We start from the raw sequence: 115343 nt of genomic DNA, 5'->3' as shown, positions 1-115343 counted from the left end.
AACCTCAATCAAACCTTTACGTTCGAAGTTGAAGCTCACGGAACCGCTTGTTGCCAAAGAACCGTTGCCCTTAGTAAGAGTTGAACGCACATCAGCAGCAGCACGATTACGGTTATCAGTAAGGCATTCAATAATCAATCCAACACCTGCAGGAGCGTAACCCTCGTAAACGATCTCTTCATAGTTTGCGCCGCCAGCTTCTTCACCAGAACCACGCTTTACAGCGCGCTTGATGTTGTCAGCAGGCATGGAAGCCTTCTTGGCTTTAACGATGGCATCGTACAGCGTAGGGTTACCATCAGGATCGCCACCACCCAAACGTGCAGCAATTTCAATGTTCTTAATAAGCTTGGCAAAAAGCTTGCCACGCTTTGCGTCGATAGCGGCCTTCTTGTGCTTTGTAGTCGCCCACTTGGAATGACCTGACATGATACTCCTAAAACGTACAGTTAATCAAACGAAACGATTTTATTGCGCTTTCGCGACAAATTTTATTTATCTTTTATATCAAGCCCATGCTTTACTTCAAAAATACGCTGGAAAACTGTAATAATACCGCCAACAGCAAGCAGAATCATAGCAAAACTCAACCAAAAAAGTTGATTTGTAAAACCAACAAGCCCCATAGCAACAAGAATCACGGCAACTCTATCTGCACGAGTTATTAAACCTTTTTTAGGATCTACATTTATTGACTGACCGCGAGCGCGAGTGTATGAAGTTACGAAAGCTGCCATAAGAGCAACCAAACAGCTTAATAATCCTACATACTTTATTGCATTGCCATTCAAAGTTGAAATCCAAGTGCACATATTTTTTTCGTGAGCTTCATACAAACAAATGCATACAGAGGAAAATAATGACCAGTCTGCAATGCGATCGAGAGTTGAGTCAAGAAATGCACCAAATTTTGTGCCGCCTGTTGTCAAAGCAGCAACAGAACCATCTAAACTGTCTGCAAGCACAAAAATAGTTAAAAATATAGTGCCAACAACAAACTGTTTAGTAAAAGCAGTAACAAAAGCAATAATAACTACAGCTATTGTGCCGACAATTGTTACACAGTTAGCACTTATGCCTAATCGGACTAGCAATTTTGCAATTGGAGAAATAGTGCGCTTAAACCCACTGCGTAATGATTCCAACATTGAATGCAACCTTCCTAGCGTAATCAAGCAAATAAAACTTGGGTTCAATAAACAATCCCATATTAGTCAATCGGCTGTAATACACACAAAAGCCCACACAACTTTAAGAAGTGTGGGCTTTTGCTTATTTCGTTTATTTATTGCAATTTAATTTTCAAGCGAAACTGTGCTGCTTAAGTAACGTTATTTAAGTTACATAACTTAAATAGCTTATGCTACTTAGTGTAGCGCTCAAAATCTTCTGCAGTATTGACCTGAACGCGCTGCTTAATGATGGACAAAATCCACTCTTTAGCTTGCGAAACAGGAACGCCATTCAATTGGCTGCCATCGCGGAAGCGGAAGCTCACAGCATTGTTGTTCACATCCTCTTCGCCAGCAATCAAAGTGAAAGGCACTTTAGACTTAGAAGCGTTACGAATCTTCTTGCCGAAGCGATCGTCAGAGTTGTCCATTTCGCAACGAACCATATTCTCTTCCAAATCGCTAATCAACTTTTGCAAGTGTGGAGCGAACTCATCTGCAACAGGAACGCCAGTCACCTGGACTGGAGCCAACCATGCTGGGAATGCGCCTGCATAGTGCTCAAGCAAAATAGCGAAGAAACGCTCAATAGAGCCAAAGAGTGCGCGGTGAATCATCACAGGACGCTGGTGGCTACCGTCAGCCGCAATGTATTCCAACTTAAAGCGCTCAGGCAAGTTGAAGTCGAGCTGAATAGTAGAAACCTGCCAAGTGCGGCCGATTGCATCGCGAGCTTGCACGGAAATCTTCGGGCCGTAGAATGCAGCTCCACCTGGATCGTCCACGAGTTCCAAACCAGACTCTTTAGCAACCTCTGCCAAAGTATTAGTTGCTTCTTCCCAAATCTCGTCGGAACCAACGAACTTGTGCTCATCCTTAGTGGAAAGCTCCAAGTAGAAGTCGTTCAAACCGAAGTCTTTAAGAAGACCAAGCACAAAGTTAAGCAAGCTCTTCAACTCATCGCGCATTTGCTCGCGAGTGCAGTAAATATGCGAATCATCCTGAGTCAAGCCACGAACACGAGTTAACCCATGCACAACGCCAGACTTTTCATAGCGATACACAGTACCAAACTCAAACAAGCGCAAAGGAAGCTCGCGATAAGAACGCTGGCGAGACTTGAAGATCAAGTTATGCATTGGGCAGTTCATTGGCTTCAAGTAGTAGTCAGCACCTTGGCGAGTTACGTTACCGTTTTCGTCGCGCTCTTCGTCAAGCTTCATTGGAGGATACATGCCATCCTTGTACCACTGCAAGTGACCGGAAGTCTCATACAAGCCGCCCTTAGTAATGTGCGGAGTTTGTACGAAGCTGTAGTGATGCTTGCGATGCTGTTCGCGGGAATAATCTTCCATTGCGTTAATAATTGCAGCACCTTTTGGATGGAACACTGCTAAGCCTGGACCAATCTCGTCTGGGAATGAGAACAAATCCATCTCTTGACCGAGCTTACGATGATCGCGCTTAGCAGCTTCTTCCATGCGAGTTGTATAAGCTTTAAGCTCTTCCTTACTAGGCCAAGCAGTTCCGTAAATGCGCTGAAGCATAGGATTATGCTCCGAGCCACGCCAGTAAGCTGCAGCAACACGCTCAAGCTTAAAAGCCTTAATATAGCGAGTGTTTGGCAAATGAGGCCCACGGCACAAATCGCTCCAAACTTTATTGCCTTCGCGATCCAAATTGTCGTACATGCTAAGCTCATGCTTGCTAATTTCGCCAGCAGCAGCCGGATCAAGAGCAGCTTCCTTATCCCCAATCAACTCCAACTTATAAGGTTGATTTGCTTCTTCAGCGCGCGCTTCATCTTCAGTTACAACGCGACGACGGAAGCTTTGAGACTCTTTAATAATGCGCTGCATATGCTTTTCGATTTGCTTCAAATCGTCTGGCGTAAATGGAGTATCAACATCGAAATCATAGTAGAAGCCGTCTTTAATTACAGGACCTACGCCCAACTTTGCGTCTGGTCGAATTTCTTGAACAGCTTGAGCCATCACGTGAGTAGCGGAATGACGCATGATTGCGATGCCATCTTCACTATCAAGTGCTACTGATTCCACGGTATCGCCGTCATGAAGAGGCGTGTACAAATCACGCAACTCGCCATTTAAACGCACGGCAATAATATTCTTATCTTCCGCGAAAAGTTGGGCGCCAGTGAAGCTTGCATCCACCTCCTTGCGTTCCTTGTTTACGGTGATGGAGATGGTATTTTCAGCCATAATTGTCCTTTTCTATCGGGGTCTTGCGTTACTAATGTGCAGACCTGGACTTGTGTGGCGTCGATAAACTTACGCGATTAAAACATAAATAAAACGCGCAAAAAACGACGTCAATCGCACGCATTTTTCACGCGCAATTCGTTGATATTCTAGGACAACAGAACGACTTTTAAGGCACTTTTGCTAAATAGCGTTTTCGGCTACTTTTTCTCGCCTTGCATGCAATCTTGATGAAAAATCATTAATTTTTATAAAAATACTTTCACCAATCTTGACTATTAAGAAGAAAGCTCCAGCTACGATAGCAATAGTGCCGCCGGCAGAAAGTTTCAGTATTACAGCCAAAGCTAGTCCAATTAAAGCAATCGAAACAGCAGTAATTACACATGCAAGCACGAATTTATTTATAGAAGCAATTCTTCCCTTTAATGCTGCAGCAGGAGCAGCAATAAGAGATACTGAAACAACTGTACCAACTGCTGGAATAATAACGGAAACAGTAATAATAATCAAAGCAAGAACCATGCCCTGTATAAAACCTGATCTTCCGCCTGCAGCACGGTAATTAATCGGATCAAACGAGCAATGCACAAGATTAGCAGAATTAAAAATCCATAATCCCAAAACAAGCAAGAAAGCAACAGAGGCTGAAATCACGTCTGTAGGAGTGCAATTAAGCAATGATCCAGTTAAAAATCCCTCAATACGCAATGGCAATGGAGCAAACCACTTATTTAAAAAGTATCCACTAGCAAAGCCGACAGTTAAAGTAATACCAGCTGCAGCTTGCGAAGAAATGCCTTTAAGATGCGAAAGTGCATACATTACTAAGGAAAGTACAACGCACGCAACAGCAGCACCAACAAAAAGCCCAAGCGACAAAATATTTTGATCTATTGTATAAGCAGAAGTTAAAACTACACCTAATACTGCTCCAGGAAAAGCAGCATGAGTAATAGATTCAGTAAAGAATATTCGCTGATTAAGAAGAGCAAGAGAGCCAACAAAACCGCATAGAGCACCTACAACAATTGCTTCAACTATAGGTAGAGCGATAATTTGCCAAATACTTACCATCTATTCCCTACCTTTATAAGATTTTGCTAAAACTTGCATATCGCTATCGCTTGTATGAGTTTTATGCGCAAAAACTATAGATGAAATAACTTGGAACAGCCAGCGCACAACAAGCACAACTACGAACATTGCACACATGCTTAATGCAATTGCTGCTTGAGGAGAAATAGGATGATCAAGCTCCAAATTCATAACGTACATACCAAGAACAACTCCAGCAATACCAACAAAAATACCAACTGCAACCATGCGCCCAACTGTTCTAGACACTAAACGAGCACTAGCTCCTGGAATAATAAGGTATCCGATCACAAGAAGAACGCCAACAGCTGAAGATGCAGAAACAACAACCGCAGCAATACCAACGTTAAGAACAATATCTACAAAAAGAGTATGCACTCCCATTAATGGAGCACTTGCTCGATCGAAAGCAACAATAATCTGCTGTTTCCAAGTTGCCAAAAGCACAATAATTGCAAACAAGCAAATCCACATTGCTTGAGTCATTCGCTCATCAGTGACATCAAGCAGCCTACCAAACATCAACGCTTCGAGCTGACCTGACATATCACCTTTTTTTAGTGAAATTACTACACCAAGAGCAAAGAAAGTAGTTAAAACAGTTGCGATAATCGATTCATTTATGCGAGCTGAACGAGAAGCCCACACTAACGCAGCAACTAAAAATACTGAACAAATTGCAGCACCAGGAATAATTTGATCTATGCCACCGTACAAAGCGCCTACAACAATTCCAGGAAATATGCCATGCACAATAGCTTCCGCATTAAATTCAGCACATCTCAAGTTCACGAATACACCAACGATTCCGCTAGCTATAGACAGAACTATAAGTAAGCAGAACGGGCGAAAAATATAAGGAGCAGAAGCAATAAAATCAAAACCTGGAATTGGTTCCAGAGCTTCTCTTAATGACTCAACTAATTGGGCAAGCATTGAAAATCAGCCTTCCGCAATTTCCGAAAAAGTAAGACCTGCAGAAGCAGCAGGCATGCTTCCACCATATGCGCGAGTAATATTTTCTTTAGTCATTACTTCTTTAAGCGCACCAAAAGCAATCTGCTTGCCAGCTAAAAGTAGCGCTTTTTCACAAATAGCATCTGCAATAACTAAATCATGCGTAGACACAACAAAAGCAATACCTTCTTGCTTTGCTGATTTCATAATATTAAGAAGTTCTCGGCGATTCGGTTCATCAAGACCATTAAAAGGTTCGTCGAGCAAAATAAGCGTTGGTTTTGCAACAATAGCGCGCGCAAGAAGAATGCGTTGGCGCTGACCGCCAGAAAGGTCACCAAATCGCACATCTGCACGATTTAATAAACCAACATGATTAAGAGCATCCTCAACAGCTTTTTTCTGATCTTTTTTAAGCAATCCAAGAAAACCTGTCTGTCTACTTAAGCCCATTGCAACAACTTGCCGTGCAGTAATAGGGAATGTTAAATCCAAATCAACCTGCTGTGGCACATATCCAATAGACAAAGCCTTAGGCATTTTCAGTTCACCGCGACTTACGCGCACGATACCAATAATAGCCTGCAAAAACGTTGTTTTTCCAGAACCATTTGGACCTATTAAAGCCAAAGCTTCCCCGGCTTGCACACTGCCATTAATACCAGTCACTACAGTTTTATAACCGTATGCCAGGTCGCAATTTTTCATTGCAAGGACGCTCTTATTCACTATATTTCCAGTCTTTTCAGTTTATTAATAAGTATTCGTAACAGTAACTTCCTGCTTTCGCTATTAAACTTTCGCTATTAAAGTTACTGTTACGATACTATTATTTTTACTGTTATTTATATGTTACTTCTTCAATGCAGTCTTAACTGAATCTGGAAGTTCAGGAACATTACCATTCCAAGCTTTCACCAATGTTTCAACATTGTGAACAATGGAACCGATGTAAGTTTCTCCGGCAGATCCGACTGGTCCAAGCGAATCTCCATAAAGTGCGTCGTCGCCAATAACAGCCTTTACTCCTGCTGCTGCAGCAACAGCCTTGATAGACTTGGAATTGTTAGAATTCTCAGCAAAAATCGCAACAGCTCCGGACTTCTTGACATCTTCTGCAGCTTTCTGAATATGATCTGCAGTAGCATCCTGCTGGCTGTTGAAATCAGAAAGTGCTGCACCAATGAACTTCACATTGTAGTCACGAGAGAAGTAACCGAATGCATCGTGAGAAGTGAAGAGAACACGATGCTTTTGTGGCACACTATTCAAAGCTTTAGTTGCCCAAGCATCCAAATCAGTCAAAGACTTAACGAACTTTTCAACATGCTCATCGAAAATAGACTTGCTCTTAGGAAGAGCTTTCCCAAGGAAATAACCGATATTCTTAACCTGAATCATCGTGTTCTTCGTGCTGGTCCAAATATGTGGATCGTACTGGAATTCAGGCTCCTTCTCGCCTTCTTCTGGAGGGAATGGCCACTTTTCAGCATGCACCTTAGCGATACCGCGATCAACCTTGTATGGAAGATCCTTTTCCTTAGCAGTCTCAGCCTTTGGATCCTTGATTTCATCAGCAGTGAGAATACCGGAAGTCACACCCATAGTGCCCTTAAAACCGGTAGCTTTCACAGCTTGATCCAAGAAGTGCTCGAGATCTACACCAGAAACGAGCATCAAATCAGCCTTAGAAAGAGCTTTAGATTGAGCTGGAGTCATTTCATGCTCATGAGCAGAAGCGTTTGGTGCAAGCAAGCAGGTCAAATTAATTGTTGACTTTGCTTTGTCTTGAGGAGCTCCGATTACAGACTTCTTGCCCTGAGAATCAGTCTTATTGAGGCTCAATCCAGATTTTGCGTCAGCAGTTGAAGCGATTTGAGTTACGTAATCGCAAATTTGAGTTGTAGTTGCCACTACATTTACTTGATTGCCCTTCGCCTTATTTTCGGCATTTTTTGCAGAGCCGCAAGCACCCATAGAAGTTGCTAATAATGCAACCGCAGCTGCAGTTGCGAAAATTCGTGAAGTTTTCACACTCGTTCCTTTCGGGAATCTTTAACTATTATTGCATGGGTTGATTGTGAGAGGTACTCATGAAAGCTATTCATGAAAAAAATAATCATTCGCAATAACGCTTATAGCATAAGAAAAATATGCGTGACGGTCAATAAAAAATGTGAAAAAATATAATTATTTTTGCAAAAATGCGTTTCGCGACTTTTCCATCTGTTATAATGCAAAATTTCAAAAAAGACCGTGCTACTTTCTGCTTTATCTTGCATTAAAAAACGTTAATATACCAACGAAAAAATAAATGTGATTATAACATTTGAACAAATTTATTAATCAGGCATTTTTGTTTATTTTTTACGCAAAACTAGTAGCGACACGCCGTAACACTCACGACACGCAGAATAACAAAAAAATTACAAATATTTTCAAAATGTTTACAAATTGTAACAATACATAAGTTTAGACAATAATACACATGTTTAGCCAACTCTGCATGTGCTTAACAGCAATTACACTTAATACTATGTTTGGCAATACAGATGGTATGAATTACATTGCAAAACCCGACAGTTCACGCACTGACGATAAAAACTCTGCAACTAATGAAATATCAGTAGATATTCATCTTGCTTCCACACCATTGCGCACGCCTCACGCAAGCGATAATAAATATTCAAGAGGTGTTCTAGGCGTAATTACCGGTTCAAACGACTATCCCGGAGCAGCAGTGTTAAGTACAAGCGCTGCAATACATGCAAATATTGGAATGGTTCGTTATTCAGGTCCTCTTCGCGCACAAAACTTAGTATTGCAAGCATCGCCTGAGGTAGTAGCATCTGAACAATTAAACGGAAAAATAGACGCAATAACAGTTGGATGCGGCATACCAGACGAAAGCCATTGTAACGACGAAACTGCTTTATCTCAAAGAAAATACATTGCTAGCATACTTGCAAAATACTCCAACGAAAACGACAACAAAAACGAAAACGACAACGCTGAAACGCAATTAAATAACAATCTTCCGCCAATATGCGTAGATGCTGGAGCATTAGACTTACTACCAAAACAAGTTTGCGAAAAAGTAGTTCTCACACCTCATGCAGGAGAATTAAGCTCGCTTTTTACTAGATACGATTTAGAAGTAAGCGCACAACAAATATCTAGCAACCCAACACACTACGCTCAAAAAGCAGCCGATCTTACTGGAGCAACTGTGTTAGTTAAAGGCGCAACAACAGCAGTTGCTTCACCATCATCGCTGCACTCTCCTATTTATATTGCACAATACACTCCATCTTGGCTAGCAACTGCAGGCTCAGGAGATGTGCTAGCAGGAATTCTAGGAGCATTGTTGGCTCAGCACGAAAAAGATAACGAAAACGACAACAACAACGACAACGCAAATAACGAAAATTACGCACTTATTGCAGCGAGCGCAGCTGTGATTCATGGAGTTTGCGCAGTATTTGCATCACGCAGTAGCGGAGGAAACAATTACACTCAACTAGTGCAAGACATAGTGAAATCAAAGCATGCTTTAACTTTGGAACATCCAATTGTGGCAAGCGACATTATAAATGCATTACCGCATGTTCTTGGGATTCTTATTAATATAAAGTAGCGCGCAGAATAATATCAATAGCGTGCAAAATTAACGCATGAAACAAAATACGCAAATGTAAAATAACGTATGAAACAAAATAGAAGGAGTAGAAACAAATGACTAACGCACAAAATATTGAAATCCATGACGTTATGTTTGACTATTGCAAAGTTCTACTCGAATGGAATTGCCGAAACTGTTTGCAAAAGCAATTCCCGAATTTAGTTGATACTATTTGCCCTAATGGAAGCTTTGGAAAGAACGATTTAGCCGGGTTCTATGAATTTGAGGACCGCATGGATGGCGGCGAGCTTTTGAAAGATCTTATGCCTGAATACGAACGTCGCTTTGGAAGCGAACTTGCTGAAGCTTTCCGTTGGTATTGTGCTCATTATGACCAAGTTTTGACGCGCATGATGCCTGGAATGGTTGATTTATTGCATGATCTGCGTAAAGCTGGATACGGCGTGTGGGGCTTAACGAATTGGTCTAAAGAAACTTTCCCACTTGCTTTACGTAAATTCCCAGAACTTTCTACTCTTTTACAAGGAACTATTATTTCCGGTGTTGAGCATTTGCATAAGCCAGAACCGGAAATTTTTGAACTTGCTATAAGTAGATTTGGATTGAATCCGCAAACAACTGTTTTCTTCGACGACAAACCAGCAAATATTGATGGAGCTCATAGAGTTGGCATGCATGGCTTTGTTTTTACAACCGCAGAGCAGGCGCGTAAGGATTTAGCTTCAGTGGGAGTAAATCTTTAATAATATTGCTTAAATATTTAGCTTATATTACTAAGATCATGTATGAGACTATGGTTATGTGAAACTATGGTTATGGCAACTAAAAATTAAGTTATGCCTATACCTTTTGCTAGATTCGTTAGCGGTTCATTTATGTGATTTTTGATGATTATCGTAACTTTTAGCTCACGAAAGAAGCTCGTATGACTTTGCTACAACTGAAATATATTGTAAAAATCGTTGACTGCGGTTCAATGAACGAAGCAGCACGAGCACTATATATTTCACAACCAGCATTGAGTTCTTCTGTAAAAGAGCTTGAAAAAGAACTTAACATTGAAATTTTCACTAGGTCCACTCAAGGAATTGCATTAACAGCTGATGGAGCGGAATTTTTGACGTACGCTCGACAAGTAATTGAGCAGGCAGATCTTCTTGAAGAACGATACAAAAGTACTAAGCCTCGCCCACAATTATGCAGCGTTGCAACACAACACTATATGTTTGCTGTTGAAGCATTCGTCGATATGATTCGCAGTATTCATTCTGATGAATACGAGTTTTCAATTCGCGAGACACGCACAAAAAATATTATTAAGCAAGTAAGCGATATGCGCGCAGACCTTGGAATTCTTTATCTTTCTGACTACAACAAGGATGTAATCGGCAAGCTGCTTCGTGAAAAACATTTGGAGTTCCACCCGCTTTTCCGTGCAAAATTGCATGTTTTTCTTTCTAGAAACAATCCGCTTGCAGTGCGAAAAAGCTTGAGCTTGGAAGATTTAAAACCGTACCCGTTTATTCAATACGAACAGGGAGAAGAAGGAAGTTTCTTCTTCGCAGAAGAGGCTGTTTGGCCTACTCGCCCACCGAAAAAAATCAACGTTTCTGACCGCGCTACCATTTTAAACTTTATTATTGGGTTGAATGGTTATACTGTTTGCACTGGAATAGATAACGGCGATTTAAACAATGAAAAAATTGTCACTATTCCGCTTGAATGCGATGACACTATGCTTGTTGGCTGGATTACCAACGAGCGCACGAAGCTTTCAAGAGCTTCACTCGCTTATCTTACGCAACTTAAATCTGTGCTTGTAAGACATGGCTACGCGCTTATAGATTCACAAAATTAACGCAAGCAAAAAACTACGCATAATAAAAGTTGTCCACATTTCTTTAATCGAATTGACGCTCACTTTTTCCATTCATAAAATCGCTATTAATTTGTTGCAGAGAAAAAGGAGGTGCGCGATGGGTATTATTAACGTAGCGGCAAAAATATTGGAAATTATGGGGCCAATGACAACTATGAAGCTGCAAAAGCTTGTGTATTATTCTCAAGCGCACAGCTTAGCTACAACTGGATTGTCGCTATTTCCGGAAGATTTTGAAGCTTGGACGAACGGTCCAGTTTCATTGGAATTATTTAACAGGCATCGAGGAAGATTCACAATTCGCAAAGAGGAACTACTGATTTCTCTTCCAGAAAGATGCGCAACTTTAGAATATGAGCAGGTGAAGATTATAGAGGAAGTGTGCGCAAAACTTGGAAATCTTACAGGAAATCAGCTCAGCGAAAGAACACATAAAGAAGATCCGTGGATTCGCGCGAGAATCGGCATATCTGCAAATCAAGGCAGCGAGGAAATAATTTCCAAGAAGTCAATGCGAGATTACTACATTAAGCATCCTATTGTGTAAATGCGCGAATGTCCGAAGAGCGCCAACTAGAGACCGTAACGCAGTATGCGCTCGCGCGCTTTGGCCGAGCTTGAAATCAACAGGATTTCAAGCTCTTTCAAAGCGTGATTTGGCTCAATTGTGAAGCACGGTGTGCTTCACATGCCAAATCAGCCGAACGGCTACCAATAGCCGTGAGGAATAAGCGCTCGCTTACGAAACTCGCGTTGGAAGTCCACTGGACTTCCAACTTAAGCGAGTTTCCGCTCCGAGTTGCTTTCGCGCGCTACGCTCTAAGCGCGAAAGCAGTTCGGAGCGCACACAAATAACTAAGGCGAGCACGTTGTTATTAGCAAGTGCCCGCCTTAATTATTAAAAACATTCTTATTTTATAAGTACATCTAAATCGCAGTGCCGTGCTCGTCAAGGCGCGGATTCTGCCTAGAATTACTAAAGCTAAAGAACAAGCCAAACACGCCTAATGCAAACAAAACAGAAACTACCACAACAAGCACAATAGGCTGATTAGGAAGCCACATAATCACCAAGAAAGCAAGCGCTGAAAGCAAAATCACAGCCCAGGAAAACACTCCAACAACTTTACGAACAACATTCCAAGTATCATCGCCAACCTGAGATCGCTTAACATTGCGAGCCAATCTCTCCTCCTCAGCTGTCACGTTAGACGTTGGCTTCCAAGGACCAGTTCCCCTCTCTTGAAGTCTTCTAGAGCGTTCTTGTAAATTGTATTCGTCAATCATGCCTCCGCGAGCGCGACCTTTTGTTTCATCATATTGAGAAGGAATCCCTTTGCGGCTCTGCCTTTCCTTCGCGCGACGCTCTTTGCGGTTTGCCATGATTGTTCCTTTCTACATTGAATTTTCTTATATCAAGCATTTATGACACAATACGCATTATTTTAGCACGGTCATACCTTCTTCACACGCGTCAACAATTCTTTCTATTAATAAATCGTTGAGCAGCCTACCTTTGCGTGTTGCGATAATGCGATTTTCGTGCAACACTGCCAAATCTTCCTTACACACTTCGCGTAACACTTTTTGCAAATGTGAATCATCGAACACCTTATTAGTTTCGCGCATTTTTTCGCACAATTGCGAAATATCAAGCCCTTCTTTAATGCGAAGCCCAAGCATTACCTCTTCAATAAGCGCGTCTTCAGCATTTATACACTCGTAGTTTTGCCACGGCACGTTTCCTGCGTTAATAGCATGAGCCCAATGTTTTGGGTGCAAAATATCCCATGAGCGAAGGTTATAAAACTCACTTGTATTAGCTAAAGAAGCACTATCATCCATGCTTTGTTTACTAATGTGATTTGCAGCATTGTAGTGCGAATGTGCTCCAGGACCAATTCCAGCCCAATCAATATTTCGCCAGTAGCCAAGATTATGACGAGACTCAAAACCAGGACGCGCCCAATTAGAAATCTCGTACCATTGTAATCCAGCAGAGTTAAAAAGTTCGTCTGCCAACTCGTATTTTGCGGCTTCATCATCATCATTTGGCGCTTGAATAGTGCCAGCAGCGATTTGACGGCCCATTTTTGTACGCGGCTCTACCGTTAGCGCGTATGCAGAAATATGGTTAACGCCTAGACTTAAAGCCATTTCTACCGACTTTCGCCAATCGTCTAAACTCTCCCCCGGAGCTCCATAAATCAAGTCAACGCTTGAACGCAAGCCACATGCGTTTGCTGCGTTTACACCGCGAGTTACATTTTCTGGAGTATGAGTACGGTCAAGAGTTTTAAGAACATGCGGAACAGCCGATTGCATTCCAAAAGATATTCGAGTAAATCCACCTTCTGCAAGCGTCTCAATATACTTTTCATCTGCAGTATCCGGATTTGCTTCAGTAGTTATTTCCGCTCCAGTTTTCAATCCCCACAAGCTACGTATTTCTTGCAAAATTCGCACTAAGTCGCGCGCTTTAAGAACTGTTGGAGTGCCGCCGCCGAAGAAAACAGATTGCGCTTTAGGCTCGAAAATCCCGTGATATTCCTGCCATTTTTTTACGAGTTGCATTTCACGAATCGCAACATCCGCGTACCCTTCGCGACTTGCTCCCTCTCCTAAATCGCGAGCAGTATACGTATTAAAATCGCAATAACCGCAACGACGCAAACAAAACGGCACATGCACGTACACTTCAAAAGGCATACTTTTAGTTTGCATAGCTGACTTATTTAATTCAGCATCCAACTCTAAACTCATCCCTCGGACTTTTGTGCTGCACGAATCTTATCTTTAGTGTCTCTGTCGTTTGCGCTCTCGTCTGTAGCTAATGCAGCAACAAACGCTTCTTGAGGAACTTCAACATGGCCGAGCATCTTCATACGCTTCTTACCAGCCTTCTGCTTTTCGAGAAGCTTACGTTTACGCGTAATATCGCCGCCGTAGCATTTAGCGAGCACGTCTTTTCGAAGTGCGCTAATAGTTTCGCGAGCAATAATTCTAGAGCCGATTGCAGCTTGAATTGGGATCTCAAATTGCTGGCGAGGAATAAGTCCACGAAGCTTCTTAGTCATCATGACGCCGTAAGAATAAGCCTTATCGCGGTGCACAATTGCGCTAAAAGCGTCAACCTTATCTCCCTGAATAAGAATATCAACCTTCACAAGATCCGCAGACTGCTCGCCGTCTTCATGGTAGTCGAGAGAAGCGTAGCCTTTTGTGCGACTTTTAAGCTGATCGAAGAAGTCAAAAACGATTTCTGCAAGAGGAATCCTGTAATGCATCTCCACGCGGTCGGCACTAATATATTCCATTGTGCCCATTTCTCCGCGATGTTCCTGACACAAATCCATTACAGCACCAATAAATTCTTTCGGCGTAATAATATCGGCAGCAACCATTGGTTCAATAATGCGCTTAATCTTGCCTTCTGGAAACTCGCTAGGATTCGTTACATGATGCTCTTTACCATCTTCGCTAGTAACGTCATAAGTTACGTTAGGAGCAGTGGAAATAAGATCCAAGCCAAACTCGCGGCTTAAACGCTCGGAAACAATCTCCATATGAAGAAGACCTAAGAATCCGCAACGGAAACCAAAGCCCAACGCAACAGACGTTTCTGGCTCGTAAATAAGAGCAGCATCGTTAAGTTTTAGCTTGTCGAGAGCATCTCGAAGATCTGGGAATTGCGCGTTATCAATTGGGAAAAGACCTGCGTAAACCATAGGTTTAGGATCGCGATAACCATCCAAAGGCTCAGATGCAGGATTTATAGCGCTGGTAATGGTGTCGCCGACTTTAGATTGACTCACGTCTTTTGCGCCTGTAATTACATAGCCTACTTCTCCGGCTCCAAGCGCCTTAGTTGGAGTCATATCTGGGCTAATAACACCGATTTCAATAGGATCGTGCGTCATGCCGATTCCCATCATATGCAACTTTTCGCGCGACTTAAGTTCGCCATCAACCATACGAATATAGGTGACGATTCCGCGATACGAATCGTATACTGAATCAAAAATAAGAGCGCGAGCAGGAGCATCAGGATTTCCGCTTGGGGCTGGAACTTCCAGCACAATTTGATCAAGTAAGTCTTTAACACCTTCGCCGGTTTTACCAGAAACGCGCAACACGTCCTCCGGCTTGCAACCAATTAAACCAGCTATTTCTTCAGCATGCTTATCTGGTTCAGCGCTAGGCAAATCGATTTTGTTAAGAACAGGAATAATCGTTAAATTATGGTCGATTGCCATATAAAGATTAGAAAGAGTTTGCGCTTCAATTCCTTGGGTTGCATCTACCAACAGCACCGCACCTTCGCATGCTGCCAGCGCGCGCGAAACTTCGTAAGTAAAATCGACGTGTCCAGGAGTATCAATCATTCCAAGCGAATACTCTTTGCCTTCAAAAGTCCAAGGAACGCGAACAGCCTGCGATTTAATAGTAATACCGCGCTCTTGCTCAATATCCATGCGATCCAAGAAACGGTCTCGCATTTCACGCTCTGGCACGATTCCTGAAAGTTGTAAAATGCGATCTGCTACAGTGGACTTGCCATGATCTATATGCGCAATAATGCAGAAATTGCGTATCAACGATTGATCCGTAAATCCTGGCTGGTTATGCGGTGTAATCAAAGCAAGCATCTCCTTATTAAATACGCGGATAGTATTAAATTGCGTAAGCTACGCAAGTAATTAATCTTACCAACTCTACTACCCTATTTTATAATATAAATCAATATTTTTAGCACTTATTGAGTTTTGACAATACAAAATAACGCTACGCAAAAAACTAATAGCTTATTTGACTTAATATTCGTCGTTATCAGTTAAGTAAGTATTCACGTGGTAGAGATTTGAGATTTTTCGCACTGAGCGCGGACGCTCGCGCGGGTAACGCGCTTGCTACGAAACTCGCGTTGGAAGTCCACTGGACTTCCAACCTGAGCGAGTTTCCGCTCCGAGTTGCCTTCGCGCGCTACGCTTTAAGCGCTCAGGCAGGTCGTCGCGCAGAACCGCAGGCTGCTGATTCGCCAAGCGAAGAAGAAAAATCGAAAAATCTCTGCGATTAACACGGTTATTAAAGATTAAACACGCAGAGTTTGGGGGATTTCTCTACGAGCACTAAAAGAGGACTGAGAAGCTACATTCTTTAAAGAAAGACGAACACACTAAGCTCTTTTAGCAGCCAGAGCGCACGAAGGACGGGACGTGCGAGGAGAGAAATCCCCCAAAACTCGCGCCACATTGAGGAGGAAATCCCAAAACGAACAATAGAAACGAATAACGTTATCTAATAAGCATGATACACTTACTATTTGTATGTCCTTATATAGCAAACGTCGTTTGGAGTAACAGTGGCAAACATTAAGTCGCAGAAAAAGCGTGTTCTCACTAACGAGAAAGCACATAAGCGTAACGTAGCAGTAAAGTCTGCTTTGAAGACCGCTATTCGTGCTACTCGTGAAGCCATCACCGCTGGTGATAAGGCTGCAGCGCAGGCCGCTTTCGCAGTAGCCGCTAAGAAGCTTGACAAGGCTGCAGGTCGTGGCGTGATTCATAAGAATCAGGCTGCAAACCGCAAGTCTGGTCTTGCTGTAGCGATTAACGCTCTGTGAAGTTTGTGCAGATAACTGCATAACACAGCATGTAAGGAAAATCCCCAGTACCAATCGGTGCTGGGGATTATTTTTATCATCGTATGCAATATTAGCGGTGACGACGATTATTAATACGACGAATACGAGGACGTCTAACCTTAATAGGTTCCGTGCGGTTCATTGCTCCAAATAAAGTTAAATCTAGTTTCACAGACAACAAGCGCATTGCAACAACAAGAACAACAATAAGAACATCAAGCAATATTTCAACAGTTAAACCAAAGTAACCTGCATGCTTTGCTTTTACAACAAAAACAGTTAATACACATCCAAGAGCAGCAGGTAAAGCATACCAATGCTTATCTCGCACAATAACAGGAACTTGGTTCAAAATCATGTCGCGAATCAAACCGCCACCCAAAGCAGTTGCCATTCCTAAAAATACTGAAGCCATACCAGACATGTGAAAATCCAAACCTTTTGCTGTGCCATTCACAGCAAACAGACCCAACGCCAAGGCATCAAGCGTAAGCATAAGCCAACGCCATTTATCAATCTCAGGGTGAGCAACAGCCACAATAACACCAGAAAGCAGACCTGTAATAACAAAACCACGATCAGCAATACCAACAGGCGGCAATGCTCCAAGCAACACATCACGAACAATACCGCCACCCAATGCAGTTATCCAAGACGTAGTAATAATCGCAAAAACATCATAATTCTTACGAATAGCCCACATGCCGCCAACCATGCCACAACATCCCATAGCAACATACTCAACTATAAGAAAAAAGACGTTATCCCCTAACGCACCTTCCAAAGCATTTCCCTTCAAATAAATTCGCCAAAACACTACGTGTATAACAAACAAACGCGTTGTACTCTATACGATATCTAAATATATAGAGTACAACGCGCCATAAGCAACATTAGATGAGATAATATTAACTAACTTATATAAATTAGTCGCAAACTTTCCACATCCAGTTATGCTTATCTTCGACATCACCGAGCTGAATGCCAAGTAACTCATCGCGCAAAGCCTGAGTTAACTCACCAACGCCACCATCGGCAACCTTAAGATCGAATTCATCGGACTTAAAACGACCAATTGGCGTAATGATTGCAGCAGTACCGCAAGCAAAGACTTCAGTAACCTCGCCAGAACGAATATCGTCAAGCAACCCTTGAAGAGGAATCATGGTTTCAACAACCTTATGTCCTGCTTCCTCAGCAAGCTGAATCAAAGAACGACGCGTAACGCCAGGAAGAATGCTGCCAGTAAGAGATGGAGTTTCCAAATGGCCATCCTTGTGGAGTGCGAACATATTCATGCCACCAAGCTCTTCCAAATATGTCTTAGTTGCAGCATCAACGAAGCACACTTGCTCACAACCATGCTCAATACCCTTGTATTCACCAAGTAAGGAAGCTGCATAATTTCCACCACACTTAGCAAAACCAGTACCACCAGGACCAGTGCGGAACCACTGATCTTCAACCCAAATGCTAACAGGCTTCAAACCACCCTTGAAGTATGGGCCGGATGGAGAAGCAATAACACAGTATTCAACTTCGTGAGCTTCGCGCACACCGAGGAACGGCTCGGAAGCAAACATGAATGGACGCATGTAAAGCGTATACTCTCGACGGCTCGGAACCCATTGCTTGTCTCGCTTTACCAAGGCTGCAACCGATCCAATAAAATCATCAATAGAGAGTTCCGGCAAATACAAACGCTTAGCAGAATTTTGGAAACGAGCAGCATTAATATCTGGGCGGAAAAGCCAAATAGAGCCGTCGGCGCGCTTATAAGCCTTCAAACCTTCAAAGCACTCCTGAGCATAGTGCAACACAGATGCACCTGGATCCATTTTCAATGGACCATAAGGCTCTACACGACGATCAGACCATCCTTCACCTTTAGTCCAAGACATATGAACCATATTGTCGGAGAAAATCTGACCGAAAGCAGGCTTATCAATAAGTTCGTTGCGTTTTGCATCCGAAACTGGATTATCATTCGGCAGAACTTCAAAGTTGCCAGCCAATTTGTTCAACAGAGCTGTATCGCTATGATCATAAGACTCATAAGCGTCAGAAAACTCTGGAGCTACTTCTAAATCAGCCATTATGTCTCTTTTCTATGTGGATTATTTCTACTTGCCTTTTACCGCAATTAACGTATAGATTAATACGATTCTTGTTTTTCGCAAAACTTACACGCCAAAATATCTTAAGAAATATTTTAAAAAATATGCTTTAAAATAAAAATTATTTAGCAAATTTGTTGATTTTATATGAAAAAAGCCGCATAAGAACTGACTTATGCGGCTTAAAATTTTAAACTATTTTATAAGTTATGAATTATAAGTTAATTAGTAATCAAATACATTAACTTATTTTATAACTTACTTTTCTTCTGCAGCTGGAGCGGCAGCAGGAGCAGCAGCAGCAGCTGGAGCAGCAGCTTCGGCTGTAGCAGCATCTTCAGGAACAGTGACGCTCACCACGGATTCTTCGCCATCCATATCGAGCTCAACACCCTGAGGAAGCTTGACATCCTTAGCAAACACCTTGGTACCGTCGGTCAAACCATCAACGTTAACAACCAAACGCTCTGGCAAGTTAGCAACGTCTGCGCGAACCTTGAGCTCCTGGACATCCACGAATGCAACTGCAGCACCCTTTGGAGTGCCTTCAACGAAGACTGGAACTTCAACGTCAATCTTTTCGCCAGCCTTAACTTCGTAGAAGTCAATGTGTTCTACAATGCGCTTAACAGGGTTACGCTGAACATCCTTAACAACTGCAATGCGAGATTCCTCGCCAAACTTAATAGTGAACAAAGCATTAGCGTGACGCAAAGCCAAAGTGGTCTCGCGCATTGGAAGAGTAACATGCACTGGTTCAGCACCGCCAGCATAAAGGCTTGCTGGAATCAGCTTAGCTACGCGCAAACGACGAGCAACACCCTTACCAAACTCAGTGCGCAATTCTCCTTCAAGAGTAATTTTTGTAGCCATATCGGTCTCCTTATGGTCTGGATAGTTTAGTTTGTTAATCCAGCTTCAGGCGCACCGACGCGCCGAAAACCATAAGAGGCTATCAGCCCAGTCGATAACGGAACTCTGCCAACAAACTAATCACAAGCTAGTGGCATATTCCCTCGCCAAAGCAACTTTGCTATTCTAACGACAGGCTACGACTTATAGCAAATACAAAATTATTACTAATCAAATCGAATATAACTGCTACTTGAGCATACAAACGATTATTATAGTTAATAGTATGTAAGTGCATAGCATGATACTATGATGTGCGCTTAATCCGCAAGCCGTTTGGCATAATGAAGGAGCAAATGTGTCCGTTTTTAATGCACTCCAACAGCAAGCGTTTAATCTTGCCCGTAAAGCATTGCGTATTGGCAGTAACTTCGCGCACCCAGTCAGTGATGACCGTGCAGGCGGACCAGACTACCTTAATACGGATCAAGAAAACACAAATACTTTACTTTCACAAAAACAACGCCTTCCACACGTAGAAGAGTGGGGTGCGCAAATGCCAACAACGACGTTTATCGATCCGGAAACAGGCTTGCTGACCACAAAAACCGAAAGCGCAGCACCTCTTGACGATGGCACAAGCATTTATGACTTATACGCAGATCGTGCAGCACGTATGGGCGACGATCCTCTTTACACTTATAAAGAAAACGATAAGTGGGTCACAAAAACGGCTAATCAGTTCCTTCAAGAAGTACGCGATGCCGCAAAAGGTTTGATGCACTACGGATTGCGCAAAGGCGACGCTGTTGCTTTTATGTGCAAAACATCATACGAGTGGGATGTAACAGACGCAGCAGTTATGGCTTGCGGCGGTGTTCTTGCAACTATTTATGACACGGATTCAGCTGAGCAAATTCGCAATATTGTGAATAATTCCGACTCGCGTTTCCTTATTGTTGAAACAACTGACATGCGAGATAAAGCTGATGGAGCTATTGAAGAATGCCCAAGTTTGGAACGCATTATTTGCATTGAAACAGGCGGTTTAGCAGAACTTCAAGCTTTCGGATACGCTGTTAGCGATGAGGAACTAGATGCTCGCATTGATTCTGTAAAGAAAACAGACTTGTGCTCTATTGTTTACACTTCTGGCTCCACAGCTGCACCTAAAGGTGTGGAAATGACTCACGAACACTATTGCACTACAGCGTTGAATTTGCCTGTTTACTTGCCAAATTTGCTTAGCGAAAAAGACGGCTCTGTGCTTCTGTTCCTTCCTCAAGCACACTCTTTTGCAAGAGCAATTAACTATATTGTTGTTGCAAGTACGTTGCGCATTTATATTGCTCAAGGTATTCCTACTTTGATTTCCGATTTGCAAGTTGCAAAACCTACGGTTATGATTGTTGTCCCTCGAGTTCTTGAGAAGGTTTATAACGCAGCTTCGCAGAAGGCTGGTCACGGTGCTAAAGGCTTGGCTTTCCAGGGTGCTGTTGTGACAGCACAGCAGTATATGAAGGAAGTTCAGGAATTTGGTGACGCTAAAGCTCTTACTAAAGCTCGCCGCACTGCTTACGATCCGCTTGTTTATCGTCCACTTCGCCAAGCTCTTGGCGGTCGCGCACGCTGGATTGTTGCAGGTGGAGCTCCTCTAGATCCTGAATTGCTTTCATTCTTCCGCGGAGCAGGAGTTCCTGTCTACGAAGGTTATGGTCTTACAGAAACTACTGCACCATGCGCGTTTACTCCTATTGGAGTTCCATTCCGAGAAGGTTCTGTTGGCATTGCATTCCCAGCTTTTACTTTGCGAATCGCATCCGACGGCGAAGTTCAAATTAAAGGCACTTGCGTATTCCATAAGTATCACAAAAACGATGAAGCAACAGAAACTTCATTTACTAAAGACGGATGGTACGCAACAGGCGATTTGGGACGAATTGACGACGATGGCATGCTTTATATTACCGGACGTAAGAAGGATTTGATTATTACTGCTGGCGGTAAGAATGTTGCTCCTGGACCTATTGAAGAGATGATTAAGAGATGCGAACTTGTGTCTCAGGCTCTCGTTCTGGGAGATAAGCGTCCGTTTATTTCTGCACTTGTTACTTTAGACGAAGAAACTTTACGAAATTGGCTTAAACTCAAGGGTCTTGACGCTACTATGAGCATGGAAGAGGCTGCTAATAATGCTGTCGTTCGTGCTGAAGTGCAAAAATTTATAGATCTTGCCAATGAAGGCGTGTCACGCGCAGAATCTGTGCGAAAGTTCATTATTTTGCCAGAAGAGTTTACGCAAGAAAACGGCTTAATGACTGCGTCTATGAAGATTATTCGTCCACGAGTTATTAAGCGCTACACTACTTTACTTAATACACAAATGTATACGACGCGCAAAAAGTAGTTTGTTTAAATTAACTCAGCTGAACGCACACAATTTACCCCGTATTTGGAAAGTTAATATATTTAACTCTACAAATGCGGGGTAAATTGCATAAAAAATACACATTTAAAATGTTTCACATACTTATTAAAATTATGCGTGCAAGGGAATTTTTCCTACAAGAAAGAGAACAATTATGAATAAAAACAAAACTATAAAATCTGAAAGAAAAGTTTATTCAAATACTTTTTCTAAGAAACTTACTGCCGCAAGCGTAGCGGTAATTTTAACTGGGGCTTCTATCTCAATGTTTGCAGTTACTGCCAATAGTGCATATGCAAACGAAACTGATTTAAAACAACCTACTGTTCTTATTCCTAACAATAAAGTCACTTACAATGTAGCATCAGCTCCACTAACAAAAGGCGCAACAACTTCACAAAGCAGTGTAGAAAAGACTGCCGCAGGTCTTTTTAGATTTGCAATGAACGATCCTTCTCTTACTGCGGCACAGCGCGAAGATGCTCGCAAAGCTTACGAAACTTTGACCGGACAATTAAATAAGCCAAGCTGGTACGACTCAAAGGTGACTTTAGGAAAAGGAGATATTTACCCAGATTCTCTTTCTCGCTTAAGCAAAGCAATATCTTATATGCAAGCAATTAATGCTTATCGCCAAAGCATAGGATTAAGTCCTATGGGCGTAAGCCTTCAATTAACCGCTGATGCAATTAACGATGCATTCTATTCTGCAAACTACATCGGTCATGCTCGTCACTATAATACTTATGAAAATTTGGCTTGGGCTGATTACGGCGATGGTTCATACACCGGTGGCACAACACCTGAAACAATGACTGGCGCAATGAAGCAGTGGATTACAGACGAAAAGAAAGTTTACGACGAATACAAGTCACGTGGACAAGAGGCTCCAGAAGGCGAAGTTGGTCACTATTTGAACTTCATTAACGGCTCACTTGGTTCAATGGGATTCACTACTGGAAACATTAGTAATGAGTACGGTAGCATTGCAGCATGGGATGCTTCAACAGAAAGCGCTCCTTTCACAATCGAACAATACAAACAACTTATTGACAGGTACATCAATGGTAATGGTGGATCTTCCAGCCAAACACCAACACCGTCAGTTCCTGATCACACCGTGCCATCGGTTCCTGACCACACCGTGCCGTCAGTTCCTGACCACAACGTTCCGTCAGATCCTGAAGTAGATCATACTGTTACACCAGATGTTATGCCAAATATCAATATTCCAGAAGAATATCCAAGCTTTAGCCATTCCGATTACAATATTGGTGTAGGAGATATCAATTCTTCTAACTTCGGCTTAGGAGACTTCAACTTCGGCTTAGGCAACACCACCGACTTCAGCGGAACCAACATCGGAGACTTCAACTTCGGCTTAGGCAACACCACCGACTTCAGCGGAACCAACATCGGAGACTTCAACTTCGGCTTAGGCAACACCACCGACTTCAGCGGAACCAACATCGGAGACTCTAGCTTGGGAGACTTCAACTTCGGAGACTTAAACGGCTCCAACGCTTCAACTACTTTACCTGCATCTAGCACTACGGATACCCCTGTAGTTGATCCTGACACACTTCTGTAAGAAGCTGAAATCTAATTAACAAACAAAAATGAAGTGACGCAGCGGCATTCACCGTTGCGTCACTTTTTATTACAACTTATTTGCAAAGAATTGTGTTTTCAACTTGAGTAAGGTTACTCTCATAATCACTTCCACAGAAACCATTATTACTTATTAAGTAGATTGTCACAAAATAAGTAAATATGCTCTACTAGAACCCCAAACGCTCAAGCTTCTTAGGATCGCTCTGCCATCCTTTTGCAACCTTCACATGCAATTCAAGCACAGCTTTTGTGCCAGTAATACGATTTACAGCCGTGCGCAAACGCTTCTTTACGCGCACTAAATGCTCCGCACGATGGCCAATAATAATCGGCTTTTGAGAATCACGCTCAACATAAACAGATACAAGCACATGCGCTTTATTGTCGTCGTATTGAGTATCCTCTCCACCGCCCGGATACACAATATCGTCAACTACAACAGCTAAAGAATGAGGCAACTCGTCGTCCAACTCTTCCAAAAATGCGCCGCGAATAAGCTCCGAAATCATGCTTTCTGGGCTTTCCTCACTAAGCTGATCCGCCGGATACATTTGCGGACCTTCAGGCAAGTTTTGAATCAAAACATTCTTAACTTCGTCAACATTGTCGCGTTCCAACGCACTAACCGGCACGATATCCGTAAAATCAGCAAACTGTTGTATTTGAAGCAAATGCTCAACTAACTCGCTGCGGCTAAGCGTATCAATTTTCGTAACAATGCCGATAAGCGGAACTTTCCAAGTCCAATTGCCCTTCTCATCTTTTTTAGCAAAATCAGAACGAAGTCGACTCAGAATTCGCCTATCTCCAGGTCCTATCTCCTGGTCTGCTGGAAGCAAGAATGCAATCGCGTCAACATCTGAAAGTGACTCGTCAACAATATCATTCAAACGCTGACCAAGAAGCGTACGAGGACGGTGAATACCTGGAGTATCAACCAACACCATTTGTGCATTATCGGTAGTAACAATCCCTCGAATAGCTTTACGCGTAGTTTCCGGACGAGACGACGCAATAGCAATTTGCGTACCAATAAGAGCATTCATAAGCGTAGACTTACCAACGTTTGGTCTACCAACTACAGCTACGAAACCGGAACGATAACCGTGAAAATCAGGAGTAGAAATCGTTGCGCGAGTTGAAGCGTCTAGATTTGCAAACATCTCGTCGTCGAAGTCATCAGTATCATCAAAGTTGTTAATATTATTCACGTTATTCTTACCGTCCAGTTCTTTATTTCAGCATATTCGTTTGTTTCATAGTACTAGCTTGCTTCAAAGCATTGGTTTGTTTGCTTTCAGCAGATTTTTCGGAAGAGCTAATGTCATTTTGATTATCCTTAGAATCCTTAGACTCTTCCAAAACTTGTGCATCTCGTTCTACTAAAATAGTAGATACTTTCTTTCGCCTACCAGCTGAATCTACAGCAGTTAATTTTAGTCCTCTTGTAACAGCGCTGGAACCAACAATCGGCACATTACCAATCAACTTCGTAAGCAAACCAAACACAGTATCCACATCGTCTTCGTCAATATGAACTTCAAAAATATCTTCCAAATCTGCGATTGACGTTCGAGCAGGCATCTTCCACACGCCGTCACGTATTTCTTCTGGATCTGCATGCTGAGTGCGATCGTGCTCATCTTCCAACTCGCCAACAATTTGCTCAATAGCATCCTCAATAGTAACCAAGCCTGCAATACCGCCGTATTCGTCAACCACTACTGCCACATGCTGGCGAATTCGTTGCATTTCGTGGAATAAATCGTCAACCGGCTTCGACTCAGGAACAAGCATAGGGTCTCGGCTAATTGTTTCAACTGCTCTAGAAGATGCTGCAGGATTAAACACAGTAGCGCGTACAGCATCCTTCAAATAAGCAACACCTACTAAATCATCTACAGAATCTCCAATAACGGGAACTCGAGAAAATCCTGAACGAGAGCATAATTTAAGGAAATTTTCCAGCGTTTCGTCGCTTTTTACGCAAATCATATCGGTTCTAGGTACCATTATTTCGCGAGTCAAAGTATCTGAAAGCGTGAGCACATTGCGCATCATTTCCGAAACTTCCGGATCGAAATCATTCGCTTCAACAAGTCGGTCAATACTCGCCTTCGCTTGATCTAGCTGAATATCTTCCAAAGCTTCATCATCTGAAAGATCAACATGCTTTTTCCTAGAAGTGACGTCAACATCGCTAGCAATATGCACTAAAGGATTAATCGCAATAGCAATAGACACAATGCGAGAAAGTCGCATCAACTTTGCTACAGGTTGAGCCGCACCAACTGAACGTGGACGAACAAGAATAGAAATCACAGCTACAGCTACTGAAACAACAACACCAATAATAAGAGTTACCCATAAAGGCGAGCCGAAAAATGCAGCTAAAGAAGCAAACAAAACTCCATCTAAAACGTTACATAGCACACGCACAAAAGCGCATGCTCCAGAAGTTGTATAACGGTCAGCAATCAGTTTTTTTACACGATGGATTCTAGCAATTCGACGCATACGCACTATGGCACTAGTTTCATCATCATGCGTTTGTGCTTCAATCATAAGATTATTTAAGCTTGCACGAGTAACTCTAGGCACTGCCCCTTCTGCAGCAGCCATCGCAAGAGAAAGCCATACAAGCAGTATTGCCAGCACAAGCAATGCGGCTAAGCCAATCCAGATATGCAACGGCAATTGCGGAACTGATATGCTAGAAAATATTTGCTTAATATATTCCATAATTATGCTCTTAATGCGCTTTAATGCTGTTTTTTATTTTTATTTTTGACACTACTCGCTTCATGCTCAGCATCGTAACGCTCAAGCTCGTTTACTGCACCTTCTGGCAAAGTTGCATCGTACAATTCTCCAGATCGAGCAGCGAAAAAAGTAAGCATTAGTTGACGTTGCAAACCAAACATTTGCTTTTCTTCTTCCGGAGTAGTGTGATCGTAGCCAAGCAGATGCAAAATGCCGTGAATAGTTAGTAACAACATTTCTTCCATAGTACTATGCCCAGCTGCGAGCGCCTGCTGCTGAGCAACCCATGGGCAAATCACCAAGTCGCCAAGCATTCCTTCAGAAACTTTTTCATCGCTTCCAGGAGTAAGCTCGTCCATTGGGAAACTCATAACATCCGTTGGGCCTTCTAGGTTCATCCAACGTTCATGCAAACAGGCAATTGGCTCTGGATCAACAAAAGTAATCGATAAATCCGAATGCGTACTTACTTTCATTTGTTGAAGAACCCACATTCCAAGATCTGAGAAGATTTTAGCGTCAATATTCCACACTGTTTCATTCATGACTTCAATGCTCATGATTTATCCGTTATTCCTCTCAGTAGATTCTTTAGTACGTTCACGTTTTTTACGCTCAAGCATTGCATCGTAATTTTCGTATGCTTCCACAATACGACCAACTAAAGCATGACGCACAACGTCTTCTGCTTGCAAATGCACAAAAGCAATATCTTTAACTTCGCCCAAAATCTTCTCAATAGAAACAAGACCGGAACGCACAACTGCTAAATCAACCTGCGTGCTATCTCCTGTAATCACCATGGTTGTATTAAAACCGAGTCGAGTTAGGAACATTTTTAATTGCTGAACAGTCGCATTTTGCGCTTCATCAAGAATAACAAAAGCATCGTTTAATGTGCGACCTCGCATATAAGCAAGAGGAGCAACTTCAACAACATTCTCGTCAAGATAGCGTTTTAGTTGTGCAGATCCAAGCATATCAGAAAGCGCATCATAGAGTGGGCGCAAATATGGATCAACTTTATCGTTTAAAGTGCCAGGCAAGAATCCTAAGTTTTCGCCAGCTTCAACAGCAGGACGAGTAAGAACAATTCTGCGAACTCTTCCATCTTCCAATGCACGAACAGCTTTAGCAACTGCTAAATACGTTTTTCCAGTACCAGCAGGACCAATTCCAAACGTTACAATATTGCAATCCATTGCTTGCACGTACGCTGTTTGCCCAGCAGTTTTTGCACGAACAGGATTTCCTCCAGCAAACGTGATCACGCCTTTACTCATTCGAGCTCTTCTGCTCATAGCACGGCGATGTGCTTCTTCGCTAGAAGGCAACAGCTCACTTGAATCTCTTGAAAACTCATTTTCAGCGCGCGAAACAGGATTATTAATTGCATAGGATGAAGAAATAATACTATTTCCAAGCACTCCACCATCATGACCGATACGGTTTATGCGCACATTGTGTTCATCGTTATGCAAAATATCACGCTCAAGCATGCGTCTTACTTCGTATGCATCCATAGGTTGTTCGTAAGCTGCATCAATCATGCGCCTAAACGCATACTCAGCTTTAGCTGCATCTTCATCTGCTCTAGCTGAACGAGCAACAATTTGAACATCTTTGCCTCGCACAGTAATATCTGCTTCTGGAAAAGCATGTTCCACCTCACGCAAACCAGCATCTGCAGCACCTAAAACTGCAACCGAGCTTAATTCGCTAGGAATTTGCACAAAACGCGTAGTACTTTTCGTCACGATTTACAAGCTACCTTCTACAAGTTTTTCGCCAGTTAATACATGAGCATGAACATGAAACACTGTTTGACCAGCATCAATACCAGTATTAAATACGAGTCGATAATCACCGTTGAATTCATCATCAGCAATTTTTTGTGCGACACCAGCAATATGGGCCAAAGTTTCAGGAGCTTTACTAGCAAGCTCAGCAACATTCTTATAGTGATTGCGCGGCACAATCAGCACATGCACTTTTGCTTGAGGATTAATATCTTTAAAAGCAACTACCGAATCGTCTTCATAAACTCTGCTGCTCGGTATTTCTCCAGCAACAATTTTACAAAAAATGCAATCAGCATCAGTATTGTAAGTGATATCACTCATGGTTTCTCCCCTATTTGCTACTAAATGAAATCAATGCCTTAAGCCAAAAGCAATCGACACTCTTCTTATTATTTTACACAATTATGAGCACTTTTAGATACGATTTATGTGATTATTCGTAACGTCCTAAAACACGCGAAAGAAGAGAAAGAGCTACAGGTCCTGCAGTAGATGCACGAAGAATATTGCTACCTAAAACGCAGCTTTTAGCACCAGCATCAATAAACATTGACACTTCATCGTCACTAATACCACCTTCTGGCCCAACTAAAACGTAAACAGTACGCTCTTTACCATCCTCCAAACAGCGCTCGCTAAGAGTATTTACTGCTTGTTCTATTTGATTCCAGCAATCAGTTGCGTCTTGATGCAATACGATTACGAGATTTCCGTAAACGCACGCACGCCTACATATTGCAACTATTTGCTTGCTCGAAACACATTCTTGAAGTTCAGGCATCCATGCACGACGAGATTGCTCTGTGGCAGACTGTAAAACTTGGCTCCAACGCTTATCTGTGCGACCAGGTTTCCACTTTGCAATTGAACGATCCGCGCACCAAGGGATTACTTCATCCACGCCAATTTGCGTAGCCATATCAATTGCTTGCTCATCGTGCCCTGTTTTTGCCAAAGCTTGAACAAGTGCAAGTCTAGTCATTCGCGGAGCTTCCCTAGTAAACGCTTCTACACGAACTAAGCCATTTTCAACATCCGTCACCTTTGCATGAATGCGCAAGCCTTTGCCGTCAGAAAGTTGCAAAGCATCGCCTTCTAATAGTCGCATGGCAGATATAGCGTGACGTTTTACTTGAGATGGAAGCGCAATCGTCCACCCTTCTTCGATTCCTTCTGCAAGCACAGGAGCATTATCGTGATCAGTATCAAGCAAAAATAAAGCGTCAGTCATAGTTCAAGCCTAACGTGAGGATGCGCCAAGTACTAAAAAATGTTTCTGTGCAAGTATTGTGGCAAACTAGAACAGTACGTATTGGAGGTTTGCAATGAGTAATGAGCTTGGTGATAACACTGCGCTTGTTACTTTGCGTATTTCACGCTTTACTCCATGTAATAAATCTGAAGATGATGCAAACAGTAAACAGACAGAGCGCAAGCGCAGAGAAAGTCCTTTTGCGCGCAGAAAGCGCAGTAATCCTTTCGCAAAACTAGATTCTTCAGAAAATAACATAAATAATTCTTCCGAATCTAGTGAATCCAGAATATCTAGTGAATCCGGTGAATCTTACGAATCTTCTCCAAAACGCATTCAAGGTAAGCATTGGGTTCAAGATTACAGTTTACGCGTTCATTCTACTGACACTATTCTTGACTGTTTACTGACTATTAAACGCACAATCGACCCAACTTTAGCTTTCCGCTACTCATGCGGTCACGGCGTTTGCGGTTCCGACGCTGCAAACGTAAATGGCATGCCAACCTTACTATGCAGTGCAACTATTGGTGCGAACGCACGTCCTGAAAGCACAAATAGCGTGCAATCTCGAGGCTTTAGAAAAACTGGCACTACTAGCAGCTCCTCACAGTCGACAAAATCGCCAACTTTACAGCAAAAATCTAAAGAGACTACCACTTTGCAAAATGGCACTTTTGGTGTTATTGAGCTTGCTCCACTTTCAGGATTTGCAGTTCAACGAGATCTTATTTGCGATATTTCGCCTATGATTTCGCAAATAAAACGCTTAGAACCTTATTTGCAGGCATCTAACGTTTCTACGAGAAATACTGAAGGGAAACTCCAGCTTATTGAGTTTTTGCAACATCCTGAGGAACTTAAAAAATTTGAGCTTTTGAGCAATTGCATTATGTGCGGTGCTTGCGAAGGAATTTGCCCAATTTATGCAGGCGGAGAAGCCTTTATTGGGCCTGCAGCATTGGTTAACGCGGCTCGTTTTATTTACGATTCCAGAGACAATGCAACAGAGCATCGCCTTGATCTAATAGACAGCAGTGACGGTATTAGCGCATGCCAGTCAGTTAGAGCATGTTCAAGACAGTGCCCTCGCGGAATTGATATTGGCGAAGAAATTTGGCAGCTTACAACGCTTGTAAACGAGCGCAAAAACTCTTAGATTATTCAATTCCAGATGCTATGCGCACTGCCTCTATTGGGTCGTCTGTGACAGCAAATAAGTGCGGATCGAGTGAAGAAATAAAACCTCGTTGAGTTACTGTAGACTTCAGCCAGTCAATCAAACCATTCCAATACGAAGTACCGAAAAGAACAACAGGCACGCGCGCAACTTTATGCGTTTGCACTAAAGTCAAAGCTTCAAACATTTCATCCATCGTGCCAAAACCGCCAGGGCACACAATAATTCCAGAAGAATACTTCATAAACATTGTTTTACGCACGAAAAAATACCGAAATTGCATGCCAAGATTAATCCACTTATTCAAACCCTGCTCATGAGGAAGCTCAATCCCCAATCCTACAGACGTACCACCAGCTTCTGCAGCTCCACGGTTTGCAGCTTCCATAATTCCAGGACCGCCACCTGTAATAACAGCAAAACCGCGTTTTACAAGCTCTGAACCCATAGTACGAGCTAAAGAATACTCAGGATCATCTTCTTTTATTCGAGCAGAACCAAAAATACTAACAGCTTTACCTAACGATGCGAGCGCGTCAAAACCATCAACAAACTCAGCTTGAATACGAAGCGCACGCCATGGATCCGCGCTACGCCAATCCCATCTCTTATCTACTTCTACACCAACTCCAGAAACAAGCTGCTGATTGTTATCGTTACGAAGAAGCGTCTCTGTAGTGCTCTCCTTAGGAATCATAGAACCGCGCATCACAACAGAACCACGATGATACGTGTTATTCCAAGGTGGAACATCTACTGAAAAATCTTCTTTACTATTAAACATGATTTCTCCTAGAAATTTACTTTCAAATATATTGAAAATAATAATTAAAACTAGTCTTCAACTTCATCTAATTCTTCTTCCATATGCTTTGCTTGCATAGAAAGTAAGAAGCCAGAAACTCCTGCAGCAATAATAGAAGCAACAAGAACGCCAAAACGTGCTTCAGCAGACAAATCTGCGTCAGAATACGCAAGAGAAGCAATAAGAAGAGAAACAGTGAAACCAATTCCACACGCACATGCTGTAGGCATTAAGTCTACTACACGAAGACCATCAGGAACTTTCAAACCTAGAACACGCTTTGATATCCAAGCAGTTGCCATAATTCCAGCAGGTTTACCAACAACAAGAGCAATAGTGATAGCAATCAAAATTGGCGAGAAGAGCAACTCCCAAGTCAATGTTTCAAAATGCACTCCTGTAGCGAAAAGAGCGAAAATTGGAAGAGCCAATAACGCAGAAACAGGCTGAATTTTTTCACGATAGCGTTCAGCCCGAAGCGTTTTTTCACCATGAACTAAATGCGCCGGAGTTAGCAAACCCACCATTACTCCAGCTAAAGTTGGATGCACGCCAGCTTCATACATCATAATCCAAGCCATAATTCCTACTATTGCAACCAACGGCCATGGAACGCGCTTCAAACGCACTAAAGTAGTCCAAACCAAACCGCAAGCAATTACTCCAGCAAACCAATACCATGCGTTAAGAGACGAGAAGAAGACAGCAATAAGTGCTATTCCAAGCAAATCGTCTACTGTAGCAAGAGTCATAAGAAATGCGCGCAAAGCGTGTGGCAAAGTTTTTGCAAATAAAGCAAGAACAGCAAGAGAGAAAGCTATATCCGTTGCTGTAGGTATTGCCCACCCGTCACGAACCATATCAAGCGAAGGTAAAGCGCCAGAAGTAAGACGCATAATCTCCTGCCCGGCATGCAATTCAGAAAATACAGTTACTGTAGCAACAAACAGCAAAGGAGGCACAATCATTCCACCAACAGCACAAATCATTGGCATTGCAGCTGCGCGAGGGTCAGAAAGCGAACCAGCAATAAGCTCATGTTTTAAATCTAAACCAACCGAAAGGAAGAAAATAGTAAGCACGCCATCTTGTACCCAGTGACCAATCGACATGTGTATATTCGTCCACGGAATGCCTACATGAGTATGCGAGACAGCTTCAAATATTGGCGCGGTTAAAGGAATATTTGCAAGCAATAAGCCGGTAAGAGCGAAACCAAGCATAATTAAGCCAGAAATTCGCTCATTATTTGCTATCTTGCGTGCTACTCTCCAACTGCGTCGTATCATATTGTAAATATTTCCTCCACTAAATGCATTTATAACGTTTATAACGTTTTATAGTGCAAAATATGTGATTAGCACTTTTAAGTATAACTGAGAGGCATAAACCGAGCGAGTTGTATTCGAATTAAAAAAAAAACGCGGAGCAAAAGCTTCGCGTTTTGTTTGTGCGCCAGACAGGATTCGAACCTGCAACCTTCTGATCCGTAGTCAGATGCTCTAATCCGTTGGGCTACTGGCGCATGTTTCCAGCCTCAAGAACCATGTCCTTGTTTCCGGCAACTTGACTAATATACAACCATCCGCGCTAAAACACAAACCCCGGCGTGTCGACCGGGGTTTGTTGTTAAGAAATGCAAGAATTGATAAATACTCGCTAAGTTGTAAAGATTGAATTATGCTCTGCGCTCAAGCACTTCGTCAACCATTCCATAAGCTTTAGCTTCTGGAGCAGTCAAAATAGTATCCACTTCAATATCTTTACGGATGCGCTCAATATCTTGACCAGTATGCTTTGCAAGAGTTGATTCTAACCAAGAACGCAAACGCAACATTTCCTTAGCTTGAAGCTCAATTTCAGTAGCTTTACCAAAATCTTGACCCATTGCAGGCTGATGGATAAGCACACGAGCATTTGGCAAAATCATGCGCTTACCAGCAGCTCCAGCAGCAAGAATAATAGCAGCAGCAGAAGCAGCCTGACCTAAACAAACAGTTTGAACATCTGGATTAATGTATTGCATTGTGTCATAAATCGCAGTCATAGCAGTCATCGAACCGCCAGGTGAATTAATGTACATCATCACATCGCGATCAGAATCCATGCTTTCTAAAACAAGCAACTGAGCCATAATGTCGTCAGCAGAAGTGTCATCTACTTGCACACCCATGAAAATAATGCGATCTTCAAACAGCTTAGTGTAAGGATCTTGCGTTTTCATGCCGTATGGAGTTTGCTCGCCAAATTGAGGCAACACGTAACGATTAGTAATGCGCTGAGCAGAAGTAACGCCGCCAAAACCAGCTAAACGCTCAGCACGCGCAACAAACTTTGCTTCTTCACTTGCCATAATTACTCCTCACCGCGCATAGAAGCAGGAGTGGTCACAATCTTATCTACGAAACCATACTCCAAAGCTTGCTGAGCTGTAAACCAGTGATCGTATTCGTTATCTCGGTAAATTTCCTCTACCGTATGACCAGTCTGCTTTGCAGTCAATTCAGAAAGCGTTTTTTTCATATCCATAATAAGCTCTGCGTTAATTCGCACATCCGTAGCAGTGCCACCGACACCGCCAGAAGGTTGATGCATAAGCACACGAGCATGTGAGGTAATATAACGCTTACCAGGAGTGCCAGAACTAAGCAAGAACTGACCCATAGATGCAGCCATGCCAACAGCAATAGTTGCAACATCTGGCTCAATTAATTGCATAGTATCGTAAATTGCCATACCAGCAGTAATTGAACCTCCAGGCGAATTAATATACAACCAAATATCCTTCTTAGGATCTTCCGCAGCAAGCATTAACATTTGCGCGCAAATAACATTGGCATTCTCGTCTTTTACTTCAGATCCCAACCAAATAATGCGATCTTTTAGCAACCGATTAAAAATAGAATCAGTTGATGTAGGCGCTTCAGCCTGTTCCATCACAGGAGAAGCTGTAAAAAGCTCAGTCACTATATCTCCTTGTTACCACGTAATTATTTCTACACTACCTTGTGCGCATGACCGCATAGAAAATATTGCGAATATGATTTGAATTGAATGTTTTACGCCAAATTTCTAAAATTTTATTCATATCAACAGATGTAATTTTTACTTATTACCTCACGTTAGTATGCATTATTGAGTATATTTTTACTGGATTATCAATTCATTATAAGGAGTAATTATGGATCCTAACCAATTGCCAGACAACAACTACTCGCCTGCTCCGATGCCAAATAACGAGTATCCAAATAATGGTTACCAAAATAATACATACCCAAATAATGTAAATCCAAATAACGGATACCCAAACAATGGTTATGGAAACAATGGGTACCAGAACAACGGATACCCAAATAACGGATACCAGAACAACAATTACCCTAATAATGTAAATCCAAATAATGGTTACCAACCAAACTTATATCAGAATAATCAACAACCAGTCAACAACTATCCTGCAAACGCTTATCCAAATGCAACAAATACAAGTGCTCATAAGTCAAAATACATTTGGCTTATTGTTGTCATAGTAGTAGCAATAGTTGCAGTAGGTGGCTACGTAATTTCAACTAATCTTAAACCGCATTACAATTGCGCTGCACCAAAAAGCGCAAATATTGAAGAATACGTACATTGCCATCCAGAAGAAGCTAAAAAACTCACTAATGGATTTAATGATGCCACTAGCAGCTCACCATTCAACATAACGTTTGACACTAAAGGTGATCAGCTCAATATAAATGCAAAGTTCAAAAGGCACCTATCTGATTTAGAAATTACAGCGTTAAAGACTGGAATGCAAACATACGGCGATAGCCTCTCGAACTTGATGCCACAATCAGCATCGGATGATATGAAAGAAAAAATTATTGCACCAGTACGAGTGCATTTCATCTTCTCAAACGATGATGGAACTTTTATCGCAGATAAAGAATTCAGCTCTAATAATTAATTAAAAAAATAACTAAAGTAATCAACATAACTAAAAAATATTTACTTACAATAAATGCGCCTTTGCTAATACTGAACTAGCATAGGCGCATTTATTTTGCACATATTGTATTTTCCATACTAAAAATTCAAACATTATTTGCGCATAAAAATTTTTGGTATTATCGCTATGCTTCTAGATACAGCACAAGAAACAGCCATCGGAATAATCATAATCATAGGCGCATTCACTAATTGCGCTACCAAAAAAAGCGCAAACCACAATGACTTTCGGCTTGCAGTTAACAGACTTGCAGCGCCAAAAATAGCAGCTATTATCAATATTTTTGGCTGACTTGATAGCATGCCACCAACAACTGGAATGTTCATACTTATAAAACCTACGATCAGCCCTACGCAAGCTCCAGACGACATACTCGGCTGAAGCACACCACCACTTGCGCCAGCTCGAAGAGTGCAACTTGTTAAAATTATTTTTGCAACAAATAGTAGAAGCAAAGTTACCAAAGAGTTTTTGTCAATTGCAATACTTGTTGCAATGTTATATGCGTATTGTGCTAAAGCTCTGCCATTGCCCATAATTGCTGGATTCCACGATGCAACTAATCCCGTTACTAAGCCCATTAATGGCAAAAAATATAAGATTTGGTAATTGTGAGCACACTTAGAGCGAGCCCAACGAATCATCTTATGGAAAAGAATACCCACAATACCGCAAGCAATGCCAACTATAATTGCAAGCAGCAACACAGTAGTGTTGACAATATGGATGTCATTAAGACTTGGCAAACAATAGTAAGGTTCATCCCCAAGCACAAAAATAGTAGTCAATGATGCAATTTCACTTATACATAACGCAATAGCAAAAATACCAAATTTTTGTATAAGCCAATACCATTTCAAACGCTTTAAAGAAGATTTCGATTCGTGAGAAAAACGTGGAATTGCAACCAAACCTAGTGCCATAATCGCACCCGCTATTGGAGCGCGATAAACTCCAGCTAAACCAGCACCAGCAGCACTTGCAACCAAAACGCGAGCTTGAAATTCACTGACTCGAATAAAGCAGAGTAACTTCTGAGTAAGCATTGCAGCCAATTCTCGAGGCGCAACTTCTCTACCTAAACTTGCGCCAGAAGCAACTATAAAAATTTGTAAACATACATGGATAATCGTCGTATTAAATGGCATCGATTGGCCACTAACAGCATGAGCTATATCGACAATACGATTAGAAGATTTTGTCCATAACCACATCCAAATAATTGCAGCAACAGACATCACAATTAATACAACAGCAACATAATGCAATACTGGCAATCCAACTGGCGAAGGTTTAAGAGCAGATTCTGAAAATCCGAACATTACATTTTGCACAGCATGTAGTAACAGAGTTAATAATACTGCACCAACTCCAGCCATAACTGCAACAAAAAAAGCAATAAGACTTAATCGTAAACATGTAAAAACATAGTTCAAACACTTACCAGGTTTTTTACTGTCTACCATTTGCAAATTGCGTTTTTCCATTAGCAGCAGCCTTCCTTATGTTATTTGTTTTTCATTTTATTTGTTTTCATTTATTTAAAGTATAACAACAACACAAAAACCCAGAGCAAAAGCCCTGGGTTTTAGCAAATATGAGAAAGTATAAACTTTCTCTTGTTTGAAAAATACTACTTAGAAAGTTCGTCAGCAACTTCTGCAGCAGCAGAAGCAGCCTTCACGCTTTCGTCTTCGTCATCATCCTCAGACAAGAATGCACTCAAGTCAAGAGCTTCTCCGCCGGAAACGAACTTTACAGCACGCATACCAGCAAGCAAGCCCTTAGAACGAGCAACTTCCTGCACGGCAGAACCAAGCTGACCGTTGTTAACGATTGCGTTAATGAACTGGTTTGGATCCATGCCGTACTGCTGAGCAACAGAAACCAAGAAGTTGGTGACGTCAGCCTGGGAAACAGTCACATCCATCTGTTCAGCCAAAGCGTCAAGAACCATCTGGTCGCGAAGTTCCTTCTCAGCAGCCTGCTGAGCTTCGTCCTTCTGCTTCTTGGTAGCTTTTTCAGGATCAGGGGTCATGCCCTTCAAATGCTCTGAAACAGCCTTGTCCAAAACGCCCTTTGGAACAGGAATTTCAACTTCTTCCTGAAGCTTAACAAGGAATGCGTCACGGGCATTAGTTGCCTGACGACCTTCAGCAGCCTGCTCGCAAGCCTTGCGAATATCTGCCTTCAATTCCTTCAAAGTATCAAACTCGGAAGCTTCCTGAGCAAAATCATCATCAAGCTCTGGCAATTCCTGAGTCTTTACGGAATTAACCTTAACTTTAATCTGAGCCTTCTCGCCCTTGTGCTTGCCGGACTCGAGAGTACCTTCAAAGGTGGTTTCTTCACCGGCGGAAAGGCTATCCAAAGCCTCATCCAAACCGTCAAGCAACACACCGGAACCGATTTCGTAGCTTACGCCCTCTTGTGCATCAACTACTTCGTCATCGATACGAGCTTCCAAATCAATGTTAGTGTAATCACCCTTAGCTGCAGGACGATCAACACCAACCAAAGTAGCAAAACGCTGACGGAGGCTTTCTAAGCGCTCCTTGACATCCTTGTCGGAAACCTTTGGCTTCTCAACTTCAATCTCAACGCCCTTGAACTTGTTCAACTTGAAATCTGGACGACGCTCAACTGTTGCTACAAACTTAAGACTTGCATCTGCATCAGTCGACGTTGGAACTTCCTGAACGTCAAATTCTGGCTGATCCATTGGGCGGATCTTCTTTTCTTCCAAAGCCCTGGAATAAAGCTCTGGTACAGCGGAATTTACGGCTTCGCCAGCAACAGCTGCGAAACCGACGCGCTGATCTACAATCTTGCCTGGCACATGTCCCTTACGGAAACCTGGCACGTTAATTTGCTTAGCAATCTCCTTACGAGCTTCTTCCAAGAATGGTTTGAAGTCTTCGAGATCTGCGGTAATGGTGAGCTTAACTTTAGTTGGCTCAAGATTCCTGACGCTGATTTTCACGCTTGCGCTCCTGAAATTACGTTTTTTCTAGCTTCTGCCGTATGGCACAACCGTTACATGATAGCGCGAGTTACGGACTCAGCTACCAATCGGGTTTGCCATTCGCGAGCGCCATGCTCACTTAGGAATGTTTTAACATCAATATCTTGCGCATCATCATGCCAGCAAAGATTACGAATAATCTGCGGTTTGATAATAATTTCTGCAGGAGTATGAGTGTATTCAGAAATTTGATTTAACTCAGCTTTTACTCTTTGTAAACGCTCATAACGCTTAGGGTGATGTTCTCGCCAATATTTCATAGATCTAGGAGCGCTTTGGGAATCTTGCATATCCTGTAAATACTGCGAATCTGACGAATCATGGCAATCCTGACAATCGTTAGAACCTTGTGACTCGTCAGTATCTGTTGATTTAAGTACGCTCGTTTTACGAGATTCGCGCGAATTAAGTTGAATAGCTCCATTCGGTAATACTGGATGCACATCATCCATAGCTGTTTCACCAGATTTAGCGCGCAAAATAGCATTCTCTATAACGTTTTTCCAAATAGATGGTTTAATTTTGCGCTGAATTGGAGCGTAACGCTCGAACATTTTGTCTTGCTCACTGCCAGTGTGTACTCGCACTCGCTCATTCAAAGAACGAATAGCACGAAACGCGCGCGCATTACTAGGTTTACGCTTACCAGCTTCAATAATCGCAGCGTCAGAAAGTAGAAGAGTTGGCGCAATATCATATTCACGCGCTAAAGCATCTCGCCTTTGCCACAATGCTTTCGCAATAACTAAACCAACACGATCGTGCATAAGCACACTTATATGCGATATTTTAAGCCATGGACGCGGATGCGGAGCTTTCTTTTGTGCACCCTTACTAAGTAAGTGTTTAAATTCTTCTTCCGCCCAAGAAAGTTTACCTTGCTTTTTTAGCTCACCGCGCATTACTTCTTCTAGCTCAATAAGTAATTCAACGTCTAAAGCCGCGTAATTTCGCCAATCTCTAGGAAGTGGACGATAAGACCAGTCCGCTGCGGAATGTTCTTTTGCGAGGGTCAAACCCAAATAATATTCAGTTACAGAGCTTAAACCAAAGCGCTTTCTACCAAGTAATTTAGCCGCAATCTCGGTATCGAATAAAGCACGAGGACGCAAACCAATATCGAAAAATCCTGGCAAATCTTGCATCGAATCGTGGATAATCCAAGGCGCATCTCCTACTGCCTTGTTAAATTCGTTCCAATCGGCTCCAAGTTTTGTAAGTTCTATTGGATCCAGTAACCCGATTCCTGCACCTTTGCGTTTAAACTGAATCAGCCAATCTTCATGACCATATCTAAAACCGGAAGCTCGCTCAGCATCTGCAGCTAAAGAACCGGAACCTGATGCCAACAAGCTGCAATAATCTTTATATGCTTCAAGCGTATCAATGACTTCTGGAACTCCTTCTCTAGGCTCTTTTAAAAGCTTTGGTTCCTCGTTCAAGTACGCCTCCCGATTTGCATGCTTTAGCCAAATTCTTACGTTTTTTGCAACTTATTCTGTACTTTTTGCAAAATGTTGCGCAAGATATATTTAAGCCGTGTTATAGATTATGCATCTTTTAACACGGCTTCAACTTTCGCACACAACTACGACTATTCAAAAAATAAATAATCAATTAAATAATCAATCTGTTTTATTGTTTGATCTTATTGAGTTATGCTCTTAACAAGCTTGGTTTTAAGGAATCTAGTAAGAGTAAATGCGACTGCCGAAACTAAAACTGTTGGGATAACGTAGACAGTATGTAAACCTAAATCTCTTATTGGGAAAGTGGCAAGTTCTGTAGCAATGGTTATAGCAATAGATATTATTGGCACTTCAATAAGAAGTTTCTTATCGAAAGCCGCAACGATATTTATCGGCAACAAAATTATCGGCAAAACAATTAAAATAATAAGCGCTGTGCCAAAGCCAAACTGATCGTTACACCGTGCAAAAATAGCTAACGCTAATGCAAAAGCTAATGCAATCCAACAACCTATTCTGCGCTTCATTGCGTATCCTTTCTCTAAAAAGGGTGTTTGTGTAATTATACAAAATCCTTTAAAAAAAACAATACAATACGCAAAAATTGCCTAAAACGCATCGAGGTTCAGTCTAGTACACAACAAAACCGTGGTCTTTGAACTGGTTTACAACTCGCTCTTTAAGTGCTCTAGAAGGTCCTTTTTGATTCTCAAGAGGGTACGGAATTCGAAGCTCATGCCACTTTGGACGACCTAGTTGATGGAAGCCAAGCACGTCAATATGCTCAACAGCATCACCAAACGAATCGCAAATCTCAGCAACTTTTTCAACATTTTCTTCGCTGTCTGTCAAACCTGGAACGAGCACAAAACGCACCCAAATCTTCTTACCAGCCTTCGCCAATCGCTGACCAAAGTCAATAGTTGGCTGAAGTAAGCCGCCAGTTACTTTTTTATACGTTTCTTCAGTTCCGGATTTAACGTCAAGAAGGCAAAGATCAATGTCTTCAATCATTTCATCCGTATAATTGCGATTCAAAAATCCGGAAGTGTCCAAGCAAGTATGAACGCCCATCTCTTTTGCAGCACGAAAAACTCTAGATACAAAAGCCGGCTGCATCATGGATTCGCCGCCAGAAAAAGTGATCCCACCGCCTGTTGCTTTAAAAAGACTTTGATAACGGTCAACTTTTTTAATCATCGCATCTAAATAGACTGGCTTTCCGTCGCGCATTTTCCAAGTATCAGGATTCTGGCAATACTGGCAGCGCAGCGGGCAGCCACTCATAAACACTGTCATACGAGTACCAGGACCATCAACAGAAGTGTTAATATCCCACGAATGCACAAATCCAATATCGCCAGTTTTAAGAGCTACAAGGCGATCTTTTCTGTCTAATCCAATTGGAGATTCAAAGCCGGAAAGTCCACCCATTAAAGTTTGGCGAGCATACTCTTTTGACTCCTTCAACATATGCTGAGTTGTGGTACGAAACGCTGTGTTTTCAGCCATCTAACTGCCCTCCAAACTATTTATAAATAAATAATAAATAATATACGCAATTAACAAAAGCCGGGAGCGAAACTAGCCTCGCTCCCGGCGGTGTTTACTAATCAACCAAATCAGTCAGTAACTGAACCCTGGTGGAATGTACGAGAAATAACGTCGAGCTGCTGCTCCTTAGTGAGCTTCACGAAGTTCACTGCATAGCCGGAAACTCGAACCGTCAAATGCGGATACTTTTCTGGGTGCTCAACAGCATCTTCAAGCTGTTCCTTACGCAACACGTTGATGTTTGCGTGGTACAAGCCGTGACCGTTGCCAGCATCCAAAATGCCAACCAAGTTGCTGATGCGCTCGTCTTCGTCACGACCCAAACCATCAGGAGTAATGGTGTTCGTAAGCGAAATGCCGTCAAGAGCATCGTCGTAATCAATCTTTCCAACGGAGAACATCGAAGGAAGCATGCCGTGCGAATCCATGCCGTTTTCTGGGTTTGCGCCTGGAGCGTACGGAGTACCCTTCTTGTGACCGGATGGGAAGGAACCAGTATTCTTGCCATACTCAACGTTAGAAGTAATAGTCAAAATGGACTGAGTTGGTACAGCATTACGGTACACAGGCAAACGCTTTACCTGACCCATAACAGTGCTCACAACCCACTTAGCTAAGTCGTCTGCACGATCGTCGTCGTTACCGTAAATTGGGAACTCTCCAACAGTCTTGTAGCCAACGATTAAGTCGTCGTCGCCGCCCTCAATGTACTCGTACTCGTGGCCTTCAGTTGTCTTAGCATCCTTGTTGTAGATTGGGTAAACCTTTGCATACTTCAAAGCAGCCAAGGAATCTGCAGCAATAGACAAACCGGACATGCCACAACCAAGCGTACGATAAACTTCCTTATCATGCAAAGCCATTTCGATGGACTCGTAAGCGTACTTATCGTGCATGTAGTGGATGATATTCAAAGCCTCAATATAGGTTTCGGAAAGCCATTCCAAAGCCTTCTCGTAGTTAGCCTTGACTTTCTCGTAGTCGAGAGTACCGTCAGCTTCTGGCTTGATTGGGTCAATAACACCCTTATCAATAACCTGCATACCGGTCATTTCATCGCGACCGCCGTTAATTGCGTAAAGCAAAGCTTTTGCAGAGTTCACGCGAGCAGCGAAGAACTGCATTTGCTTACCGACGCGCATTGGAGAAACGCAGCAAGCAATAGCAGCGTCGTCACCCCAGTGCTCACGAATGTCTTTATCGGACTCGTACTGGATTGCAGAAGTGTCGATAGAAATTCGTGCGCAGAAACGCTTATAAGCTTCTGGGAGCTTTGGATCCCAGAAAATAGTGATATTTGGCTCAGGACCAGGTCCCAAATGCTCAAGAGTCAAAGTGTTGAGCAAACGGAACGAAGTCTTGGTTACGAAAGTGCGACCGTCCTCGCTGAAGCCTGCATCGGACCAAGTTGCCCAGTAAGGATCACCAGAGAAGATTGCGTCGTAATCCTTAGTACGCAAGAAGCGCACAATACGAAGCTTCATAACAAGAGCATCAATAATTTCCTGAGCGTCGGTTTCGTTAATTAAACCTGCCTTCAAATCGCGCTCAAAGTAGCAATCAAAGAATGCAGAAACGCGACCGAAGCTCATTGCAGCGCCATCCTGGCTCTTAACAGAAGCAAGATAGCCCATGTAAGTCCACTGAACAGCTTCCTTAGCGGTCTTAGCTGGACGAGTCAAATCCAAACCGTACTCGTTACCCAAGTTAATAAGCTGCTTCAAAGCCTTAATCTGCTCGTCATGCTCTTCGCGGAAGCGAATCCAATGCTCAATTTCAGTCTCGGTAAAATCGTTACGGTATGGAATCGAATCCTTGTCGCGCTTCTTGAACTCAATAAGCATGTTCACGCCGTAAAGAGCCACACGACGGTAATCGCCAATAATACGACCGCGACCGTAAGCATCTGGCAAACCGGTCAAAATCTTGTTGTGGCGAGCAATCTTAATATTCTTGGTGTAAACGCCAAATACACCATCGTTATGAGTCTTGCGGTAGACGGTGAAGATCTTCTTGATTTGAGGATCTACTTCCTTGCCAGCTTCTTTAATAGCCTGCTCAACCATGCGCCAACCGCCATTTGGCATCATAGCGCGCTTGCAAGGCTCATCAGTTTGCAAACCGACGATTACGTTATCTACTTCTGGGCTTTCAATGTAGCCTGCTGGCATTGCATCAATGCCTGCTGGGATATGAGTTTCAACATCATAAACACGACGTTCACGTTCAACAGCCAAGTAGTTGTCGTCGAGATACTTCCACATGTGCTTCGTTTTTTCAGTGGCATTTGCCAAGAAGCTTTCGTCACCTTCATATGGCGTATAGTTCTTTAATATAAAGTCGCGTACGTCAATGTCTTTCTTCCAATTGCCGTCAGTAAAACCATTCCACGCTTCGGTACGAAGATCCTCTTCACTGAGAACTGGTGCATCAACTGATGTCATGTTTAGACTCCTTTTGTACCCGCAACGCATCTTCACGCTGCCCTAATAACAATGTTAAAGCATGGGTAAACGCATACACGAGTAGTTTTGCAAAAAATCTAGTGAAATACATCACATTTATTCACGAAAAGCTGTGGTAACAGGCATTCTGCGATCCCTGCCAAAAGCAATAGCACTTACTTTTGGTCCAAGTGGATACTGCCTGCGCTTCCATTCTGCGCGATCAACTAAACGCATAACCGTGTCAACAGTATGCTCGTCAAAACCATCTTCAAGCAAATCCGCTCTACCATGAGCAAGCTCAATATGAGCCTCTAAAACGCGATCAAGCAAATCGTACTCAGGTAAAGAATCAGAATCCTTTTGCCCTGGACGCAACTCTGCACTCGGAGGCTTAATAATAGAATTAACAGGAATAAGCACGCCATCTTGCGGAGCTTTCGCTTTCTGAGAATCCTCATATCCAACAATTGGCAGCATACCAATACCTACTCCAGCATTCGCAGCGCGATTCCTCCAACGAGAAAGTGCCCAAACGCGCGTCTTAAGCAAATCCTTAATAGGAGCATACCCTCCTACCGCATCGCCATAGATAGTAGAATATCCGCAAGCAAGCTCCGATTTATTACCAGTTGCGAGCGCCAAAACACCGCGCGAATTTGAATATGCCATTACGATTACGCCACGAACGCGAGCTTGCAAGTTTTCCGCAGCAACTCCTTCTAAGGAAAGTTGTGATTGGAAAGCTTTAAAAAGCGGTTCAATTGGTTGCACATCGTAGTGAGCGCCAATTCGCTCTGCTAAATCGCGCGCATCGTCTTTAGAACCGTCCGAAGAGTACATGCTTGGCATAGAAATGCCATACACATTTGCTCCACCGCAAGCATCGGCAGCCATAGTAGCTACTAAGGCAGAATCAATTCCTCCAGAAAGTCCTAAGCACACGCCCTTAAAACCATTCTTACGCATGTAATCTCTAAGACCTACAACACACGCACAATACACTTCTTCATCTGCGTCAAGTTTTGGAGCAATGCTTGAAACTTTCTGCTTTTTCAGCGAGTTATCAAAATCAACAAACGACAAATCTTCAGCAAACATTGCCGAGCGTTCAAGCAAAGTTCCGTCAGAATCAACAACAAAACTTCCACCGTCAAAAACCAAATCATCTTGACCACCGACCTGGTTCACATACACAACCGGCGCATTGACTTCAACAGCGCGCTTTTGAGCCAAACTCAAGCGCACATGAGTTTTACCTTCCTCATATGGAGAACCGTTCATAGTTACTAGCGCATCGATACCAAGTTTTGCCAAACGCGCAACAGGACCGCCGTCTTGCCAAATATCTTCGCAAATAGCAAAACCTAGACGTATTCCATCTACTTCCAGCAGCTCACACTTATTGCCAGAAGAGAAAATACGAAACTCGTCAAAAACACCATAATTTGGCAAGAAATGCTTGTCGTATTGCAACACAGATTTGCCTTCATGCAATACGAGAAGCCTGTTTCGAGGCTTTCCAGCAGACTCGTCAAAGCCAACAGTTCCAACTACTACGTAAAGCTCCCCCAAGCCTTCTTCTGAAAGTTTTGATGCAAGCAAGTCTGCAGCTTTTTGTGCAGCTGTGCGGAACGTGGCACGCAAGGCGAGGTCTTCAATAGGATACCCGGTCAAAGTCATCTCAGGAAATACAACCATGCGAGCACCCGACTGCTTTGCGCGCGCAGCATACTTCAAAACTTTTTCAACGTTGCTATCAATATTCCCAACGCAGGTATCTATCTGCGCTAACGCCAATCGCAAAAAACTCATACATTACAGTCTAGTAGATAGCTTCATTGCAAGTAAGCGACGTGTTGAAAAACTTATTTTTTCTCTTTCCACACTGCAAGTATGCGAATTATTAACACGTCATAAATAATACTAATAAGCAAAGTATAGAATTATTGATTTTTCTCGCCTATATTGATAATTCGTTACTCGCGAAGGGGATTTAACTTTAAACGAATTTCACCGAACAAGGAGCAGGAAATATGCGAAAAATTAAAGTTATTGCATCAATTACAGCACTGGCAGCATTAGCGACTTTCACTTTAAGTGGCTGCGGTAGCTCAAAAGCAGGCGCGAAGGATGACAAAACTATTACTGTTGCTGCTTCGCCTACTCCGCATTCTGAAATCTTAAATAAGGTTGTAAAGCCAATCTTGCAAAAAGAAGGCTACAAGCTAGTAGTAAAGGAATTTACTGACTACGTGCAGCCAAATACAGCTACTGAAGAAGGCGAAGTTGACGCAAACTACTATCAGCATTTGCCTTATCTTGACAACTTTAATAAGGAAAAGGGAACTCACCTTGTTTCAGTAGGTGGAATTCATTTTGAACCATTTGGATTGTATCCAGGAAAAACCAAGACGATTAAAGCATTAGCAAATGGCGCAACTGTTGCAGTTCCAAATGATCCTACTAATGAGGCTCGCGCATTGCTTCTTTTGCAAGATGCTGGATTGATTAAGTTGAAGAATCCAAAGGATATTAACGCTACTACAAAAGATATTACTGAGAATCCTAAGAATTTGAAGTTTAAAGAACTTGAAGCGGCAACAGTTCCTACTGCCATTAAGGATGTGGATCTTGCTGCCATGAATGGCAATTACGCTATTCAAGCTGGTTTTAATCCAACTAAAGACCCACTTACTTCAGAAAAAGTTGGTGGCATTGCGGCTAAAACTTATGAAAATATTATTGTAGTAAAGAAGGGCTCTGAAAAGTTTGCAAAAATCAAAACCTTACTCAAAGCTTTGAAGACAAGCGAAGTGCGCGACTATATTACTAAAACTTACAAAGGCGCTGTGCTTCCTGTTTTCTAAATAATACTCACAATGTAGCCACCTAATGCCGCATGTGTATGCTTCGTGTATGCTTTGCGGCATTATTTTATAAGCGTGTAATATACGTAATGTGCGTGCTAGTCAATAATCTAGTTAATGACGCTAGTTAGTAACTCTAGTTAGTAACGAAGTATATTTCACACAGAAAGCAATAATCTGTTAAGGAAAAGCATGATTCAGATCGAACATCTTCACAAAAGCTACGGCAAAGGTAGCAAAGCGAATGAAGCATTACACGACATTAATCTGACTATTGAATCGGGAGAAGTATTCGGAATCCTTGGTTCTTCTGGTGCAGGAAAGTCTTCGCTAGTTCGTTGCATGAATCTGCTTGAGCGACCAACTTCTGGCAAAATTATTATTGACGGAAATGATATTAGCGAAGTAAAAGATAAAGAACTTGCAAAAGTACGCACTAATATTGGCATGATTTTCCAGAATTTTAGCCTTTTCCAGCAACGTACAGTATTGCGAAACGTCACTTTCCCATTAGAGTTAAATCACACTGCAAAAAAGGAACGAGAAGAACGCGCAAACTACTTGCTTGACTTAGTTGGTTTAAAAGATTTTGCAAACCGCTACCCTAGCCAACTTTCAGGCGGACAGCAGCAGCGCGTAGCAATTGCACGAGCATTGGCGAATAATCCGTCGATTATGCTTTGCGACGAAGCAACAAGCGCACTGGACTCCACAACTACTGCGCAAATCCTTGATTTATTGCGCCGAATTAACCGCGAACTCAACGTAACACTTGTTATTATTACACATTCGCTGGCTGTAGCACGAAATATTTGCGACCGAGTTGCAATGATTGATGGCGGACGCATTGTGGAATTAGGTGACACGGATACGCTTTTTGCAAATCCACAAAGCGATATTTTGCGAACTCTTATTGCAGATGAAAAACAAGAAAATCATCGTGCTAAAACTACAAACACGCTTGCAAACGAGGCAACAGACGCACAAACAAACGCGCTTACCAATGAGGTGAAATAACAATGTTAGAAACTGCTACACAATTTTTTAACGACTACGGTGACTTACTTATTGAAGGCGTGCAAGACACACTCGTAATGACATCAGTTGCAACACTTTTTGCATACCTTATTGGACTTCCAGTTGGCGTACTTCTCATTACATCAAACAAAAAAGGTATTTGCCCTAACGCGCCAATTAACGCAGTTCTAGGCTGGATTGTTAACATCGTGCGTTCTGTGCCGTTTATTATTTTATTAGTTGCAATAATTCCTTTTACTCGTCTCATAGTTGGCACTTCTTTGGGAGTTCCTGGAGCTATTGTGCCACTGGTAATTACTGCTGCACCATTCGTTGCTAGAGTAGTTGAACAATCTTTAGCCGAAGTTGACGGAAGCTTAATTGAAGCAGCACAAAGCTTTGGAGCAAGCAAATTGCAAATTGTTTGCAAAGTGTTGCTGTGGGAAGCTTTACCTTCGCTAATTCGCGGAGCTGCGCTTACATTTATTACGCTTTTTGGATTCTCCGCAATGGCTGGAACAGTTGGCGCAGGCGGACTCGGAGATATTGCAATACGATACGGATACCAGCGCTATCAATACGATGTGATGACAGTGGCTGTTATTCTTTGCATTATCCTCGTGCAGATTGTGCAAAGCTTGGGAGATTTTATTTCACGCGCAATCAATCATCACGAACGCTAAAGAATTTCGCAACATACCCACCACCAATTAAATGCACATAATCGTGTAAACTTACTGGTAATTCGACATTTTGCAGGGGTGCTTTCGAAAGAAGGCTGAGATGGTATTAATTTGCCTAACCCTTCGAACCTGTTAGTTAATACAACGTAGGGAGCAACGATTTTAGTATGACATCGAATTATCCGTACGCATCAATGCGTAATCAATTTAATCTAAGTGCCTGCTTTATTGCAGACCCACAAGCTTGTAATAATCGTCCACTTACAGATATTGTCGATGATGCTTTGCGCGCTGGAGCGACTTTTATTCGTCTTCATTGCAACAATGAAAACGCTAAAGAAATCACTACTATTGCACGCGATATTGCACAAATCATCGAAGACAATAACAAATGCGATTCTGTAACTTTTGTTATCGATGAACGTGTTGATGTCGTTTGGCAAGCTCGCAATCAAAGCATCAAAGTTGACGGAGTGCATTTAGCACAAAGCGACATGGAGCCTAGAGAGGCTCGCGCACTTCTTGGCGAAGATGCTGTAATCGGCTTATCTGTTGAAACCGAAAGCTTAGTTAAAGTAATAAACGAACTGCCAGATGGATGCATTGATTACATTTGCGTAACAGCAATGCACAATCCTGAAGAAGGATGCGAAAGCACTACTGCCGCTTACGAATTGGAAGCAAACCACACAACGCTGGACGAAGCGAAAATTAATACGATTTGTTCCGCAAGTGATTTCCCAGTTCTAGTTGGCGGAAGAACTGCGCTCGACGATATCGATACAATCGCTCACACTAAGGCTGCAGGATGGTTCGTTTCTGAAGCACTGTATTCTTCAGAAACACCAGAATCAACTATGCGTGAGTTTGTTGAACATTGGAAAGCTGTGCGAGGCGAAGAAAAGCACGGCTACGCTAAGCGAGTAATAGTTGCAGAAAATTCTGAATCAAAATCTTCAGAAACTCAAGAAAAGAAACCAACTTTTATTAACGCTAAAGAAGCAAAGGATGCTGCGAAATTAGCTAAACAACAGCGAGTTGACATTGCAGCTCGTGGTTGCACTCAGCGCGATAAAGCTCATATTCGCAAAACAACTCCAGTTCATTTTGAGTATGAATATGGTTCTTACGATTTGGAAGTTCCTTATACGGAAATTAAGCTTTCGGATACTCCTGGCGTAGGTCCTAACCCGCCTTTTAAGGATTACAATACTGAAGGTCCAAAGTGCGATCCGAAGGAAGGCTTGGCTCCGCTTCGACTTGACTGGATTCGCGACCGCGGTGACGTTGTGGAATATGAGGGTCGCAGGCGCAATCTTCAAGACGACGGCAAGCGCGCAATTAAGCGAGGCAAAGCTTCTAAAGAATGGCGTGGTCGCACGCATAAGCCAATGAAGGGCGCAGATCATCCGATTACGCAAATGTGGTACGCTCGTCACGGAATTACTACTCCGGAAATGCAATACGTTGCAACGCGCGAAAATTGCGATGTAGAGCTAGTTCGAGAAGAAATTGCAGCAGGACGCGCTGTAATTCCTTGCAATATTAACCATCCTGAAGCTGAGCCTATGATTATTGGCTCACGCTTCTTAACTAAGCTCAACGCAAACATGGGTAATTCTGCTGTTACGTCGTCTATTGACGAAGAAGTAGAAAAGCTTACGTGGGCCACGAAGTGGGGTGCGGATACCGTTATGGATCTTTCCACCGGTAACGATATTCACACAACGCGCGAATGGATTTTGCGCAACTCCCCTGTGCCAATTGGAACAGTTCCAATGTATCAGGCTTTGGAAAAAGTTGAGGATGATGCTTCTAAGCTCAGCTGGGAGCTTTTCCGCGACACTGTTATTGAGCAGTGCGAGCAGGGCGTTGACTACATGACTATTCACGCTGGCGTGCTTCTTCGCTACGTGCCGCTTACTGCAAACCGCGTAACCGGTATTGTTTCTCGTGGTGGCTCAATTATGGCTGAATGGTGCTTGCAGCATCATCAAGAGAGCTTCTTGTATACGCACTTTGAAGAATTATGCGAGATTTTCGCAAAGTACGATGTTGCATTCTCTTTGGGCGATGGTTTGCGTCCAGGTAGCTTGGCTGATGCTAACGATGCGGCTCAGCTTTCCGAGCTTATGACACTTGGCGAGCTTACAAAGATCGCTTGGAAGCATGACGTGCAGGTGATGATTGAAGGTCCTGGTCACGTGCCATTCGACACTGTGCGTATGAACATTGAGATGGAGAAGGCGATTTGCCAGAATGCTCCATTCTATACGCTTGGTCCTTTGACTACGGATACCGCACCGGGCTATGACCACATTACTTCCGCAATTGGTGGCGTGGAGATTGCACGATACGGAACTGCAATGCTTTGCTATGTGACTCCTAAGGAACATTTGGGATTGCCTAATAAGGACGACGTGAAGCAAGGCGTGATTGCGTATAAGATTGCTTGCCACGCAGCTGATCTTGCTAAGCACCATCCACATGCTATGGATCGCGACAACGCAATCAGTAAGGCTCGCTTTGAGTTCCGCTGGTTGGATCAGTTCAACTTAAGCTACGATCCGGATACCGCAATCGCCTTCCACGACGAAACACTTCCTGCAGAGCCGGCAAAAATGGCGCACTTCTGCTCGATGTGCGGACCAAAGTTCTGCTCGATGGCTATTTCGCAAAATATTCGTAAGCGTTTTGGCGGAGCAGCTCAGCAGGAGCAGCTCGTTGAAGAAGCACGCAGTCAGGCAATTGCCGATGGTATGAAAGAGATGAGCAAAAAGTTCCAAGAATCCGGCTCATCGCTGTATCAAAGCGTGAAAGCATAAAATGCAGAAGTACGGAAGCAAAAACTGAATTGCAAGTGCTTCAATAACAATACTTACAACGGATAACAATAGAAGAAGGTTGATATAAACCAAAGCGAGTTTTATAGTGAGCTATTACGCTTGCTATAAGACTCGCTTTCTTTATATTCGCATTTAGATTCTATTAATCCGACCTTTTCGTTGCACGCTTGTAAAGTTTCTGCCGCCTTACAGCAAAAATCCGACCTTTTCTGTACACAAGCGTATAGAAAATGTCGGATTAGTAATTGAGAACTGTAGTATTAAAGAATATTAAATCACATAATGTTTAATCACAAAACTTCAATAGAAATAATACCTACAGGCTCAAGAGGAGCATCAGATCGATCAGTTGCGACAGCCTCGAGCTTATCGACAACCGCCTTCGATTCATCGTCAGCAACTTCGCCGAAAATTGTATGGTGACCGTCAAGCCATGGAGTTGGCACAGTTGTAATGAAGAACTGCGAACCGTTAGTGCCATGCAAACGACCGTCACGACCGCGACGCTTTCCAGCATTTGCCATAGCGAGCAAATAAGGCTTATCAAACTTCAAGGATGCGTCAATTTCATCGTCAAACTCGTATCCAGGACCGCCAGTTCCGTTACCAAGTGGGCAGCCACCCTGAATCATGAAGTCCTTAATAATGCGGTGGAAAGTTAAACCATCGTAAAATGGCTCATGCGAAGGTTTTCCACTGAATGGGTCAAGCCACTCACGCTCGCCGGTAGCTAAGCCAACAAAATTTTTGACGGTTTCAGGCGCGTTACTGTCAAACAAATTGATTTTTATATCGCCTTCAGAAGTATGCATAATAACTGTAGTCATGTGGTAATTCTCCCATATTTTCAAGACTGTTTCAATTCGTGTTAGATAAAAATATTCGCATACAAAAATGCCTCACTTTGCGTAGTAAAGAAAGACGCAAAGTGAGGCACATTTTACATTAACTTCATTATGCTAATTAACCCAATACTCAGCAAACTTACTGAATACAATTAAGCAAACATTAAGCAGCTCTAAAACTAGCTGATCTGCAATAACCAGACCAGCTAGCAAATATCCTACTTATTACTATGACGAGAAGTACCACGACGCTTAGCCGAGAAAAGCGCAGCACCAGCAGCACTAAGAGTTGCAGCAAACAAGCCAAACACAGACACGTCACTACCAGTCTTACTAAGCTGAGCAACACTACCACTCTTCAACACCTGAGCGCGCACAGAAGCACGAACATCAGCCGCATGAGCCTTAGCAGCAGCCAAAGCCTTACGAGCAGCAGAAAGATTCTGAACCGCAGCATCAACCTGAGCCTGAGTAGCGTTAGGATCAACAGCAACCTTCTTAGCCTCAGCCAAAGCAGCATCAAGAGCAGCCTGAGCCTTAGCAACTTGAGCATCCACCTGCTTCACAGCCGGATTATTCTCAACAGCAGCATCAAGAGCAGCAGAATTTACGCCATTAGCATTATTAGCGTTAGCGTTGGCAGCATTGGTGTTAGCAGTGTTACCTGCATTACCAGAGTTTACGCCAGCACCAGCGTTACCAGCTACGTTGGCAGAATTACCAGTATTAGCACCAGCACCAGCGTTACCGTTACCAGCATTTCCAGGCTGCAAATCAGACTCAGCACCCTGAATCTGAACATTCAACTCACCCTTATCCACAGTAGTAGGCGCATTATCATTCACACCATAACCAGCTTCAGAACCAGAACCAGCATTACCAGTTCCAGTTCCAGTTCCAGCACCAGTTCCAGTATTATCAGTTCCGGCACCAGGAGTTGGAATCGGGTTTGGAGTTGGCTTCAAATCATTCTCAGCCTTCTTCAAATCCTCAGTAGCCTGATTCACCTGATCCTGTGTAGCATTCGGATTATTGTTCACTTCGTTAGCGTGATCCAAAGCATGATCATAAGCCTGCTTCTTATCCGAAGGAGCATTCGTATAATCATCAGACTTCTTCACATCACCACTATTCGCAATCTCATGCTGCAAACCACTCTTATCAACCGAAGGAGCCGGGGTTGGTTCTGGCTTCTTACCATCCAACGCAGTCTTAGCAGTAGTAATAGCCTGAACAGCGTTAGCAACCTCATCAGCCGTAGCATCAGTCTTAGCTAACACGCTTTGACCATCACTAATAGCCTTATCGTAAGCACCCTGCTTATCAGCATCAGCATACTTATACGCGTCAGAATCCTTCACCTGCCCAGCAGCATCAACAAGAGCCTTCAAATCACTCTTATCAACAGAAGGAGCCGGGGTTGGCTTTTGTTCCTTACCATCAAGATCCTTAGCAGCATTCTGCAATGCAGCCAATGCATCATTAACAGCTTTTTGCTTCTGTTCTTGAGTCTTTGGATCCTCGCCGGCAGCCAACTGTTTCCTGCCCTCAGCATCCGCAATTGCATCTTCAGCCGCCGTAAGCGCCTTATCGAAAGCCTTTTTCTTATCATCAGAAGCATTCTTATACTTCACATCATTCTTCAAAGGCTTATCTTTGTCGACTTCAGCTTGCAATGCAGTTGTATCAATGCCGTCAAGAGCCTTGCGAGCATTCACTAAGTTAGCAAGAGCAGCACCGATTGCATTCTGCTGAACTGCAGCATCAGCACCAAGCGCAGTTGGATTCTTTGTTGCATTTTCAAGAGCAGCTTTTGCAGCTTCAAGAGCTTTGTCGAATACTTCCTTCACATTCTTAGTTGCATTCTTGTATACAGGATTATCCTTCAAAGCAACATCAGCATCGTATTCTTTTTGCAAGTCGTCAGTGTACAAACCAACACCCTTAACAGTGCTATCAAGGCCTTGCATAGCTGTAAGCAAATCGTTGTACAAAGCGTTAGCACCGTCAGCGTTAATATTGTCGCTGTCTGCGCCATCAACCTTATCTAGTTGAGTGTTTGCAGCCTTCAAAGCAGCATCGAAAGCATCCTTCTTAGTTTGCTCAGCAGAAGAATACTTTTTATCTTTATCATCTTTCTTAAGCGCGTCTGCACTCGTAGCAAGATCAGCCAAACGCTTCATCACACCGTTCAAGTTCAACGCTTGCTCAAGAGCATCATCGATGTCATCCTTGCCGTCAACATGATCAGAAGCATCAGTGCTATCAAGAAGATCCTCATAATACTGCTTTTGAGCCTTGTTCAAATACTTAAGATCAGCAATCTGCTTCTTAGCATCCTCAATCTTTTGAGCTTTCAAGTAACGATTAGCAATACCGGTTGGATCACCAAGCTTAGTTGCAGCATTGATTTCTTTCGTAGCTTTTTCCTTGTCAGCAGCAGAAAGATTACTTGCATTAATACGTGCAATCTGAGCTTTCTTCTCTTCGGCAAGTGCAGAATCTTGATCGTTGGTGATACTAGAAGTATCGCGCTTAGGCGTATTATTCTTGATATCTTCCTTAGCAGCATTAAGCGAAGTATCTACGCCATCAACAGCCTTCTTGATTTCAGAAGGCTTAGTTGCTTTGTTAACAGCAGATTCAGCATCATCAATAGCTTTAATAGCAGCATTATACTTATCTTTAGCTTTCGTCTGTTGATCAGCACTTAAAGCATTATATGCTGCAACAAGCTCTGCTTTCTTAGTTTCAAGCTTCGCAATACCAGCATTCCTGGCATTCTGCTCATTACTTGTATTCTGTAGCTTTGCAGCTTCGAGAGCATCACGAATCTCAGATGCAGATGCAGGATTTGCTTGCAACTTCTCAGCCAAAGTCTTAAGCGTAGAATCTTCTTCTGGCGTAGAGCCAAGTACGCTGTTAAGAGCAGCATCCTCAACGTGGTTTGGATCAGACGAATCATCTTTTCCACCCTTACCGTGATCGAGGAACACAAACTTTTCTTTTTGTGCTTCTTCCTTAACGCCCTTAAGCTCATCTGCTAGCTTTGCAGCATCAACAATCTTTTGAACGTCTGCAGGAGCCTTAACATCTACACCATTAAGCTTATTCTTAAACTCCGTCTTTTCTTCAGTTGACAAATGAGTAAGAGCATCGATTGCTTTCTTAGCAGCTTCTTTAGCAGCATCGAGTTTCTGCTGGTTCTCAGCGTCAGCACCATTCTGATTGCCGCTTATTTCACCCTTAATCTTAGGATCATTAGAAGTTGAGTTCTGATTTGCTTTCTCTGCAGCTTCCTTCAAAATGTTTTGAATCTGCTCAGCAGTAGTTGCTGCATCAATACGCTTATCAAAACCATCCTTATCTGTCTTAGTCAGATTTGGATTATGATCGATAGTCTCCTTAGCTTGCTTCTTCATCTCGTTAAGAGCATCGTCGCTAAGCTTTGGAGTTTCTTCCTTCTTCTTGTAGCTAATAGCAACAGTGAAAAGCTGAGTACCCTTGGCATCCTTAAATACCATTGACTTATAATCAGCGGCATCGCCAGTCTTACTGGAAGTAACTGACTTAATATTATCGTCAGCAATCTCCATATCAATAGTGCCAGACTTTGGAGTTAAATCAGTAGGCAAAGCTGTAGTAACAGTATTAGCATGGAAATTGTCGCTCTTATCGTAGTTAGCTTTTACGAACGCTTCCACAGCCTTCTTGAAATCATCTTCAGTAAGCTTGTTTGGATCATCAACTACAACGTCACCAGCAGAGTTGTACATACGATCAGCATGCTTTGCTTCACTCAGCTTCTTAATAAGATCACGAAGCTCTCCGGCATCATTCATTTTATCAATAGCATTATCAGTTATTTTATCTTTATCTAAACCAGCTCTTGTAAAGTCAGATTTAGTAAGATTTTTCTTCTCATCCAAAAGCTGCTTAGCAAGAGCCTTCAGCTGATCAATAGTGTTATCCGTAGGAGTCTGCTGAGTATTACCCTTTTTAACATACAAATCGCTGGGTTTGATGGTAAACAACGGCATTGTCTGAGCGGAATCCCAGTCACCATTATCATCGTTGTCAGCCCATGGGTGGCCAATCACCTGGATGCCAAAGTCATTGCCTACTATACTAAACGAACTCATTGGTCCATAATTACTACCTGAAGCTTCATACGCACCCATATTGTGAGTACCATTTTTTGGAGTCCAAGTCTTTTTAACAGTAATGCTATCACTAATAGAAGATAGATCAGCTTCAGATACATTATCGTAATTGTCTGTTACAAACTGCTTTAGTGCCTTAATGGCATCTTGAGCATTTGGCTTATCTCCATCAATCTCAATTTTTCTAACGTTATATGTAAACGTATTCTTTGGATTATCTGTGTCAGTATCGGTCTTGCTCGTAGGCGTCTGCTGCGTAGGATTCTGAGTACCAGTTCCAGTTGACTTCTTCTTATAGAAGATGCCGATTGGATACTTTCTATCTTCATATCCTTTAGCTTTAAAAGTTACCGTACCAGTTGCAATATCAATCTTTGCAGAAGTAAGAGTTACAGTCTTATTACTATCGCTTGCGTCCTTAGCTGTTAAAGCTTGCAATGAAGCTTCAAGGTTGTTAAGTTGATCCTGACCAACTGTTGCATTCTTATCAAATGGATCGAAATTAACTTCCGTAGGTGTTGCCGGCAAATCAACCGTAAACTCTTTGGTAGTTTGCTTTTGCTCAGGCTTTGTAGCTTGCGTCGGCTTCTTCTTCAAGAACATCCAAGCAGGAATGGTAGTTTGTGAACCATCTGCCCAGGTAATTACAGCATTGTTTTTGTTATCAAACGTTACAGGAGACGTATTCTTGTTATGCTTTTTAGCAGCTTGATAAACAGGGAAACTCTTATTTGCTTCATCAAATGCCGACGCAATAGTAGTCTTTTGATCTTGAGTTAATGACTTAGATGGGTCATCTACTTCCGTAGGAACTGGAACGCGATACGGTGCCCAATCGGCGATAGTTGCGCCTTGATACACCAAATCTGTAGAAGGAATAGTAAGCTCTGATCCATCAGCATAAGTAACTTTTGCACTGCCGTCTTCTTGAACGCGAATTTCATAATGGTTGTTAGTTTTCTTCACATTCTGCAAGAAGGCATTAGGCGTAGAACCACCATTAGCATTAATAATTGCCTGAGTTACCGCAGTCTTTTCATCAGACGTGAGCTTCGACAACTTCACTACAGGCGTACGAGCTGGAAGCGTTGGCTTATACTTGTCTTTATCTGTTTCGTTCTTTAATACCAATAAGCTAGCCGGCATAACACGCTTAGTGCCGTCTGTAAAAGTAATAGTCGCATTACCTTTAGCATCAACACTAATGCCGTTTTCTGCTACCAGTTGATCAAACAGATTTGGATGGTCTTTATCGTTACTCTTATTAGCATCATTAATAGCAGTTTTTACTGCTTTCTGTTCATTATCATCAAGCGAGTCAAGATTCTTTACAGGCGTCGGCTTAGGATATTTCAATTCCAAATGATCCGCAATCTTTGGTGCACGCATCGTGCTGCCTGCAACGTAACGCCAATTACCAACACCGCGGTAAATGCCTGCAACAAACAATAGCGGCTTCTGATCGCGCTGCTTCCAAGCATCATCTGTCATTTCTGCTACATACGACATTTCGTAGTAGCGTTGACCAGCAGACTCCCAGTCAGCAAAAATACCTTGAAGACCGTTAGCATTACCATCCTTGTAAATATTCCACTGATCTCTGGTATTACCAGAATTATCGTAATCTCCTGATTTACCACCAATACCGACCATACGCTGCCAACCCTTGCCATCGATGGTCTTGTCGCTACCAGAGTAATAATCGCGTGAAACACTGTGTTTCCACTGATCTATGCTGTTATACGTGTGGTCACTTGCTACAACATAGCCTTGCCTTGAAGCATTTTTCAACTTTTTAGCGCCAGGAGTAGATGGACTAGAAGCCTCTTGAGTTCCTCGCTCATTCCTTACCAAGCGGATTTGGGAAATCGTATCTGCTTTCAAACCATTTGGCACACCAAACCACCAAGTTGGTCTTAAAGCCCACTTATCTGGTTGTTTATTGGCATCCTCAGGATTATTAGAAGTATATTCAACGCGCACAAACTTACCAAGCGGATCAACACCATCGTTTCCACCTTTAAGCGCGTCAGCCTTAGTTTTATAATATGTTACTTTAATCAGCAAACGCTCTTTACTGTAATCAGCGTCAGCTTTGTAGCCGTAATAAACGCGAGCACCATCACCACTTACATAGCCGTCAGCATACGCAGGCAAAGGAGTAGAAACGAATACCCCCCCCCAATCACCATAGCACCTGCGAGCATAGCTGCGCACACGCTCTTAGAAAGTGGCGCGTAAATAACGCTGTTACTAGATTTTTCATAGACTTTTGCAAATCAGCAAGATGCTTTGCACTCATGATCTTCTTCGTCATTATTCCTCACTTCAATAATGTGTCTTCTTTATGTTTCTGCTTATACATAATTTGTAATATGCAATCATGCGGCAGCCAATAAATTAGCATTCGCTTCTTTGTTTCATACCAATTTGCTATTTACACAACGCTTCATACTCTCTTAATACGTTTCAATATGCATAAAAATGTGCAAACTGACACTCATACAGGTTGTATGATACTCACATGTTCATACATTGCAAGTAGTTTTATGCTATAATTTCGTAATTTGTATTTCACTACCGCATGAATCCCACATGAATTGCATATTACGACGTCATAATATTTATTAAAAATTACGACACACACGAGATTATTAGTTACTTAAGATACGGCTTTAACTCTTTAATAAGCAAGCCATTAGAAGCAACCACATCATTTTCCTTGCGCCAATGAATAGGGCTTCCATCCCACTGGCACATCTGGCACTGCGCCTCTTCCACAACCACAGCACCAGCAGAAACAGCTGGAATATCCCAATAATGCAAGTGAGGCTCAAAATAAGCGTCATAAGTGCCATCTGCCACCTTGCACAAGTCGAGCGACGCAGGCCCAATACGCTTAATATCCGCAGGGCATCCTTCTTCAACAGAAGCAACTACGCCAAGTGCGCGCTTAGATTCACCAGGTATATAAGACATTCCGTAACAAACCACAGATCCTTGCAAAGTAGAAGTTGTGGAAGGCGTAATCTTCTCGCGCTTCTCTCCTTGCGGAGTCCTACGAATACGAATAGCACCCTGACCCTTTGCAGCCAAATAAGTCAATCCCAACGCAGGAGCGTGCACAACGCCAAGAACCGGACGAGCGGAGCCTTCATCGTTAAACTCAAAAAGCGAAACCGTAAGAGTCCACTCAGCCATATCGCGATTAAAATTAATAGCGCCGTCAACGTTTCCAACACACCAAAAACGGTCTCCCGGATTGCACTGCTCCGGCCTAGTTTGCCAAAAACCTTGGAAAGGATTCACATAAGTCAAACGATTTTGAATAAAACGCACGAGCTTATCACCAAAACCAGATTCAGATTTATTAGGATCACCCAACGCAATCGACGTCATATCTTGAGGGCTTAATTGATCCTGATACGCATGTTTACCAACATCTTCCAAAATACGCGCAACTTCAAGCGCAACTTCTCGTAAATTCAACTTACACTCCCTACCCTAAATGCATAAATTCCCGCATTTATGCACACTCTCTCTCCTATAAATTAACTTTATTTTACTCACTTAATAGAAAGATTCACCAACACATTTAAGCTCTGTGGTTAAAAGATACAGAACTTTCACAAAAAAATTTAATCATTAATCTTTAATCATTGCTTCATTATTTTACATTGCTTATGTACATTCATCAACTTTTCGTTCTATAAATGCAAGAAATCCTCTTATTAATTCGCATTCAAAAAACGCAAGACAACGCTTAAATCGCGAGTAAGAATGCGGTAAGAAGTGGCCGCTTGAACTGCTGGTTTTGCGCAAAAAGCTACGCCTAATCCAGCGAATTTAATCATTGAAATATCGTTCGCTCCATCCCCCACTGACACAGTTTGTTCGGGATCAATTCCAAGATTAGTTGCCCAAGTTCTAAGCGCTTCAACTTTTGCATTAGCATTAACAATATTTCCAAGTACGTTGCCAGTAAGCTTTCCATCAATAGACTCTAAATGGTGAGCCGCCCAAAAATCAATATTCAAACTCGGCAAAAATTCGTCCAAAATCTCGTGAAAACCGCCAGAAACTGCGCCAACTTTCCAACCATGTGTATGAAGCGTGTCAATTAAAACATTCGCGCCTTTAGTTACATGAATTTTAGAAATAATACGCTTTTTGCACTCGTCAAGATTCAAATCGCGAAGCATACACACGCGCGAACGCAAGGAAGTATCGAAAGTAATTTCGCCACGCATTGCTCGCGCTGTAATCTCAGAAAGCTCATCTCCGCATCCAGCTTCTGCACCGAGCAAATCGATAACTTCTTCTTCAATAAGCGTTGCATCAACATCCATAACCAAAAGCCCAGGTTTAGACAAAGTTGGCAACATCGAAGAAAAGTTCATACTCATAATTTTATGCGCAGTAAGCTGCTGCCGAAAGCCTGGCTCCGCGCGCCCAGTCTGCCGCTTTCATAGCTTTCTTACCTTGCGCTTTTACTTCCAAAAGCTCAAGTGCGCCGCTTAAAGTACCGACCCAAACTTGCTTCTTACCAGCAAGTAATTTTCCAGGATCAAGCTGATTAAAATCTTGGGCATGCGGATCGTTAGCATCTGCAGGAACTGCGCGCAAAACATGCAAAGTAATCGGCTCTGCGTTATTCTCATCGTCCGCGTGAAGTTCGCACCACGCACCTGGATTTGGCGTACAAGCGCGAATTTGACGGTCAACAGCAAAATCTGGCGCATGAAAATCAATGTGAGCATCTTCAACAGTGATTTTTTGCGCAACTTCTTGAGGAGTTTGATCTTGATCAACCGGCACAATTTCACCAGTTTCCACGCCACGAAGAGATGCTGCAAGAAGCGGAGCGCCGTCGTTTGCAAGTCGCGCAAGAAGATCGCCAGAATTTTCGTGAGGCTCAATTTTTGTAGTAAACTGCGCCAAAATAGGCCCGCAATCCATGCCGCGCGTAATACGAAAAACAGTAGCACCTGTAATGTCATCCCCAGCCCAAATGGCGCGCTGCACAGGAGCTGCACCTCGCCATTGCGGAAGAAGCGAAAAATGAAGATTATACCAGCCGAGTGGCAACGCATCTAAAACATTCTGGCGCAAAATCTTACCGTATGCTACAACTGCTGCAGCTTTTGCACCGGTCGCCGCAAGCTGTTCAAGAAACACATTTTCATCTTTAGGATCCGACTCAAGCACTGGCAAGCCGAGCTCAAGAGCAGCCTGTTTCACAGGACTTGGCACAAGCTTTCTGCCGCGACCAGTCGGAGCGTCCGGTCGCGTAAGAACAGCGCGAACATCAAAATGCTCACTATCTTTAGCTAACTCGCGAAGAGATGGAACCGCAACTTCCGGAGTTCCAGCAAACAATATTGGTAATGCCATATTTCCCCACTATTTTAAATTAAAGCCGTAAATTGAATCCGTTTAAAGCAGTAAATTAAATCCGTAAAATCAGCCGGCAAAAGCTTCCTTTAATTTACTAAAGAAACCTTTACGCTCACTCGACTGCTCACTTAACGAATGTTGCTGCACTTGCTTCACAGAACTATCATGCAACTTAGCAAATTTTTCAATCAAAGAACGCTCTTCATCATTCAACTTAGAAGGCGTTTGCACTAGCACATGAACCACGATATTTCCGCGATCTTTAGAACGAAGCTTCGTTACACCAAGATTTGGCAAAGTAATAGTGTCTTCGTTTTGGCAGCCTGCAGGAATCGTTATTTTTTGAGTACCATCAAAAGTGTCGATTTCAAGACTGCGACCAAGAACAGCCCAGCTCATAGGAACTGTAATCCAGCAATGCAAATCATCCTCGTTGCGAGTAAATTGCTTATCTGCACGAATATGAATATCAACGTACAAATCGCCAGCAGGACCGCCGCACTCACCAACGCTTCCTTGAGAAGCTAAGCGCAAACGACTGCCATCACGAATTCCAGCCGGTACGTTCACGCCAACTTCACGAATTAAACGCACGCGACCATGACCGTGGCAGTTTTGGCAAAGATTCTTAATAATCGTGCCATGACCTTCGCAATGCTCACAAGGCATCGAAGACATCATTTGACCGAGCATAGTGCGCACAACTTTTTGACAGAAGCCGGAACCGTGACATACTGAGCACTGTTCTGGAGCGGAATTGTCGGCAGAACCGGAACCAGAGCAATCCTTACAAACACCAAAAGTAGTTAACCGTACGCTAACATTTCCGCCAAAAATAGCGGTTTTCAAATCAATACGAGCCTCAGCTAACGCATCGTCGCCAGGCTGCACACGCGAAATTGGTCCTTGCGAATTGCCGAAAGAGCCACCAAAGAATTGGCTGAAAATGTCGCCCATTCCCATGTCTGCAAAACCAGCGCCTGAAGCTCCGGCACTTCCTGCAGAAGGATCGTTAGGATCAACACCCATGTCTACCATTCGACGCTTTTCAGGATTAGAAAGCACGTCATAGGCAGCATTTACTTCCTTAAACTTTTCTTCAAACTCAGCGCCTGCAATATCAGGATGATATTTGCGGCTCATCTTGCGGTAGGCTTTGCGAATTTCGTCGTCGCTAGCATTGTGATCAACGCCTAGAACTTTGTAGTAATCAGTCAATTAATTCCCCTTTTACCTTTTTCTAAAATCATTTTTGCATAAGGCACAGCCAGACATAAGCCGAATAACCAGCCATAAACCAGCCATGTTTTTATGAATTTTCGGATATAAACGAATTAAGGTAGCGCGCAACAGCCTTAACAGCAGTCATCGTTGCAGCATAATCCATATGCGTAGGACCAATTGATCCAATAAAAGCAGAGTCAGAATCAGCATTGTAGCCGTAAGCGCTTGTTACAACAGAAGCGTTAAGCAAACCAGGAGTATGCGTTTCCGAGCCGATTGCAACACTAACACCACTTGCACAATCGCTTGCTTCCTCACTTAAAGAAGTCATAAGTCGCATAATAACAGCCTGTTCTTCGAGTGCGTCAAAAAGTGAAGCAAAATCAACAATACTTTGTCTATGCGCAAGTTGAGAAGCTCCAGCCATGTATAAGTCGTGAGCATGCTCACCGTCATGCATATCTTCTAAAGCATTAGCAAGTTGACTAATAATTTGCAAAGCTGATGCTAAATCTTTGTGATTTGCGAGCGCATAAACGCGTTGTGAAGCAGATGAAAGGGATAGCCCAATGCAGCACTCATTAACCATATTAGTTAGATGCAATAAGTCATCTGAATTTATATTAGTTGCTTGAATCATGTGCTGAGCTACGCCTCCAGCATCTGTAATCACAACAACCAAAAGCGTAGAAGACGACACTTGAACAATCTCAATTCTTTTTACTTTTGACTTAGACAATGCTGGAGATGCTACGAGAGCGACTTGACCCGTAATACTTGCAAGAAGACGTGCGGAACGTTGCAAAGTATCTTGTAAACTGACAGATCCGCTTAAAAAGTTACGTATAGCGCGACGCTGCGGTTCAGAAAGTGGAATAACAGAAGCCAAACCGTCAACAAAGTAGCGATAGCCTTTTTCAGTAGGAATACGACCTGCAGAAGTGTGCGGTTGAACAAGGTATCCCTCCTCTTCCAAAGCCGACATATCGTTACGAATAGTAGCTGAACTCACACCAAGCTGATGATGCTTTGCAAGAGCCGCAGAACCAACAGGCTCTTGAGAACGAATATAATCCTCAACAACTGCGCGCAAAATCATCATGCGTCGTGACTGCATTACCACTCCTTACAAACACGTCTAAATACTATATTCCTATAGTAGTCTATTTCTTAGCACGCAACAGAACATAAAAGCAAACTTTTGACACACTTTGTAACATATTCGTCGCGCGCGAAAGATAGGATTGAAGGGCAATGAGAGGGTAAAAAGCCAGCGTAAGCTGTGCTTAAAAACCCGGATTATTGGAAGGAAAGTAGATCACATGACCGATTTCAACTGGTCTGCATTAGACGAGCGCGCCGTAAAGATGGCGAAGGTTCTCTCGGCTGATGCTGTTGAGCGAGCAGGACACGGACATCCTGGCTCCCCTGTTTCATTAGCACCGATTGCGTACACATTGTACCAGCATTTCATTAAGCACGATCCAGCTGACCCAAAGTGGGCTGGCCGCGATCGTTTTATTCTTTCTGGCGGTCACGCTTCGCTTACGCAATACGTGCAGTTGTTCTTCTCTGGATACGGCTTGACTCTTGACGATCTCAAGTATTTCCGTGGCGGTGCAGACACGCGTACTCCAGGCCACCCAGAATACGGCTTGACTCCAGGCATCGAAATGACTACTGGCCCACTCGGTCAGGGTCTTGCCTCTGCTGTTGGTTTTGCTTATGGTCAGCGCTTTGAGCGCGGTCTTCTTGATCCAGAAGCTCCAGCCGGCACTTCCCCATTCGATCACAAGGTTTGGGTTATCTGCGGCGAAGGCGACGTTGAGGAAGGCGTTTCTTCTGAAGCTGCTTCCTTGGCTGGAAACCAGAAGCTTGGCAATTTGACTGTAATCTTCGATGCAAACCATATTCAGATTGAAGGCGACACTAAGCTCACCTTCTCTGAGGATATTCTTGCTCGTTACCGTGCATACGGTTGGTACACCGATGAAGTTAGCTTCATCCAGCCAGATGGCTCCTACAAGGAAGACGTTCAGGCTTTGGCTGCGGCTATTGAAAAGGCTCAGGAAGTTACCGATAAGCCTCACTTCATTAAGGTTAATACTTTGATTGCTTGGCCAACCCCAGGCAAGACCAACAACGAAGCTTCCCACGGTTCTAAGCTTGGCGAAGAAGCTGTGAAGGGCTTGAAGGAACTTTGCGGTTTCGATCCAGAAGTTCAATTCCCAATCGACGAAGAAGCTTTGGCTCACGCTCGCAAGGTTGCAGAGCGCGGCTTGGCTGCTCACAAGGCTTGGGACGAAGCTCTTACAAAGTGGGCTGCCGCCAACCCAGATAAGGCTGCTCTCTACGAGCGTATTAAGGCTGGCAAGCTTCCTGAAGGCTTCGACAAGGCTATTGACGATTTGGTTGCTGGCTTCGAAGTTGGCTCTAAGGTCGCTACCCGTAAGGCTTCCGGCGCAGTTCTTAACGCAATTGCTGCCGTTATGCCAGAACTTTGGGGTGGTTCCGCTGATTTGGGCGGCTCCAACAACACCAACATTAAGGGTGCTGACTCCTTCGGTCCATCCGAGGATGCAACTCGCACTTGGCCAAACGTTTCCGAGCATGGCCGTCAGCTTCACTTCGGTGTTCGCGAGTTCGCAATGGGTGCTATTACCAACGGTATTTTGCTTGGTTCTGACACTCGCCCATTCAACGGCACCTTCTTCCAGTTCTCTGACTACGAGCGCCCAGCAGTTCGCTTGGCTGCTTTGATGGAGATTCCAAACCTCTACGTTTGGACCCACGATTCCGTAGCTTTGGGCGAAGATGGTCCAACTCACCAGCCAATCGAACACTTGGCTGCTTTCCGCGCTATTCCTCAGCTTGAGGTTGTACGCCCTGCAGATGAGTACGAAACTGCTGAAGCTTACCGTTACTTCTTCGAGAAGAAGAACAGCTACCCAACCGCTATGATTTTGACTCGCCAGGGCGTTCCAACCCTCGCTGAGACTGCTGAAAAGGCTCGCGAAGGCGTAAAGCACGGCGCTTACGTTTTGATTGATTGCGAAGGCACTCCAGACGTAATCATCATGGCAACCGGTTCCGAAGTTCAGTGGGCTGTTGCTGGCGCCAAGACTTTGGCAGCTGAAGGCATTAAGGCTCGCGTTCTTTCCATGCCATCTCTCGAATGGTTCGAAGAGCAGGACGAAGAGTACAAGGAAGAAATCTTGCCAAAGTCCGTCAAGGCTCGCGTTTCCATCGAAGCTGGCTTGGCATTGCCTTGGTACAAGTATCTTGGCGATTGCGGCAAAGCTGTTTCTATCGAACAGTACGGCTTACAGGGTGACGGCGGTCAGAACATGATCGACTTGGGCATTACTGCTGAGCACGTAGTAGAAGCTGCTAAGGCTTCTATCGAAGAAGCTCGCGCTTAAGTGAATAAGCGAAATAAAGCTTGATGTATCAAAATAAAATTGATATGTCACAAAACTAGAAGTGCTGACGAAACACTTCGCGAGAAACAGCGACGGCGTGTTGATGCCGAGCTACCGTTGGTTCGACATCAACCGCTGTTTCTTGTAAAAACGCCAAACTACCGACGTGCCCCAATTGGTGGAGCACAGTGTTAAGGAGATAACATGACTGAAGCAACGCAGCGCACCAGCGATTCCGGCGTTTCTATTTGGTTGGACGATTTGTCCCGTACCCGCATTGAGTCCGGCTCTTTGCAGGATTTGATTGCTAATAAGAATGTTGTTGGCGTTACCACCAACCCATCCATCTTCCAGAAGGCTTTGAGCCAGGTTGGCCCATACGATGCACAGCTTAAGGAACTCGGCAAGGTCGACGTTGAAACCGCTATCCGCGAGTTGACCACCACCGACGTTCGTAACGCAACCGATATCTTCCGCGAGATCGCTGAAAAGACCGACTTCGTTGACGGTCGCGTCTCCATCGAAGTTGATCCACGCTTGGCTCACGATACTGCTAACACTGAGAAGCAGGCTGAAGAGCTTTGGGCAAAGGTTGATCGTCCAAACGTTATGATCAAGATTCCAGCAACTTTGGAAGGTCTTCCAGCTATCACCGCTACCCTTGCTAAGGGTATTTCTGTGAACGTAACCTTGATCTTCTCCCTCGAGCGCTACGAGCAGGTTATCGACGCCTTCATCGAAGGTATCGCTCAGGCTGCCGCTAACGGCCACGACTTGAAGCACATTGGTTCCGTAGCTTCCTTCTTCGTCTCCCGCGTTGATACCGCTGTTGACAAGCTCCTCGAAGCTAACGGTTCTGCTGAAGCTAAGGCTCTTGAAGGCAAGGCTGCTGTTGCTAACGCTCGCTTGGCTTACGAACTCTTCGAGAAGAAGTTCGCAGCTGACCCACGTTGGGCTGAGCTTGAGGCCAAGGGTGCTAAGAAGCAGCGTCCACTTTGGGCTTCTACTGGCACCAAGAACGCAGCTTACTCCGATTGCAAGTACGTTGATGAGTTGGTTGCTGAGCATGTTGTTAACACCATGCCAGAAAAGACTTTGAACGCTCTTGCTGATCACGGCAACGGTGCTGCTTCTATTAAGGGTACTTACGAAGAGAGCCACGCTGTTATGAACAAGCTCGCTGAGCTTGGCATCAACATCAAGGACGTTACCGACAAGCTTGAGGCTGACGGTGTTGCCGCCTTCATCAAGTCTTGGGATTCCGTGATTGCAGACGTACAGTCCGGCATCGATCGTGTAAACGCCTGATTTGATTAATCAGTAATAAATAAACATAAACCGCACATGTTCGTGGATTAATTCACACATGTGCGGTTTTTTTGTTTGTGCAGCACTCCAAACACGAGGAAAACTCCCCACAATTGGAGCGCTCAAGCAGACTAACCAACTGAGAAAGTAACGGCGATTACTTGCCAGAAAGAGTTTGCCAGCGAGATTTGGTTAAAACGTTACGATGGCGCACGCGAGTTTCGTGCATAAGCGATTAATTCACACATGTGCGGTTTTTGTTTAACTGCGGTTAAAAACGTAGGTAGTAGCTCGACCTTTTCCACAAACTGAAATATCTCCTCTACTAACTAAATCAGATAACAATTGCTTAGCCTTGGTACTACCCACGTTAAGAATATTTTGCACTTGCTCACGCTTTATTGTTCCATGATTATGTACTGCTTCAATAATCTTTTTATAGCAATCGTCAACGCTCATACGTTTATGCGAGTTATTAGAATCTTGCGAAAGTGAATTTGTAGTAAGTTCTGAATTATAAGTACCGTTCACTAAATTCAATGAATTAGCATTAAGTTCAGTTTTGTTTTTTGAAGAACCAGATACAAAGTTATTCTTATCGCTTACAAAAAATTCAAGAGTAGTACGGTCTGGATTAAAGGACTCACTTAACATTGGATAGCGTATTCCAGCCCAATCACAACCAGCTCTCATAGCATCAAATCCGCTTCCAGCACGTTCAACAACAGAAATCAGCGCGAACATTTTAAGCAGTGCTGGATTCCGAGAATCAGAAAAACCTCCAGCTAAAGCCACTTCTACAGGCATACGTAAGCAACCCGGGTTTGCAAAAGAAAGCTTAAAACCATCATTTGCGCTATTTGTTTCTATAGAAGATTGTGAAGAACCATCAACATCAGTACTCACAGCATCATCATATGTAATAACAGTGTTACCTCGCATATAATAATCAGCATGAATCAACGTGTTTGCAAGGGCTTCTCTAACTGCCATATGCAACGGAGTATCATCAACTCGTAATGACTGCGAATTAAGCAAAAATGGTACATCAATTTTACGAGAAAGACGCTGCCATACAATACTCCAAAAATCATAAAGATTTCCACTCCACGAACCATCCGAGCTGACAATCCTATGACTCCACCTACTATCAGCATTGGTAATTTCTCTGTAGTCGAGAAAATAGTACGGAAATTCCGTAATAATGCACCACTCCTGACCAAACATTAAAAGACCCGATCGAGTAGGATGCAATTTATTCGACTCGTCTTTTGCTAACGCTCCGATTCTCATAAGAAATTCATCTGTATCAAGCGTAAGCCAAGGATGTTGAGGACGCACTGCACTTAGCATATTGCGGTAAGAGCGCACAGTCTCCATATCAAAATCGTCAACACTGTGTTGCAACAGTGGAGATTGATCCATAGAATTTACGCTCGAACCATTGTCTCTGACCATCGCTTGATACTCTTCTTGCGAACATTTGTAGTCGCCTTCGAAATTACGACGATACGTACCGCCTATAGGATTTCCATTAATATAAATCGGTTTATCAGAACGATTTGCTCTTGGAACGGTTATGCGAATAATAGATTTGTTATCATCCATCTGTTCAATAGAAATATTTTCTTCAATAAGAATATTCGAACTAATTTTATTCTTATTATTTAGCGTATCCCAAATATCTTTTACCATATGTTCAGGGTTATTTACGCCAACAAGCTGTAAATTATGCTGCGCATCTTCGCCTACACCCAGCAAGATAGTTCCACCATTCGTATTAGCAAAAGCACAATACGTTTCCCACATACTTCTCGGCGTACCGTTTGAAGCCGCTTTCGCTTCTAATTGATTACTCTCTCTTAGTGAAGATAGTGAATTTATATTGAACATTGCAGTCTCGCTTCGTAAGTTAGGTTTGTTGCAATATCGTTTTTTAGTTAAGTTTGTATTTATATTTGCATTTAAAATCGGACATTTTAAAGCTTAAAAATATTTTTTGCGTCCGATTTTACATCCTTTTCGTCCGATTCTACTTGTTTTGCGTCCAAAAAACAAGAAAACGTCCGTAAATTTTGCAAACGCGTCCGTATTTTGTAGAACGCGTCCGATTTATCGCTATTTACGTCCGATTATGATGATTGCAATAAACCGCTAGAGCAATTCGTTTTGAAGCCAGTTGGCAACGCCGTCGTCATTGTTGGAAGCGCAAATCTCGTCCGCAATCGCAAGCAAACGCGGATTACTATTCGACACCGCTACCCCATAACCACCGGCACGGAACATGTCGATGTCAATAACATCGTCGCCAAAAACAACTGTGCGGCTAGGCTTCACGCCCAAACGATTGCAAATAACGTTCAGCGCATGCCCCTTATTTGCAAGAGGATTCGTAAGCATCCACAAAACGTCTTCGCTAATATGCAAAGAAAAATCGTCCGGAAGAATGCGCTGAAGCTGCTCTTTCTCGCTATCTCGCGGAACAATAATTATTTTGTCTGCAGTTCCGCGCGGCACATTTGAAAAGTCGGTAATAACAAAATCCTGTTTGCTCCAAAGCATACGAACGTCAAAATTCGTGTAACGAACGTCGTTCATAACAATACCAAGACGCAGCGTAGGGATTTTATCGAGCAAACGCAAACACACATCGCAAGCATGCTTAGAATCAAAACCAAAACGTAATAATGTGCTTATTTCACGCTGAGAAGTAAGCTCCGAAATCGTGCTATTAGCGCAATCAAAATCGATTAACGCGCCATTGAGATACGCACAAACTTGAGCATTTAAATCGTGAATAAAATCAAAAGCACTTCCGACAGGACGAGCCGTAATAATCGCAAGAGGAATTCCGTTTTCGCGCAAACACTTAGCTGCTTTCACAGTTTCGTTGCTTAAAAAGCGCCCTTCAAAAGTATCGGCATCGTGAAGCATGGTGCCATCAAGATCCGCAATTACTAAAGAAGGAGAAAAACGCATAATAATAAACACTTATATAAATAAAATGGGCGAATACAACGGGCAAATAAACAGTGAAGCAAGCTTTCAGTCAAAGCCTGCAAACAAAGCATATAAACAAAAAGCGCACAATCTGACAACCATGCGCTTTTCAAAAAGAATACTCAGATGAGCGAGAACTTAGTCATTAAGTTTAAAGCCACAATCACAGCAACCCAAATTAATGCAATAATAACCGTCCAACGATTTAAGTTCTTTTCTGCAACACCAGAGCTACCAGCGTTCTTCGTTAAACCGCCGCCGAACATGTCGGAAAGGCCGCCGCCCTTGCCCTTGTGCATCAAAATTAACAATGTGAGCAAAATGCTAGTGAGCACAAGCAACACCTGCAAAATAATCTTCACAGTGGACACAACCAACCTCCTGTTTTACAGTACCTGGTTAAGTCTAATAATAACCTTTGACCACTTAAGCTTATTTAGTTTCTAAACGTGTTTGTGCAGCCGTTAGTCGCACAATATTAGCAAGTTCTTGCGCATCAAGAGAAGCGCCACCAATTAAGAATCCATCGACATCTGGCTCCGCGATAAGACTTGAAGCATTAGAAGACGTTACAGATCCGCCGTAAAGAATACGGACAGTATCTGCAACATCGTCACCGAACGTAACACGCAAGTCTTCACGAATAGCCAATGCAGCTTCCTGAGCTGAATTAGCAGTGGCAACCATACCCGTACCAATTGCCCAAACTGGTTCGTACGCAATAATTAAACGCTTAGCTTGCTTCGCATCCAAATCGCGCGTTACATCATGCACTTGCCCTACAGCAAAATCGAGCGCAACACCCTGTTGACGTTCTTTAAGACTTTCACCAACGCAAAGAATTGGCTGCATTCCTGCGGCAAGAACAGCTCGAACTTGATCAACTATATTTGCATCATCTTCAGGATGATACTTGCGTCTTTCAGAATGACCAACAATAACCATTGAGCATCCAAGACTTGCAAGCATATCTGCAGAAACATCACCAGTAAAAGCTCCTTGAGCAGTAACAGAAACAGCTTGAGCTCCGTACAATATTGGCAAATGGTCAGACTCAACAAGAACTTGCACGCTTCTTATTGAAGTAAAAGAAGGCATAAGTGCAATTTCACAATCGTGGTAGTCGTAATGCGCGTCACGCAGTAGCCACGCAAATTTTTGTATAAAATGCGTAGCTTCGCGGTGATTGAAATTCATTTTCCAATTACCAGCGACTAACGGCTTTCTTTTGGAAACCATAATCACCCTTAAAAGTTTACGATTGAGATTAATAGTATTGCGCAAATTAGTGTTATGCCGACCTCGATTTACAAAGCGGATTCATAAAATCGAAAGTCGGCATAAGCGGAAATATTTAGTTTATACTTGCTCGCGTAAATATTATTTACTCAAGCAATGTTACTTACTCAAGCACGCTCAAACCTGGAAGAGTCTTGCCTTCCAAGAACTCGAGAGAAGCGCCGCCGCCAGTAGAAATGTGCGAGAAGCCATCTTCTGGGAATCCAAGGTTGCGCACTGCAGAAGCAGAATCGCCACCACCGACGATAGTGAAAGTGCCGTTCTTAGTTGCATCAACCAAGCCCTGGGCTACAGCGCGAGTACCGGCTGCAAACTCTGGAACCTCGAACACACCCATAGGACCGTTCCAAACAACAGTCTTGGAGTCAACAATCTTGTCGTGGAAAAGCTTCTGAGAGTCAGGACCAATATCCAAGCCCATCTTGTCTGCAGGAATAGCGTCTGCTGGAACTACTTCTGGAACAACTGGAGTATCACCTGCTGGGAAGCCAGCATTCACAACAATATCGGTTGGAAGTACAAGCTCAACGCCGTTCTTCTTAGCGGTTTCAATGTAGCCCTTAACCTTCTCGAGTTGATCCTCTTCAAGCAAAGAAGTACCAACTTCGTGACCCAAAGCCTTGAGGAATGTGAACACCATACCGCCGCCAATAACAAGACGATCAGCCTTAGAAAGCAAGTTCTCAATAACGCCGAGCTTGTCGGAAACCTTGGAACCGCCGAGAACAACAGTCAAAGGACGCTCTGGATTTTCAGTTGCGCGAGAAAGTGCCTTAACTTCCTTCTCAACAAGCAAGCCTGCAGCTGATGGAAGATCGGCAGCAACATCGTAATTTGAACCCTGAGCGCGGTGCACAACACCAAAGCCGTCGGAAACAAATACTTCGCCAAGAGAAGCAATCTTCTTAGCGTAAGATGCGCGCTCGGAGGCATCCTTGCTGGTTTCTTCGGCGTTGAAGCGCACGTTTTCGAGCAAAACAACGTCGCCATTATTCATGGCAGCTACCTTAGCTTGAGCATCTTCGCCGTAAGTGTCTGCAGCCAAAACAACATTTGTGCCGAGCAATTCACCTAAACGCTGCGCAACTGGAGCCAAGGAAAGCTCTGGAACAACCTGACCCTTTGGACGACCAAGGTGAGCCATCAAAATCACCTTAGCACCCTGCTCACGCAAAGCCTTAATGGTTGGTAAAGCAGCACGAATACGACCATCATCAGTAATCGTCGTACCCTTGAGAGGAACGTTAAAATCAGCGCGAACCAATACACGCTTACCACTCAAATCTCCCAAATCTTTCAGTGTCTTCATCGGTATCCTTTCCAAACCATATTGGCTTACCATATTTGACTTACATACTGGCTTACCGTGCCGGCTTACTTCGTTCAACAAAACGCAAAATCAGCCTCAAACATCAACACATTGCCGGATGCAATTATACCGCACATCTTCAACAATCGTCCTCAGCTGAAACGACAAAAAGCCGGAGAAAAACTCCAGCAAATGTTCCATAAAGCGACATTTTCTTTACAGCCGCATAAAGGAAATGTCGGAATTAAGTCGAAAAGCGACAAAACTTTACACGCAAGTAAAGGAAATGTCGGTATCTCCTCAAACCTTTGGTAGCTTTGCAATTACGCTTCTGCGAACGTTGCTTCAGTAGCTTTGCAGTAATGCTTTGCAAACGTCGACTATATGTTGCTTAGTGAACTTTGACATTAATGCTCTGCAGACGTTGATTGCTTGTTGTCCAAAGGACATTAACGTCATTGCTGCCGCATACACCACGCCAAGCACTCCTACCACACCACAAAACAACTGCGATTGGAATTAACGAGTGAGGGGTGGGTGTTGCTTGGTCGAGCAATATAAAAGCGGAACGATAGTAATAATCTTGTTGACGAATACTATTTTTGAAAGAAAGTAAGTAAAAAACTAAACTTAACTACGCAACCGCTAAGTCCAAATAAGGTATAAGAGCGGAGCGCTGCGAGACAAGTAACACCCACCCTCACAGCCACGCAAGGAACACGCCAGCCAATACAGCTACAGACCGCTCAAAACCAGCATTAAAGCTGCTGCATACGCGACTTCTCAACCTTTGCCGAAAGCTGCAAAAGTCTACGAATTCGCCCTGCAATCGCATCCTTTGTAATAGGAGGATCAGCCAAGTGACCAAGCTCTTCCAAACTTGCGTCGCTATGCTCAAGACGAAGCTTTCCGGCCATTAACAAATTATCTGGAATATCGTCGCCCAAAATATCGAATGCGTGACGAACCTTTTCGCATGCCTCAGCAGCAGCCTTAGCGCTACGACGCATATTCGCATCGTCAAAATTAGCCAAACGGTTTGCTTTTCCGCGAGCTTCACCGTCCGAACGCTTACCGGTCCATTCGCGAGCAGAACGAGGAGCACCAATCAAAATCAACATTCGCTCAATTGCGTCAGAATCGCGCAACGTCACTCGCTCAGAGCTACGAACCTGACGAGCCTTGGCGCTAATGCCAAGTCGCGCTGCCATAGTTTGCAAAGCATTTGCAGCCTCATGAGTTGGGCAAACAACTTCCAAATAGCTAGCTTTGCCAGGATCCGAAATAGCACCGTGAGCCAAGAAAGCACCACGCCAAGCTGCTTTGATTTGGGCGATACTTCCACCAACAATCTCAGGTGCAAGACCTGCAACAATTCTCATACGTCGATCAAGAAGACCAGATTGCAAAGCCAATGCTGCAGCACCACGCTCAACTACCACGTCATAGCGAACTACAGTGCCCGTAGGAGTTTGACGAGAAACTTGAGCAATTGTTGCTTCCCTCTGGAAATGAGTTTTCAATACCTCAACAAGCCACTGAGCTGCACGCTGAGAATCTAACTGAGCGCGAATAACAGCCTGATTATTTACTGGCCTTAAGCCGCCAGCAAAGCGCATCATTGCTGCAGCTTGAGCCATAATGACAGTCGGGAGCTCATTGTTGTTTGAAACGAGTTCATTTTTGACGTCGTCAAGAAGAGCCAAGGGACAACCTCCTACTTTTGTTCTTCTTAAAATATGAGTGCTGTTGGGTACTTGCATGATGCTGTGGCACACGACATGCCCGGCTTTCTGTGATACAGAATACGTTGGACATTTTACCGATTTTTGCACATGCTTTACATGCTTTTAGTACAAGATTTTTATATTTTATATAATTTACGCAATTTTATTTAATTTTTTAATTAATTTTAATTGATTAGTTTCATAATCGCATTTCGCTACTTTACTTCTTCACTACTTTACTTCTTCACTTACTACGATCTTCTCTGCAGCTCTCTTGCAGATACTGTAACTTGCAAACCGTGCAATCTCAAACGTCTAGCAAGCTCAATACTTACGGCAACAGAACGATGCTGACCACCAGTACATCCTACAGCAATAGTCACGTAATGCTTGTCTTCTTTAGCGAATCCGTCGATAGCTGTAAGAAGCGCATTTTCATAAGAATCTAAAAATGCAATTGCCGCAGGATTCGATAAAACGTAATCTTGCACAGCTTGATCCTTACCTGTAAGCTCCCTTAATCCAGGAACCCAGAAAGGATTCGGCAAAAATCGCATATCGGCAACAAAATCAGCGTCCATTGGCATGCCGTATTTAAATCCAAAACTGAAAATATGCACAGAAACCGTAGAAGAGCCTTTTCCAAGCAATCCTTCGTAAAGCTTTGTAGAAAGTTGGTGAATACTAAGTGCAGAAGTATCGATAATAATATTTGCGCAATCTTTCAAATGACTGAGCAGCTCTCGCTCTTCTAGAATACCGTCAATAAGTCTGCCGCCGCGCTGCAAAGGATGCGGTCTGCGCACAGACTCATAACGCTTAATAAGCACAGCATCTGAAGCATCTAGAAACAGAATTCGCGTTTTTACACCAAGGTCATCAATATGCGCAAGAACTGCAAACAGGTCGTCGAAATATCCTCTAGAACGCACGTCAATAACAGCAGCAAGCTTATGCACTTTAGAACCGGATGAAGTCATCATATCTACTAGCGGTATGAGCAGTTTTGGCGGAAGATTATCGATAACATACCATCCCATATCTTCCAACGCGTTAGCAGCGTGCGATCGCCCAGCTCCGCTCATGCCGGTAATTAGCATAACTTCAAATCCGTCAGCTAGTTGCACGCCAGTCGACGCGGAACGTTGCGTAGTATGTTGCACATCACTTTGCGTATCACTTTGCGTAGTATGTTGCGTATTATCGCTCATAATGCCTCCTGTAAGGCTTTTCGCATGAGACTACTTAAGTCATCGTAATATCTAGCCTTGTCAGCACTAGGTTTATAACCAAGCTCAGAACCAGTCTCAGCACAATCCTCAGCGCCAGTCTCAGCACAATCCTCAAAATTTTCTTTAGATTGCCTGTAGTCAATCGTCATAAGACTTACTTGTGCTAAAGCTTGTTGCAAAAGCATTTCTTCTCCGCCAATAGCGCAACCATATTGTTGCCATACACTAAGTAGCATGCTTGGGCGAGGATCGTAAACTACGTCAAGCAATGTTCCTAATTTCGTTTGATTATGCGCACTATCTTGACAGTATGCTTTCAACGCAAGCGCAATTGGATCTGCTACATGCGCTGGAACTGTGCTTACTACTATGTCTGCTTCTGCGATTACACGAACAGCTTCTAGTGAATTTAAAGATTTCAAAATGAGAGATTTATCACATTCTGACAATTTTTCTGCGCTCAATTTTTCTGCGCTATAGTCTGCAAATTTTGAAAATACTTCTTCGCTTATTGTTGGGAACTCAATACCTTGCACAGGCTCATACATAGCGTCATTTTCTTCGCTTTTATTATTACCTATGCTTATTTTATTTGGAAAATCAGCGCAATACTTTTGTATAAGATTATTAAAACGTTCAACGCCTTTTACACTACCGTCATCTTCAGTTCTAGCAACAACTTGCACTTGCTCAAGCTTTGCCACTTGCGCAATTTCAATTAAAGCTGCCAGTGCAGAGGATGCAGTGTTGCCGCTGCCAATAATAACAGCCTTTTTTACTTCGCATATGCGCTCATGTAATGCGTGCATAAATGTTATTAATATGCCACTTACGTCAGTGTTGTATAGCTTTATTTGCGATTGCGAAGCGGTTGCTGGATTGCTAGTAAAAACTGCAGTATTTGCCACGTTAAGTGTGCGCGACCAGTAGTCGCAAGGTGTACCGAGTTTCATTACGGTTTTTTTAAGCGGCATAGTAAGGCTTAAGCCTTTCCAAGAATCATCAAGATGCGTAATAAAATCGTGAAAATCCGTTTCGCTTACTTTTTCCTTACTATATTGCCAATTCGTAAGCCCCAAAGCCTTATAAGCCGTGTTGTGAAGCACAGGCGACAGCGAATGCAAAATAGGATCTCCCAAAACTGCGCAATGATATATTTTTACCATTTTTCTCTCCCCTATTAGTAAATTAGTACGCTAATAAATCTTTTGGATCAACACAAAAACGCAACTCTCCTGCAGCACGTGTTGCTACGTGACGAGCTACTTCCTTGTGTAATCGGTTCACTAATTCTTGTCTTAAATAAAGCGGAACTCTTACTACAGCTTTTACACGGTCGTAAATATCGTCAAAATGCTGGTATTTGTCTGTAACAGGCGGATGCATTGGAACAATTCCTAATAATGGAGAAATTGCAGAAAAATCAGCATCTTGACTACTTTCGCATCCAAGATTTTCTTGCATTGCACCAATATTTTCAAGCGCACGCATAACCGCATCACGAGCACCCCATACGCATGCTGCAGTTACGCAAGGCGGCAATATTGCTTGAGCTCTTTCTGAAAACTCATTGCAAGAAAGTTGAGTCGTATCCCACAATGTAAGCGCGCGCGCAAGAACAGGATACGTTTCACCAATAAGAAGTACACTTCCTCCACGCGCTCTAGGAGCACATAAAGCAGAAGCTTTCATCCACGAATTAAGCGTATCTATTCGCGCATCAAGCCCTGAAGCGTACAAACTTACCCACGTATCAAGTATTGCTACAACACCGTATTCTCCATTACAATTTGCGTCTTGCGTTTGTACGCGAGGCTCACATCCAGGAGTTGCAACAACAATTACAGGTTTTTCATCAATGCACTGGATAATTCCGTTCGGTTGGTGTTGTGACGAAATAATAATAGGCACGTTACGAAATAGTTTAGATAATTCTTCTGCAACGCCAACAGCGCCAACTCGTATAACTCGCATATTGCTACTGCCACAATTAGAACAAGACCAATTTATTGCACTAGCACCACACCATGAGCAACGTGCTGTCTGCTGACTATTTGCAACATCAAGAGGCCCGGTGCATCGTCTACAGCGCGCTTGACGTTTGCACGAAGAGCATATAGCCGATTGCGTCACACCATCTTGCTCAATAGAAAGCAGCACAGGCTTACCATCCGAAAGAGCATCGTTAATAGCTCTTACTGCGCTATGCGGTATGCGAGCGCCAATGCTTGGGTCAGCTAATTTTAGTAAAGCTTCACGATTAAGCCAACGAACCCAAGGAACTAACTTTTCGCGAGCAAGTTTACTCGCGCTTACAGGTATACTAGATCCGCTTATTGTTTTAGCAGCTTGAATAGCTTTAACAGTTTTAACAGTTTTAGCAGCCTCAGCAGTTTGAACAGCTTGCTCACCTTGCACACTTTGCGCAGATTGAGTAGTTTGCGCATCTTGCGCATTTGACATATAGCAGTCTACTTCACTTTGACTAAGCGCACTTCTGGAATACGACATTGACACAAATACGCCGCCATGCCTTTTCGCACGAAGCCGCATAACGCCACGCGCTTGAGCATACGGCATCATGCCATCAGCATATTGGTACGCGCAATCTTCAACAATCGCAAATAAAGCATCTCCCTCAACTGGAGCATACATTGCAGCTCTAGTACCAAGAACGCAAGGAACTATTCCGGACGCGATTGCGCGCCAAGCTCTATACCTATCAGCTGGAGGATCCGCAGCACAAAGTCGAGCGACATCGCCATCAAAACTTCCAGCAGAAAAACCACGATGATTCTCACTTACGCGCTTATATGGCTTTAAGCCATAAACCATTAGCGCGCGCATTACATCATTGACTTCTCTTAGCGTCGGCAAAACTACAACAGCCTGCTTACACGCGCTTAAAGCAGTGACAATCATCCACGCTAAATCTTGTGCAAGCCGGCAAGAACCTGGTAAAGCGTCTACAATAAAAGATTGAGAAGAATTATTTTCTGCTTGCTTGACTAATTGATTTTCTGCTTTATTTTCACTAAAACTTGCGTCAATAGATTTTTTGATTAATGCATTGTATAAAATATTTGCATTTTCGTAATCATAAATCATGCGAGAAGTTGTAGCGTAACCTGGGTTTGTATTGTTATCGTTTTGCAAACGCTTCTTAAGATTTTCACGCCACTGTTTTCTGCGTTGCAAGCGTATGTTGTCAAAAACTTCCTCATGCTCAACACGAGCTACGCGTTGAGGCACAGCAAGACGCAAAATATTTGAGCTAGTTCCACCATAAGCTTTAGCTATGGCGTCAATATCGTCTCGCAAAGATTTAGAAAGCAAAACATCTGAAGGAAACACTCGTTCTAAAAATCTTAAAGCAGCATGAGGGGTGTCAGTATGCGAAGAACGAGACCAAATAACTCCAGTGAGTTTTTGGGCTCCAAAACGAACGCGTACAAACGCCCCAGGCTGAGCAGATTCATCTTGATCTTGCGATATCAAGTAATCAAAAGTACGACCTAAATGTGAAGCTTGAACATCGAGCATCACATGCGCAATAGGGCATTCATTAGCAGGCACTAGAGAAACAGCATTGCGCTTACGTCTTGTTTTACGCGCTAAGCCGTCTAGCGAAGGTTGCTCTGCCATAAATAACCCTTAGTTTTACTTGAATTACATCACATAATTACTGTTATTTTACAGCAAAATTTATCAATAAAACTACTTTTTTAGCGCATCTTTCAATTGCTCAATACGATTCGTTTCTTCCCAAGGGAATTTGACATCCATACGACCAAAATGACCATAAGCTGCAGTTGGAGCATAAATTGGCTGAAGCAAGTTAAGCTCGTCAATAATCGCAGCCGGACGCAAATCAAATACTTCGCGCACAGCACGCGCAATATCTGCGCGCGTAATACCGTCAGCTTCAGTTCCGAAAGTTTCTACGTTTACGCTTACAGGATCAGCAATACCAATAGCATAAGCAACTTGAACTTCTGCCTTATGAGCTAAACCAGCTGCCACAATATTTTTTGCAACCCAGCGAGCTGCATAAGCTGCAGAACGGTCAACTTTACTAGGATCCTTACCGGAAAAAGCTCCACCACCATGATGAGCAGCACCACCATAAGTGTCAACAATAATTTTTCGACCAGTTAAGCCCGAATCAGCAGCAGGGCCTCCCAAAACAAAAGAACCAGTAGGGTTTACAAGCATACGGTACGAATCGTGCGCAACTTTTTGAGCAAGAACTTCGTCCAACACAGGCTTAACAACATGCTCAACAAGCTGATCTTGTAACCAGTCTCTAGAAACTTCTGGATCATGCTGAGTAGAAATAAGCACAGTATCCAAACGTTTAGGCGTGCCTTTGGAATCGTACTCAATCGTTACTTGAGTTTTCCCATCCGGACGCAAATGCGCAACAGTGCCATCTTTACGAACTTTAGCAAGCTTTTGAGCTAAACGATGAGCAAGATAAATCGGCAAAGGCATTAAAGTATCTGTTTCGTCGCTAGCGTAACCAAACATAACACCTTGATCGCCTGCACCTTGAGCAGCGTAGCGCTCCTCACGAGAAGATGCACTCTCACAAGAAGCATCCAACCTAGCAACACCTTGATTGATTTCCGCACTTTGCTCAGTTAAAGAAACCATAACACCACAAGAATCAGCATCAAGACCAATTGTGGAGCTCGTGTAGCCAACATTACGAACAACTTGACGTACAATTCCCGGAATATCGCTATAAACTTCACCACGCACTTCACCAAAAACCACGAACTGACCAACGGAAGCACAAACCTCTACAGCAACATGCGCATGAGAATCCTGACGAAGCATATCGTCCAATATAGCGTCAGCAATTTGATCGCATAACTTGTCAGGATGACCTTCAGTTACAGATTCTGCAGAAATTAATTTACGTTCTTCCACATTTCCCCCTTAAGTTCATAGTCGATAAAGGCTAAATATAGGCTAAATAAAGCGAAAAACGCAGCCGTGCATCCGCTTTATTGAGCACGGATGATACGCGACTGCGAATACCCATAAAGACGTTTATTAGCAAGGCTTATTAATTACCTTCGCTTAAGTCGTCCTCACCAAGAGTCTCTTCAAGCAATCCAGCATTAATTTCGCGGAAAGCAATAGCTAAAGGCTTTTCTTGATTTTGATACTCAACTAGTGGGCCAACATTTTGAAGCAAACCTTCATTAAGCTGAGTAAAATAAGCATTAATTTGACGTGCTCGTTTTGCAGCAAATAAGGCAAGCGCATACTGGGAATCCGCATGTTGCATTAAATCATCAATCGGTGGATTCGCAAGACCAGTAGGTGTTGGCTGAGTGCCTAATGCCATAATATTCTCCAAATTCTATGGTGCTACAATAGTTCCAAAAGGCTTATTATATGCTATCGATTGGATATTGCGTAAGTTTTAACTATAAGTCGTATTCGCTTGCAATAACATTCCACAGTTCATCTGCAGCACGCTCAGCATTATCATTCACAATAACAACATCGAACTCTTTAGCTGCAGCAATCTCAACTTTAGCAGTTTCCAAACGTTTTGCTTGCTGCTCAGAAGTTTCAGTACCACGACCAATAAGACGACGCTTAAGCTCTTCAAAGCTCGGAGGCGCAATGAACACGTACACAACTTCTAATCCAAGACGAGCAGCCTCTTGTTTTACGCGCCTAGCTCCTTGCAAATCTATTTCCAGCAAAGTAGGAATATCTTGCGTAAGATGATCCAAAACAGGCTGAAGAAGGGTACCATAATGAGCCATGCCATGAACTAGCGCGGTTTCCAAGAATTCGCCATTACGCTTACGACGCTCAAATTCTTCTTCATCCAAGAACCAATAGTGAATACCATTAAATTCACCAGGTCTAGGCGCACGAGTGGTAGCAGAAACAGATAGCCAAATATGAGGATGCTTCTCACGAAGTATGCCTTCTACTGTGCCTTTACCAGCCGCAGTAGGACCCGTTAATACGATTAATCGACGTCTAGACTGCGAAACTGCAGCCTCATCCGTGGCACCCATTTGCTTACCCCTCGTTTACACACATTCGCCTGAATCAACAAGAGCCTGACGAATATCCAATGCTATGCGTTCAGTTGCAGCCGAAAGTTCACCAATATTTGGACCATGCGACGCAATCGAACGCGAAACAGTTACCAATACATTACCATGTGTACCAGCAAAAACACGCTTTAAATCGTCAGCTTCTGCACCTTGCCACCCGTAACCAGGAGAAAGAATTGGACCAGTAAAACTGGTTACGTCAATTCCACCACCGTTCATCCAGTCGCCAATAGTAGCTCCAACAATTAAACCAACAGAACCCATTCCTTTAGTTTTATTGTTAAAACTTTGAGCTGTTTGAGCAATTCCGTGAGCTACAGTAGTTCCGCGGTAAGTTCCGCTCTGCCTAATAGCAGTTTGCAAACTTGCGCCTTCGCGATTAGAAGTTAGAGACGCAATAAAAACACCGCGACCGTTATTAAGAGCTTCGTTAATTAAGCCGCCCATAGAACGTGCGCCATAATAGGGAAGCAAAGTAATAGCATCAGCAAGAAGCGGAGCTCCAGGCTTAAAATATGCGTCTGCAAGCGCAGAAATAGTAGTAGACAATCCTCCATGACCGCAGTCAACGATAGTAATAATATCCATTTGACGAGCGGCATACAGCACACGCTCAAGTGCTGCGAAACCCTTAGAACCGTAGCGCTCAAACATGCTGGATTGGAATTTAACTGCCGCTGCCCTACCATTCATAGCTTGCAGCATTCGCATAGAAAAAAGTTCAGCTCCAAGAGCATCCATGTTGTATCCCCAATTAAGCAGCATTTTGCGATGAGGATCGATTCCAACACACAATGGTCCATATTTTGCCATAGCGTTCTTCAAACGCAAACCAAAATCGGATCGTTGCGCCTGCACTTCTTGATCACGAATGCTCTCGGTCATGTATTAAGCCCGACTTTCTTGACTTTCTGCCTGTTCAATTGCAAACAGCTGCTGAGCATGTTCTTGTATACTCATCACCTGATAATCGTTGTTCTTAACAGCTTCAATAGCCATTAATACTGGTGCAAATTCGGTAATAGTAGTGAATTGTGGAAGATCAGCTGCTACAGCTGCCGCACGAATGGCATAACCATCAGTGCGCGATCCCCTTGAATTCGGCGTATTTAATACCATGTCAATCTTACCATTTTCGATAAGCTCTACAACATTCTTACCGATTCTTTCGTTCGCTTTCTCACTATTTGGCATATCCTTCGCCGTGTCGCCCTGACTAGAAAGCTTATCGACAATAACAGAATCAATGCCATAACGACGAAGCACAGAAGCTGTACCTTCAGTAGCCCAAATCGTAAAACCAAGCTCCACTAATCGCACTGCAAGAAGTGGAAGTTGTCGCTTATCTGCATCACTTACGGACACAAACACGTTGCCGCTGGTAGGCAAACCGCCCTTGTATGCTGCAAGCTGGCTCTTAGCAAAAGCGTGAGGGAAGTCGCGATCAAAACCCATAACTTCGCCAGTAGAGCGCATTTCTGGTCCAAGCAAAATATCAACCGTACGACCAACAGGAGTGCGGAAACGCTTGAACGGCAACACAGAAGCTTTAATAGCAACCTGCTGACCTGGGTGAATATCTCCGCCATCGCCTTGCGGGAGAAGAAGTCCACGCTTGCGCTGCTGTGCAATGGTTTCACCAGCCATAATTCGAGCAGCAGCTTTAGCAAGAGCAACGCCAGTAGCTTTAGAAGCAAACGGAACAGTACGAGACGCTCGAGGATTTGCTTCAATTACATACAAAGTGTTTGCCATAAAAGCGTACTGTACATTGATAAGACCGCGAACTGAGCAGCCGCGAGCAATCGAAAGCGTACCCTCGCGAAGGCGTCGAATTTGATCGTCCGAAAGCGTGCTTGGAGGAAGAGTACAAGCAGCGTCACCAGAGTGCACACCAGCTTCCTCAACATGCTCCATAATGCCGCCAATATAAAGCTCGTTACCGTCGTAAAGCGCGTCAACATCGATTTCAATAGCGTCCTGAAGGAACTTATCGATCAAAAGTGGCGAAGGCAATCTGCCAGAAACAACCGTGTCTGCTCGAGCCTCATCCAATGCGCGATCAACATACTTTGCAAGTTGAGCATCGTCATATACAATTTCCATGCCACGACCGCCGAGCACGTAGCTTGGGCGCACAAGAACTGGGTAGCCAATTGCGTGAGCTGCATCTTTTGCTTCCTCAAGACTTAACGCTGTGCCGTATCGAGGAGCGTTCATGCCTTCTTGACGAAGAACTTCGCCGAAAAGCTCACGGTTTTCAGCCAAATCAATAGCCTCAGGAGTCGTTCCCAAAATTGGAACTCCTGCAGCCTTAAGACGAGCGGCAAGCGAAAGTGGCGTTTGACCACCAAGCTGCACAATCACGCCCTTAACAGGTCCAAGCTTCTTTTCTGCTTCGTAAATTTCAAGCACATCTTCGAAAGTAAGAGGCTCAAAGTAAAGGCGATCAGACATGTCGTAATCTGTAGAAACTGTTTCAGGATTGCAATTGACCATAATGGTGTCGTAATCCTTGCCCAATTCCTGAACAGCGTGAACACATGTGTAATCAAACTCAATACCCTGACCGATTCTGTTTGGACCAGAACCAAGGATAATCACAGCTTCGCGATCACGCTTCTTCAACTCGCTTTCGTCAGCGTAGCAAGAATAGTAGTACGGAGTTGCTGCGTCGAACTCAGCTGCGCAAGTGTCAACAGTCTTGTAAACAGGGCGCAAACCGTAAGCCCAACGAAGCTCACGAACCATGTTTTCGCCTTCGTCGCCAAGATTACGCAAATGCGCAATTTGAACGTCCGAAAGACCAGCGAGCTTAGCGCGCTTCAAAACTTTAGGAGTTAAGGTTTCAGCTTCACGAACTGCGAGCGCAGTCTCGTTAATTTGAGCCAGCTGCTCTACAAACCAAGGGTCGATTTTTGTTGCTGCAAAAATCTGCTCCGGCGTTGCCCCACCCCAAAGCGCGCGCTGAATTTGCAAGTAGCGATGCTCGGTTGGAGTATGCATTTCTTCAAGAAGCTTATTAACTTCTTCCTTGCTCGGGCGCTCACCATCCCAGCTAAAGCATGAGTGACGCTTGTCGATTGAGCGCATTGCTTTTCCAAGGGATTCCTGGAAGTTTCCAGCCAAAGCCATTGCTTCGCCGACAGACTTCATGGAAGTTGTAAGCGTGGTATCTGCTCCTGGGAACTTTTCGAAAGCAAAACGCGGAATCTTTGTTACAACGTAGTCGATTGTTGGCTCGAAGCTTGCAGGAGTTGAACGAGTAATATCGTTTTGAATTTCGTCCAAAGTGTAGCCGAGAGCAAGTTTCGTTGCGATTTTTGCGATTGGGAAGCCGGTTGCTTTAGATGCGAGCGCGGAAGAACGGGACACGCGCGGGTTCATTTCGATGACGATAATGCGACCAGTTTGAGGGTTGATTGCAAACTGAATATTGCAACCGCCAGTATCGACGCCAACGCCTCGAATAATAGCAATACCGATATCGCGCATCTTCTGATACTCGCGGTCTGTAAGCGTAAAGCAAGGAGCAACTGTAATCGAGTCGCCAGTGTGCACGCCTACAGGATCGACGTTTTCGATTGGGCAAACAACTACGACGTTATCTTTTGCGTCGCGCATAAGTTCAAGCTCAAACTCTTTCCAGCCTTCAATGCCTTCTTCAATAAGCACTTCGTTTGTTGGAGAATAGTGAATGCCAGCTCCTGCAATGCGGTGAAGCTCTTCTTCGTTATGAGCAATACCAGAGCCCAAGCCGCCCATTGTGAAGCTTGGACGTACTACTACCGGGTATCCTAAAGTTTCAACAATTTTGTCTACTTCTTCGATTGAGTGAGCAATAAAGGATTTTGCTGACTCAGCTCCGGCTTTTTCAACGACTTTTTTGAAAAGCTCTCGGTCTTCTCCGCGGTCGATTGCTTCCAAAGAAGCACCAATAAGCTCAACGTTATATTTTTCTAGGATTCCTGCACGACCCAAATCCATTGCAGCATTAAGCGCAGTTTGACCACCAAGCGTTGGAAGAAGCGCATCCGGACGCTCCTTCGCAATAATTCGCTCCAAAATCGAAGTGTCAATTGGCTCAATATATGTTGCGTCCGCAAGCTCCGGGTCGGTCATAATAGTAGCCGGGTTAGAGTTGACCAAAATTACGCGAATACCTTCTTCGCGAAGAACTCGGCAAGCCTGCGTTCCGGAATAATCAAATTCTGCAGCCTGACCAATAACAATCGGACCGGAACCAATTACCATAACCGACTTAATATCAGTACGTTTTGGCATAGTAAACTTCTCTTTCCGTAAATCTTAAAATCTTACTTGCTTTTTCGAGTATTACTTGCTTTTTCGAGCGTTTTCGCGCATCAATTGCACAAAACGGTCAAATAGATAGGAAGCGTCGTGCGGTCCTGCTGCAGCTTCCGGATGATATTGCACCGAGAACGCTGGAATATCAAGGCATTGCAAGCCTTCTACAACGTTGTCGTTCAAGTCAATATGCGAAACTAGCACGCGACCAAAGTGTCCGTTTTCGTAAGGAGATTGCACAGGACCGTCAAGAGGTGCGTCCACAGCAAAGCCGTGATTGTGAGCCGTAACTTCCACTTTTCCGGTTGTAACGTCTTTTACAGGCTGATTAATACCGCGGTGACCAAACTTCAACTTGTAAGTTCCAAAGCCGAGCGCGCGACCAAGTAACTGGTTTCCAAAGCAGATACCAAAGAACGGGTAACCTGCATCCAAAACTTTGCGCAAAAGCTCAACTTCGCGATTTGCTTGGCTAGGGTCTCCAGGACCATTCGAGAAGAATACGCCGTCTGCGTTAAGCGCTTGCAGCGATTCGAAGCTTATTGAGGAGCTTACAACGTGCACGCGGCAGCCGCGCTCAGCCAAACGGTGAGGAGTCATAGATTTAATACCAAAGTCGACTGCTACAACAGTGTAAAGTGGATCTTTTCCTTCAAAATCACCGCAAGGCTCAATCGTGTACGTTTCTTTAGTACTGACTTCATCCGTTAAACGCAAGCCCTGCATTTGAGGAGTTTGCTTAATTTCGTCAACGAAAGAAGCGACGGTGCGAAAAGCCCCGGTTGACGGATCAACCAGGGCCTTATTAGAAAAAATGCCGGCACGCATAACGCCTACCGAGCGTAAATGACGTACCAGCTTTCGAGTATCAATACCACTAATGCCAACGATACCTTGCTTTTGTAAATCGTCTTCCAAGGAACCTTCAGCTCGCCAATTGCTAACTACTGGGCTTGGCTTCTTAACTACGTAACCAGCAACCCAAATGTGGGCAGATTCTGGATCTTCGTGATTTATTCCCGTATTACCTATGTGTGGGAATGTTTGAACTACGATTTGTTGATCATAACTTGGATCAGTTAATGTTTCTTGATAACCAGTCATGCCCGTGGAGAACACAATCTCAGCGCGCGTAGAACCTTGCGCACCAAAAGGCTTACCAACGTAAACCTGACCATCCTCCAACACCAATACTGCATCATCACTGCCGAATCCGGCAAAGGTGTCGCTGTAATCCACCTTAACCCCCTTATGGCTTTAGGATATTCGTGGTAAGTCTACTCAGGTTGGCGGACGGGCGACGCGCCGGCGCGACGACCTGCTTGAGCGCAGCATTGCGCGCGCGAAAGCAACTCGGAGCGGAAACTCGCTCAGGTTGGAAGTCCGGTGGACTTCCAACGCGAGTTTCGTAAGCGAGCGCGTAATCCGCGCGAGCGACTACTGCACGCGTGTCCCAAAACTATCAACTAGAGACACTAACGCAGTAAGCATTCTGCGCGAGGGTCTCAAAACATGCAAAATGAGACGTTACTCAGCAGCAGCTTCTTCCGTAGACTCTTCCGTAGCAGCGTCTTCAGGAGAAGATTCGCCATTAAACTTTGCCAAGCAAGCGTCTTTATCTGCCATAATCGCGCTTAGTAAGCCGTGAATAAACGCAATAGCTTCGTCATCGCTATACATTTTTGCGAGCGCAATCGCCTCGTCAATAGCAACTTTATCTGGAATCTCATCATTAAGAAGCATTTCCCAAACTGCAATGCGCAAAATATTGCGATCGATAACAGCCATTCTGCCAACTTTCCAGCCAGTCGAATAGCGGTTTAGCGTCTTGTCAATTCTGTTACGTCGCTCTCCTACGCCTCGAACAATCTCAATAGCGTACTCTGGGAGCGGAGTTTGAGCGCCAGGCTCCTTAACTCGCTCCTCAAGCAAAGAAAGAATATGCTGATTCTTCTCATCCGCCTCATACAGCGTATTCAAAGCCCTTTTACGAGCGGTAGAACGTGCCATCGTAACGCCCTTCTGTGTAACGTATAAAAATTACTTAATAAAGTTGTATCAAAAATTACGCGACCCAGCAACGAATAATCGCCACCGGGTCACTCTATAAAAATTATTGAGAAATAAATAGCTAATTTAATTAGATAACTAATTATTTTAATTAGATAACTAATTATTTTAATTAGATAATTAATTCTTTAGTTTTCACGACCAAGGTAAGAGCCGTCACGAGTGTCGACCTTCACCTTTTCGCCTTCACCCACGAAGAGTGGAACCTGGATTTCAGCACCGGTTTCCACAGTTGCAGGCTTAGTACCAGCGTTAGAACGATTGCCTTGCAAGCCTGGCTCAGTGTGAGTAATAGTCAAAATCACGGAAGCTGGAAGCTCAACGCTCAAAGGAGTGCCATCATGGAAGCTTACGATGCAGTCGGTGCCTTCAAACAAATACTTGCTCTGCTCGCCAACCAAAACCTTAGGAATATAAACCTGGTCGTAAGTGGTCATATCCATAAAGACGAAGTTGTCGCCATCTTCGTATGAATATTGCAACGTGCGGTTATCAACGGTCTCGAACTCCATCTTCATGCCGGCATTAAAAGTCTTGTCGACAATCTTGCCCGAGAGCACGTTCTTAATGGTGGTACGCACAAAAGCAGGACCCTTGCCTGGCTTCACGTGCTGGAACTTAACGACGGTCCAAAGCTGACCATCAAGGTTCAAAACCGATCCATTCTTAATATCATTGGTAGTCTGTGCCACGAGTTACCCGTTTCTTTCGCTAATAGGCTGCAAATTAAGCAGCTAAGAAATAAACCTTGCTTATTATGCCACAAAGCGTCAACTTAATATATTTAGAGATTATTTTTCAACAAATTCAACAGTTTTGAAACAAATTCAGCAACGTCATCTTTATCTGCACTTTTTGTTAAAACAGACACTCCGATCCTATTCTTGCCCTTCTTAAGAATCAAGAAATAGTTATAAACATTCTTAATTCCTTGACCACGATGAGCCATAACCTCTATGCCGTCTGGAACGTTCACGCCATCAGCAGAAATATCGTAACCCGTCGCATTGGCAATAGTCGAATTTTGCATAGCTTTTGAAAGCATCATCGCAGCATCATGAGAAGAAGTAAGATTTTCGTGACCATCGTTCGATGCATCAACATCACCATATTTGCGAGTAAAAGATGTATTTGCATAGCCATTATCTGACAGCCATTGATCTAATCCGTCTATGCCACCTTGATCATCTAAAAGCTCATTAGCGGAGTCATTACTCATTGCCTTAATAACATCTTCACACTTATCTTCATAATCATGCTGTGGATTATCCTTAGTATAAAGAACAACAGGGAAATAAAAACCTACAGCAGGGAATGTTTTACGAGAATTAGAAGACTCATACAATATGCCCTTCTTGCCAGAAATCGCTACAGATACGCTATTATTTGAAGCAAAATTGCTTACTAATTTATTGATTTTTTTGGTATTGAGCTTTTCACTCGCGCCAATAGCGTTATCCTTATCGCTGCTAGTATCACTATCTTCATCGTCTGAATCTAAATCATCATTGGTTAGAACATGCTGCTTAGATTTATTATTCTTTGATTTTGATGATTGTAATTCAGTTTTATTATTTGATTGAGCTGTTCGCGCACTATTTACATACCACCATGCACCAGCACCTATAACCAAAACACAAGCAATAATAGCGGTTATTAAAGTAATAATTACTTTCTTCTTGCGCTTATCATCCTCTGAATGAGAATAATTAGCCGGAGCTTCGCCTTGTACGTAAGGTGAATTATTCATAGAAGGCTGTTCACTCGAAGAACCCATAATAGGAGAACCTAAAACGTTTAGATTATCCGATAAAGCTTCCTGCGCAGGAAATACAGTAGTAGGCGCTTCGTTAGTAGGCAATTCGTATTGTTGACTTTGGATTGACGGCTCGACTGTTGACGTAACTTCTAAAAGCGCTCCGCAAGTATTGCAAAACTTGCTATTATCATCATTTTTATTACCACATTGCGTGCAGAACATATTCTTCCTTTAAACAAATGCATCTATTGCAACGCATTATTTTACAACCCGCTTACAATAAATCACTTATCAAAAATCATACTTCATTAAAACTGAAAAAACTTATATACTACTTTTATGAAACTTCTTGGCAATATTGTGTGGCTGATATTCGGCGGTCTTTTCATTGCTGCAAGCTGGTTATTTATAAGTTTCCTCCTTTGCATAACCGTTATTGGCATACCATTCGGTATTCAAGCATTCAAAATGGCAAAGCTCACGCTCACGCCATTTGGAAAACATGTTATTTACCAAGGCGGCACTAGCACAATTTGGAACATACTATGGATTGTATTTTTCATTGGGCCAATGCTTGCATTAGGCTATATCGTTTCAGGATTCATTTGCTGCTGCACAATTGTTGGCATCCCATTTGGCATACAATCTTTCAAAATGGCAAAACTTGCGTTGTGGCCGTTTGGTTCCGAAATTGTAGAGGATAATTACGCACCATACGTACGCAAGTAATCTGCAGCACGCGAAGCTAATTCCTCATCCATAACTGGCTTACCGTCAGCATTAACTAAGCGCTTTGCTGCAGCGAAAATTTCGCGCACGTTTGCAATTGGCAAAACTGGGAAGCCAAACTCCTGCTCTACTGCTTTTACTGCAGAAAGCTCGCTGTCTTTCGTGCGTTCCATTCTGTCTACTGCCAAAATCAAGCCAACAACTTGCACATTTGCTTCCGCTTTAAGCTTTGGCAAAGTTTCGCGAACTGCAGTTCCAGCAGTCATCACGTCGTCAACTAACAGAACTTTCATGCCGTCTTTTAACGGTTTTCCAACCATAATTCCGCCGTCGCCATGATCCTTTCGCTCTTTGCGATCGAAAGTAAAACCAACAGGCATATTGTGATTATTCGTCAAAGCCATTGCCGTAGAAACTGCCAACGGAATACCCTTATAAGCAGGGCCGAAAACAGTGTCGATATCTTGCGGAAGTTTGCCATCTTCGATTGCTGCAACAACGCGCTCAGCGTAGTATGCGCCTAGATTTGCGATTTTCATGCCGTCGTCAAAAGCACCAGCGTTAATAAAATAAGGTGATTGACGACCAGATTTCAGCGTAAAGTCACCAAATTTAAGCGCACCTGAATCAAGCAAAAACTTTGTAAAACGTTCGTCTAATTCTGCCATAATTAGCTCTCTTTCTTAAAATGATTTTAAATACTTTCTAAATACTTTTTAAATACTTTTTAAATACTTAATTTCAGCGCCAAGTTTTGCCTTCAGCGAGTAAAGACGCAAGCTTTGGACGAGAATCAAGCAAATCGTCAAGCTCGCGAGCAATGCGAATAGGAGCAGTAGGATCCACCAAAGCAGCAGCACCAACTTCTACAGCATTCGCGCCAGCATACAAGTATTCCAAAGCTTTTTCGCCAGAATCAATGCCGCCAATGCCAATAATTGGAATATCTGGCATAGCTTGACGCACTCGCCACACAAACCCAAGTCCAATCGGGAAAATAGCAGGACCGGAAACACCGCCCGTGCGATTCGCAATAATAGGCTCGCCTGTTCGAATATCAATTCGCAAACCAACTAGCGTGTTAATCATGCTTAAAGCATCCGCTCCAGCATCAACTGCAGCTTTGCAAATCGAAACGATATCCGTCACATTTGGCGTCATTTTTACAATCATTGGCTTGCTTGTCATTGCGCGAAGACGCTTAATTAAGCGGTGCAATGCAACCGGATCAGTGCCAACGCTCATTCCGCCGTGAGTCACGTTTGGGCAGCTTACGTTAATTTCAAGCATGTCGGCTGCAGAATCTGCAAGCTTTTCAACAACTTGCGCATAATCGTCGTCACTGTGCCCTGCAACATTAGTAATAACAAGCGCTCCCATGGATTTTAGTTTCGGCAACTCGTCTACTAAATAATGGTCGACACCAGGATTTTGCAATCCAACTGCGTTTACCATTCCAGAAGGAGATTCTGCAGTGCGCGGAGAAGGATTTCCTTCCCACGGAACAGGAGAAACACCTTTTGTACAAATTGCGCCGAGTTGGCTTACGTCGTAAAAGCGTCGGCAAGCTGCAAGCTGGAAAGTTCCAGAAGCAGTTCCAACCATGTTTTTCCACTTAACGCCTGCGACTTGAGTTGGGTGCTTCCAAACGTGGCTAGTGTCAAAACCAAAAGTTTCAGCGGAATTTGTTACGGAATTTGCGTTATTTACAGAATTATTTTCGGCATTATTTACAGCACTCATATTTTTTACTCCCAACCCAAACGATTCGCATCAAAAACAGGACCATCGTTGCAAACTTTCAGCCTGCCTTCCAAAGTGTCAACAACGCAAGCAACGCAAGTTCCGTATCCGCATCCCATACGCGCTTCTAAACTGAGCTGACACTCAATATTTCTTTCATGTGCCCAGTGAGCTACAGCTTTCATCATAGGCAAAGGTCCGCAAGACAAAATAACAGTTGGCAAATCGTCGTCGAAATCAAAATGCTTAACTTTTTCAAGTTCGTCAAGAAGTGTAATAACAGTTCCTTCAGCATTTGTAATACTGTGTACGTCTGAAATATATTCTTTCGTTAAATCATCTGCAAAACGTTTGTTACGGTAGCCAAGCACTGCCGTTACGCTAGAATCTTCACGCTTTGAAAGCGCTTGAGCAGCACACAAAATAGGTGGCACTCCCAAGCCGCCACTTACCAACACATAATGTGCAGGTTTGGAAATATTAAAGCCAAGTCCCAAAGGTCCAAGAGCGTCAATGCTATCTCCTGGTTTAAGCTCAGCAAACTTAGCAGTGCCTTTGCCAATCACAGCAAAAATCAAAGTAAAAGTATCGCCTTCTACGCTTGCAACTCCAAAAGGACGCGGAAGCATAGCAGTTGGATCAGGGGAATACAAGTTCACAAATTGCGCAGGAGCAGCTTTTTTAGCAATCTCAGAATCTCGCAAAGTTAAACGGTACACGCCTTCGTCTAGCTTCTCATTATTGAGTACTTCTACAGCTCTGCGCCCCCAAAGGCGCGAATATTTTGCATTATTGCTTTCGTCTGCAGAACTTGAGCCGGAAGAATCAAAAGCGTCTTCACGTAACGTAATTATGGCGTTTCCAGAGGCTTTTCGCGTTGGAATAAACATGCCATCACTCATGTGGTTTCCCCTACCCTTGTATGTGTTTTGTACCGTTGCGTTTTATTTTTAATTTTAATTATATTTTTAGTTATATTTATTTTAGTTATACATTCTAGCGATACACTGCATTTCGCAAGTCGTCACGCATATTTTTCGCAGCAACAGCTGCAGAATCACGCACAATATCAAGAATGTCATCGAAAGACATATGACCTTGATTTTTAGCGTAATCTTCAGACTTTTTCCAAGCACCAATAATACCGCGCGAAGAATTTACAATAGCGCCTTCAGAATTTGCATCAAACATTCCTGCAACATCTTGAGCTGTACCGCCTTGAGCGCCATAGCCTGGAACAAGGAAGAAAGTGTGCGGCATAATCTCGCGCAAATGCTTGCCCTCCTGCGGATGCGTGGCACCTACAACTGCGCCAACTCTTGAATAACCGTGCTTGCCAATGCTTGAAGCACCCCAGTTCTCAATCAAATCCGCCATATGCTCATACACTGGCTTGCCATCTTGCAAAATAAGCTCCTGTAGCTCCTTGCTAGAAGGATTCGAAGTGCGAAGCAGCACAAAAATGCTTTTATCGTGCGCTAATGCTTCATCGATAAAAGGCTTCACTCCATCCGAACCCATATAAGGGTTTACTGTAAGCGAATCTTCATGCCAAACGTCAAGATTTTTAGAGCTTTTTAGAAGATTTTTAAGAGATTGTGGCAGTGCGTTATCAGTCGCATTTTCGTCTTCAAAATATGCAGAAAGATTAGCGAAGCCGCTTAAATGAGCCGCATACTGACCAGCTGTAGAGCCAATATCTCCGCGCTTTGCGTCACCTATTACAACTAATCCTTGCGATTTTGCGTATTCGCAGGTCATTGCGTAAGTATCGATACCTGCAGGACCAAGCGCCTCGTACATAGCGATTTGCGGCTTTACTGCCGGCACAATATCCGAAACCGCGTCAATAATCGCACGATTAAACTCAAAATAAGCTGTAGCTAAAAGCGTTGGCAGCGCATCCTCGCCTTCTACTTCTTGCAAAACTTCGTCCGCAAGAGAGCTAATAATTTCGGCAGGAACAATTCCAGGCTTAGGATCCAAGCCCACTACGCTAGGATTTTGCTTGGTTGCAATCGCTTCAATAAGTTCGTCCATAATTTACTACCATTCCAAATTTATATTTAATCAATCACATTCTCGAGAAAGCAATTTCTGAACCAATAATCGTCGCAACAGGCCTGCCCGTAAGTTGCCATCCATCAAAAGGAGTGTTTCGAGCTTTTGAATGGAACGAATTTGCGTCAACCGCCCAATTTTCGCGCATATTAATCAGCACTAAATCAACGTTTTCAGGGTGCTCAGTAATACTTAAACGCAGCGTTCGCTTGTTTGCGCATCGCGAAGAAACGTTAAGCAAAGCCGCAATATCAGTAGGTCTTCTGCTCATCAATTGCATTGGATTTACTGCCATTAATTCGATTAAATGCTTATCGTCCGTATATCCTGCATCAACCAAAACTTTGCGGCACACGCCATACGCGCACTCAAGTCCAATAATTCCGTTAGGAGTGCTTGCAAAATCTCCTGACTTTTCTTCCGCAGTGTGAGGCGCGTGATCCGTTGCAATCATGTCAACTGTGCCATCCGCAATAGCAGCGAGCGTTGCTTGCCTGTCCGCTTTTGAACGAAGAGGAGGATTCATCTTAGCCATAGCACCATATCGCAAAACATCCTCATCACACAAAGCTAGATAGTGAGGCGCAGTTTCGCACGTAATCGGCAAACCCTCTTTCTTTGCCTTACGAATAGCTTCAAACGCAGCAGCAGTGCTCACATGCTGGAAATGCACATGTACGCCAGTTTTGCGGGAAGCATCAATATCTCGCTGAACAATTGCAAGCTCAGTAGAAGCTGGAATTCCACCAACACCAAGCATTTTTGCGATCGGACCCTCGTTCACAGCTCCCGTATCATGATGCTCACAATGCTCCACGAATGGCAAACCAGTTTGTTTTGCCATAGCTAACACATCTCGCAAAATCGGTTCAGGCACTGCAGCACCGTCGTCGCTTATAGCAGTAATCGGGTGCTTTTTCATAGGAGAAGTTTTTTCGTCATCGTCGATTCCAGCAACATACTTTTTCCAAAGCTCAATATTGCTTGGTTTTAAGCCTTTACGCCCCAATGATGCGCACACGCTCAAATCGTAGCGAACTGGCAATTTTACGCCGTAAATGCAACCATAGCGCTGCAAATAGTCAACTACATTATCTACATCAAATGGAGCATCTTCCCAAGGCTCGCCGTCAAGAGCTGGAACAGTATTTGGCATAATCAAAACTTGCGTATAACCGCCAGCCGCAGCAGCCTCACTGCCGGTCATCATTGTTTCTTTTGCTGTTTGACCTGGATCTCTAAAATGCACATGCGGATCTGCAAAACCAGGAGCAACAACCCAATCGCTTGCGTCAATGTCGCCAGTAACGCGCGCATTCTGCTCTATAAGGGCATCCTGACGAACGCCATCAACAATAAGATCAATACGTTCGCCAGTATCCCACACAGAGATATTGCGCAAAGTTAAGGTGCCTGATTCGTTCATTTCACTCCTGGTTTTGCGTAATTTTTACAGTTATATAATAATATTATTAAATTTTTTATTTAGTTTCTGCTTCTTCGTCGCAATACATGCAACGATACTCGTGACTGTCAGAATCAGCTTTGTAGAACTTGCGTTTAAGAGTTAGTTCGCTGTTTGTTATGCAACGAGGATTCGGGCAAGTAAGATCTTCAGGCGCATTCACGTCTGTTACGTGCACGCGAGGATCCGTTAATGAAATTCCGTGTGCGTCAACTGCTTGCAATTCGTCTTCTGGCACGTTTACAAAATCAGTTGGTTCGTAGCCGCAAAGCTCGTCTCCAAGAACGGAACTTTCCAAAGCCATACGCATAAGCATACCGTTTTTAACCTGCTCAAAATATGCTGCGCGAGGATCGTCATCAACATCAACAGAAATCTCGTTAATTCGAGGAAGCGGATGCAGCACAGGCATATGCGACTTTGCTTTTTGCAATTTTTCTTCAGTCAAAATGTACGTGTCACGAAGTCGCAAGTATTGCTCGCGATCCGTAAAACGCTCTTCTTGCACGCGAGTCATGTAAAGCACGTCAAGCTTGCCAATAACTTCCATCAAGTCGCGAGTTTCTTCGTAAGTGCACGAAGGAGTGTCATTAATGCGGTCGATTACGTACTGCGGAGTTTTAAGCTCATCCGGGCTAATCAGCACAAAATGAACGTTTCCAAAGCGGCACAAAGTTTCAATAAGCGAGTGAACTGTGCGTCCATAAGTTAAGTCGCCGCACAAACCGACAGTGAGATTATTAAGGCGACCAAAACGCGCGAGAATAGTTGCCAAGTCTGCAAGAGTTTGAGTTGGGTGCATGTGGCCGCCGTCACCTGCGTTAATAATAGGCGTGCTCACAGCTTGCGTAGCAACGAAAGCAGCACCCTCCTTTGGGTGACGCATTGCAACAACATCAACATAATTAGACACGACTTTCAAAGTATCGTTTACAGTTTCACCCTTGCTTGCGCTGGAAAGTTGCGCACCTGCAAAACCGATTACCTTTCCGCCTAAACGCAGCATTGCTGTTTCGAAGCTTAAGCGAGTGCGCGTGCTCGGCTCATAAAAAAGAGTGGCCAACACTCTGCCATCGCAAGTGTGAGCCACTTCTTTACGGTGCGAATCAATGTATCGCGCTTTGTCTAAGAGCATTCGTATTTGCGCAGTTGAAATATCGTCTAATGTAACAACACTTTTGCCAGCTAGAGAATTTGCAATTGTGCTGCGAGAAAAAGTTTGATGCAAAGAACTAGAAATTGCGTTCGTCATAATAAGTACCGCTCACCTTCCGTCAATTGGCAAGACGGTCGCAACCACACGCGACCTACGCAATTTTACTGATTAGCGTTGACGAATCTATATACGGAGTGGCGTAGAATTATAACTTATAATGCAACATTTAATAAGTACTTAATCCAATAAATCTATTTGTTCCAATACAGTTTGTTGATTACGTCTACCATAAGTAACCTTCAAAATATAAACTGTATTTTCTTCTAAAACAACTCTGTAATAAACAAGAAAATTCTTTACAACTATACGACGCATGCCAAGTGAATTCCAAGGCTCATACTTGACTGCAGGCGCAAACTGAGGAAAAAGAGACAGTCTTTCAATACTAGATTTAATAAGATTAATAATTCTTACGGAAGTTTTCTTAGAGATATTAGATGCAATATAGTCTCTTATATTTTTTAAATCATTTTCTGCATCTTGAGTAACAAGAATATTAAAAGAACTCATTACAAGCCCTTTTCTAACTCAGCAAAAACATCCGCATATGGGCGCGCTAAACCAGAAACTGACTGCTTATAACTATGCATAAGTTTTGCAGCAAAATCAGTAGATAATAATTCGTCATTTTCTTCTAAATTTTCACTACTGACTGCTTGTTTTATAGGTGCAGAAGCATCAGCATAAAAAACTGAAGAATTAGCTCTTTCTTTTACATCATTACTTATTACTGCATTTTTCATTAAAATCACCTCCCGTCCTGTAATTATATCCTAAAGAAGAGAATGCAACAATAAATGTGAAGCGACTAAAGATTGAGAAATTAGCGAGCGTAGAAAAGACGAGACATGATTTCGCGGCACTGACGCATAGTTGCTAAAAGATCGTTTTCAAAAACGCGACCCTGGTTCGGCTCATAGCCAAGGTAAGTTGCTATTCCGCCCAAAGAATACGAGTCAGTTGGAATAATATCTGCGCGAGCCATTGATCCAGACCACAAGAAGTTTGCGTTGCGCACTGCAGAACACATATGCCAGCAGCGGCTTAAAACTTCAGCATCCTCGTCGCTTATAAAATGCTTAGATTGCAATGCTTTCAACGCTTGCATAGTTCCAACTACTTGTAAAGATTCATACTTTGAAGCATATTGCAATTGCATCAATTGCACAGTCCACTCAACATCGCTTAAACCGCCGCGACCAAGCTTCAAATGCCTGTCCCTACTAACTCCTCGAGGTAAACGCTCCGCTTCCATGCGAGCTTTAAGCTTACGAATTTCAGCAAGCTGAGATTCACTAAGAGGATTTGCAGCGTAACGCAATTCGTTTACAACTCCGTTAAGCAAAGCATCCGCCAACTCCTTAGAACCTGCAGCAAAACGCGCTCGCAACAACGCTTGATGCTCCCAAGTGCTAGCCCATTGACGATAATACTTTTCGCAAGATTCTAGCGAACGAACAAGCGGACCGTCTTTTCCTTCCGGACGCAAATCCAAATCGACCATGATTTTTGGTTCAAGCGTAAGAGGACCTTGCAAAATATTACGCAAAATATCTACAGTTTTTTGCGCAAAGCGGTGAGCTGCGTTTAAATCGCAATCTTCACCAACCGGCTTGTAAATTACCATAATATCTGCATCAGAACAGAAGTTTACTTCTCTACCACCGTAGCGACCTAAAGCAATAATAGCAATTTCAGCTTGAGGAGCATTCAAATTCATGACTGACACAGCTTCACGCATAGACCATTGCAAAGTCGCATCTAAAATAGCATCAAACACATCACTCATTGCAAGCATAGAAGTATCGTCATCAATTAGACCACACATCCAAGCTAAAGCTACTCGCTCAATTTCCTGCCGGCGAAGAGCGCGCAAAGACTGCGCAAAATCCGCAATATTACTTGCATAACGCGCAACCATTGCACTAGTTTGCATGTCAAGACTTGCCCTATCGCGCGCAGATAACGCTTCGTCGTCACCAAGCCAAGTAATAGACTGCATAGACTGCATCATAGCGTCGCCAAGATAGCGCGAATCCGCCAAAACGTGGCAAAGACGCTGAGCTGCGGAAGGAGAATCACGCAAAAAACCAAGATACGTGTTCTTTCCGCCAAAACGCTCAGCAAGACGCCGCCACGCAAGCAAACCCATATCTGGATTCTGCCCGTCGCCAAGCCACTTCAACACTGCCGGAAGCAAAATTCTATGAATTTTAGCAGCCCTAGAAAGCCCCTCTGTAAGCGCTTCAACATGCAACTGTGCTGCGCGAGCATCCGCAAAACCAATAGAAGCAAAACGCGCGCGAGCAGCCTCCGGCGAAAGCACAATAGGATCCGCATCCGTTTGAGCGTTAATAGGAAGCATCGGACGGTAGTAAATATCCTTATGCAAGTGCCGAATTTCACGACGAGCTTTATCAAAACGCGCAACTAACTCTTCCGGACGAAGCCGCACAGCACGAGCAAGTCGGCAAATCTGCTCATTGTTGTTAAGCTGCTCTGTAGAAATTGTGCGCGCGCGATCCAAGCCGCCGTTTCCTTGCGCACCCAAATCTGGGAACAAATGCGTGCGATGCATACTCCACATTTGCTGACGATGCTCAAGAACACGCTCAAAACGGTAGTGTTCTGCCAATAGCGCCGCCTGAGACCTAGAGACGTAGCCACCTTGAGCCAACGCTTGCAAAGCGGAAATAGTATCCCTTACTCGAAGCGACTCATCCTCACTTCCGTGCACAAGCTGCAGCATTTGCACAGTAAACTCAACATCGCGCAAGCCGCCTTTACCAAGTTTCATATCCAAATCGCGTTGAGAAGCCGGAATAAGCGACTCCACACGCTGACGCATATGCTGGCAGTCAGCTACAAAATGCTCACGACCAGAAGCCTTCCAAATAAACGGCTCTACCATATCGCGATAAGCCTTTCCAAGATCCGCATCCCCTGCTGCAGGGCGCGACTTCAAAAGCGCCTGAAACTCCCAGCTACTCGCCCACTTTTCATAATATTCTCTATGAGAATCAAGCCTACGAACAAGAGGACCATCCTTACCTTCCGGGCGAAGCGCAGTATCAATCTGCCAAAGCGGAGGCTCCACAGAGCCCATAACCACCGACTGGCATACTTTTTGCAAAACCATTGCCATAGAAACACCAACGCGCAAAGCAGCATCCTGGTTCTGCTTGTTGCTTAAATCCGCAGGTTCCACAACATAAATCAAATCAATATCGGAAACGTAGTTAATTTCTTGCGCTCCAAGCTTGCCCATAGCAATAATCGCAAATCTGCATGCGGAAGAACCAGTAACCTGTCCTCGCGAAATAGACAACGCTGCCTCTAAAACAGCATCGGCAGCGTCGGAAAGCTTACGACTAATATCTGGCTGCACTTCAACAGGGTCAGCGCTCGCTAAATCAGCCGCCATAATTGCAGCAACATGCTCACGGTAGCGCGCACGAAGCGCAGAAACTGCTTGTGCAAAGCCGAGTGATGTTAAGTAAATTGTGTTAGAATCGCTGCTTTCAGAAGAAACAACTGTTGCAGTGTAAGCTTGTATTGCTTCGAGTAAGTCTTTTACGCGTTCTTCCCTAGTCATTGCAAAAAGATGATTCGGGTCGTTTGCTGCAGCTTTTACAAGATTAGGTCTTGTGCGCATAAGCATTGCCAACGCGTTAGACGCACCTAATACTTGCATTAGGCTTGTTAATGAGTCAGATACTTGCGAATTTGAAGTTGAAATATTATTTATTATTTCGGGGTATGCTTCACTTAAATCTTGCAATGAAAGCAATGCAGAATCTGGATCTTCAACTGTAAGCGCGCTTCTTAGTAGTGTTTCAAACGATATTTTATTGCAGTTTTTGCGTATTGCCATCATTGCGCAACGTGCAGCATCCGGGCGAGCAAAGCCCGCTTTAATAAGGCTTCTTGAGGTGAGTGCGGAAGAGTTTGTGTTGCTTTCGTTGCAGTTGGTTTCAGTAGTTGTACTATCTGTTCTGTTCGCACTTTCCATACCGCAACTTTACATTGTGGTGGTGTACAAAAATCCCTCGCGGATTATCGGAAGATAACCTGCGAGGGAATTTGCTTAATTACGGCGCAAGACTACTCGTTAGAGTGCTTGCGGCGGCGAGAAGCTACGCCTGCAACACCAAGTCCGGAGAAGACTGCGGCAAGACTTGCAAACAAGCCAGTTGCAGCACCCGTCTTAGCAAGACCACTAGCATTACCGGAAGCATTACGCAACGTAGCCTTAGCAGCCTTAAGATTCCTCAAAGCCTCATCAACCTGAGCCTGAGTAGCATTCTTATCAGCAAGCACACGCTTAGCTTCAGCCAAAGCCTTTCTATAAGCTCTAGCAGCAGCAGTATTCGCCTTAGACGCAGCAGAAGAATCTGCTTCAGAATTATTAACCTCAACTCTCAAAGCAGTCTTATCAACCGAAGCACTCTGAGAATCAGTAGTCTCGAAACCAGCAGCAGAGCCAGAGCCAGAATCAACCACAGAGCCAGAGCCGCTTCCAACACCACTATCAATACCAAACGGGTGATTAATCTTATCCTTAGCAGCCTGAAGCTTCCTCAAAGCCTCATCAACCTGAGCCTGAGTAGCGTTAGGATCTGCAAGCACACTGTTAGCCTCAGCCAAAGCCGTGTTATACGCGTCAATATCCTCAGTCATTCCAATCATAAAGAATACAGAATCACGGAACTTAGCATCAGCATCCGCCTCAGTCTGAAGCTTAGACTTATCAGTCTTATTAGAATCAGTAAGCTTCTTCTTAGCATCCTGGAGCTTCTTCAAAGCCTCGTCTACCTGAGCCTGCGTTGCATTCTTATCGTCGAGAACCTTGTTAGCGTCTTCGAGCGCCTTCTTGTAGGCGTCAAGAGCTTGCTTAGACGCGTTATCACCCTTAGCTTGAGCATTCTGATACTCAGGCGTCTTAGTGAAATCAGAATCCTTACCAGCTTCAGCAGTCAGATCAGTCTTATCAGTCTTATAACCATCAGAAAGCTTAGACTTAGCATCCTGAAGCTTCTTCAAAGCATCATCAACCTGAGCCTGGGTTGCATTCTTATCGCCGAGAATCTTATTCGCATCCTCAAGAGCCTTCTTGTAATCCTCAAGAGCCTGCTTAGACGCGTCATCACCCTTAGCTTGAGCATTTACGTACTCAGGTGTCTTAGTGAAGTCAGAATCCTTGCCAGCTTCAGTGTTCAAATCAGACTTATTAGTCTTGTAGCCGTCAGTAATCTTCTTCTTGGCATCCTGAAGATCCTTCAAAGCAGCGTCAAGTTCCTGCTGGGTTGGAGCCTTATCCATGCCGTCTGGAAGCTTACCCTTTGGCTTGCCAGTAGTGCGATCAAAGGCATCAAGAAGCTTCCTGGCAGCCTTGAGCTTTTCGGTGTAGGCATCTAGTGCCTTCTTGGCAGCTTCATCACCCTTCGCAGTCGCGTTCTTGAACTCTGGAGTGTTCTCGAACACGTCGGTGCTGGTGTCGTCCTTGCCGTCCTTAGACTTATCAACTTCTTCTTGCAAGTCGTGCGGGCTAGTGACGTAGTTCTTAGTAATCTTATCCTTAATTTCCTTCAGATTATTAAGAGCCTCGTCAACTTCTTGCTGAGTTGGAACATCCTTAGCACCAGGCTTTGGTTTACCGTCATCACCAAACTTTTCAAGCAAAGTCCTAGCTTTCTTCAACGCTTCTTTATAAGCAGTAACGTCAGCATTATCCTTGCCGTCATCAGTCTTCTTAGCAAGCGCATTCTGATACTCAGTAGTACTCTCAAATGACCCAGCAGTTGGCTTAGCAGTAGGATCTGTCGTATCGGCAGTAGACTTCGCAGCTTCAGTCTTCAAATCGTCAATCTTAGTACCGAAGCTGTCGTCGATTGCCTTTTTAGCATCTTGCAAAGCCTTAAGAGCATCATCAACTTCTTTTTGAGTTGGCTGTTTATCAGCTTCAACATTTGGATCAGGATTATTCACCTTGTTGATGAGTTCCTGCGCAGCTTTGAGCTTTTCGTTGTAAGCTTCCAGCTTTGCAGTCGCATCAGCGTCGCCAGCGTTCTTCTTTTCAAGAGCGTTCTTGTACGGAATCGACTCTTCAAACTTAGGAGTTACAGGCTTGCCGTCTTGATCCTTATCACCGACCTCGTTATTAAGCTTGTCAACGTTGGTCTTGTAGCTGTCAGCAATCTTCTTCTGAGCAATATTGAGCTGCTTTACTAACGCATCAACCTCACGCTGAGTAAGCTTGCTAGTATCCTTAAGCTTTTCAGCAATCTTAGCAATCTGACCTTCAAAACCAGTTTGCTTAGTAGCATCGCCCAAGTCCTTTCCAGCCTGATCATGCTTTGCGTTGTTAGCGTCAGCCTTGATTGCTTCAGCATTCTTGTATTCAGGAGTCTTCTTGAATACATCTTCTGCGTATTCCTTAGCTTGCTTAAGCTTATCAACGTTTGTCTTATAGCCGTCGGTAATAGCTTGCTTAGCTTGCTTCAAGGCCTCAAGAGCATCATCAATCTGTTTCTGAGTTGGATGATCGCTGAGCGTATTGGATGTGTTATCTTGCGCCAACTTGCGTGCCTTTGCCAAAGCATCCTTGTACGCTTTCACATCATCATTGTCTACCTTCTTACCGTCAGCGCCATCCTTCTTCTTAGCATCAGCATTCTGGAACTCAGGCGTATTCTCGAAGTCGCCTTCAGTAACAGCAGCATGCTCTGGAGTAGACTTCTTAGTTTCTGTCTCAAGATCAGTAGTAACAGTCTTATACTTCTCAATCTCAGTACGAGCATCGTCGAGAGCCTTAAGTGCGGCGTTGATGTCTTTTTGAGTTGGCTTTGCGTCTTGCGGCGTGTCAGCGCTGTCATGCTTCTTCAAAAGCTCCTGAGCTTTTGTCAAAGCTTCATCATACGCCTTCTTGGCTTCCTTAGCAGCGTTGTTCCTCTCGGTATCTTCAACTAACTTAGTTGGGTCAGTTGCATCCGCCTTCATGAAGTGAGGATCAGACGCATTGCGATACGCATCAGAAGTTTGCGTTCCTTCTGTAGCTGCAGGGCCCTCTGTAGAGCCGTGCTTCTTTACGCTTTCCACAAGCTTGGCGGTGTCGGTGTTGTAAGCGTCGAGAGCCTTGCGTGCTTCATCAAGCTTCTTCAACGCATCATTGACTTCCTTCTGAGTTGCAGCAGGATTCTTGAGCAATTCCTTAGCTTCATTAAGAGCTTTGCCATAATCGTCTACAGCCTTTTTAGCTGCTTCTTTCTTAGTTGCATTCTCAGTGCCATCATCATTCTTGAAATCAGGCACAGAAGCATTCTTATACGCAGGAGTCTGCTTGGTTGCATCATCCTCGTTAACAGACTTAAGCAGCGCGTCAGTCTTGGTTGCAAACTTATTCAACTCAGCAGCTGCAGCGTTCATTTCCTTAAGGATAGCGTCAACATCCCTATCCAGAGGCTCGCCTTGTGCGTGTGCCTGAATATTCTTCAGGTAGTCTCCGCTGTCAGGGTTGCCATCCTTATCAGGAGTATTTGTATCAGGAATATCATTACCATCTGCTTGATCCTTAGGCATCTTTTTCTCAAGCGCCTGTTGTAGCTTCTTTACGGCATCGTCATACTTCTTCTTAGCAGCCTTTGCATCCGCGCTTGCATCAGCTTCAGATACATTCTTATACGCAGGGCTGAGCTTTATAGCAAGGTCATTAAACACAGCTGCCGAAAGCCTGCTGGTATTAGTTGCATACTTGTCGATGACTTTACGAGCATCTTCAAGAGCTTTCTTTGCATCGGCGATGTCTGTAGCAGTTGGCTGCTCAGCTGGATTAGTTTTAGCAAACTTTTCCTTCAGAGCCTTAGCTTTTTGATAAGCATCGTTGTAATCTTTGAATGCTTTCTTAGCATCAGTGTCTCCAGCTTGCGCCTTATCGAAAGCGTTGAAGTAGGCTGGCATCAGATATCCGCTAAAGTTGTCTGCAAGAGCTTTCGTAAGATCGTTAGCATCGGACTTATAATTCTCATGCAGAGCGTTTTCGGCCTTAGTTAATGCATCTTTAGCATCATTAACTTCTTTTTGAGTTGCATTATCTTTCTTAAGAACCTCACGAGCCTTAGCTAACGCAGTGTCATAGTTTTCAACAGCAGTTTTAGCAGCAGGGTCGGTGTCTTTCTTCGCAGCGGCATTCTTGTAGAAGGTACTCTGCTTGCTTGCATCATTATTAGGATTATCAAAGGTGAGCTTTTCGGCAGTTATAAGCTGCGACTTATCGGTTGCTTTAGCGTCAAGAGCTGCTTTGGCTTTTTGAAGCTCATCAATAGCTGCATTAACGTCCTTTTGAGAAGCGCTTGGATCCTTAGAAAGATCGTTTGCCTTCTTTACAGCGTTATCATAAGCTGTACGCTCTTTTTCAGTTGCGTTTTGATATGCTGGGTCAGCGGTCTTGAGCTTCTCCTCGCCTTGCTTAGACGTATCACCAGTCTTTACCTTACCATGCTGAGCGATTGCATTATTCAACTCATCCTTGTTGGTGCTGTACTTATCAAGCTCCTTACGCGCAGCATCAAGCTTTGCCTTAGCAGCGTCAACGTCTTTTTGCGTGGCGTTGTTGTTGTCCCTTGCAGCTTCAGCAGCTTGAAGTGCTTCATCGTAAGCTGTCTTTGCTTTCTTAGCAGCTTCGTTCCTGTCGGTGTCGGCAGAACCATCTGACTTCTTAAAGTCAGGATCGCTCACATTCTTGAACTGGTTTGTTGCTTGCGTGCCTGTAGCAGCTTGCTGACCTTCTGCAGCTTTACCGTTCTCATCGATGGATTTCTTAAGCTCCTCTTTCTTGGTAGCGTCACCATCAAGAGCTTTGCGAGCTTTTTCCAGCTTAATGGTTGCGTTATCAACCTCAGCCTTAAGCGCTTCGGTTAAATCAGCATCAGCTGTGTTACCAACTTTTTCAAGCGTTTGTTTAGCAACCTTCAACGCATCATCATAGTCGCTCTTTACCTTGTCCGAAGCGTTGTAGTATGCAGAATCAGTAGGAACTTCCTTACCCTCAACATGGGTAGTCTTGTGATCCTCAACCGACTTCTTCAAATCACTTGTCTTATGATTCGTCTGCGGCACAAAGATAACGTTAATCGCCTTAGGCGTATTCCCAGGGTTTTTGCCATTTTCGATGTAAATGTTTCTATACATCGTCAATCCATACGGCAAAACAAACAGGCGCGCTTTATATACCTTGTTTCCTTTAGCAGCAACTACTACCGGCTTAGCTTCTTCATCCCAGGAATACGATCCTGCATTCGATTCAGAATCGCCAAGATTTTCACCAGAATTAGAAACATTCTGACTATATTGCCAATAAGCACCGCTCATATTGCCGAGCGACAACTCAGTTGTAGGTTGGCCGTTCTTGTCGATCACGTAGCCCACATGCGACTTCTGCGCGTTTTCTTTATCGCCTTCATGAGCAAGAGCTTCGCCACCAGTAAGCTCGCGCAAACCAGCGTTGCCATCCTTCGGCGTAGCTTTCAACAAATTAAGAATCTTATTTGTATCAAACCCTTCTGCTTTAGTTGGGTCGTAGCGGTAAATGATGGTCTTGTGGTCTTCGCTCCACGAAAGGCCTTCGTCGGTGTCGCGGCCGGCAATTTTATTATTCTTCCACGAAACGTCGTAATCTTTGCGAATATCCGCCAAACGCGTGAGCTTGCCAGCCTTTACATCAGACTTAAACTCAGCAACCGCTTTATCGGTCTTAATCTTAACGGTAATAGTATTTTCTGCCTGACCATTCGAGATGCCCTGATTTGCATGACCAGCCGCAGTAAGATTGCCAGTAAGATACGAAAGCGTAATCTGCTTCTCGTAGTCGGTAGCGCTTAGTCCAAGCTCTGTGTTGTCTTTATTAGCTTCGTAAATAGCCTTCTTAATGCTCTTAATCTCAGCATCAGAGTAAGCGAGTGGATTGTAGATAACAGTTGCGGTACTTTCTGCAGGAACCTTAATCTGATCCTCTGTAAACTTCTTCAACACAAGGTCGCGCAAGGCAATCTTAGGAGCATCCTTTTCATCAACGCCATCAAAATGGATTACAGCATTATCACCCTCAAACGAAATCTTATCTGCTGTAACGCCATTAATCTTGGCAAGCTTCGTCTTAATTTCTTCCTTAACTTCAGCCGAAAGATTAGTCGGATCTTCCACAATCGGCTTGTCAATGCGATCATCGTAGCGCGCAACGGTAAGCGGAATAGCTTGCGACTTAAAGCCCAAATCCGTAACCATATAAGTGTTAAGCGTCTTCGCTCCAGTTACATAAGTTTTATTTGTTGCGCCTTGAGCTGAGGTTTCCTTATTAATAGCCTCAAACGTAGTCTTGTCGTAAGCATCTTCAGACTTTACGTTAATATTTTGCGTAAACGTTCCAGAAAGCTGATCATTTACAGACTTCTTATCACTACGCGCCGTCTCAATATTGCCAGCTTCAGTAATTGCTGCTTGAACCTTTTCTGCCGTAAGAGGCTGATTATATTTCAGCACCACTGATCCAGAAGTTTTTGGCGGAACAAGCGTTACAGCGCGGAATACATTCGTTTTATATGCAATAGTTTCTGTACTACTACCATCTTTAGTTACATACACGAAAATAGAACGACTGGCTGTATACTTCTCAGCACCACCATTAAGGTTACCATCCCTAAAAAGAGTGCTCATCGTAAGAGTTGCAGATCCGTCGGAATTAGCAGTAAATATATATTCACCAGAATAATCTTGGTGTTTGTCTGGATTTTTCGAGTAAAAATCAATACCTCTCTCACTTTTTGCATTATTGAAACCATTTGTCTTAGAAGGGAAAATAGCAATACTGGTAATCTTGCTACCATCTTTTGGAGCTGCAAAGTGGAAAGTAACAGTGTGCTTTTCGCCATTTACGCTGTATGTATTGTCTGAGCTTCCCCAGCCATACACGTTCGGCATAGTGCCAGCGTTATTCTCATTAATTTCAATCTTGGTATTAGCAGTATCCGTTGTATCAGGATTAATTTTATTAGGATCTTGACTTTCTTCACCATTAGTAGCGCGATCCTGATTCCCAGCCGTAGTGCTCTCAACATTCTGCTCAGCATCAGTCTTAGTGGCATCAGTCTCAGTAACGTCAGTATCAGTGCCGTCAGTCTTTGCTACAGACTGCGTAGAAACTTTCTTTTCCTTAGTTAAATTCTGTTCGAGCTTAGACTTGTTATTATTATCCTTGTGAACCTTCTTTAAAGTATTATTGTCGGTCTTCTCGTATGTAGCAGACTTCTCTTCAGTCTGATCCTTATTATCAGCTTCCTTAACTTCAGGCTTAGCATCAGCATTTTTACCAGCTTCAGCCTTCTTATCAACACCAGGCTTCTTACCAGCCTCAACAGGAACCGAAGCCGCACCAGCCGCAGCACCATTCTCCGCAGCCATTGCAGGAGTTGCTCCAAAAGCGAACGCTGCACCAGCCAACACGCCAGCGGCTCCAACCGTAAATGCGCCACCTTGCGTGCATCCACAGCCTTAGCAATCGCATTACTTACTGCAGCATCCAATGTAACCTTGCGTGCATGCCTTCCGGAATTTGAATTAGCCATTGTGTATCTCCTTGAATACCAGATTCTCTCTGAACAAGTCTTTATGAATTTATTAGTGAAGAGCTTTGTGCAGTAATCAAACGCTGATCGAACTACGGTCAAATACATATGAAACTTCTGCTCAGCTCTCAAAAGCGCAATCTCTTTTATTGAGATTTACATTCAATAATACCGAATATACGAATATTTTGCAACGTATTTGTTATAATGTATAGCCTATGAAGCCCCCCCCCCCAGAGGCTTTATTCCAACATTTTTAGCAGATTTTTGGGGCGAAAACTTTCATAACAAATGTAAGCTAGATTACAGTTTTAATGGTGATTCTAAACACATGTTTAGTATAAAACGCAATTATTTTATGCATTTATACATTTTTGCGTATTTGTATACATTACACGCTCTATGTTAAATTTCAATACTCACTACCACTCGGTCGTGTGGATATTCACGTGGTAGAGATTTGAGATTTTTCGCACTGAACGAGGCGAACGTCAGAGCCGCAGGCTGCTGATTCGTCGAGCGAAGAAGAAAAATCGAAAAATCTCTGTGATAAGGCACGGTTATTAACGAACTAGCATGCAGAGTTTGGGGGGATTTCTTTACGAGCAATAAAAGAGGACTGAGGAAGCAACATTCTTTTAAGAACAAAGCAGACAGTAAAACCTTTAACAGCCAAAGCGACGAAGGACGGGAACTTGCGAGGAGAGAAATCCCCCAAAACTCGCGCCACAGTAAGCAAAAACTTGTGTAACGCTGCCACCTACCCAATTTTCGTAAAAAGCGGCTTCACATTCGCCCAAATCCTTCGAGCAATACCCGGATGATTCATCGTATACAAGTGAATGCCATCCACGCCTTCTGCAATTAAATCGTTAATCTGCTGAGAAGCAAAAATACTGCCAGCATCACGCAAGCAATCAGCATTACTCCCCCAACGATCCATCATTGCGGAAACTTGCGAAGTAATTCGAGACGCACATAAGCTCGTCATGCGCTTAACTTGCGAAGCGTTCGCCACAGGCATTACTCCAGCCTCAATCGGCACGTTAATGCCAGCCGCACGAGCTAAATCACGGAAGCGCAAAAAATCCTCATTATCGTAGAATAATTGCGAAATTAAATGCGTAACACCAGCATCAACCTTGCGCTTCAGATTATCAATATCCGCCTGCAAACTTTCCGCCTCCGGATGCTTCTCCGGGTAGCAAGCGCCCAAAATAGGCAAATCCGGACGCTTTGAACGAATGTAGGAAACCAAGTCACTAGCGTGCTCAAAAACGCCTGCCGCCTCCTGGCCAGCAATCACGTCTCCGCGCAAAGCCAAAACGCCGGAAACGCCAGCATTATCAAACATTTCCAAAGCTTCATCAACAGCATCATAATCAAGGTAGCGAGCTGTTAAATGAGCAACTGCGTCAATGCCATATTCGGAGCGAATCGTATGAGCAATACGCGCAGTAGCAGTACGATCCTGCAGCTTTCCAGTGCCGTAAGTAACCGAAATAAAATCCGGGTCAAGACCCTTCAAGCCATCCAAAGTATCGTAAATCGTACCAATAGGAGATGTGCGCTTAGGTGGAAAAACTTCCAGCGAAAACTTTGGTTTATATGGCATAGCTCACCCCCTATTTAGATTGTTTCTTAAATTGCCGCTTGGATTTCCGCTTTGCTCGTTGCTTTGCTGATTATTAGAAAGCTCCGCACGGACCTCTTTAGCAGCAGCGACAAGATTCTCCAAGCTTGGCCAAGTTTCAGCGTCGCCTCGAGTTTTAAGACCACAATCCGGGTTAATCCAAAGCTTTTGAGCAGGCATCTTACGCAAAATCTCGTGAATACGCTCCACAAGCTCCGCCTTACCAGGAACGCGCGGAGAATGAATGTCGTAAACGCCAGGACCAGCCTCAGTCTCAAAATGCGCGTCGTGAATAGCGTCAAGCACAACCAAGTCGCCACGAGAAGCCTCAAAAGAAATCACATCCGCATCCATAGCATCAATGTCGCGAATAATGTCATTAAACTCCGAATAGCACATATGCGTGTGAATTTGCGTAGTCGCAGCAACTGCAGAATGAACAAGGCGGAAAGCAGCAATCGCCCAATCCAAATACTTCTTATGCCAATCAGAGCGGCGAAGCGGCAACTTTTCACGCAAAGCAGCCTCATCAATCTGAATCACACGAATACCCGCACGCTCCAAATCCAACACTTCATCGCGAATAGCAAGAGCCAACTGCTGAGTCTGCTGCTCGTGAGTAATATCCTCGCGAGGCCAAGACCAGTTAAGAATCGTCACAGGTCCTGTAAGCATGCCCTTAACAATATGCTTCGTGCAGCTTTGGGCATAAGCGCTCCAAGCCACAGTAATCGCAGACTCGCGAGAAACATCCGACCACACGATTGGAGGCTTCACGCAGCGAGTACCATAAGACTGCACCCAAGCGTTTTTCGTAAATTTAAAGCCGCGCAAATGCTGGCCAAAATATTCAACCATGTCGTTGCGCTCAAACTCGCCGTGAACAAGCACATCCAAGCCAATTTGCTCTTGATGCTCAATGCACTTGGCAATGCGATCGCGCATAAACTCGTCGTAAGCTTCACGCGAAATCTCACCCTTACGAAGAGCGGCTCTAGCGTTACGAATATCCTTAGTTTGCGGGAAAGATCCAATAGTAGTCGTTGGCAAATCCGGTAAGCCAAGAGCTTCCTTTTGCAAACGCTGGCGCTCAGCCCTTTCCGGCAGTCGCACAAAATCAGAATCCTTAAGATTCGCAAGACGATTAGCAACAGCAGAATCTGCTTTCACGCGCGAACCGTCGAACAAAGCCTGATTTTTAGCCAAAACGTTACTCGATTTACGGCTTTCGTCACTTTCTACAGCAAGATTTGCAATATCACGAATCTCTTGCAACTTTTCAACAGCAAAAGCAAAATATTGCAAAACATCCGCACCCAAAGCATCCTCACCAACAGTGCTAAACGGCACGTGAAGAAGCGAGCAAGCAGTAGAAACAGCCACGCGATCCGTAACATTCTTACGCAAAGCGTCAACCAAACCAAGGCTCACAGCATAATCGTTGCGCCAAATATTGCGGCCGTTCACAACGCCAGCAAAAAGCGTAGTTTTTTCGTTCACACCATAACGCTCAATGGCTGCAAGATTTTCTTCCTTACCTTCCACCAAATCAACGCCAACACCGTCAAAACCAAGATTATTCACAGTTTCGTAAGCGTCAGCAATATTGCCAAAATACGTGTTAAGAAGAAGCTTAACTTCCGCGCCCCTAGCCTCAAGCAAAGGCTTATACAAAGCTTCAAAAAGCTCCAAATCGCCTTCCTCTTTATCAAGCGCCAAATAAGGCTCATCAAACTGCAACCAAGTTGCGTGAAGCTCGCCAAAACGCTTAACAATACTCGCATAAGCAAAAGCCAGAGCCGAAATCACAGACTCAGTTACTTCCAACTCCTGAGCTTCAGGAGTACGAGCCAACTTCAAGAATGTGTACGGGCCAATCAACACAGGCTTCGTTTCCAAACCCTGCGCGCGAGCCTCCAAAAACTCGTCAAAAGGCTTAGTTCCAGCCAAATGCAAGCCTTCCGGATTCTCAACTTCCGGAACAATATAGTGGTAGTTCGTAGTAAACCACTTCTTCATTGGCAAAGCCGTCACATCTCCGCGCTCACCCTGATAGCCGCGCGCAATAGCAAAAAGCGTATCCTCAGCATGCTCAAAATTCAATTTACGATAACGCTCAGGCACAGCACCCAGCAAAATAGCAGTATCGAGCATTTGATCATAGTAGCTAAAATCGTTACTTGGAATTAAATCAATCCCAGCTTCAGCTTGCAAACGCCAATGCTTAGCTCGCAAAGACTGAGCAACTTCACGCACTTCATCCAAAGAAGCATCCTGCTTCCAGTAACGTTCAATAATCTTCTTCAACTCACGATTAGCGCCAATACGTGGGAAACCGGAAACAGAAGTAAAAACCGCAGACATACATCCTCCAAAAAATTTCTTTGACTCGCTTTAGCCTAGCAAAGAAATGCTTGAATGCGGTCATTCAAGAACTTGGGGTGTCGTTATAAGCTTAATTTATATGCTTAATTTCGTGTGATTAAGCAAAGGATTTGGGGGTTAGGATTGCGAGAGCTGTGGCACCGCGCAAGCCGCAAGTTGCGAATGGCCGATCAGACACAAGCACCACAATCGACGCATTAGCAAGCCCCAAACGCATCGCCCCAAGCACATCCGGATCCGAATCAGGCGAAGAAAGCCACTGCGCAGCCATAGACATCGTCGGCTCATGCCCGACAATCATCGTCGTACGAACATCGCCTCGAATCGCCTGCAACTCGTCCATAACCGATTGCATGCCGCCATCATAAAGACTTTTGCGCGACTCAACCACAGGAGAGTCGCCAAAACGCTTCAACATGCGTTTCAAAGTTTGCTCAGTGCGATTCGCACTAGAACACACAATATAATCCGGCACAAGCTTCAAAGATTCCAAGCCTTTTGCCATAATTTTCGCTTGCTTCAAGCCCTTATCGGTAAGGCCACGACCCCAGTCGTCACCCATTTGAGGAGCCTCAGCTTTAGCATGACGCATCAGCAACAAAACGTACTTACTATGATGTGCTTTCTTCATAAGCTTTTTCATTGGTGATGCCATAATGCTCTCCTACTTAGCTTGATTAAGCGATGATTGTTGTGTAGACTGCGAATCTTGCAAATCTTGCGACTGCGAATCTTCCGGCAATTGCGCAAGCTGCACGTCTAAATCACGTAAAACTTTACGCAATTTACGATCCGAAATATCGCGCAAAGACAAGTCTTCCAACTGTTCAGCGCGCTCTTCTGCTGTCATATCGTCAATATCGCTCACAGTATCTTTAGTTCCATGCTCACGCTTTTTCAAAGCGCTAAAACCTTCAGCCATTGCGCGCGAAACAATCAAAAATCCAGTGTGACCAATCATCGCGTGATCCGGACGAACCGCCAAACCTTGAGCTTTCCAAGTGCGCTCCAATGTTTCTTGAATTTCCGGCTCCGTCCACATGCCACTTTCTCGCAAAGCTTCAGCCATGCGAGACATTTGCGTTGTAGTCGTCACGTACGCAACAAGCACGCCTCCAGGCACAATAACTCGATGTGCTTGTTCAAGGCGATTCCAAGGGTCAAGCATGTCTAGCATAATGCGATCCACGCTGTGCGCATCTAAGGTTTTTGCAACAGAATCAAAATCGCCAGTAAGCAAATTCCACCATTCTGGGCGCTTTCCGTAGTACAAAGTTGCGTTAGACTCGGCAATGCGCGCAAAATCCGGGCGAAGCTCAATCGTAGTAAGCTTTCCACACTCCCCAACTGCGTCCAAAAGACTTAAACTCATAGCACCAGAGCCAGCGCCCGACTCCAAAACGCGCATTCCAGAACGAATATCTCCTAAAGCGATTACTTGCGCAATATCTTTCGGATACATAATTTGCGCGCCTCTAGGCATAGAAAGCACGTAGTCAACCATGCGCGGTCGCATAACTACATAATCCCAGCCGCCAATAGCGCGAGCTGCTTTCCAAGGCTTATTGCCAGATTTTGAAAGGTCTTTAGATTCTTGATTTTCGCTATTTTGCTGAGATTCGCGCTTTGCACTAACAGTAGTAATTACAACGCCTTCGCTTTGGCCAATCACGTCGTCGTGACAAATAAGGCCGTGCTCAGTTTGTGTAAATCCGCCTGCAATAAGTTGTGCAGTAATTCGCTTACCTTTACGATCAGTGAACTGAATCTTCTCACCTACTCGTAACACACCACTACGCGAATTAACTGACTGCACAAAACACCTCGCAACTTTAAAGCGACTTTTATTATTGCTACTTATTATAAGCTCACAGTGGTAAGAGGCATTGCAGAATCGATTGCAAAATCGGGAGCAGAAGGACGAACCCCTGCTTCTACCAAATTTACGCCAAGCATTGCAACCATCGCACCGTTATCCGTGCAAAGCTTAAGCTCTGGCAAACGCACTTCA

At 43.7% G+C, this 115343-nt stretch carries 86 protein-coding genes, 1 tRNA gene and 1 riboswitch (2 of these 88 cut by a window edge); of the genes, 16 read left to right on the top strand and 71 right to left on the bottom strand.

Annotation, left to right across the window (positions count from 1 at the left end; all coding sequences use genetic code 11):
• The 7 genes from HXT29_RS01605 to HXT29_RS01575 form a co-directional block, all read right to left on the bottom strand.
• Positions 1–429, bottom strand: the 5' portion of a protein-coding gene (locus HXT29_RS01605) for a YebC/PmpR family DNA-binding transcriptional regulator (RefSeq protein ID WP_004106544.1). 330 nt of this gene lie to the left of the window's left edge; 429 of the gene's 759 nt are visible here — the first part of the coding sequence; it begins with the start codon at positions 427–429; its stop codon lies beyond the left edge, outside the window.
• 62 nt (positions 430–491) lie between these two features.
• Entirely contained in the window at positions 492–1148 is a 657-nt protein-coding gene (locus tag HXT29_RS01600; protein ID WP_004574317.1) for a CDP-alcohol phosphatidyltransferase family protein, read from the bottom strand.
• A gap of 215 nt (positions 1149–1363) precedes the next feature.
• The gene (gene thrS, locus HXT29_RS01595) at positions 1364–3394 is read right to left on the bottom strand and encodes a threonine--tRNA ligase (protein ID WP_032842485.1); all 2031 of its coding nucleotides are present in this window, start codon (positions 3392–3394) and stop codon (positions 1364–1366) included.
• 183 nt (positions 3395–3577) lie between these two features.
• Complete coding sequence (locus HXT29_RS01590) at positions 3578–4471, bottom strand: metal ABC transporter permease (RefSeq protein WP_422118415.1); 894 nt, start codon at positions 4469–4471, stop codon at positions 3578–3580.
• Positions 4472–5428 carry a metal ABC transporter permease gene (locus tag HXT29_RS01585; RefSeq protein ID WP_112928667.1) on the bottom strand — a complete coding sequence of 319 codons (957 nt, stop codon included), beginning with the start codon at positions 5426–5428 and terminating at the stop codon, positions 4472–4474. It lies immediately after the preceding gene.
• Between the two features lie 6 nt (positions 5429–5434).
• Positions 5435–6157, bottom strand: a complete 723-nt coding sequence (locus HXT29_RS01580; RefSeq protein ID WP_004574322.1) for a metal ABC transporter ATP-binding protein — start codon at positions 6155–6157, stop codon at positions 5435–5437.
• A 144-nt stretch (positions 6158–6301) separates the two neighbouring features.
• The gene (locus HXT29_RS01575) at positions 6302–7483 is read right to left on the bottom strand and encodes a metal ABC transporter substrate-binding protein (RefSeq protein ID WP_004108796.1); all 1182 of its coding nucleotides are present in this window, start codon (positions 7481–7483) and stop codon (positions 6302–6304) included.
• Between the two features lie 472 nt (positions 7484–7955).
• On the opposite strand from HXT29_RS01575, the gene HXT29_RS01570 reads away from it, so the two are divergent.
• From HXT29_RS01570 to HXT29_RS01555, 4 genes are all read left to right on the top strand, one after another.
• Complete coding sequence (locus HXT29_RS01570) at positions 7956–9086, top strand: ADP-dependent NAD(P)H-hydrate dehydratase (protein ID WP_422118457.1); 1131 nt, start codon at positions 7956–7958, stop codon at positions 9084–9086.
• Between the two features lie 98 nt (positions 9087–9184).
• Positions 9185–9835 (top strand): HAD family hydrolase, encoded by a 651-nt coding sequence (locus HXT29_RS01565; RefSeq protein ID WP_004119121.1) that lies wholly within the window; start codon positions 9185–9187, stop codon positions 9833–9835.
• 182 nt (positions 9836–10017) lie between these two features.
• Complete coding sequence (locus HXT29_RS01560; RefSeq protein WP_004106527.1) at positions 10018–10950, top strand: LysR family transcriptional regulator; 933 nt, start codon at positions 10018–10020, stop codon at positions 10948–10950.
• A gap of 118 nt (positions 10951–11068) precedes the next feature.
• Positions 11069–11518: a Panacea domain-containing protein gene (locus tag HXT29_RS01555; protein WP_064340324.1), complete on the top strand. Its 450-nt coding sequence runs from the start codon at positions 11069–11071 to the stop codon at positions 11516–11518.
• Positions 11519–11898: 380 nt separating this feature from the next.
• Here HXT29_RS01555 and HXT29_RS01550 read toward each other — a convergent pair whose 3' ends face one another.
• The 3 genes from HXT29_RS01550 to lepA are packed head-to-tail and all read right to left on the bottom strand — an operon-like array spanning position 11899 to position 15611.
• A complete protein-coding gene (locus HXT29_RS01550) occupies positions 11899–12354 on the bottom strand; it encodes a hypothetical protein (protein WP_004106523.1) in 456 nt (151 codons plus the stop codon).
• A gap of 57 nt (positions 12355–12411) precedes the next feature.
• Positions 12412–13734, bottom strand: a complete 1323-nt coding sequence (hemW, locus tag HXT29_RS01545; protein ID WP_101886061.1) for a radical SAM family heme chaperone HemW — start codon at positions 13732–13734, stop codon at positions 12412–12414.
• Entirely contained in the window at positions 13731–15611 is a 1881-nt protein-coding gene (lepA, locus tag HXT29_RS01540) for a translation elongation factor 4 (RefSeq protein WP_032842496.1), read from the bottom strand. The genes hemW and lepA overlap by 4 nt, the downstream gene beginning before the upstream one ends.
• Before the next feature lie 722 nt (positions 15612–16333).
• Here lepA and rpsT point away from each other — a divergent pair.
• Positions 16334–16594: a 30S ribosomal protein S20 gene (gene rpsT, locus HXT29_RS01535; protein WP_004106518.1), complete on the top strand. Its 261-nt coding sequence runs from the start codon at positions 16334–16336 to the stop codon at positions 16592–16594.
• Between the two features lie 91 nt (positions 16595–16685).
• Here the strand turns inward: rpsT and HXT29_RS01530 are convergent, their stop codons facing one another.
• From HXT29_RS01530 to HXT29_RS01520, 3 genes are all read right to left on the bottom strand, one after another.
• Complete coding sequence (locus tag HXT29_RS01530) at positions 16686–17399, bottom strand: trimeric intracellular cation channel family protein (RefSeq protein ID WP_032842495.1); 714 nt, start codon at positions 17397–17399, stop codon at positions 16686–16688.
• A gap of 142 nt (positions 17400–17541) precedes the next feature.
• Entirely contained in the window at positions 17542–18711 is a 1170-nt protein-coding gene (locus HXT29_RS01525; protein ID WP_004106516.1) for a branched-chain amino acid aminotransferase, read from the bottom strand.
• Positions 18712–18990: 279 nt separating this feature from the next.
• A complete protein-coding gene (locus tag HXT29_RS01520) occupies positions 18991–19605 on the bottom strand; it encodes a 50S ribosomal protein L25/general stress protein Ctc (protein WP_422118414.1) in 615 nt (204 codons plus the stop codon).
• Positions 19606–19942: 337 nt separating this feature from the next.
• Between HXT29_RS01520 and HXT29_RS01515 the strand changes: the two genes are divergently transcribed.
• Together HXT29_RS01515 and HXT29_RS01510 are read left to right on the top strand one after the other, a co-directional pair.
• Entirely contained in the window at positions 19943–21991 is a 2049-nt protein-coding gene (locus tag HXT29_RS01515; protein ID WP_004106511.1) for an AMP-dependent synthetase/ligase, read from the top strand.
• A 175-nt stretch (positions 21992–22166) separates the two neighbouring features.
• On the top strand, positions 22167–23603 hold the full coding sequence (locus HXT29_RS01510; RefSeq protein ID WP_422118413.1) for a CAP domain-containing protein: 1437 nt from the start codon (positions 22167–22169) through the stop codon (positions 23601–23603).
• A 190-nt stretch (positions 23604–23793) separates the two neighbouring features.
• Here HXT29_RS01510 and era read toward each other — a convergent pair whose 3' ends face one another.
• From era to HXT29_RS01480, 6 genes are all read right to left on the bottom strand, one after another.
• On the bottom strand, positions 23794–24789 hold the full coding sequence (era, locus tag HXT29_RS01505; protein WP_004119093.1) for a GTPase Era: 996 nt from the start codon (positions 24787–24789) through the stop codon (positions 23794–23796).
• A 70-nt stretch (positions 24790–24859) separates the two neighbouring features.
• Positions 24860–26368, bottom strand: a complete 1509-nt coding sequence (locus tag HXT29_RS01500) for a hemolysin family protein (protein WP_415706158.1) — start codon at positions 26366–26368, stop codon at positions 24860–24862.
• Positions 26369–26388: 20 nt separating this feature from the next.
• Positions 26389–26949, bottom strand: coding sequence for an rRNA maturation RNase YbeY (ybeY, locus tag HXT29_RS01495; protein WP_064340645.1), 561 nt, complete (start codon positions 26947–26949; stop codon positions 26389–26391).
• 3 nt (positions 26950–26952) lie between these two features.
• Entirely contained in the window at positions 26953–28146 is a 1194-nt protein-coding gene (locus HXT29_RS01490) for a PhoH family protein (RefSeq protein WP_174163857.1), read from the bottom strand.
• A gap of 3 nt (positions 28147–28149) precedes the next feature.
• Positions 28150–28512 carry a histidine triad nucleotide-binding protein gene (locus tag HXT29_RS01485; RefSeq protein WP_004106318.1) on the bottom strand — a complete coding sequence of 121 codons (363 nt, stop codon included), beginning with the start codon at positions 28510–28512 and terminating at the stop codon, positions 28150–28152.
• A gap of 112 nt (positions 28513–28624) precedes the next feature.
• Positions 28625–29422, bottom strand: a complete 798-nt coding sequence (locus tag HXT29_RS01480) for a 16S rRNA (uracil(1498)-N(3))-methyltransferase (protein ID WP_422118412.1) — start codon at positions 29420–29422, stop codon at positions 28625–28627.
• A gap of 94 nt (positions 29423–29516) precedes the next feature.
• Here HXT29_RS01480 and HXT29_RS01475 point away from each other — a divergent pair, with 94 nt between their 5' ends.
• Positions 29517–30602, top strand: coding sequence for a succinate dehydrogenase/fumarate reductase iron-sulfur subunit (locus HXT29_RS01475; protein WP_004119090.1), 1086 nt, complete (start codon positions 29517–29519; stop codon positions 30600–30602).
• Position 30603: 1 nt separating this feature from the next.
• On the opposite strand, the gene HXT29_RS01470 is transcribed toward HXT29_RS01475, so the two are convergent.
• From HXT29_RS01470 to HXT29_RS01450, 5 genes are all read right to left on the bottom strand, one after another.
• Entirely contained in the window at positions 30604–31407 is an 804-nt protein-coding gene (locus HXT29_RS01470) for a TIGR00730 family Rossman fold protein (protein ID WP_101886063.1), read from the bottom strand.
• Between the two features lie 50 nt (positions 31408–31457).
• Positions 31458–32717: a Na+/H+ antiporter NhaA gene (locus tag HXT29_RS01465; protein ID WP_422118411.1), complete on the bottom strand. Its 1260-nt coding sequence runs from the start codon at positions 32715–32717 to the stop codon at positions 31458–31460.
• A 162-nt stretch (positions 32718–32879) separates the two neighbouring features.
• Positions 32880–32953, bottom strand: a tRNA-Arg gene (locus HXT29_RS01460).
• Between the two features lie 153 nt (positions 32954–33106).
• Positions 33107–33781 carry an ATP-dependent Clp protease proteolytic subunit gene (locus HXT29_RS01455; RefSeq protein WP_004106323.1) on the bottom strand — a complete coding sequence of 225 codons (675 nt, stop codon included), beginning with the start codon at positions 33779–33781 and terminating at the stop codon, positions 33107–33109.
• A 2-nt stretch (positions 33782–33783) separates the two neighbouring features.
• The gene (locus tag HXT29_RS01450; RefSeq protein ID WP_004106325.1) at positions 33784–34395 is read right to left on the bottom strand and encodes an ATP-dependent Clp protease proteolytic subunit; all 612 of its coding nucleotides are present in this window, start codon (positions 34393–34395) and stop codon (positions 33784–33786) included.
• A 214-nt stretch (positions 34396–34609) separates the two neighbouring features.
• On the opposite strand from HXT29_RS01450, the gene HXT29_RS01445 reads away from it, so the two are divergent.
• Positions 34610–35380 (top strand): hypothetical protein, encoded by a 771-nt coding sequence (locus tag HXT29_RS01445; RefSeq protein WP_004106326.1) that lies wholly within the window; start codon positions 34610–34612, stop codon positions 35378–35380.
• 134 nt (positions 35381–35514) lie between these two features.
• On the opposite strand, the gene HXT29_RS01440 is transcribed toward HXT29_RS01445, so the two are convergent.
• The 7 genes from HXT29_RS01440 to HXT29_RS01410 all read right to left on the bottom strand — a co-directional run bounded on the left by HXT29_RS01440 (position 35515) and on the right by HXT29_RS01410 (position 45729).
• Complete coding sequence (locus tag HXT29_RS01440; RefSeq protein WP_422118410.1) at positions 35515–36909, bottom strand: chloride channel protein; 1395 nt, start codon at positions 36907–36909, stop codon at positions 35515–35517.
• A 146-nt stretch (positions 36910–37055) separates the two neighbouring features.
• Positions 37056–38405: a trigger factor gene (gene tig / locus HXT29_RS01435; RefSeq protein WP_004119087.1), complete on the bottom strand. Its 1350-nt coding sequence runs from the start codon at positions 38403–38405 to the stop codon at positions 37056–37058.
• Positions 38406–38458: 53 nt separating this feature from the next.
• Positions 38459–39889 carry an HRDC domain-containing protein gene (locus tag HXT29_RS01430; protein ID WP_117008742.1) on the bottom strand — a complete coding sequence of 477 codons (1431 nt, stop codon included), beginning with the start codon at positions 39887–39889 and terminating at the stop codon, positions 38459–38461.
• 206 nt (positions 39890–40095) lie between these two features.
• The gene (locus HXT29_RS01425; RefSeq protein WP_004106331.1) at positions 40096–40443 is read right to left on the bottom strand and encodes a hypothetical protein; all 348 of its coding nucleotides are present in this window, start codon (positions 40441–40443) and stop codon (positions 40096–40098) included.
• A 103-nt stretch (positions 40444–40546) separates the two neighbouring features.
• The gene (pflA, locus tag HXT29_RS01420; RefSeq protein ID WP_004106335.1) at positions 40547–41428 is read right to left on the bottom strand and encodes a pyruvate formate-lyase-activating protein; all 882 of its coding nucleotides are present in this window, start codon (positions 41426–41428) and stop codon (positions 40547–40549) included.
• Between the two features lie 110 nt (positions 41429–41538).
• Positions 41539–43914, bottom strand: coding sequence for a formate C-acetyltransferase (pflB, locus tag HXT29_RS01415; RefSeq protein WP_004106337.1), 2376 nt, complete (start codon positions 43912–43914; stop codon positions 41539–41541).
• A gap of 117 nt (positions 43915–44031) precedes the next feature.
• Positions 44032–45729: an NAD+ synthase gene (locus HXT29_RS01410; protein ID WP_064340564.1), complete on the bottom strand. Its 1698-nt coding sequence runs from the start codon at positions 45727–45729 to the stop codon at positions 44032–44034.
• Between the two features lie 221 nt (positions 45730–45950).
• Between HXT29_RS01410 and HXT29_RS01405 the strand changes: the two genes are divergently transcribed.
• The 4 genes from HXT29_RS01405 (at position 45951) to thiC (ending at position 51309) form a co-directional block, all read left to right on the top strand.
• The gene (locus HXT29_RS01405; RefSeq protein ID WP_422118409.1) at positions 45951–46784 is read left to right on the top strand and encodes a MetQ/NlpA family ABC transporter substrate-binding protein; all 834 of its coding nucleotides are present in this window, start codon (positions 45951–45953) and stop codon (positions 46782–46784) included.
• A 192-nt stretch (positions 46785–46976) separates the two neighbouring features.
• The gene (locus HXT29_RS01400) at positions 46977–47801 is read left to right on the top strand and encodes a methionine ABC transporter ATP-binding protein (RefSeq protein WP_004106342.1); all 825 of its coding nucleotides are present in this window, start codon (positions 46977–46979) and stop codon (positions 47799–47801) included.
• A 2-nt stretch (positions 47802–47803) separates the two neighbouring features.
• Positions 47804–48484 (top strand): methionine ABC transporter permease, encoded by a 681-nt coding sequence (locus tag HXT29_RS01395; protein WP_422118408.1) that lies wholly within the window; start codon positions 47804–47806, stop codon positions 48482–48484.
• A gap of 64 nt (positions 48485–48548) precedes the next feature.
• Positions 48549–48654: riboswitch (TPP riboswitch) on the top strand.
• The gene (gene thiC / locus HXT29_RS01390) at positions 48652–51309 is read left to right on the top strand and encodes a phosphomethylpyrimidine synthase ThiC (RefSeq protein WP_004119078.1); all 2658 of its coding nucleotides are present in this window, start codon (positions 48652–48654) and stop codon (positions 51307–51309) included. Its footprint overlaps the riboswitch before it by 3 nt.
• A gap of 311 nt (positions 51310–51620) precedes the next feature.
• Here thiC and HXT29_RS01385 read toward each other — a convergent pair whose 3' ends face one another.
• The 7 genes from HXT29_RS01385 to hrcA all read right to left on the bottom strand — a co-directional run bounded on the left by HXT29_RS01385 (position 51621) and on the right by hrcA (position 64061).
• Positions 51621–52157: a peptidylprolyl isomerase gene (locus HXT29_RS01385; RefSeq protein ID WP_004106348.1), complete on the bottom strand. Its 537-nt coding sequence runs from the start codon at positions 52155–52157 to the stop codon at positions 51621–51623.
• Between the two features lie 236 nt (positions 52158–52393).
• Entirely contained in the window at positions 52394–58555 is a 6162-nt protein-coding gene (locus HXT29_RS01380; RefSeq protein ID WP_422118407.1) for a hypothetical protein, read from the bottom strand.
• A gap of 441 nt (positions 58556–58996) precedes the next feature.
• Complete coding sequence (locus tag HXT29_RS01375; RefSeq protein ID WP_004106351.1) at positions 58997–59827, bottom strand: inositol monophosphatase family protein; 831 nt, start codon at positions 59825–59827, stop codon at positions 58997–58999.
• A gap of 242 nt (positions 59828–60069) precedes the next feature.
• Positions 60070–60723 carry a phosphoserine phosphatase SerB gene (serB, locus tag HXT29_RS01370; RefSeq protein WP_004106352.1) on the bottom strand — a complete coding sequence of 218 codons (654 nt, stop codon included), beginning with the start codon at positions 60721–60723 and terminating at the stop codon, positions 60070–60072.
• 25 nt (positions 60724–60748) lie between these two features.
• On the bottom strand, positions 60749–61732 hold the full coding sequence (gene fmt, locus HXT29_RS01365) for a methionyl-tRNA formyltransferase (protein ID WP_422118406.1): 984 nt from the start codon (positions 61730–61732) through the stop codon (positions 60749–60751).
• A 69-nt stretch (positions 61733–61801) separates the two neighbouring features.
• Positions 61802–62953: a molecular chaperone DnaJ gene (gene dnaJ, locus HXT29_RS01360; protein ID WP_415696166.1), complete on the bottom strand. Its 1152-nt coding sequence runs from the start codon at positions 62951–62953 to the stop codon at positions 61802–61804.
• 91 nt (positions 62954–63044) lie between these two features.
• Positions 63045–64061: a heat-inducible transcriptional repressor HrcA gene (gene hrcA / locus HXT29_RS01355; RefSeq protein WP_004106356.1), complete on the bottom strand. Its 1017-nt coding sequence runs from the start codon at positions 64059–64061 to the stop codon at positions 63045–63047.
• A 220-nt stretch (positions 64062–64281) separates the two neighbouring features.
• Here hrcA and tkt point away from each other — a divergent pair, with 220 nt between their 5' ends.
• Positions 64282–66381, top strand: coding sequence for a transketolase (gene tkt, locus HXT29_RS01350; protein WP_415696165.1), 2100 nt, complete (start codon positions 64282–64284; stop codon positions 66379–66381).
• A 204-nt stretch (positions 66382–66585) separates the two neighbouring features.
• The gene (tal, locus tag HXT29_RS01345) at positions 66586–67689 is read left to right on the top strand and encodes a transaldolase (RefSeq protein ID WP_004119072.1); all 1104 of its coding nucleotides are present in this window, start codon (positions 66586–66588) and stop codon (positions 67687–67689) included.
• 261 nt (positions 67690–67950) lie between these two features.
• On the opposite strand, the gene HXT29_RS01340 is transcribed toward tal, so the two are convergent.
• From HXT29_RS01340 to HXT29_RS01255, 18 genes are all read right to left on the bottom strand, one after another.
• Positions 67951–69582, bottom strand: a complete 1632-nt coding sequence (locus HXT29_RS01340; RefSeq protein ID WP_004106361.1) for an RNA-binding domain-containing protein — start codon at positions 69580–69582, stop codon at positions 67951–67953.
• A 261-nt stretch (positions 69583–69843) separates the two neighbouring features.
• Positions 69844–70671, bottom strand: a complete 828-nt coding sequence (locus tag HXT29_RS01335; RefSeq protein WP_415688449.1) for an HAD family hydrolase — start codon at positions 70669–70671, stop codon at positions 69844–69846.
• A gap of 140 nt (positions 70672–70811) precedes the next feature.
• Positions 70812–71060: a preprotein translocase subunit SecG gene (gene secG / locus HXT29_RS01330; protein ID WP_004119067.1), complete on the bottom strand. Its 249-nt coding sequence runs from the start codon at positions 71058–71060 to the stop codon at positions 70812–70814.
• A 61-nt stretch (positions 71061–71121) separates the two neighbouring features.
• Entirely contained in the window at positions 71122–71928 is an 807-nt protein-coding gene (gene tpiA, locus HXT29_RS01325; RefSeq protein WP_064340411.1) for a triose-phosphate isomerase, read from the bottom strand.
• A 163-nt stretch (positions 71929–72091) separates the two neighbouring features.
• On the bottom strand, positions 72092–73297 hold the full coding sequence (locus HXT29_RS01320) for a phosphoglycerate kinase (RefSeq protein ID WP_415706238.1): 1206 nt from the start codon (positions 73295–73297) through the stop codon (positions 72092–72094).
• A 758-nt stretch (positions 73298–74055) separates the two neighbouring features.
• Positions 74056–75003: a DNA-binding protein WhiA gene (gene whiA, locus HXT29_RS01315; RefSeq protein ID WP_004119060.1), complete on the bottom strand. Its 948-nt coding sequence runs from the start codon at positions 75001–75003 to the stop codon at positions 74056–74058.
• A gap of 272 nt (positions 75004–75275) precedes the next feature.
• Positions 75276–76124, bottom strand: a complete 849-nt coding sequence (rapZ, locus tag HXT29_RS01310; protein WP_116442868.1) for an RNase adapter RapZ — start codon at positions 76122–76124, stop codon at positions 75276–75278.
• Positions 76125–76231: 107 nt separating this feature from the next.
• Positions 76232–77422 carry a shikimate dehydrogenase family protein gene (locus HXT29_RS01305; protein ID WP_410294630.1) on the bottom strand — a complete coding sequence of 397 codons (1191 nt, stop codon included), beginning with the start codon at positions 77420–77422 and terminating at the stop codon, positions 76232–76234.
• A 22-nt stretch (positions 77423–77444) separates the two neighbouring features.
• Positions 77445–79901 carry a primosomal protein N' gene (locus HXT29_RS01300; RefSeq protein WP_117009020.1) on the bottom strand — a complete coding sequence of 819 codons (2457 nt, stop codon included), beginning with the start codon at positions 79899–79901 and terminating at the stop codon, positions 77445–77447.
• A gap of 72 nt (positions 79902–79973) precedes the next feature.
• Positions 79974–81191: a methionine adenosyltransferase gene (gene metK / locus HXT29_RS01295; RefSeq protein WP_004106381.1), complete on the bottom strand. Its 1218-nt coding sequence runs from the start codon at positions 81189–81191 to the stop codon at positions 79974–79976.
• Positions 81192–81330: 139 nt separating this feature from the next.
• Entirely contained in the window at positions 81331–81615 is a 285-nt protein-coding gene (gene rpoZ / locus HXT29_RS01290) for a DNA-directed RNA polymerase subunit omega (RefSeq protein ID WP_004106383.1), read from the bottom strand.
• An 82-nt stretch (positions 81616–81697) separates the two neighbouring features.
• Positions 81698–82306 (bottom strand): guanylate kinase, encoded by a 609-nt coding sequence (gene gmk / locus HXT29_RS01285; RefSeq protein WP_117009017.1) that lies wholly within the window; start codon positions 82304–82306, stop codon positions 81698–81700.
• A 15-nt stretch (positions 82307–82321) separates the two neighbouring features.
• The gene (gene pyrF / locus HXT29_RS01280; protein ID WP_004106386.1) at positions 82322–83233 is read right to left on the bottom strand and encodes an orotidine-5'-phosphate decarboxylase; all 912 of its coding nucleotides are present in this window, start codon (positions 83231–83233) and stop codon (positions 82322–82324) included.
• A 3-nt stretch (positions 83234–83236) separates the two neighbouring features.
• Positions 83237–86632 (bottom strand): carbamoyl-phosphate synthase large subunit, encoded by a 3396-nt coding sequence (gene carB, locus HXT29_RS01275; RefSeq protein ID WP_004119051.1) that lies wholly within the window; start codon positions 86630–86632, stop codon positions 83237–83239.
• 51 nt (positions 86633–86683) lie between these two features.
• Complete coding sequence (gene carA / locus HXT29_RS01270) at positions 86684–87895, bottom strand: glutamine-hydrolyzing carbamoyl-phosphate synthase small subunit (RefSeq protein WP_064340539.1); 1212 nt, start codon at positions 87893–87895, stop codon at positions 86684–86686.
• Positions 87896–88183: 288 nt separating this feature from the next.
• Positions 88184–88666 carry a transcription antitermination factor NusB gene (nusB, locus tag HXT29_RS01265; RefSeq protein ID WP_004106395.1) on the bottom strand — a complete coding sequence of 161 codons (483 nt, stop codon included), beginning with the start codon at positions 88664–88666 and terminating at the stop codon, positions 88184–88186.
• A gap of 188 nt (positions 88667–88854) precedes the next feature.
• Positions 88855–89418: an elongation factor P gene (efp, locus tag HXT29_RS01260; protein ID WP_422118405.1), complete on the bottom strand. Its 564-nt coding sequence runs from the start codon at positions 89416–89418 to the stop codon at positions 88855–88857.
• A gap of 92 nt (positions 89419–89510) precedes the next feature.
• Positions 89511–90707 carry a zinc-ribbon domain-containing protein gene (locus tag HXT29_RS01255; protein ID WP_004106400.1) on the bottom strand — a complete coding sequence of 399 codons (1197 nt, stop codon included), beginning with the start codon at positions 90705–90707 and terminating at the stop codon, positions 89511–89513.
• A gap of 117 nt (positions 90708–90824) precedes the next feature.
• On the opposite strand from HXT29_RS01255, the gene HXT29_RS01250 reads away from it, so the two are divergent.
• Positions 90825–91214, top strand: coding sequence for a YccF domain-containing protein (locus tag HXT29_RS01250; RefSeq protein WP_004106402.1), 390 nt, complete (start codon positions 90825–90827; stop codon positions 91212–91214).
• On the opposite strand, the gene pyrE is transcribed toward HXT29_RS01250, so the two are convergent.
• The 15 genes from pyrE to tsaD form a co-directional block, all read right to left on the bottom strand.
• Positions 91190–91882 (bottom strand): orotate phosphoribosyltransferase, encoded by a 693-nt coding sequence (gene pyrE, locus HXT29_RS01245; RefSeq protein WP_004106403.1) that lies wholly within the window; start codon positions 91880–91882, stop codon positions 91190–91192. The genes HXT29_RS01250 and pyrE overlap by 25 nt on opposite strands.
• A gap of 73 nt (positions 91883–91955) precedes the next feature.
• On the bottom strand, positions 91956–92957 hold the full coding sequence (locus HXT29_RS01240; RefSeq protein WP_004119039.1) for a dihydroorotate dehydrogenase: 1002 nt from the start codon (positions 92955–92957) through the stop codon (positions 91956–91958).
• A gap of 5 nt (positions 92958–92962) precedes the next feature.
• Positions 92963–93859 (bottom strand): dihydroorotate dehydrogenase electron transfer subunit, encoded by an 897-nt coding sequence (locus HXT29_RS01235; RefSeq protein WP_004106407.1) that lies wholly within the window; start codon positions 93857–93859, stop codon positions 92963–92965.
• Between the two features lie 94 nt (positions 93860–93953).
• Positions 93954–94997: an orotidine-5'-phosphate decarboxylase gene (pyrF, locus tag HXT29_RS01230; protein WP_116442757.1), complete on the bottom strand. Its 1044-nt coding sequence runs from the start codon at positions 94995–94997 to the stop codon at positions 93954–93956.
• A gap of 34 nt (positions 94998–95031) precedes the next feature.
• Positions 95032–96444, bottom strand: a complete 1413-nt coding sequence (locus tag HXT29_RS01225) for a dihydroorotase (RefSeq protein ID WP_410295828.1) — start codon at positions 96442–96444, stop codon at positions 95032–95034.
• Positions 96445–96499: 55 nt separating this feature from the next.
• Positions 96500–97735 (bottom strand): aspartate carbamoyltransferase, encoded by a 1236-nt coding sequence (pyrB, locus tag HXT29_RS01220; protein WP_004106414.1) that lies wholly within the window; start codon positions 97733–97735, stop codon positions 96500–96502.
• A gap of 141 nt (positions 97736–97876) precedes the next feature.
• On the bottom strand, positions 97877–98209 hold the full coding sequence (locus HXT29_RS01215) for a type II toxin-antitoxin system RelE/ParE family toxin (protein ID WP_308583203.1): 333 nt from the start codon (positions 98207–98209) through the stop codon (positions 97877–97879).
• Positions 98209–98442 carry a hypothetical protein gene (locus HXT29_RS01210; protein ID WP_117009003.1) on the bottom strand — a complete coding sequence of 78 codons (234 nt, stop codon included), beginning with the start codon at positions 98440–98442 and terminating at the stop codon, positions 98209–98211. The genes HXT29_RS01215 and HXT29_RS01210 overlap by 1 nt, the downstream gene beginning before the upstream one ends.
• An 80-nt stretch (positions 98443–98522) precedes the next feature.
• On the bottom strand, positions 98523–101711 hold the full coding sequence (locus HXT29_RS01205; protein WP_422118404.1) for a bifunctional [glutamine synthetase] adenylyltransferase/[glutamine synthetase]-adenylyl-L-tyrosine phosphorylase: 3189 nt from the start codon (positions 101709–101711) through the stop codon (positions 98523–98525).
• Positions 101712–101803: 92 nt separating this feature from the next.
• On the bottom strand, positions 101804–109192 hold the full coding sequence (locus tag HXT29_RS01200; protein WP_422118403.1) for a peptidase: 7389 nt from the start codon (positions 109190–109192) through the stop codon (positions 101804–101806).
• An 882-nt stretch (positions 109193–110074) separates the two neighbouring features.
• On the bottom strand, positions 110075–110929 hold the full coding sequence (gene metF / locus HXT29_RS01195) for a methylenetetrahydrofolate reductase [NAD(P)H] (protein ID WP_004119028.1): 855 nt from the start codon (positions 110927–110929) through the stop codon (positions 110075–110077).
• A 3-nt stretch (positions 110930–110932) separates the two neighbouring features.
• A complete protein-coding gene (gene metE, locus HXT29_RS01190) occupies positions 110933–113311 on the bottom strand; it encodes a 5-methyltetrahydropteroyltriglutamate--homocysteine S-methyltransferase (protein ID WP_422118402.1) in 2379 nt (792 codons plus the stop codon).
• Between the two features lie 118 nt (positions 113312–113429).
• On the bottom strand, positions 113430–113987 hold the full coding sequence (locus tag HXT29_RS01185) for a SixA phosphatase family protein (protein ID WP_422118401.1): 558 nt from the start codon (positions 113985–113987) through the stop codon (positions 113430–113432).
• Between the two features lie 9 nt (positions 113988–113996).
• Positions 113997–115148, bottom strand: coding sequence for a tRNA (adenine-N1)-methyltransferase (locus HXT29_RS01180; protein ID WP_422118400.1), 1152 nt, complete (start codon positions 115146–115148; stop codon positions 113997–113999).
• A gap of 44 nt (positions 115149–115192) precedes the next feature.
• A protein-coding gene (gene tsaD / locus HXT29_RS01175; RefSeq protein ID WP_004106430.1) for a tRNA (adenosine(37)-N6)-threonylcarbamoyltransferase complex transferase subunit TsaD crosses the window boundary here: on the bottom strand, positions 115193–115343 show its final stretch. It continues 893 nt past the right edge of the window; only the last 151 of its 1044 coding nucleotides appear in the window; its start codon lies beyond the right edge, outside the window; its stop codon occupies positions 115193–115195.

The sequence above is a fragment of the Gardnerella sp. DNF00550 genome (assembly GCF_049262685.1).
Taxonomy (GTDB): Bacteria; Actinomycetota; Actinomycetes; order Actinomycetales; family Bifidobacteriaceae; genus Bifidobacterium; species Bifidobacterium leopoldii.
The sequence above is the reverse complement of the archived record's forward strand: the minus strand, read 5'-3'. Positions and strand labels throughout refer to the sequence as shown.

What these genes read in the sequence shown, in the direction of transcription:
- HXT29_RS01600 (WP_004574317.1), bottom strand. Translation starts at nt 1,148, where the DNA reads ATGTTGGAATCATTACGCAGTGGGTTTAAGCGCACTATTTCTCCAATT.
- thrS (WP_032842485.1), bottom strand. Translation starts at nt 3,394, where the DNA reads ATGGCTGAAAATACCATCTCCATCACCGTAAACAAGGAACGCAAGGAG.
- HXT29_RS01590 (WP_422118415.1), bottom strand. Translation starts at nt 4,471, where the DNA reads ATGGTAAGTATTTGGCAAATTATCGCTCTACCTATAGTTGAAGCAATT.
- HXT29_RS01585 (WP_112928667.1), bottom strand. Translation starts at nt 5,428, where the DNA reads ATGCTTGCCCAATTAGTTGAGTCATTAAGAGAAGCTCTGGAACCAATT.
- HXT29_RS01580 (WP_004574322.1), bottom strand. Translation starts at nt 6,157, where the DNA reads ATGAAAAATTGCGACCTGGCATACGGTTATAAAACTGTAGTGACTGGT.
- HXT29_RS01570 (WP_422118457.1), top strand. Translation starts at nt 7,956, where the DNA reads ATGTGCTTAACAGCAATTACACTTAATACTATGTTTGGCAATACAGAT.
- HXT29_RS01565 (WP_004119121.1), top strand. Translation starts at nt 9,185, where the DNA reads ATGACTAACGCACAAAATATTGAAATCCATGACGTTATGTTTGACTAT.
- HXT29_RS01560 (WP_004106527.1), top strand. Translation starts at nt 10,018, where the DNA reads ATGACTTTGCTACAACTGAAATATATTGTAAAAATCGTTGACTGCGGT.
- HXT29_RS01555 (WP_064340324.1), top strand. Translation starts at nt 11,069, where the DNA reads ATGGGTATTATTAACGTAGCGGCAAAAATATTGGAAATTATGGGGCCA.
- HXT29_RS01550 (WP_004106523.1), bottom strand. Translation starts at nt 12,354, where the DNA reads ATGGCAAACCGCAAAGAGCGTCGCGCGAAGGAAAGGCAGAGCCGCAAA.
- hemW (WP_101886061.1), bottom strand. Translation starts at nt 13,734, where the DNA reads ATGAGTTTAGAGTTGGATGCTGAATTAAATAAGTCAGCTATGCAAACT.
- HXT29_RS01525 (WP_004106516.1), bottom strand. Translation starts at nt 18,711, where the DNA reads ATGGCTGATTTAGAAGTAGCTCCAGAGTTTTCTGACGCTTATGAGTCT.
- HXT29_RS01520 (WP_422118414.1), bottom strand. Translation starts at nt 19,605, where the DNA reads ATGGCTACAAAAATTACTCTTGAAGGAGAATTGCGCACTGAGTTTGGT.
- HXT29_RS01510 (WP_422118413.1), top strand. Translation starts at nt 22,167, where the DNA reads ATGAATAAAAACAAAACTATAAAATCTGAAAGAAAAGTTTATTCAAAT.
- era (WP_004119093.1), bottom strand. Translation starts at nt 24,789, where the DNA reads ATGTTTGCAAATCTAGACGCTTCAACTCGCGCAACGATTTCTACTCCT.
- HXT29_RS01500 (WP_415706158.1), bottom strand. Translation starts at nt 26,368, where the DNA reads ATGGAATATATTAAGCAAATATTTTCTAGCATATCAGTTCCGCAATTG.
- ybeY (WP_064340645.1), bottom strand. Translation starts at nt 26,949, where the DNA reads ATGAGCATTGAAGTCATGAATGAAACAGTGTGGAATATTGACGCTAAA.
- HXT29_RS01485 (WP_004106318.1), bottom strand. Translation starts at nt 28,512, where the DNA reads ATGAGTGATATCACTTACAATACTGATGCTGATTGCATTTTTTGTAAA.
- HXT29_RS01480 (WP_422118412.1), bottom strand. Translation starts at nt 29,422, where the DNA reads ATGACTGACGCTTTATTTTTGCTTGATACTGATCACGATAATGCTCCT.
- HXT29_RS01475 (WP_004119090.1), top strand. Translation starts at nt 29,517, where the DNA reads ATGAGTAATGAGCTTGGTGATAACACTGCGCTTGTTACTTTGCGTATT.
- HXT29_RS01470 (WP_101886063.1), bottom strand. Translation starts at nt 31,407, where the DNA reads ATGTTTAATAGTAAAGAAGATTTTTCAGTAGATGTTCCACCTTGGAAT.
- HXT29_RS01465 (WP_422118411.1), bottom strand. Translation starts at nt 32,717, where the DNA reads ATGATACGACGCAGTTGGAGAGTAGCACGCAAGATAGCAAATAATGAG.
- HXT29_RS01455 (WP_004106323.1), bottom strand. Translation starts at nt 33,781, where the DNA reads ATGGCAAGTGAAGAAGCAAAGTTTGTTGCGCGTGCTGAGCGTTTAGCT.
- HXT29_RS01445 (WP_004106326.1), top strand. Translation starts at nt 34,610, where the DNA reads ATGGATCCTAACCAATTGCCAGACAACAACTACTCGCCTGCTCCGATG.
- HXT29_RS01440 (WP_422118410.1), bottom strand. Translation starts at nt 36,909, where the DNA reads ATGGAAAAACGCAATTTGCAAATGGTAGACAGTAAAAAACCTGGTAAG.
- HXT29_RS01425 (WP_004106331.1), bottom strand. Translation starts at nt 40,443, where the DNA reads ATGAAGCGCAGAATAGGTTGTTGGATTGCATTAGCTTTTGCATTAGCG.
- pflA (WP_004106335.1), bottom strand. Translation starts at nt 41,428, where the DNA reads ATGGCTGAAAACACAGCGTTTCGTACCACAACTCAGCATATGTTGAAG.
- pflB (WP_004106337.1), bottom strand. Translation starts at nt 43,914, where the DNA reads ATGACATCAGTTGATGCACCAGTTCTCAGTGAAGAGGATCTTCGTACC.
- HXT29_RS01410 (WP_064340564.1), bottom strand. Translation starts at nt 45,729, where the DNA reads ATGAGTTTTTTGCGATTGGCGTTAGCGCAGATAGATACCTGCGTTGGG.
- HXT29_RS01405 (WP_422118409.1), top strand. Translation starts at nt 45,951, where the DNA reads ATGCGAAAAATTAAAGTTATTGCATCAATTACAGCACTGGCAGCATTA.
- HXT29_RS01400 (WP_004106342.1), top strand. Translation starts at nt 46,977, where the DNA reads ATGATTCAGATCGAACATCTTCACAAAAGCTACGGCAAAGGTAGCAAA.
- HXT29_RS01395 (WP_422118408.1), top strand. Translation starts at nt 47,804, where the DNA reads ATGTTAGAAACTGCTACACAATTTTTTAACGACTACGGTGACTTACTT.
- thiC (WP_004119078.1), top strand. Translation starts at nt 48,652, where the DNA reads ATGACATCGAATTATCCGTACGCATCAATGCGTAATCAATTTAATCTA.
- HXT29_RS01385 (WP_004106348.1), bottom strand. Translation starts at nt 52,157, where the DNA reads ATGACTACAGTTATTATGCATACTTCTGAAGGCGATATAAAAATCAAT.
- serB (WP_004106352.1), bottom strand. Translation starts at nt 60,723, where the DNA reads ATGTTGCCAACTTTGTCTAAACCTGGGCTTTTGGTTATGGATGTTGAT.
- fmt (WP_422118406.1), bottom strand. Translation starts at nt 61,732, where the DNA reads ATGGCATTACCAATATTGTTTGCTGGAACTCCGGAAGTTGCGGTTCCA.
- hrcA (WP_004106356.1), bottom strand. Translation starts at nt 64,061, where the DNA reads ATGATGATTTTGCGCGCAGTTGTTGAGGATTATATTCGTTCTCAAGAG.
- tkt (WP_415696165.1), top strand. Translation starts at nt 64,282, where the DNA reads ATGACCGATTTCAACTGGTCTGCATTAGACGAGCGCGCCGTAAAGATG.
- tal (WP_004119072.1), top strand. Translation starts at nt 66,586, where the DNA reads ATGACTGAAGCAACGCAGCGCACCAGCGATTCCGGCGTTTCTATTTGG.
- HXT29_RS01340 (WP_004106361.1), bottom strand. Translation starts at nt 69,582, where the DNA reads ATGTTCAATATAAATTCACTATCTTCACTAAGAGAGAGTAATCAATTA.
- tpiA (WP_064340411.1), bottom strand. Translation starts at nt 71,928, where the DNA reads ATGGTTTCCAAAAGAAAGCCGTTAGTCGCTGGTAATTGGAAAATGAAT.
- HXT29_RS01320 (WP_415706238.1), bottom strand. Translation starts at nt 73,297, where the DNA reads ATGAAGACACTGAAAGATTTGGGAGATTTGAGTGGTAAGCGTGTATTG.
- rapZ (WP_116442868.1), bottom strand. Translation starts at nt 76,124, where the DNA reads ATGCTAATTACCGGCATGAGCGGAGCTGGGCGATCGCACGCTGCTAAC.
- HXT29_RS01305 (WP_410294630.1), bottom strand. Translation starts at nt 77,422, where the DNA reads ATGGTAAAAATATATCATTGCGCAGTTTTGGGAGATCCTATTTTGCAT.
- HXT29_RS01300 (WP_117009020.1), bottom strand. Translation starts at nt 79,901, where the DNA reads ATGGCAGAGCAACCTTCGCTAGACGGCTTAGCGCGTAAAACAAGACGT.
- rpoZ (WP_004106383.1), bottom strand. Translation starts at nt 81,615, where the DNA reads ATGGCATTAGGCACTCAGCCAACACCTACTGGTCTTGCGAATCCACCG.
- gmk (WP_117009017.1), bottom strand. Translation starts at nt 82,306, where the DNA reads ATGGGTGCCACGGATGAGGCTGCAGTTTCGCAGTCTAGACGTCGATTA.
- pyrF (WP_004106386.1), bottom strand. Translation starts at nt 83,233, where the DNA reads ATGACCGAGAGCATTCGTGATCAAGAAGTGCAGGCGCAACGATCCGAT.
- carB (WP_004119051.1), bottom strand. Translation starts at nt 86,632, where the DNA reads ATGCCAAAACGTACTGATATTAAGTCGGTTATGGTAATTGGTTCCGGT.
- nusB (WP_004106395.1), bottom strand. Translation starts at nt 88,666, where the DNA reads ATGGCACGTTCTACCGCTCGTAAAAGGGCTTTGAATACGCTGTATGAG.
- HXT29_RS01255 (WP_004106400.1), bottom strand. Translation starts at nt 90,707, where the DNA reads ATGTTCTGCACGCAATGTGGTAATAAAAATGATGATAATAGCAAGTTT.
- HXT29_RS01250 (WP_004106402.1), top strand. Translation starts at nt 90,825, where the DNA reads ATGAAACTTCTTGGCAATATTGTGTGGCTGATATTCGGCGGTCTTTTC.
- pyrE (WP_004106403.1), bottom strand. Translation starts at nt 91,882, where the DNA reads ATGGCAGAATTAGACGAACGTTTTACAAAGTTTTTGCTTGATTCAGGT.
- HXT29_RS01240 (WP_004119039.1), bottom strand. Translation starts at nt 92,957, where the DNA reads ATGAGTGCTGTAAATAATGCCGAAAATAATTCTGTAAATAACGCAAAT.
- HXT29_RS01235 (WP_004106407.1), bottom strand. Translation starts at nt 93,859, where the DNA reads ATGAGTGATGGCATGTTTATTCCAACGCGAAAAGCCTCTGGAAACGCC.
- pyrF (WP_116442757.1), bottom strand. Translation starts at nt 94,997, where the DNA reads ATGGACGAACTTATTGAAGCGATTGCAACCAAGCAAAATCCTAGCGTA.
- HXT29_RS01225 (WP_410295828.1), bottom strand. Translation starts at nt 96,444, where the DNA reads ATGAACGAATCAGGCACCTTAACTTTGCGCAATATCTCTGTGTGGGAT.
- pyrB (WP_004106414.1), bottom strand. Translation starts at nt 97,735, where the DNA reads ATGACGAACGCAATTTCTAGTTCTTTGCATCAAACTTTTTCTCGCAGC.
- HXT29_RS01215 (WP_308583203.1), bottom strand. Translation starts at nt 98,209, where the DNA reads ATGAGTTCTTTTAATATTCTTGTTACTCAAGATGCAGAAAATGATTTA.
- HXT29_RS01210 (WP_117009003.1), bottom strand. Translation starts at nt 98,442, where the DNA reads ATGAAAAATGCAGTAATAAGTAATGATGTAAAAGAAAGAGCTAATTCT.
- HXT29_RS01205 (WP_422118404.1), bottom strand. Translation starts at nt 101,711, where the DNA reads ATGGAAAGTGCGAACAGAACAGATAGTACAACTACTGAAACCAACTGC.
- metF (WP_004119028.1), bottom strand. Translation starts at nt 110,929, where the DNA reads ATGCCATATAAACCAAAGTTTTCGCTGGAAGTTTTTCCACCTAAGCGC.
- metE (WP_422118402.1), bottom strand. Translation starts at nt 113,311, where the DNA reads ATGTCTGCGGTTTTTACTTCTGTTTCCGGTTTCCCACGTATTGGCGCT.
- HXT29_RS01185 (WP_422118401.1), bottom strand. Translation starts at nt 113,987, where the DNA reads ATGGCATCACCAATGAAAAAGCTTATGAAGAAAGCACATCATAGTAAG.